This window comes from Vibrio tritonius (assembly GCF_001547935.1).
Classification (GTDB): Bacteria; Pseudomonadota; Gammaproteobacteria; order Enterobacterales; family Vibrionaceae; genus Vibrio; species Vibrio tritonius.
Window position 1 is genome coordinate 1,499,461 of record NZ_AP014635.1, and the last position, 115,343, is coordinate 1,614,803.

The window sequence follows — 115,343 nt, forward strand, 5'->3', positions numbered from 1 at the left end:
CGTTACATGCTAGTAGATGGTCAAGGGAACTTTGGTTCGATCGATGGCGACTCCGCTGCGGCAATGCGTTATACCGAAGTTCGTATGGCAAAAATTGCACACGAGTTGCTAGCAGACCTAGACAAAGAAACTGTCGATTTCGTTGATAACTATGACGGTACTGAGCAAATTCCAGCCGTATTGCCAACGAAAATTCCTAACCTACTGGTTAACGGTGCTTCGGGTATCGCCGTAGGTATGGCAACCAATATTCCACCGCATAACTTAACAGAAGTGATTAACGGTTGTTTGGCCTACATCGGTAATGAAGACATCACTATCGATGAGTTAATGGAATATATTCCAGGTCCAGACTTCCCTACGGCAGCTATCATTAGTGGCCGTAAAGGCATCATCGACGCATATAAAACCGGTCGCGGTAAAGTGTATATGCGTTCGAAAGCGGAGATTGAAACTGAGAAAAATGGTCGCGAAACCATTATTGTCACGGAAATCCCATATCAAGTGAACAAAGCTCGCTTGATTGAGAAAATTGCAGAACTAGTAAAAGATAAGAAAGTAGAAGGCATCAGTGCACTACGCGATGAATCTGACAAAGATGGTATGCGTATTGTTATTGAATGTAAGCGCGATGCGGTTGGTGAAGTGGTTCTAAATAACCTATATGCCAATACTCAGCTACAAACGACTTTCGGTATCAACATGGTGGCACTAAATGAAGGCCAACCACAGTTGTTTAACTTGAAAGACATGCTGAAATGCTTCGTAAACCACCGCCGTGAAGTGGTGACCCGTCGTACTATTTACGAATTACGTAAAGCACGCGATCGTGCACATATCTTGGAAGGTTTGGCGCTAGCATTAGCCAACATTGATGAAATCATCGAACTGATTCGTCGTGCTCCAACACCAGCAGAAGCGAAGCAAGGTCTGGTGGCTCGTGGTTGGGAGTTGGGCCATGTTGCAGCAATGCTTGAACGTACTGGTGAAGACGCTCGTCCAGAGTGGCTAGAGCCTAACTTCGGCATTCGTGACGGTCTTTACTACCTAACAGAGCAACAAGCTCAGGCTATCTTGGATTTGCGTCTACACCGTTTAACGGGTCTAGAACACGATAAGATTCTTGATGAATACAAAGCGTTACTAACACAAATTGAAGAACTGTTGTTCATTCTGTCTAGCACAGAACGTTTGATGGAAGTCATTCGCGAAGAGCTTGAAATTGTTCGTGATACCTATGGCGATGCTCGTCGTACTGAGATCACTGCAGCGAGCCATGATATCGACCTAGAAGAGCTGATTGCACGCGAAGATGTTGTTGTTACCCTGTCACACGAAGGTTATGTTAAGTATCAGCTACTGAGCGATTACGAAGCACAACGTCGTGGTGGTAAAGGTAAGAGTGCAACACGCATGAAGGATGAAGACTTTATCGAACGTCTATTGGTTGCCAATACGCACGATAACATTCTTTGTTTCTCAACTCGTGGTAAAGCTTACCGCTTGAAAGTGTACCAATTGCCACATGCAACTCGTACTGCGCGTGGCAAGCCGATTGTCAACATTCTACCGCTTGAAGCGAATGAACGTATTACGGCTATCTTGCCAGTATCTGAATACTCTGCAGATCAGTTTATCTTCATGGCTACGGGTGATGGTACGGTTAAGAAAACATCCTTGGATCAGTTTGCTAACGTACGTGCTAACGGCCTGATTGCGGTTAACCTGCGTGATGACGACTCTCTAATCGGTGTTGATATTACAAATGGCCAAGACGATATCATGCTGTTCTCTGAATCGGGCAAAGTTGTTCGCTTTAATGAAGAGCATGTGCGTGGTATGGGTCGTACTGCGTCTGGTGTTCGTGGTATGAAACTGCCAGAAGGTGATCAAGTGGTGTCGTTGATCGTGCCTAAACACGATGGTGATATCCTGACGGTGACTGAAAACGGTTACGGTAAGCGCACAGCATTAAGCGAATACCCACAAAAAGGTCGTGCGACACAAGGTGTTGTATCGATCAAAGTGTCTGAACGTAACGGTTCTGTAGTGGGCGCAGTTCAAGCAGCAGAAGGTGATGAGTTCATGATGATCACTAATGCTGGCACCTTGGTTCGTACTCGCGTGGCTGAAGTTAGCCAAGTGGGTCGTAACACTCAAGGTGTAACGCTCATCCGTACCTCTGAAGAAGAGCAGGTTGTTGCACTACAACGTATCGAAGAAGTAGAAGAGACAGAAGAGGAGCTTGTTGAAGGCGAATCAGAAGTTGTTGAAACTAAAGATATTGTTGAAGAAAACAAAGACAACGATGCTACATCAGAAAGTGATGAAGGCGAACAAGAATAAGGCGAAATAGCCTAATGGTTGTTTGACACCTCATAAATAATAAAGATAAAGCCGGATGAATAATCCGGCTTTTTTTATTGATCAAAATCGAGAGTAAATAGATCTATTATTAAGATCCACAAAATGATCCTTAATTAAATGACACTAATATGGATCCTAAATTATTTTGCTCCAAATATATAAGAGTGGAAATTGAGTAAATTTTTTTCAATAATTTATTTACATTTGATAAATTTATATATAATTATTATAAATAGTGACAAAGTTTAAACGCTGAGCGCCGTAGTAACGTTTCGTAGAAAAAATGAACGCAAACAGCTGGTTCTTTCAACTACGGATAGATTTGAAAGGAATGCAAGGTTAAATTTGTGATAATTATCCCATAATTCCTATTCAGATAGCATATATCAGTGAAACATGTTATTATTTTTGAGACTTATCCATATTTAATCGCAATATTGCATTGGGGAAACCATCGTGGAATACGAAATTATTACTCAGTTAAAAAAGGATTTTTATTCGCGTATTCGTTCGATTCAAACGGAGTCTGTCCCGCAATCGCAATGTAAACCAACGTTATCTCTGTTGACTGAAGAAGAGCTTAAACAGTTGGAGCAAATTTGGGTTGAATTAACGATGTGGAAGAACAATCAGCGTCATTGATAGTCTGTAAAAAAATGGTGCGCTAAGCATTTTACCCAAGTAAAGAATGTTAAACCCAGGTCTGTGAATGAGCTGGGTTTTTTGTTGCGCTTTTTTTAAAATGTTATAATATAACATTTTAAAGTAATCAATTTTCGTTGAAAAAATGGGAATGTATCCCCATAGTTAGCAACACGAAAAGAAATCGATGTGTAGGCTATACTCAAATCACTTTCATCTTTTCCCTGTTTCGTACTGATGAAGAAAATTTGATTTGTTCTTCGTTGATCGAAGTGATTTAAGTATAAGTAAAATGCACAATGACATTACATAGATAAGTGAGTGAAGATATGGCGGAAGTAAGAGCCAGGGTTGACTTCAAAGTGGGTGCTAAGAGTAATATCGATGCAGAAATTCTCTCTTTCCACGGTCTCAAAACAGAAAAAGAACACGTGGCAGTCATCTTTAAACATGCAGATGAAACTCAAGAAGTGCCACTGGTGCGAATGCACTCAGAATGTTTAACTGGGGATGTATTCCATTCTTCCCGTTGTGACTGTGGTGAGCAGTTGGAAGAAACCATTAATAAAATGGGCCTACATGGCGGCATTATTTTGTATTTACGCCAAGAAGGGCGAGGCATTGGTTTGTACAACAAGATTGATGCTTACCGTTTACAAAGCCAAGGTATGGATACTTATCAAGCTAATAACCAGCTTGGTTTTGCTGACGACCTGCGTGATTTCACTGAAGCCGCGCAAATGCTTAAAGCACTTAACGTTACCAAAATACGCTTGGTGACGAACAATCCCAAAAAAGTTCGTGAGCTTAAAGAGCACGGGATAGAGATTGTTGATGTGGTCAATACTGCCGCACACATTAAAGATGGTAATGAAAACTACCTGAAAGCAAAAGTCTCTCATGGCCATCACCACCTCAAATTGTCCTAGTTTGAGGGGTAGTATAGGAAAAGAGTTAAACGCAGCTCTAAGGCGTTTTCAGTGCGTCTGAGCGTGTTGTTTGGCGTGCTGTCCTTTTCTACTTTGTGTAAAAAGATAAAAACCCTGCTTTGCAGGGTTTTTTGTTGCCTACACAGCGCTATTGAGAAAATAATTATTACTTCCCTTGTAACACCAGCGCAAATCTTTGCCATACTATCGTAAGTTGTTATTTTGCATAGGTTGAATGGATGAAGCTACGCTTTCTCTGCTGGATGGTATTTTTGTTCGTATTGGGCAGTCGGCATGTTGGTGCACAAAGCTTACAATCTTTTGTTGACCGCTCTTGGATTGTTGAAAAATCACCTGTCACTTTTTTTATTCAATATCCTGCTCAGCTGGAACAAATCTACGCTAAAAATAATTATCGTCGTCTTTGGTACGATTTGAATAGTGGTTTAGCGTTAGAGCATCAATTGGAGTTGATCAAATATGCAGGAATAAGTCCGTTATTTGATCGCCAGTTACGCTATCTCACCTTATATCGTGAAAGAAAGTCGTGGTACGAATATGATCTTCTAGCAACGGATACGCTACTCATGTTTCTAAGCTATGCAGAGCAAGCGCCGCAGGAAGGCATGACGTGGTTCTTCAAATTAAAGCTTAACCACCGATTATCAGCACCGAGTAAGGAAGCCATGTTTAATCTAGAAATGGCTTTTGAATTGCACACCATTATCGACCTCATTAATGAATACGCCCCGCGTGATAAAAGTTATTTCCAATTGGTGAAAGCATACGATTTTTTAGGGAAGATTGCGCATGAATCGTTACCTATATATCAACCAAACGTCACTGTTACCCCAGGAAATATGTTGCCAGATCGTCGTACCTTAATTACCCGTCTGGCGCTGGTCAATATCGACACAACGCGAATCAACCCTGAGGGCGACTATTACGACGATTCTCTGGTCACTGCTGTGCAACGTTTTCAACGTATGCATGGCATGAAAGCCGATGGCGTTATTGGTGCGACAACCCTGCGTTGGTTAAATATGACAATTGCTGACAGGCGGCGTCTTCTGGCTCTTAATGCGGAACGTATGCGGCTATGGCCGCGACAAGAACAGGCCTCCATCGTAGTTAATGTTCCTGAATATAAAATGACGTATTGGTATGAGGGAGATCGGGTATTTCAATCGCCAGTTATTGTGGGGAGAAGAAGCCGGCCGACCCCCCTGATTACGACAAGGCTTGATTCACTGGTCTTTAATCCCGTGTGGAATGTTCCGCATCGAATTATGGTCGAGGATATACTTCCTTTGGCCATAGAGAAGCCAGATTATCTTAAACGGCACAACATCGAAGTCGTAAAACAATGGCGTGATACCGACGTGATTGCCCCCGAGACGATCGATTGGCAGGCAATGAATCCGTATCGTTTCCCATACAAAATGCGCCAATCGGCTGGGGAAAATAACGCGCTGGGGTTATATAAATTCAACACTCCGAATCGCAGAGCTATTTACCTGCATGACACGCCCCATAAAGAGTTGTTTGATAACACGGTTCGGGCTTATAGCTCTGGTTGTGTGCGTGTACAAGATGCGCGTGGTTTTGCGCAATTACTGATGAAGACGCCGGGCTTAACAACTGAGCCGACAGGTGAAGATGAAGCGAGCAGCAATTTTTCCGTTGCTCTTAAACAGAGAATTCCGGTTCGGATGATCTATCAGACAGTGTGGTATGAACAAGGAGAACTCCATTATCGAGCGGATATTTATCGCTATGACCGCTTAAAGAGAAAAGATCGATAAAGAGAGTAAGGTAAATGGGTACCCATCTACACCGAGCTGCCAAAGCGCGTCACTTGTCAAATAGAGGTTACAGTGTCATAGTGCAATCAATTTTGATAGACAAACAAGGTTTTATTATGTCTCTCCAATACCAAATTGTTCCTGTCACTTCATTTGCACAAAACTGTTCTATTGTTTGGTGTGATGAAACCATGGAAGGGATCGTTATCGATCCAGGTGGTGATGCAAAACAGTTGGCAACCTTGATCAACGAGTTAGGAGTCAACGTTAGCCAACTAGTATTGACTCATGGGCATCTGGATCATGTTGGTGGCACAGAAGATTTAGCTCGTCGTTTAGAGCATGTCCGTATTGTAGGGCCACACAAAGAAGATGAGTTCTGGTTACAAGGGTTAGAGTCTCAAAGCCAAATGTTTGGTTTTGCAAAAACAGAAGCGTTTGAACCCGACCAATGGCTTAACGACGGTGATACGATCACTTTCGGCAAGCAAGTTTTACACGTATTCCATACCCCAGGTCATACACCGGGTCATGTCATTCTGTTCAGTGAAACTGCTCGTTTGGCCTTTGTTGGTGATGTGCTATTTAATGGCAGTATTGGCCGTACTGATTTCCCTCGTGGTGATTTCAATACTTTGATTCAATCAATTAAAACCAAATTATGGCCATTGGGTAAAGACGTCACATTTGTACCAGGTCATGGACCGCAATCCACTTTCGGCCATGAGCGGGCAAGCAACCCATTTGTTGCTGACGAAATGCCGCTTTAATGATGGTTTGGTTCTGGCTCGGCTGCGGCTAAGTAGCGTCGCGCCAGACCCACAAAATCCTCCGCATCCCTATCTAAATCAGCCGTTGAAATATAAATGTCGTAGCCGTGAAATTCGCGCTGGTAACGCATGCGATTAGCGAGCATGGCTTTTAACCCTGAATATTGCTTCCCATTGGATGCTTGGTAAGGTAAAGCATCAAGAATAATGTCTTCAAACTGCACCCCCATCGGGTTCTGTTTAGCCCCAAGATAGAGTAGTGCTCTTTGACTCATTAAAATATCGCTCGCTAATCGTGGGCAAATACTCTCCAAATAGGGTTCATAGTGTTTTAAACGAATGCCAATCCATGGTAGCGGTTTACACCATCCTTCTGCATTTTGATATTCACATACACCAATGCTTTGCACATTACTCCATTTTATCACCCAACCACCTTTTGCAACTTGTTGAGAGAGGTGAGTCGCGGTCAAGGTAAACTGCACTAAACTCAAGCGAAAAAGCCAGTACGATAAGCCAAATAGAATGAGCAGTAGACAAACAATAACGACGACGAGATAAGGCGTGGGCGCAAGCCATAGAGTTAAACAAAAAAGGATTCCAAACAGGCCTATCGATCCCCATTTAATCCAAGGTGTTTGCAAATCAATATAATGATTGGATAGATGAACAGTTTGCATATGATTGATTATTACTGATTGAAAACTCTGTATTTATACCCAGTAATTACTAACCGGATCACTATAACGCATGGTTAAATAGTAGTCATCCACTTCGATAAAATGTATTTTTCGTGCATTAGATCGGGGATGACCCTACAAAAGACCACGAATATTTGGTATAAAACGCGCTTCAATTTTCACCACTGCACCAACGCAGTGAAATGGAGACATACTCAATGAGACTTGCTCATAAGCGTAAAGTGCAGGCAAAACTGCAAAAACGCATGAAAGCGATTGTAGCTAATCTATCTTCAACGCCAAAAGTAGCAAAAGCAGCTAGCGCAAAAAAAGCTGTTGCAGAAAAAACGGTAAAAGCCGTTCCAGCAGCTGAAAAAGTTGTAGCCGCGACTAAGGCGACTGTTGCTTTAACACCAAAGCAACAACAAGTATTAGATATCGTTGCAGCAAACGCTGAAGGTATTAATCCAAAGTCAATTGGTTTGGCTGCAGGCCAAGAAGATGCGAAAGCGGCTTCTTGGGCAACTGGTGCTTTGAAAAAACTATTAGACGAACAGCTAGTAGTCAAAGAGCAGTTAAGTGGCAATAAAGTTATCTACAAAGCCATTTAATCCACACTAAAAAGTGTCGATAGCTTTATTATAAAAGAGAGGCCCCGCATTAGCGGGGCCTCTCTTTTTGGTGTCACCGATAAAATTACGAGCATTACTCGTGGTGAGAAATACTGCCTATTTCTAACATCGGAGCCACATCCATCTTCTCAGCATTCATCATTGCAGATAGACGCTGTACTGAAGAAAGCAGCAAAGTTTGCTCCCATTCGTCAAGCTTTTGGAAACGCTCAACAAAGTTATCCTGCAGCGGCTGTGGTGCTTTAGCCAAAATTTCACGGCCTTGATCGGTCAAATAGGCGTGAACTTTACGTTTGTCTGATTCACTGCGAACACGAGTTACGTAACCGTTGCGTTCTAAGCGATCCAAAATCGTGGTCGCTGTCGCTTGGCTCATGTTGGTGTTTTTCGATAACTCGCGAATGGTGACTTGCCCAAGCGTGTCAATCGAACGCATCAAAATAAGCTGAGGTCCTGTTAAACCTGCATGTTTACTTAACTGTTTCGAATGTAAATCGATGGCGCGTATGATCTGGCGGATGGCAACCAGAACTTCTTCATGTTTTTCCAATTTATCCAGTCCATAAAGAGGGTTCAAATTTCAGCGGGGACAATAACGCACTTAAGTGCTGATGAAAAGTGTTGAAGTCATACTTTTTTTTCCCCATTACGATGCCATATTCAACCACATGTTATGTGGTGAAATGTTTCGTCTAGTAATTAATTTTGTATGGCGTTATGGCTAACGTCTAATCATAAAAAACCTAATTTAACGTTTTATAGGTTAATTTTTCACCATTAGGTGGACGAAATAATGTATGTATGTATACTGTTGTGCCTCGATGAAATCCGAAATTAAGTATGTAGACGAAACAATTAGATTGAGATTGTGTCTCTCTTGTTTTGACAACACACGTATTAGGGTCCATCTGGAATAATCTAAGAGAGGTCAAATGACGAAGGGTATCGATAAATACAGTATTGATAATACGGATTACACGATTGGACAGGATAATGTCCAAAAATGGGGTTTTGATGTTCATAACTCCGTATTCGGCATTAGTGCTGGTTTAATTTTATTGTTTTTGGTCGCCACGCTAGTGACTGATCCAGAAACAGCAAAAACAGCCCTTAATGGGGTAAAAAATCAGATCATTAACCACTTTGACGTCTTGTTTATGTGGTCTGGTAATATTTTTGTAATTTTCTGTTTAGCACTGATCGTGTCGCCGTTTGGTCGTATTCGCTTAGGCGGTAAAGAAGCGACTGCAGAACACTCTTTCCTATCATGGCTTTCAATGCTGTTTGCTGCGGGGATGGGGATTGGTTTGATGTTCTGGAGTGTTGCTGAGCCTGCTGGTTATTTTTCTGGTGCGTATAGCACGCCGCTGAATGTCACAGCCAACACACCTGAAGCAGCTAAAGTAGCATTGGGCGCGACCATGTTCCATTGGGCGTTACACCCTTGGGCAATTTATGGTGTTGTTGCGCTTTCTTTGGCATTTTTCTGCTACAACAAAGGCTTGCCTCTTTCTATTCGCTCTATCTTTTTCCCAATTTTGGGCGACCGAGCATGGGGTTGGGCTGGGCACATTGTTGACATCTTAGCTGTGTTGGCCACCTTGTTTGGTCTTGCAACCTCGTTAGGTTTGGGTGCACAGCAAGCGGCAAGTGGTATCCATCACGTATTTGGTATTGATGCCGGTATCGGTTTACAAATTTTCGTGATTATTGGTGTAACCATCTTGGCAACCATTTCTGTGGTCCGCGGTATTGATGGTGGGGTTAAGGTTATCTCTAACATCAATATGGTGATCGCATTCGGTCTATTGATTGCATTGGCATTGATTGGCTATTCAGTGACCTTCAGTACCATTCCTGAAACCTTAATGGGATATGTGGAAAACATCATTTCCTTGAGTAATCCACATGGTCGTGAAGATGAAAACTTTATGCACGGTTGGACAATCTTCTACTGGGCGTGGTGGATTTCATGGTCACCATTTGTTGGTATGTTCATCGCGCGTGTATCAAAAGGTCGTACCGTTCGTGAGTTTATGACTGCTGTGCTGATAGTGCCTGCGGTTGTGACACTGGTATGGATGTCGGTATTTGGTGGTCTAGCGATTGATCAAATCACCAATCATATTGGCACATTAGGTACTCAAGGCCTAAACGACGTATCACTGGCTATGTTCCAAATGTTCGATGCTCTGCCATACGGTAACGTATTATCTATTATTGGTGTTGTATTAGTGTTGGTGTTCTTTATTACATCATCGGACTCTGGCTCTCTGGTTATCGATAGTATTACCGCTGGTGGTAAACTGGATGCGCCTGTGCCACAACGAGTATTTTGGGCATTAATGGAAGGTGCGATTGCGATTGCATTACTGTGGATTGGTGGTAGTGACGCTATCCAAGCTCTACAAGCAGGTGCTATCTCGACTGCGTTACCATTTACCGTCATCTTATTGCTGATGTGTGTAAGCTTGGTCAAAGGGATGAAAACCGAAACGTTTTAATCTCAATACCACAGAAAATATCCGCGTATTACAAAGGGCCAATTTATTGGCCCTTTTTGTTGTTTATGTAATAGGTTAAATTGCTAACTAGCGAATAATGCTATCATTTCTGTTTATGTTGCTAGAATGTGCTGAATAAATATCGTGCAAATCTGCATATAATTCTATACTATCTAATTTCTCAATTGTGCAATGACAGAAAACTATATATGCAACTATCTCTAAAACAGAAACTGATCGGAGTTAGTCTTTCCGCTGTATTTTTGGTAGCTGGTATTTTGACATGGTTGTCAATTTCTCACATCAATAAACAGACGATGCACGACCTTCAATTGCGGGCCACAACCGTAGTCGATAGGTTTGCGAAAGGGATTTCTGATTGGGCCGATCAACGTCGCCAAGTGACCTTGACCGTTAACGATTATATTCAACAACCCAACCTTTCCTCTTATCTAGCCCAAGCGTCAAAGGGCGGAAACATTTTTGAAGTCTATTATGGGACTGAACAAGGCACCATGGTTCGCTCTGTGCCTAAACCCATGCCTGATGGATATGATCCTCGAGCCCGCGGTTGGTATAAAGATGCTCATGCAGCTAATGACCAGATCATCACAGCGGCCTATCGTGGTGCGACTAGCCAGAAGATGATGATTACCATCGCTCAGCCAGTGTATCAAAATGGTCAATTTACCGGAGTCGTTGGCTCCGATGTGTTAATTGACCAGATGGTTGAAGATATCGTGAATGTAGATGCGGGTAAGAACACGCAAGCACTATTGATTGACGCCCGTGACGGTACATTGCTTGCTCATAAGAATGCGGATTTACGTCTTAAGGCGGTTGATAAAATCAATCCTCAGTTGACTATGAGTACGGTTTTAAATGCTGCTCAGCAACATAAGATGCTGTCAATTGATGTTGATGGAGCCAATAAATTCTTCTTCTTCAAAAAAATTGACAACACACCATGGGTATTTGGCTTAGAGTTGGATGCGAAAACAGAGTTTAGTGCCCAAAGTTCTCTGGTGACGTCGCTCGTACTTGCGGTGGTGATCCTAACTATCTTAGCAGTGGCTGTGGTTTCTTGGCTGGTGAGTTATTTAACGGCAGATTTAGTTCGCGTCTCCAATGCATTAGGTGACATAGCTTCAGGTGACGGGGATTTAACTCAACGTTTAGAACCACGTAGCGATGATGAAGTGGGTAAATTGGCAGCAAACTTCAATACCTTTGTGGGCAATATGCACACCATGGTGACTCAATTAAGCCACATTTCAAGTTCGTTGAGCACGCAAGCAAAAAGTACCGCCGACCATGCTCATGAACGTAATTCGCGAATCCGTTTACAGCAAGATGAAATCAATATGGTGGCAACTGCCATTAATGAAATGGCGGCTGCAACCCAAGAAATAGCGGGTAATGCAGATAACACAGCCAGTCATGCATCGGAAGTGGTGACAGCATCCGTTGACGGTGCAGCGCAAGTTAACCAGAGCCAGCAATCGATCGATTCGTTAGCGAAAGAAGTGCAAAGTGCCACGCTCGTGATTCAAGACCTCGAAGCACATGCTGCAAGCATCAGTAGTATTCTTTCTACGATTCAAGGTATTTCAGAACAAACAAACTTACTGGCACTCAATGCAGCAATTGAAGCGGCGCGCGCTGGTGAACAAGGACGTGGTTTTGCAGTAGTGGCTGATGAGGTTCGAGTGCTTAGTCAACGTACTAATGCATCTACTCAAGAAATTCAGACCATGATCGATACGCTGCAAAGTACCACAGCTAAAGCCGTGACAATGATGAAAGCCAGTGGTGATTTATCATCAACATCGGTGGAAGATGCATTATCAGCCGCTGCAAGTTTGACTCAGATTCAGCACGCAGTCGAAAGTATCAGTGATATGGCGACACAAATCGCTTCTGCTGCAGAAGAGCAAGCTCTGGTTACATCGGAAATTACCCGCAATACAGAGGGGATTCGCAATGTGTCGAATGAGCTTGCGCAAGATGCGCATGAGGCGTCTACTCAGGCGGCAGCACTCTCTGATTTATCGCATCAACTGGATAATGAGATTAAACGTTTTAAACTTTGATCTGCTCAAAACATTCCTGAAAGACTGGTTAAGGCCAGTCTTTTTTTTGCCTATCACTAAGCCTATTTCTTTCCTTGCTTTGAGTATGGGATCCTAACCTCAGCCACTAACACTGCTTTGTTATAATAGTAATCTTTTGTAACATAATGTATAAATATCAGTTGCTTACTGGTTTTGTTTCGCCGTAAATTTGTTGTGTAAGCGTCAATATTTAGACGAAATAGAGTAGAGTAAATAACCTAGCGTAATAAAGAATCAGTTAGTTATAAAATCTAGTAAATCGCCTGTACAAAGTATGAAATTAGTCTACTATCTGGCTTTCATACTATTTCAGGCTACGATTTTACCTTTTTTATGAAATTATCATTAAAACAGAAATTGATGCTGGCAAGTTTGGCGGCGGTGGTGTTAATGGCAGTTGCCTTAACATGGCTTGCAGCGCTGCAACTTAAGCAAGAAACGCAAAGCAATGTGCAACTTCGAGCGCAAGGAATTGCTTCAACCGCAACCAAAGGTATCTCTGACTGGATTGGTCAAAGTGCTTATATTGTTGCTGCGGCTGAAGATAACGTTGATGACGCACAATGGCTTAATTTTTTACAGCAAACTCGTAAAGCGGGTGGATTTGACGACGTCTATTTTGGCACCGTTGATGGAGAGATGCGTCGTTCTCGACCTGAGCGAAATCGTGCAGGGTACGATCCGCGTACCCGCGGTTGGTATAAAGATGCGCAAAGTGCGGGTAAGCAAATCATTACTGAAGCCTATAAAGATGCCATCACTGGTGCATTAATGGTCACCATCGCCGAGCCGATTACAGTTAACGGCCAGTACAAAGGCGTGCTAGGAGCCGATGTATTAATTGATCAACTTGTTAGCAACGTTATCAACATTAAAGCAGGTAACAAGGCTCAAGCCATGCTAATTGATGGCAATAACGGTACGTTACTTGCGCACACGAACAAAGACCTTATTTTAAAAGGGACGACTGAATTTGACTCATCATTAACGATGAGCCGTATTCAAGATGCGATTGCTTCAAACGATTTGATGCCTTTTAACATCGGTGGTTCTGATAAATTGGTTTATTTCACTAAGGTGAAAAGTACCCCTTGGATTCTTGCTGTTGCATTAGATAAAAACAGTGAATTCGCAGGCTACGATAGTATGCTGGTACGTTTAGTGTCGGTTGCTCTGGTCATCACTGTGCTGGTTATTTTGGCGGTGTACTCCTTGGTAAATGTGTTAACCAAAGATTTGGTTCGCGTCTCCAAAGCTCTTGAAGAGATTGCCTCTGGTGATGGCGATTTAACACAGCGTTTAGAGCCTCGTAGTGATGATGAAGTGGGGCGTCTCGCGAAAAACTTCAACGTGTTTGTCAGCAATATGCACAACATGATGATGACGTTAAGCAGCATTTCAAGTTCGTTAACCAGCCAAGCAAGTAACACAGCTCACCATGCTGAAGAGCGTAGTGCTCGAATTCGAGTGCAACAAGATGAAATCAATATGGTGGCGACGGCGATTAATGAAATGGCAGCCGCAACCAAAGAGATTGCCGGTAACGCTGATCATACAGCAAGCAGTGCTAACGAAGCGGTAGATGCCTCTGTGCATGGCGCAGGCCAAGTAACACAAACGCAAACATCAATCGCAAATCTTGCCGATGAAGTGGTAGTGGCGACGGGTGTCATTGAAGAGCTACAAACGCACGCGTCTAGTATCAGTACTATTTTGTCGACGATTCAAGATATTGCGGAACAAACCAACTTATTGGCATTGAATGCGGCCATTGAAGCGGCGCGTGCTGGTGAACAAGGGCGTGGTTTTGCTGTGGTTGCCGATGAAGTTCGTATTTTAAGTCAGCGTACTCATCAGTCGACCAAAGAGATTCAAAGTATGATTGAAACTCTGCAATCCACCACCAATAAAGCGGTTGGTATTATGACCGACAGCCGTTCACTGGCGGATACTTCTGTTGATGACGCAACCGAAGCATCGGCAAGTTTGACGCAGATTCAAAAAGCAGTTGAGATGATTAGCGATATGGCAACGCAAATTGCATCAGCAGCAGAAGAACAAGCTTCGGTAACATCGGAGATCACCCGTAATACTGAGGGTATTCGCGATGTGTCCGACGAACTCGCTTCTGATGCACATGAAGCCGCAGCTCAAGCAAGCAGTTTGTCTGATTTGTCTCATCAACTGGATGAACAAATCCGTCGCTTTAAGCTTTAAGCTAAGTCGCTATTTTAAAACTCAAGCCGCTCGTTTATCACGAGCGGCTTTTTGCTATTTATTGACTACTGCTAATAGATAATTGGTAATAAATTCAGAGTGTTAAGTGTGTCATTTTGACTTCGGCGCATGATCCCCCCTCTAACTACTCCCTAAAAACCCAAGGGGGGAGGACCAGACTGAGTTCGCTGTAAATTTCACCATTTTTCCTGTGGCTAGAGCGCATTTTCAAACACTGCAGACCATACGGCTCGAGTGTATTGATCGCCGCGAACTAGATCAGGCCCCCGCCTTCTTTAGAGGGTGGGCTGGGGAGGGAGCCAGCGTGCGCTGAACCTACTGTATCAAATGCGATTTCACCATTTATAGCCAGTAATTATGCAGAGGATCTTGCTTCGAGAAGTGATGCGCGATTTGAGCTTGAAACAGCTCTGCTGTTGCGATGGCATCAGTTAACGCGTGATGCGGTGTATAAGGGGGGAGACTGTATCGCTGGCGCGACTGACCGAGTCGGACCGATTGGGGCTTTTTCCCCTTAATCCAGTTCCATAAACCGCCACTGTCACGATGTTGAATTAACTGTTCAAGCGTCATCGTATCGATAACTGGAAACTCAATGCCTTCGTTAATTCTGCGGCGCAGGGCTTTATCCAGCAGCTCTCGTTCTATTTTACGATAATGCACAACCATGACCTTTCCCTGCATAATTTCAAGCACGTCTGCCATTATTTCAGAGAGATCGGGGGCGTCCATAATATCACTGTGCGTAATGCCATGAATAATCACCGAATCTTCATTAAGCTTTTGCCTTGGTCGAACAGTCCAGTGGCGAGCACGATTAAGATAAATGCGGTTTAACGTAAATGGCACAGCACCGATAGTGATGATCTCATCTTTATCGATGTTTAATCCCGTGGTTTCATAGTCAATCGCCAGAAATTCCACCTCATTTAAAGGTGTGTTTTTGTCTGGTAACTCATGAGAATAGAACGATTGTATCAGCGGATGCTTAGCCATTTTTAGCTTAGCCTGAAACTTATATGGCCAATCGATACTAGGTGTTTTGAAATTGGGTTTCATCGTCTTCCTTATTTCAATGCGTTACCCGCTTGATAGCGATACTTAAGAAAGTTCTGTGCACTGCTTAAAATCTGAAAAGCATCTTTTAAGTTACGGCGTTCAAAGTCAGAGAGGTTCTCTGGTTCGATATTGTTGTCCGGTTCTTGGTCTTGCTCAACATCAAAGGCTTGGTGGCGAATACGCACCGTCGAGATAAATTCCAATGCATCGCGTAAATCTTCGCCGCGACCTTTAGGCAAAATGCCTGCGGCAATAATATCATCGAGGCGTTCAAAGGAGTTCTTCGCCCGTGATCCAACCGCGAGCGCATGGACGCGAATCAGATCCGCCAGCGGTGCAGTACCGCGTCGTTTCAAATTGATTGAGTTATTATGACGACCATCTTTTTCCATAACGAAATTTTTGAAAAAGCCCAGTGGTGGTGTGCGGTTGAGTGCATTACGAGCTAAACAGGCGAGGAAGCGGTTATTGCGACGAGCACGACGAACAATATAACCATTTAACTGTTCCGCCCATTTTAACTTCCCAGCGACACCATCAAGGTCGAAGAAAATGGATGCGTTTAGTAGCGCTTTTGGATTTGGGTTATCAATCCAATCGGCAAAGCAATCTTCCCATTCACGCCTAGTCATACGCCACAATGGGTTGGTAGCCATAATATCGCCAGTACAATAGGTGTAACCGCATTTATCGAGACCATCGCATATAAATTTAGCAAAATCAGCAAAATACTGGCCGTGCAGCTCTTCATTATAGGTATCGTCCAAAATAATCGCGTTATCTTGGTCGGTTACGACTAACTGTTCATCCCGTCCCATCGAGCCCAACGCTAGGAAACAATAGGGAATTGGGGCTGGGCCTAAGTTTTCTTCTGCTAATTCGATAATGCGCTGTTTAAAGCTCCGGCCAATGGTCGACATCGCTGTGCCAATCATATGGCTATTGGCGTCTTCATTTACCATACGCACAAAACTGCTTTGTACTTCTTCAGCGACTTGTGCCAGATCGTCGACGGTGTGCTGTTGAAAAATACTGCTCACTAATAGTAGCGAGTTTTGCGATTCATAACGCACGATATCGGTTATTTCGATAATACCAATCGGTGTACGGTCTTTAAGGATAGGTAAGTGGTGTACGTTATAGCGCAGCATCATCAGCATCGCTTCATATACATAAGCATTATGGTCAAGTGAAATAACATCGGTAGACATCACTTCACTCACACTCTCGTCGTGATTGATCCCTGCAACTAACACGCGGCGGCACAGGTCTCGGTCGGTAATGATACCGATAATAGGTGAGGTTTCGTCTTCGTTATCCTCTAAAATATCGGGATCGATGATCAGAACAGAGGAGATATTTTCTTCCGCCATTTTGATCGCCGTTTCTTGGATAGTGGTCTCTTTATATACGAAAGGCGCGTCGCCAGTGAGCAGAGTTTTGGCTTTGACTGTGGTGAGATCGTTCTCTTCGGTTTTGCTGGAGATCGCGTGACGCAGACGTGCATGATTGTCTACTTCAACGAAGTCAGCAAATACATCAAATTCATCATAGAGCTTTTGAAATACGGCATTTGGAATGCAATAAACCAGAGAGTCTTCGGTAGCGGTAGCAGGAAAGCGGACTTTGTTGTTGGTTAAAAGCCCCATTTGACCGAATATATCTCCTTCAGTCATACGGTTATAAAGTTCCCCTTTGCGGCGGTAGAGTTCAACAACACCACTACGGATAACATAAAGATCTTCAATATAGTCGCCAAAATGGATGATCGGTGTATCTTGGCGATAATATGCGATCTCAATATTTTGCGCGACTTCTTCGAGCGTGTCTTCGGGAAGTTCATTAAAGGGTGGGTATTGGCTGAGAAAGTTCTTTATTTCTAGCAGCTCGGCTTCCATCGAGGGCTCCTTTCGTTACGTCTTACAGGTATTTCCTGTATAGGCTTGGCGTGGTTATACCCAAATTTGCATCGGCAATAATCAGTAAACAGACCGTCTACTCAGGTAAGATGCATCATCATTTATCTTGAGACATTTGGGTTTTGGGAATACTACACTAATTTTAGCTAAAACGCAGAAACAGGGGGTGTTTGTGATTGGAAAATAAGCAAAAAGCTGGCAATGCCAGCTTTTGGGAATAAATTAAGGCAGGGTGAAGAAACTAAAGAACCGCAGCGACGCCTTTGCAAAGTGGCAACATGTTTGCTTTTGTCATACCAGCAACACTGATGCGACCAGATCCTACGATGTAGATACCAAAATCCACTTTCAAACGTTGCACTTGTTCTTTATTCAAACCAGAGAAAGAGAACATGCCGTTTTGACGTTCGATAAAGCTAAAGTCGGCACTAACGCCTTGTTCTTTTAAGGTGTTCACAAATAGGCTGCGCATTTCGTGAATACGTTCACGCATTTCCGCAACTTCGACTTCCCACTCGGCACGCAATGCGTCGTTATTGAGGATATGAGTAACGACTGCCGCACCATGCGCTGGTGGGTTAGAGTAGATAGAACGGATAATCGCCTTCGCTTGCGAGAACGCTTGTGTGGCTGTATCTGAATTTTTAGCAACCAACGTAAATGCGCCTACTCGTTCATTGTACAAACCGAAGTTTTTAGAGAACGAACTAGCCACCAAAATTTCAGGGTTGTATTGGGTAAATAGGCGTAGTCCTGCCGCATCCTCTTCAACCCCTTTGGCAAAGCCTTGGTAAGCAAAGTCAAATAAAGGCAGTAAACCTTTAGTTGATACCAATTTTGCTAAGGTTTCCCACTCTTCTATAGTTGGATCAATGCCGGTCGGGTTATGGCAGCAGCCGTGCAGTAGCACTACGTCGCCCGGTTTTGCTTCTGCAAGATCCGCTAGCATAGCCGGAAAGTCTTTTGCTTTGGTTTCTGGGTTGTAATAAGTGTATTGGGCAATTTCCAAGCCAGCATTTTTAAACACAGAATGGTGGTTGGCCCATGTTGGGTTGCTAATCCAAATTTTTACGTCGCCAAGTTGGCGTTTAATGAATTCACCCGCAATACGCAGCGCCCCAGTACCACCTGGTGCTTGTGCGGTTTTTGCTCGTTGTTCAGTAACGATGGTCGAATCTGCACCAAATAATAGCTTTTGCACAGCAAGACCATAATCCGCCATCCCTTCGATACTGAGATACGATTTTGTTTTCTCATTATCTAACAGGGCTGCTTCTGCTTTTTTCACTGTCGCGAGAACGGGAGTCTCTCCTGCCTCGTTCTTGTAGATGCCTGCGCCAAGGTTGATTTTTTCTGCACGAGGGTCTTTTTTAAACTCTTCAGTCAAACCGAGAATAGGGTCTGCTGGAGCCGCGACAATTTTTTCAAACATAATGGTCATCCATGTGTGGTTATGAGGAAAGGGGTCAATTACCTATTTATACCTTCACGCAGATGCGGTGACAACAGGGGATAACATAAAAATTCAAAATAATTTCACATTGTTCTTATACATTTTGAACAGTGTCTTTTTATTATGCAAAAAATCTGCATTTACAACGCACTTATAGCGTATTGTTCTTAAGAGTAGTACGTAAAAAAGGGCTATCGAATGATAGCCCTTGGCAATATTATGGATAGATGCAAACAGTAACTGTTTGCAAAAATCTTTAGTAGTTTGCGCTACGTGGAGTACGTGGGAATGGAATCACGTCACGAACGTTACCCATACCTGTTACGTATGATACTAGACGTTCGAAACCAAGACCGAAACCTGCGTGTGGCACAGTACCGTAACGACGTAGGTCGCGGTACCAGCCCATGCTTTCAGGTTCGATACCCATTTCAATCATACGCGCGTCCAATACATCTAGGCGCTCTTCACGTTGAGAGCCACCAATGATTTCACCGATACCCGGAGCAAGAACGTCCATTGCAGCAACGGTTTTGCCATCGTCGTTCATACGCATGTAGAACGCTTTAATGTCTTTAGGGTAGTTCTTCACGATAACTGGCGCTTGGAAGTGTTTTTCTGCCAAGAAACGTTCGTGTTCAGAAGCAAGGTCGATACCCCATTCAACTGGGAATTCGAACTCTTGACCTGATTTGATCAGGATGTCGATTGCGTCGGTGTAATCTACTTGAGCAAAGTCAGACGTCACGAATTTCTCTAGACGAGTGATCGCTTCTTTGTCGATACGTTGAGCAAAGAACTCAAGGTCATCACGACGTTCTTCAAGTACTGCTTTGAACACGTATTTCAACATGTCTTCAGCCAGTTTTGCTACGTCATCAAGTTCAGCAAATGCTACTTCTGGTTCAACCATCCAGAATTCTGCAAGGTGACGGCTAGTGTTTGAGTTTTCAGCACGGAAAGTCGGGCCGAAAGTGTACACTTTAGAAAGAGCACAAGCGTAAGCTTCTGCGTTCAACTGACCAGATACCGTTAGGAACGTTTCTTTACCAAAGAAATCTTCGTTGAAGTCTACTTTGCCTTCTTCTGTGCGAGGTAGGTTTTCCATGTCTAGCGTTGAAACGCGGAACATTTCACCTGCGCCTTCAGCATCAGCTGCAGTGATAAGTGGTGCAGAAACCCAGTTAAAACCTTGTTCGTGGTAGAAACGGTGAATCGCTTGTGATAGACAGTTACGAACACGTGCCACAGCGCCAATTACGTTAGTACGTGGGCGAAGGTGTGCTACTTCACGAAGGTATTCGATAGAGTGGCGAGTTTTTGCCATTGGGTAAGTGTCGGCATCTTCAACCCAACCAACCACTTTTACGTTAGTTGCTGCAAGTTCAAAATCTTGACCAGAAGCTGGAGACTCAACAACAGTACCTGTTACTTCAACAGAACAACCCGTTGTTAGCTTTAGAACTTCTTCGTCGTAATTATTTAGATTATTAGGGACCACGGCCTGGATCGGGTTGAAACAAGAGCCGTCATAAATGGCAAGGAAAGAGATTCCAGCTTTGGAATCACGACGTGTGCGAACCCAGCCGCGTACAGTGACTTCACTGTCAACTGCGAGCTTGCCGCCAAGAACGTCTTTTACAGGCGCGTAAGTCATGTTGGTTTATGTCTCCATAGAAGTAAAAATTCAACCTAATGCCGCCTTGCTCTGGCTGAGCAAAAAACAACCGAAACATCAGGTTGTAGAGAATTTTACAAAATCAACGAAACATATTACCTGTCAATTCGCACGCTTCAACCTTTAATGTGCCTAAAATGAACAATATTTATGCGAATAGACCAGTTTCTTGGTAAAAATCGATTTTTTCTGATGTTGATGCTCAGAATCTGATCCATGAGATTCTTATTTACCATTCATCGCAAAGAGGATCTGCTTATCCGCATCCGCCAGGCTATCAGAGCTAGCGCATAACGGAAAACAGTATCTTGAGGTTACTTGGGTATACATGTTAGATTCATTAAATCAGTAGCTTATAAGAATGCACTAATGAATCCAGAGCATAGAGAGTTTCTCAACCAGTATCTTGCCACTTTAACCATAAGCGCTCGGGAGAATATACCGAATGTTATTGCAGAGTATTTTTGTGCCGATGAAGAAAATGCGAATGAATGTGCTCGTTTGGTTAATAATGGCATCAAAACCGCGACCTGCAGCTTTAAAAAGGGCTACGAAGCGAAAAACGAACCGCTGCCTAAAGTAGGGCAACTCATGGTTGTGCTCGATTGGGAACAAAATCCTGTGTGCATTGTTGAAACGACGAAAGTGTCGGTATGCGCCTTTGGGGATGTAGACAGCGAATTTGCAAGGGCAGAGGGAGAGGGCGATCGCTCTTATTCATGGTGGCGAGAAGCCCATATTGATTTCTTTCGCGATTATGCACAAGAACTGGGCTGTGAATTTAACGACCAGTCTGAAATTGTTCAAGAGTGGTTTAAAAAGGTCTATCCCCGTTAATTTTCTATATACACAGTTAGTTAGATTCTTTACGTAAGCATTAGCGTTTATTTAAGTAATTGATCAATTTTGGTGATATTGCTTATGGTGCTTTCAATATGTTGGCGAAGGTAGTCAGAGGCTTCCACATTTTTACCAGCTTCAAGTAAATCAAGAAGATGCAAATGTTGATGTACCTGCTCTAGGTAACGGGTGCGGTCCTTCATCGTGCGATAGGAAAGTAGACGACGCACGTTATTGATTCGCAATAAAGTATCGGAGAAAAATGGGTTGCCTGAGGCTTCCACAATCGCTTGGTGAAATTTAACGCCACGTTCGTGTAACTGGTCGGCCGTAAATGTTTCAACATCCGCTTCCAGCATTTCTAATTCCGTCTTGCGGCATTGATCTATGGTCTCTTGTGCGAGATGATAACTTGGCTCTAGCAGAGCTGCTGGTTCAAGCGCCATGCGGACGCGGTAAGTCTGGATTAAGCTTTCTGGTGTGGTGAGCATTGAGGTGAAAGTCCAGCCGTAACCGGGCTTTTTAATGATCCAACCTTCTTCAGCAATTCGTTTTAGAACACTCTGTAATTGTACACTGGTTAAGTTATAGCGCTGTTTAATCTGTTTCTCTGAAAACACATCTTCTAAATCACCGTTTAAGCGATCTTCAGCCATCTGAAAATAAACTGATTTTACGATGTCTTGCTCAACTAAGCCCATTTCATCGAGCATATCATCAGTCGGTTTATCAATGACGTGAGCCAAAAAATAGCCGCGCATCGGTTGCTTTTCCAAAATACCTTTATCCGCTAACGTTTCAAAAGCGCGATTGATCGGGCTGCGAGATAAGCAGAGTTTATCAGCAAAATATTGAGCAGATAAATGTGCCCCTACCGGAGTACGCTCTTGATTTAGAAGATTGATAATTTTGGCCGCGGTGGTGTGTTTTTTGGTCATGTCTCGATAAAGATACAATTACAACAAGGTGGGCTAAGAGTAGCGCTTAATCTGCTATTAATTCAAGCAAGTAATTGTAGGTTAAACTGTATTAGGTGTTGAAAAGGTTACCTAAATAGGTGAACGAATATTTCCCTTCAAGGTGGGTATTTATTCCCTTAGCTGAACATGATGCCATCGCCCCTTAGCGGCTATAGATGAAAATCTAAGGGGCTTGGAGGCATGGTTTATTCGTTAAGTCTTGCCGCCAAATGCGCCTTAAAGTTGGCAAGCGTTTCTGGCGTCGCTCCCATTGCTTCATAGAAATAGAGTGGCTTGGCGTAACTCATTCCTACATAAAGCGCACTCGCTTTCATCGGCGTTAGTACCTCTTCCATTGTGCTTTGCACTAATCCTGCTGGTGAATACGTGTGCTCAGTTGCCCCAGCAGTGGTCACTACCAGCATTTCTTTGCCGACTAACGCCTTTCCCTCTGGGCCAAACGCCCAACCATAAGTCCAAACTTGATTGAGGTAAGCTTTAAGCATCGGGGTAAGGTTAAACCAATGAATCGGGAACATAAACACGATACGATCCATGCCGATACATGCGTTTTGTTCAGCGGCCACATCGATGCTGCCAATATCGTCTCCGTACAAAGACTCAAGATTTCGCACCGTTACATTTTCGCTAGAAAGCGCAGCATTTTGTAGCGATTTTATCGCGGTCGATTGACTAAAATAGGGATGTGAAACAATCACTAATGTTTTCATAAATGGATTCCTAAGGTGAACGAATAAAGCGAAGAGAATTAAGCAGAGATAGCCGTTAGGCCTTGAACTAACCAGCCATTGGCTTGAGAGCCAGCATGGCGGTAGCGCACGATGGCTTGGTACGCATCGGAAGCATACCAACCTTGAGCCGCTTGCATGCTGTCAAATTGAAGGATCACGATATTGCCTTGGGGCGCTTGACCTTCAAAAACCTCAAGAGCACCGCCTTGTACCAGCATTTTTCCGCCGAAGGCTTCATAGGTCTCTTTTACTTGGCTAAGGTAAGGCTGTAGCCGTTCGATATCGGTTATTTGGGTATCGAAAATAAAATATGCGGGTTGTTGATGTTCCATAGCGGCCTCAGATTAAATGAACTTACGGAGTGTTGAATCGGTGCTAGATTGGTTTCGCCATTGCTTAGCGCCTTATCAACGTTAGTTGTCATTATGCTTGGATATATTTATAACGTTAATGGTAGGTATAGTTGAATTATTTATAACTTTGAGTTAATAATTATTTGTTTCAAAGCGAGAGAGGTCTGAGTGAGTAGGAGTAGATGTGGATATTTCACAACATGTTAGGGCAATCATGTCGTTTGTCGAATCTGCCAATACGGGGAGCTTTTCACAAGCGGCTCGTAAGCTAGGGATTAGCCCCGCAGCGGTGAGCAAAAATATCTCAGGGTTAGAAACCGTTTTAGGTGTGCGACTGATGAATCGTACCACTCGAAAAGTGGGCCTAACTGAAGAGGGCATTGCCTTTCTCACTCAGGCGCAAATAGCGTTGAATGCTCTTGAAAATGCGGTTGATAGCATAGTCGCTAAAAAAGTGGACACGAGTGGTCATGTGCGGATTTCAACCTCCGCTTCCTTTGGTCGAGAGCAGCTGTTGCCCGCATTGCCCAGTTTAATGGCGCGTTACCCTCAATTAACCGTTGAAGCGGATTTTGATGATCGCCTTATTGATTTGGTTAACGATGGTTACGATATTGCGATTCGTGGTGGACGAATCATGGATTCTTCTTTGATCACTCGTCCAGTGTGTCGTCTTAATACCGTATTGGTTGCTTCGCCCGACTATCTTGCTCAGCACGGTGTTCCGCAAACTATGGAACAATTAAGGGAGCATAAATTGCTGGCTAGACGATTTCTCGCTGGTAAGGTTCCACCGTGGCATTATAAAAATGCGGATGGCAGCTTAGCACTATTTGACCCGCATCCTGCCGCTTTAACTCTCTCAGAGCCGGAGTCGTTGGCTTACGCTGCAGCGTCTCACCTTGGTATTGCTCAAGTCGGTGTGCATCATGCCTACCCATTTTTACAGGCGGGAAAACTGAAGGTTGTTTTGTTGGGTATACATGATCCAGGCAATTACGAAATGGTGATTCAATATCCTCATCGCTCGCTCATTGCGCCCAGAGTGAAAGTTACTGTGGAACATCTTTTGGCGCATTTTGAACAAGATAAAGCACTGCATATTCCGTTGGATAGCCTAAGACAGTACCAATATTTTCCTCACTAACTATGTATTAGTAAATTAGAATATTAACGCACCAATTCATCTAATTGGTGGTATTTAAAAACATAGTCATCAATAATCGAAAAAGCGAAGTTTTTGTAAATTGTTATTGATAGAGAAACTCAGCTCGGGTAATTTGTCACCATACGATATTTAATTTAACCAAGGTGTTAAATGAATCAAGAACGATGGAAAAAAACATTTAATAAAGATTTTATTCGCTGTGTATTTTATGAAGGAATTTTGGTTTTTGGAACTATTTCATTTGTTGGGAATTCCTTGTTTAAGTACTTTGATCAAGGCACGAATTTCTCCTCAGGGAATCTCTTGCAAACATATGTTTCAAGTATATTTAGTGGTTTTATCTATGGTGTAGTTATTTGGTTTTTCTCGAGTAAAAAGCGAAAAAGAAGAGGTGAAACGGTGAACGCTAACCAATAACCTCTATGAGGAATATATGATTATCAGACAAGCAAACGTAAGCGAATTTGATGTAATTTACGCACTCGGTTTTGATGTTTGGGGGGAGGGATTCTCTTTCCCTGACTATTTATCTCTGTGTCGTAGCAGTCAAAAATATCAACGTGGCACATGGTATGTATTAACCCTAGAAGAGCAAATTGTCGCAGCTGCTATTATTTATGGTTGCGGACATTTTGGTTTAGGCACGGGCTTTTATGGGCTAGGGTCACTCGCCACTTCTCATTTGCACCGCCGCCAAGGGTATGGTGCTGCACTTACCAAAGCCATTGGCAAGATGTTGTTAGAACGACCAGAAACAAAAGCGATCTATCTACATAGTGATATTGATCCTCAGTTTTACCAGAAGCTCGGTTACCGCCGTATTGGTGGTTCACAATGCCTCTATCTAGCGAAAGAGCAACAATCTATGCCTGATACAATTCCCGATTATTTTTAGATTGTAAAACGGTACTGAGAAAACTACTTACATCGTTATCTAAGCGATGTAAGTAGATTATATAGAATTGACAACTAGCTCGTTTAATAAAACCTTAAAGTCCTAACGCTGAACTTATTTGTTGTTTTTGTTCTTCCGATATTTTGAGTGAATTAAATAAATTTGCTAAGTGCGATTTTTTCTTTTCGCGATCTGTTAACTTTGCACCACTGTTAACTAAGGCAGTAAGTTTTTCCTTTTGTATTTCAAATTCATCATCATTATCCACTCTATTTAGTAATACAACACTAATACCAAGTATACTCGGCATGCGTCCATCTTCGACATTAACATCCAAGCCTTTATCTATTAGTGCCGTAATCGTCGCTGGATCTTGAATTCGCTTGGAACTTAGGCATGAAATCAATAAGCTTTTTCTAGCTCTAGTATCAAGTGTCGAGATGTCTAGGTCAGGAAGAAGTGCACGTACCATTTCATCATTGGCGCCATTTTGGATCATTTCGGCAAGTAAAATCGGGCCATTTTCTCTGAGCTTGCTATTGGGGTCGATCGTAACTAAAGTATTGGCCAAAATCGAATCTTCCAAATTATCGGTAAAAGCTAACTGTGGCAGAATATGGAAATACATATCATCAAAAAGATAGCCGCTGTTAAATAGATAATCGATTTTTGACTTGCCAAGACTCAAATCGTTGCTTCGCTGTATTAATTTAACAATGCTTTGGTAATTGGGGCTGTTGAGATTTTGAATATGGTCAACAATCAATCGGAAATTGACTAGGTTAGCATTTTCAGCTGCAACCATTAACGGAAAATCGTCATGTGTAGGTGCGGCATCGATGGTCATTTTGCGACTCAGTAAGCGTTCGATAAGCTTGGTATTATTCTCTGAGATCGCCAAGTTTAATAAGGTCAATTGTGCACGCAGATCCTTTGCCCAATAATCAAGCGACTTTTGTCCAATAAAATCATTCCACTGAATTTTATCTAAATTAGATAGGCTATAACCATAGCGGTTTAGCTCACGTTCGACAATGTTGCTCCCCGCTAAATCACTAGTAAAAACAACATCTTGCTGTGGGCTTTCCTCGGTAGTTGCGAACGTATCGCTACTTAGATAGTCGTCATCGTTTGGTTGTTCATCGCTGTTAGCTGTAGCCGTAGTGGTTTGTTCTGGTGATGATAAAGTTTGTGAAACACCATAGCCAATCACGCCAGAACCGATAGACGTGATAAGCAAAAGATAGGGCAACTTCATTATTTAAGCCTTTCGTTATTTAGCTATTTATATTATTGAATGCGAGCTTGAAGAGAATGCGATTCATTTTTATCTGGCGGACAATTTACAATAAAACCGTATGAAAGATAAATGTTTGTATTAATTTATTACAATTAAATAACTGATAAATAGAATAATAATTTATTTTAAGCAAATTCTTATATAAGAAAATGAGGTGCTTTAACCAATATTGGCGTAATTGATCATGCAATGCAGACGCTATTGCAAAGGGAGTCAGTTTGTGAATGTGCTGTAGATAATGGTATCCGTACCCCCTAACAGGATTAGGCAATAATCACTATGTTATAGGCTACTAACCTAACCGTTCTTACGGGCAAAATGAGATATGAACTTATTACAAGCATTCATCATTAATACCTAAGAATCAAAAAAGGGGATAGTCAATGAAAAAGCTAATATACGTATTTTTATTAGCAATAACGAGCTTACCATTGGCAACGTGGGCTCAAGATATGTCCAATGGCGCTGATAATTTTTATACCAGCGATCAAGTGACTGTACAGAAAGTTACCTTTAAAAATCAGTATCAAATGAAAGTAGTGGGTAACCTCTTTATTCCTAAGTCGGTTAACTCAAACGAGCGTTATCCTGCGATTGTTGTTGGTCACCCTATGGGCGCGGTTAAAGAGCAAAGCTCAAACTTATATGCCACCAAATTAGCTGAACAAGGTTTTATCACACTCGCCATTGATCTCTCTTATTGGGGGGAAAGTGAAGGTAATCCGGGTCACCTTGTTTCACCAGAAATATACTCCGACGATTTCAGTGCCGCAGTTGATTTTCTGAGTAATCAACCCTTGGTAAATAAAGACAGAATCGGTGTTTTGGGGATTTGTGGCAGCGGTAGCTTTGTGATTAGTGCAGCTAAAATTGACCCAAGAATGAAAGCAATAGCGACCGTCAGCATGTACAACATGGGGGCGGCGGCACGTAGTGGATTACACGGTTCTACCACATTAGAGCAGCGCAAAGCGATTATTCAGTCGGCAATTGAACAACGTTTTGTGGAGTTTAACGGTGGCGATAAAGTGTATATTCCAGGCACAGTGAACAAGTTAGATGACAACACTAACGCTATTCAACGCGAGTTTTTTGATTTTTATCGCACGCCACGTGGTGCCTACACACCGAAAGGCGAGAAACCTGAACTGACGACTAAGCCGCTATTAAGTAGCATAGTGAAGTTTATGAATTTTTACCCTTTTAACGATATCGATACCATCTCTCCACGACCAATGCTCTTTATCACCGGATCGGTAGCGCATTCTCGTGAATTTAGTGAAGACGCTTATAAAAAGGCGGCTGAACCGAAGGAACTGTATATCGTCCCTGGGGCTGGACACGTCGACCTATATGATCGCGTTAACCTAATTCAATTCGATAAACTCACATCGTTCTATAAAAAGAACCTGTAATTCCTGGTGGCTATCTGGTGCCCGATTTGGTTCGGGCACTATTTGTTTTATCCATTGATAACCTCACAGCAAAAAATATAAAAGAGATGCTTATATGACCTTGCCACAATTATTAGACCTGTTGAATTCCGGTGAGCTATTAAACGCCAGAAGTGAAGCGCATCAATGTATGTTAACTATTGCACAAGAGAGCCTAAAACTGACGGTGGAATTAAACAATGCTTATCATAGCCCTTCAGAGGTTCGTGATATTTTCGCCAAGCTAACTGGCAAACCGATTGATGAATCATTTGGTCTTTTCCCGCCGTTTTATACTGAGTTTGGTAAAAATATCACGCTAGGTAAAAACGTATTTATCAACTCCGGTTGTCGTTTTCAGGACCATGGTGGCATTACCATCGGCGATGGAAGCTTGATTGGTCACAATGTTGTGCTCGCGACCTTAAATCATGACTTAAATCCCGATAACCGCGGCGCGATGATTCCTGCGCCCATTGTGATTGGCAAACAGGTATGGATTGGAGCAAATGCGACGGTATTGCCGGGTGTGTCAATTGGTGATGGGGCAGTGATAGCGGCTGGCGCAGTGGTGACTCACGATGTTGAGGCAAATACGGTTGTCGGTGGCGTTCCTGCCAAACTTATCAAAGCGATTGTTTAATCGGCTTAGATTTTCGAAGTCCTCTTGTTACACGATGTGATTAGTGTGATTTAGGATCCCCAAAGCGAATCTTTGGGGGATCCTCATTCATGGCGAAGTTAAAGGGCTGAATTTCGAATTCGTTTGATGTCTTTCATTGGCGATAAACCAAATTGGCGTGAATACTCGCGGCTGAATTGACTGGGACTTTCATAGCCCACATGAAACGCTGCGTTTTGCGCATCGAAGTGGTCGGTAATCATGAGCTTACGTGCCTCATTTAAGCGCAGGTTCTTCTGAAATTGAACGGGTGTCATCGATGTCAGCGCTTTAAAATGCTGATGAAACGTCGACATGCTCATGCCAGTGTCTTTGATCAACTCATCGATGGTGAAAGCCTGAGCAAAGTTATCTTTAATTCGATTCACGATTTTTGCGACACGGTGAGAGTGGCTACCTTCCGTCACAACTTGGCGCAAATAAGGGCCTTGTTCACCAATCAAAAGATAAAAATACAGTTCTTTCTTTATCAGTGGAGCCAAAATATCCACGTGCTCAGGGGTTTGTGTCAGTCGGACAAGACGAGCCATGGCATCCAATACCGCTGCAGAGATACCAGTAACGGCCATTGGCTTAGGTGCGGGCCAAAGCTTTTGTTTAGGTAACGATTCATGAGCGATGAGTTCGGTTAATAAATTGAGATCCAACTCTAGGGTTAATCCCGCGTAAGGCGCTGATGGTTCGACATCTATGATTTGCGACACCACTGGAAGGTGTACCGCCGATACGAGCATTTTGTATTGGTCATAAAGAAAGGTTTCATCGCCAATGAATGCTCGTTTACAACCTTGACCCAACATACAGATATTGGGCGCTAAAATGTAACTGACGGGTTCTGTTGGATTGTCACTCCGTATAAACCGCAAGCCCGGTACGACCGTTTCTATGCAGGCGTCATCTGGTGTTATAGAGAGAATCACATCTCTGATGGCGTTGGTATTTTCTACATCACTGGCGCTTCTGTTGTTCATTATTGATTCCATCTCATCTCACATCAAACGCCATCACTTTAACAAAGAGTGATACCTCAAGATATTACCCTGCAGGATTAGGCAATAATGAAACAGGATTAGCACAGTTTAGCTATTCACCGATACGGGCTCGGCGTTAGCAGATTTATCCGTTATACCGGAAATAATCGCGAGAACGAGAGCGCCTGCGGAGAGCAACCCGCCCGCCCAATTAGGCGATTGCAGTCCAAACCCTGCAGCAATCACAACCCCACCAAACCAAGCTCCCACGGCGTTACCTAGGTTGAAAAAACCAATATTAACGGCAGAAGCCAGAGTGGAAGCGCCTGCGGATTTGGCTTTATCCATTACCAACTTTTGAATCGGTGAAACCGTTGCAAACCCAAATGCTGCCATCAAGAAGATGCAGATAACTGACATCAATTGGCTTTGAACTGTGTAATTGAAGATAAATAGAACCACAGCTTGTGCGCCAAGAGTGATGTACAGCATTGGCATTAAGGCTTTATCAGCAAATTTACCGCCGAGATGATTACCGACAAATAAGCCCAACCCAAACACCAGCATCAACCAAGTGACACTTGAACTACTAAAACCAGCTATTTGTGTCATCATAGGTGCAATATAGGTAATTGAGGTGAAAAAGGCACCAGGGCCTAAAATGGTAATCCCCATTGCCAGTATCACATTGATATTGCCAAAGGCTTTGAACTCTTGCGAAAATCGTTGCTCTTTAGGACAAGGCTGATGAGGAACCAAACGCCATACACTCGCGGCAGTTACGACACCAACAATGGCGACAAGAGCGAACGTCAAACGCCAAGTAATATGTTCACCAATCCAAGTACCAGCGGGTACACCCACCAAATTGGCAATGGTTAAGCCCATAAACATAAACGCAATGGCTTGTACGCGTTTATTGGGAGCGACCAATTCCGCTGCGATCACTGACCCAATGCCAAAGAACACACCGTGAGCAAGGGAGGTAACAATTCGACCAAGCAATGCAAACTCAAAATTTGGCGCGCAAGCGGTGATAAGGTTACCAGCGACAAACAGCATCATTACCGCAATCAGCATGGTTTTGCGCGAAATCTTTGCACCCAAAATAATCAAGGCAGGCGTGCCAAAGAAAACCCCTAGCGCGTAGGCAGTGGCTAAGTAACCCGCCACAGGAATCGTAATGTGAAATTCGTTAGCAATCGCTGGTAACAAGCCTGCAATTACAAACTCCGTAGTACCAATACCAAAGGCGCCAACGGCAAGCGCCCACAGAGCTAATGGCATAAATCTCTCCTCAGTGTTTAATCATTTATTATGTTGTGAGGAGTGTAACGGTATTCCGCTGGTGGATAAACACGCTGTAGGTTCACTCATTGTAGAAAAAATGTCTACCTAGTGGCTAAATAAGCCCTGTTTGGCACGCCGCAAGAGTTCATCGACCAGTAAGCGAACTTTGGGTACGAGCTCTTTACTGCAAGGCCAAAGAATATGCAAAGGAATGGGGGATGGCATGAGCTCAGGAAGTAAAGGTACTAAGGTTTGGTTTTCTATATGGTCTTTAACCATGCTCTCTGGCAACTGGACGATTCCCATTCCACCTAAACAGGCATTGAGTAAGGCGTCACCATCCCCAATTTGATGAAACTTTTCAGGGAGATAGCTAATAGGCTTCTCATACTCATCTTTCAGTTGCCACGCTAATGGAGCTCTACAGCGGTAACCCATTAAACAGATATGATGGTGTAAATCCGCAAGGTTCTGTGGTGTACCATAACGTCGTAAATAAGTGGGTGAAGCACATAGATAGAGAGACTGTTCACTAAGACAACGAGACTTTAACTCATTAGTGCTTTTCAATTGGCTAAAACGTAAAACTAGGTCTAATCCCTCTTCGATAGGGTCTACGAGTCGATCATGAAAAGAGAGTTCGAATAAAATATCGGGATAATGATGTGCAAAATCGGTAAGAATAGGCATCATCAAATGACGACCAAAAAACGCGGGCATGTCGATGCGAATGACTCCTGAAGGATTGTTTTTACGCCGACTTAACGAGTTTTCTGCCGAATCTAATATCTCTAATGCTGTTGTACAGCTGGTTAAATAGGCTTCGCCATCACTAGTAAGGCTCAGTTTACGTGTAGAACGATGAAAAAGTTTTGTTCCTAAACGTTCTTCTAATCGTGCGATGCTTTTACCCACAGCTGATTTAGTAATCCCTAGCTTTTCACTGGCTTCGGTAAAGCTTGCTGAATTCGCTGCAACCACAAAAGTGGTGATACCCCGTAGCGATTCGTCGGAATTGAATGTAGACATATAAGAAACGATTCCAAGTTAAGTGAAAGTATAATAGAGAAATATTCTACAGCAATAGAGAATCAGGTCTACTTAATGTAAAGCAATTGGCTATAAGAGGAAAACAACGAGTTTAAAAACTAAAAAGGACACCCACCTTTTATTCTGATGTAATAAAGATTGAAAAGGTGTCGTGTCCTATTTATTTTCGTGGTCCGTTGTTGTTTAAGAAAGGCGCTACCAAAGAGCGAGAGGGAAAATGGTCTCAATAGAAAAATACAGTGTTAAAAGAAAATATGAAGCGAATTTACTCAGTGTTAAGCCTGAACAGAGTGAATTTACAGCGGGTAATATTAATGACGTTCTATCCTCGCTAAAGGAACATGAACATCCCCATTTAATTATCAATAACAGTGAAGTCGCTGGTTTTTTCCTTCTCGATTTGTTTTATACAGAAACTTATGGTTTTAGCAATTTAAAAGTTTTGGGGATTCGAGCGCTTTTAGTCGACCACCGTTTTCAAGGCCAAGGTGTAGCGACCAAAGCAATTAACTTGTTGCCTTCTTATGTCGACAACAACTATCCCGATTTTCAAGCTCTTCAATTAACGGTAAATTGCCGCAATAAAGCAGCGTATAACTGCTACTGCAAATGTGGTTTCGAGGATACTGGGGAGTTGTACCTTGGTGGTCCGGTTGGTCCTCAACATGTAATGCAGAGAAAAATCGTTTAACAACACACCCTGAGAAGGACAACAAGACAAATGACAAAACGTTACCCACCGGTTGAACCGTTTAATTCGGGGATGTTAGAAGTAAGTGACGGTCACCGAATCTATTGGGAAGAAGTGGGTAACTGTGAAGGTATTCCTGCTATTTACCTTCATGGTGGGCCTGGAGGTGGCTGTGGTCCAGGCTCTAGACGATATTTCGATCCTAGTGCATATCGCGCTGTACTCTTTGATCAGCGAGGATGTGGGCGTAGCCTTCCGCTTGTCTCTGAATTTAACGCTAACCTGAGCTCGAATACAACGGATCACCTTATTGCTGATATTGAAGCATTGCGAGAGTATCTCAACATTGACAAATGGGTTGTGGTTGGTGGCTCTTGGGGAGTGACGCTAGGTCTTGTCTATGCACAACGTTATCCCAATCGGGTCATTGCGATGGTCTTAGGGTCGATAACAACTGGAACTCGTCGTGAAATTGATTGGATTACTCGAGATATGGGGAGGATTTTTCCCCGTGAATGGGAGCGTTTTTGCTCATTGGTGCCTGAGACAGAAAGAGAAGGCGATTTATGTGCGGCATACGCACGACTTTTAGCCGATTCTGACCTTGAAGTTAGTCAACGGGCTGCACTCGAATGGTGCCGCTGGGAGGACACTCATGTTTCACTAATGCCTGGTTGGGAGCCGTCACCGCGTTACCGTGATCCTCAGTTTAGTCTTATTTTTTCTCGACTAGTAACACACTACTGGAGTCGAGGTTGTTTTTTGACTGATGGTGAGTTGATGGCGGGGATGCATTATTTAGAAGATATACCCGCTATTTTAATTCATGGGAGATGGGATATTTCAGGGCCGTTAGATGTGGCTTTGAATTTACACCGTGCTTGGTCAAACAGTGAGTTGTGGATTCTTGAAGAGGCAGGTCATGGTGGAATGGGGTTCTCTGAAGCGATGACCGCTGCTTTGGATAAGTTTTGTGGGTAAGCAATTGCGTTTTCATCCATTTACTTCGCCAGCTAAGTAAGCGTTAGCGAGTAGTAACGAGGATAGTAGCAACGAGGACACACACTTTAAAAATTTTCGATCAGCTAAAGATGGGTAGGGGCTTTGCTCTTGTTCTTTAGCAGTGACTGAATAAGAAATGAAAAGTGTTAGGGTGTGTGTCCCTTATAAATTTTCCTTATAAATTTCTCATAAATTGCAGGCATTTAATTTTATCTATCAATTATCTAGCGGCTTTTATATGATGTAAAACTCCATGAAACAAAGAGGATTATTATTCATGACCGCTCGAGTTTACGTATTCGCTCAATTTAAGCCAAAAGAAGGCAAAGAAGCAGAACTGTTTGAAGTGCTTAAAGCTCTTGAACCAGATGCTTTGCGTGAAGAAGGCTGCATTCAATATCGAGTTACTCGTCAGATCGATCATCCAAGCGCAACGCGCAATGATTTTCCGATTGTATTTAATGAGATTTGGGCCAGTGCAGATGCATGGTCTGCGCACGGTCGTCGTAAGCAGATCCAACACTTCTTTGATACCCAAGTGGCGAGCGAAGATGGCCTAGTTGCTGATGCAAAAGTCACTGCATATACCGACGAAGGGTACGACTACGACGCCCCTGTCTTTTAATGCAACAATAAACGAATAGTAACGTAACGAGGACACGCACCTTTCATTCTGATTCAATAAAGATTGAAAAGGTTTCGTGTCCTATTTATTTATAAAAGACTGGGTAAAAGAACAAAAATGAAGAGCATGCATATAAATTGCAACGCTTTGGATATTTATTATTTGGAGTGGAGTGTTGTGACTGAAATGATATTGACTCTTGAATTACGCAATATGCAGCGCGACCATTCGTTTCTTGTTTAGGGTCGTTTTGGCCTGGTGCAGACGTGCTGAGGTTCCGACCCAAACTCGGGGCTTTTTCTCTAGTTCTGTGCAAAGCGCTAAACAGTCTGATTGGTCTAACGAGAGCCGAGTGAGTATACTCGGTTGAGCGTTGTTGATATAGCCGGGCTTATCTGGCCTTATTTGTCGACCAAGCCAATCTACTAGTTCAAGGTAATCGCTGAGTCTAAAGGGGATCCCTCGAGTCTTATCTTGATGTTCGTAACCCATAAAATTGGCGAGTGATGGTGTGGTGGTTTCTACTTTTTCTAAACTCGTTAGTCTCGCTTTAATTGAGGTAAAGTCCGACTTTTCTGGGGTATCGGCCATTTTGGCTCGAATTGGGTTTAAATCGACATATGCCATCGCTGCCAGCAAGGCTTTTTCATCGAGTAGCGCTTGTGATTTAAATCGTCCCTCCCAAAAACGACCAGTACATTGGTCTTCTTTATTGGCTTGAACTGCAATGCCGTAATTAAGTTCTCGCATAAACCAGCTGAGGGAATAAAGTCGCTTTCGCCATTCGTTAATGAATTGATTACACGCTTCTTTTTCTGTGTCTGATTTAATCTCTCCCGCTAACCAACGTTGAATAATTAATGGCAGTTGATGTTCTGCGTGCCAGCGTTCAACCACTTCCAAGTCAGATAAAGCCAGAGCGCTCTCTTTATCAACACGAACGACCAAATGATAATGATTGCTCATCACAGAATAAGAGCAGATTTGAATGAGATAAACATTGGCTAGGCTAAGAATGCGTTGCTCAATCCAATCTCGGCGATGTTCATAAGATTTACCGGTCAGCTTATCAACGCCACATAAATATGAGCGACGCACACAGCGAGACACGCAGTGATAATAAGGCGTAATGTCAGGGCAAATAAGCTGTGAGCGAGCGGTAGTCATAAATTACGATTCCGAGAAAATAGAAAGCCTTAGCGTGACGATTAACTGAAGTGAGTAAAAGAATAAACCAGTAATTACTCGAGGCACTTCAAAGAATCGTTGGCGAAGTTTTGTATGGTTGAAACCAAAATGTGAACAGAATAAAGGTGTGTGTCCCGGTTAAAAAGCGAGTGTCCTGTTTAAACATCCTGTTTAAACAGTGTGTGTCCCGGTTAACTAATTATAATTGAGTAGAGTGGTAAAAATTGGAGTTGAATTGGTTAAAGAGATATAAAATGAGGACTCACCATGATAGACCACACCGGTATTTATGTATCAGATATTTCGCATAGTAAGCACTTTTACTCGACTGTTCTCGATACGCTTGGATATAAAATTTGTTTAGATTTCGGTAAAGCGATTGGATTTGGCCTTGTTGATAAAGTTGAGGATGATCCTGGCGGTGATTTTTGGATAACAGAAAAAGAGCCGTCTTATCCGCGCAATCACATCGCATTTAGAGCTAAAACCCATGCCCAAGTAGATGCGTTTTATACTATGGCATTGAAGAATGGTGCAACATCCAATGGAGCTCCGGGCTATCGAGAAAATTATCACCCGAATTATTATGCGGCATTTGTCAAAGACCCAGATGGTTACAATATAGAAGCGGTCTGCCATCACGAGTAGTATTTGCCCTGACATGGCGTGCAATTTGATCATAAAAGGCTTCGTAAAGAAGCCTTTTATGTAGTTTAGTGTTCTTTAAATTGGTCACGTTTACGCTGAAAACTCAGTAGTAATAGCCCCGATAACACCACGCCAATGGTGTTGACCATAATTGCGGTTTGGGCACTTTGATATTGCCAGATAGCGCCGGTGACATAAGCACTGAGCGCGGAAAATATCGCGATCGCTAAATAGAGAAAGCCAAACGCAGCGCCTTTATCGGCAGCGAATTTGCCAATGTAAGAGCGAATGCCAATTAGCATGATCACCTCTTGTAGGCCAAACAGCAAAAATGAAATGACGTAAGCGGTTAAACTGGATGTGCACAGAAGCAACATCAGCATCGCGCCAAGCAGGTATCCCACCGTCATTTGAATGCGGATCGATTGGCGATCGATAAAGCGGCCTACTTTGTTACTGATCAGCATTTGCAACCCTTTTACTCCAATCAAAAGTAGCAGTATGGTTTTAATATCGAAGCCAAAATCGTTGCCAAGTAACAGATAAAACGATTCGTTAAAGCTAAAAAAAGTGATCATAATAAATCCGGCGATCACCCAGCGGATATTTGGCTCAACGTTAAGTGCTAATCGTGTTTTCTTTTTACTTTTGCCGCCGCGCATCTCTTTGACAAACAGGATCAGCACCAATAAGGAGAGAATGCCTGGGATAACGCTGGCAAGAAAGACGGCGCGAAACACATCTTCAGACATCCCCCAATAGGCGATGATGCCAAATACCATGATCAAGCCGAGTACTTCACCACATTTCTCGATGGTTTTATGAATACCTAAACTGGCGCCCATGGTTTGTTTTTCAGCAGACATCGAAATGAGCTTATCTTTTGGAGCCGCACGCACCGCTTTTCCCAATCGTTCTGATGCTTGTACCGCTGCAACTGTGCCCCAGCCATCGGCAACCGAAAGAAATGGCTTTGCCAGAGCGGATAAACCATAACCGAGAATCAAAAAGCGTTTGTTACTATCGAGTTTATCGCTGGCGATACCACCAACAAAACGCAGTAGATACGAGGCAATGGTGGTTACCGCTAGGACCACCCCGAGTTTGTCTACCCCTTGATCCAAAATGATCACGATAAAAAAGGGTAGCAGAGGCATAACGAGGGAACTCGCCATGTCGGTAAAAAAGCTCACTATCCCCATCCAAAAAATATTGGTGTTTATCTTGGTCATCCTTTTAGCCTAACTGATTGAAAAATTTCTTCTTTGTATACTGTATTTGGATCCAACAAGCTATGAAAAGAGTGTTACGAAATACCTCTTATGCTAATCAATACTTGGTTAAAGATTGATTAAATCGACAGAGTTCGTCATGCTTAGCGTCGATTTGTGCCTTGTTACAACGATGAAGTAGGGCACTGTTGTACTCACGGATAGAAGTACGGTTTGATGGATAAAGCAAAAACAATCAATGTGTTAGTCTATTCTGCTGCAGGGTGTTCTCACTTTGCACTGGGAATGGTGCTTGAGCCGTTTGCGCTATCGAACCGTTTGGCGACCACGCCCATGTTTCATCTTGAGCATGTGGTTCAACACTGTGGGGATGAACTGTCTGCATTGGAAGCGCAGCCTTGGGATTGGGTGGTGCTCGTTGCCGATGTGCCTATGGAATCTGCGCCCCTCACTCCGGAACTGACCTTTCTTAAACATCAAATCAAGTACATGGGCACCAAAGTGTTAGCGGTGGATTGTGGCGTCTATTGGCTGGCAGCGATGGGTATTAGCTCCAAAGTTCCGCTCGCGGTGCATTGGCATGAGAGCGACCATTTTAAGCTGCAGTTTCCCAATCAGCCGGTGGCAAATCAGCTGTTTCAGCAGTCGCCAACACTCATCAGCTGTGCGGGTAAACTGGCCTCCCTTGATGCAGTATTGCATCTGATTGGGCGTTATCAATCCCCTGAGCATCTGCGCGAGCTAAGCGATCATCTCTGTCTTGATCGGATACGCAGTGAGGATGAAAAGCAGCGTCTACCCGGACATTTGGTTGGCGGCGCTACTCAGCCACGCTTAACCATGGCACTGGAATTGATGGAGCAAAACCTTGAAGAGCCGCTTTCAACCGACGATATCGCCGATTTGGTGCACATCTCGCGGCGCCAACTCGAGCGGCTGTTTAAGCAATATCTCAATACCATGCCCGCCAAACATTACCTTGGTTTGCGTCTTACCAAAGCTAAAAAACTGCTGCTCACTACCAACATGTCAATTGTGCAAATTGGTTTGAGTTGCGGGTTTTCCAGTGGGCCGCATTTTTCCTCATCCTATAAAGCCTTTTATCAAATCACGCCTCGTGAAGAGCGCAGTCGCAAGCTTAATATACCCAAGTAACCTCAAGATGCGGTTTCAGCGAGAATGTATTCGCTCATAGGCAAGGCACCGATTTGAATACCTAGTTATATTTGAATACATAATGATTCTACGTAGAAAATCATAGTTAGCCTAAAATAGAGAAAAAGCGTCCGAATCTATAAATTGGTGTCGTATTTTTGAAATGCTCTGAGTGGTTTACAAGGTAGCGTATAGGGAACATCGATAAATCAGAGGCACGAAGATGAAGCAGTCCATTCCCTCAAGGAACGATTTTGACCAATATATGATCCCTATGTATTCACCGGCTCCGTTTATTCCGGTGAAGGCACAAGGTTCCACTTTGTATGACCAAAATGGCAAAGAATACATCGACTTTGTCGGCGGTATTGCGGTGAACGCCTTAGGTCATGCTAACCCCGCTTTGCGCGAAGCGCTGATTGAGCAATCAGACAAGCTATGGCATACCGGTAACGGTTACACCAATGAACCAGTGCTTAATTTAGCCAAACACCTCGTTGAATCGACTTTTGCCGACAAAGTGTTTTTCTGTAACTCTGGAGCAGAAGCGAACGAAGCGGCACTGAAGTTAGCGCGCCGTTACGCACGTCAGCATTTCTCGGCAGAGAAAACTGAGATCATCGCGTTTAATAATGCCTTTCATGGTCGTACCCTGTTTACCGTTTCGACTGGCGGACAGCCTAACTACTCAAAAGATTTTGCCCCATTACCAGGCGCCATTACGCATTTGCCATTTAACGATTTGGCGGCGGTGGAAGCGGCGATTTCAGACAACACCTGCGCGGTGATTGTTGAGCCAATTCAAGGCGAGGGCGGCGTGGTTCCTGCCACTGCGGAGTTTTTGCGTGGCTTGCGCGCGCTGTGCGATAAGCATAATGCGGTGCTGATTTTTGATGAAGTGCAAACCGGTGTCGGTCGAACAGGATATCTGTACGCTTATCAGAGTTACGGTGTCACTCCAGATGTGCTATCAACGGCAAAAGCCCTTGGCGGCGGTTTCCCGATTGGCGGTATTTTAACAACAGACAAATTTGCTAGCGCTCTGTCTGTTGGTTCTCATGGCACTACTTACGGCGGTAACCCGCTGGCGTGTGCGGTTGCTAATGCGTCGTTAAATATCATTGATTCAAAAGAATTTCTTGCCAATGTACGCGCAAAACAGGCAACCTTTATCGAAGTATTGGAAAACATCAATCGTCGCCTTGGGATGTTTGCGGAAATCCGCAGCGCAGGGCTTTTGATCGGTTGCCAATTGACCGAAGAATACGCAGGTCAATCCAAAGCCATCAGCACCTTGTGTGCCGAGCACGGTGTGATGACCTTAATCGCAGGGCCAAACGTGATTCGTTTTACCCCAGCACTGAACATTAGCCAGCAAGAGCTGGAAACGGGCTTGGCTCGGTTTGAGCAAGCCTTAAAGGATTACCAATCAAGGAAGTAAACATGATCATACTGCGTCCTGCGCGTTTAAGTGATTTAAGTCAGCTAGAACGTTTAGCAAAAGAGAGTGGCACTATGGTGTCCACATTACCCGCTCAAAAAGAGAGTTTGGTCCGTAAAATCGAACGCTCTGTGGCCTCTTTTGCGCAGGATGTCGTAACGCCCGGTGAAGAAAGCTATTTCTTTGTTTTAGAGGAGAGTTTAACCGGGCAAGTGGTTGGTACTGGCGCAATCAACGCCTTATCTGGCTATAGAACGCCTTTCTATGCGTTTCGAAATGACATGCTGATTCACTCATCTCGCGAACTCAATGTGCATTCGCGCGTTCATGCGCTCTCTTTAACTCACGACTTAAGCGATCACTCTAATCTGTGCAGTTTTTACGTGGTGGAATCGTTACTAAAAACGCTCTATCCCGCACTGATTACCTTGGGTCGCTTGCTCTATATGAGTGTTGAGCAGCAGCGTTTTACCAACGAATGGATGGCAGTGCTTCCTGGCCTGTGTGATGAGAAAGGGCGAGCGCCATTTTGGGAACATGTGGGGCGCAAATTTGTGGGCCTAGATTACGATGAAGTGGAGTTTCTCAACAGCACAAAAGAGGGCACGTTCATTGCGGAATTGATGCCACACTACCCATTGTATGTGCCGCTGTTTGATGAAGAAGCTCAACTGGCGCTTGGTATGGTCAACCCCAAAGCCGAACTGCAATGCAATTTGCTCAGTGGACAAGGGTTTGAACCCGATAAATACGTCGAAATTTTCGATGGCGGGCCAATCTTGAGTGCCACGCGATCAACACTAAGCATATGGCAAGAGCATCGCCAAGCCACCTTGTCTCTGGGGGCTGTGCCAGCCGATGCTGAATTACATTTAATTGGATTTAACACCGATAACGGCTTTGTGGCCTTTATCGCGCCTTGTCAGGTGAAAGGCGACAAGCTCAAATTAGAGAGTGCGGTTGCCAAACAAGTCGGGCTTAAGAGTAAGCTCAAGGTCTGGCATATCGCGCTTTAGCTGTAAGAAAAGGATTTTATCATGATGATCATTCGCCCAGTCACTTGGGATGATAAGGACGCATTACTAACGTTAGCCAGCCAAGCAGGCGTGGGCTTTACATCATTACCGGAAGACGAAGCACGTCTTGTCAGTCGTTTAGAGCGCACGCTCAATACATGGCATAAAACCGCGCCATTGCCAGAGCAAGGCTATCTGTTTGTGTTGGAAGATAGCGACACCAAAGAGGTGGTCGGGGTAAGCGGCATTGAAGTCGCGGTGGGGTTAAACGAGCCTTGGTATTCATTTCGTCTTGGCACCTTGGTGCACGCCTCCAAAGAACTCAATGTCTATACCCAAATGCCAACGCTGTTTTTAAGTAACGACCATACGGGGCACGCGGAACTCTGCACGCTGTTTTTGAACGCCGATTACCGTCACAGCAAAAACGGTCACCTGCTGTCGAAAAGCCGCATGATGTTTATCGCTAACTTTCGCGAAGAGTTTGGCGACAAAGTATTTGCCGAAATGCGCGGCGTGAGTGATGAAAATGGCGAATCGCCGTTTTGGGAATCCCTCGGACGGCACTTTTTCTCCATCGATTTTAGTCAGGCAGACTATTTAACCGGCATTGGGCAAAAGGCGTTTATCGCCGAGTTGATGCCAAAACATCCGCTCTATGTCGATTTTCTCACTCCAGCGGCACGTGAAGTGATTGGTCAAGTGCACCCTTGCACCGTACCAGCGCGTAAGATTTTGGAAAGCGAAGGTTTTCGTTACGCCAATTATGTCGATATCTTCGATGCAGGCCCAACTCTTGAAGCGTATGTGGAAGATTTGCGCATCGTGAAGCAGAGCCAAACACGCAAAGTGGCAGTGAGCGACAATCCTATTTCAGCGCCGCAGCCCTATTTGGTCAGCAACACCGAGTACCAACAGTTTCGTACCACGTTAATCCATTCGCTGCCTGACGATGAGTACCTTTATCTCACGCCAGCTGAGTGCGACGCATTGCAAGTGACCGCAGGAAGTGAGGTGCGTATCGCTTCCTTGTTTGCCAAACAGCCAGAGGTATAAAAGATGACAAGATTACAACCGAATCTCTTTATTCAAGGTCAATGGCACAGCGCTGGTGAGAGCGCGTTTGATAAAGTCAATCCGGCCAACGGCGAGTTGCTTTGGCAAGGGTTGGCAAGTTCTGCTGCCAGTGTTGAACAGGCGGTAAGTGCAGCGCGCACCGCATTTAAAAGCTGGGCAAGAACCCCTTTAGAGCAGCGAATTGAGCTAGTAAAACGCTTTGCCCAATTGGTCACTGAACATAAACAGATGCTCGGTGAAACCATTGCGAATGAGACCGGCAAACCCTTGTGGGAAGCGCTGACCGAAGCACAAGCCATGGCGAATAAAGTGGCGATCTCGATTGAGGCTTACCATGAACGTACTGGCAGTAAAGTGACCAAAATGGCTGGCGGCACTGCCTCATTACGTCATCGCCCTCATGGGGTGATGGCGGTGTTTGGCCCGTATAATTTCCCAGGACACTTACCCAATGGGCACATTGTACCGGCGCTGATAGCGGGTAATACCGTGGTGTTTAAGCCGAGCGAATTAACCCCAATGACCGCGCAAAAAACCATTGAATTGTGGGAGCTGGCGGGGCTACCCGCAGGCGTTATCAACTTGGTTCAAGGGGGAAAAGAGACGGGCGTGGCGTTAGCGCAAAGCGCGGGCATTGATGGGCTGCTGTTTACTGGCAGTGCCAATGTGGGCTATGTGTTACATGAGCAATTTGCGTCTCGTCCCGATAAAATTCTGGCGCTGGAAATGGGCGGTAATAACCCATTAGTGATTGATTCATATGAAAATACTGATGCCGTGGTGAATCTGATCATTCAATCGGCGTTTATCAGTGCTGGGCAGCGTTGTACCTGTTCGCGCCGCCTGCTTGTACCTTACGGCGAGCAAGGCGATCGCTTAATTGCACGTTTGGTTGAGGTGACTAAGCAGATTCGAGTCGGCGCTTGGACCGATGAAGTCGAGCCTTTTATGGGCCCAGTGATTTCAGCAAAAGCAGCGCAGCAGCTGCTCAATGTACAAGCGATGTTAATCGAAAAAGGCGCGAAATCTCTGCTCACCATGACGCAGTTGGTGCCCAACACTGGTTTGTTATCTCCGGCCATTTTGGATGTCACGGATACGAAATCTCTGCCAGATGAGGAGTATTTTGGTCCGTTACTGACCATTACGCGTTATCAAGGGCGTGAACAAGCCATCGAAATCGCCAATAACACCCGCTTTGGTCTGTCGGCTGGGCTGGTTTCAACCGATCGCGACTTTTACGAGCAGTTTCTAATTGATGTGCGTGCCGGAATTATTAACTGGAATAAACCGTTAACGGGCGCTGCGAGTAACGCACCATTTGGTGGCCCGGGCGCATCCGGTAACCATCGCCCAAGTGCTTATTATGCGGCGGATTACTGTTCATGGCCGGTGGCATCACTGGAAACCGACACCTTAAGCATGCCGGAAACGGTCTCGCCGGGTTTAGATTTTTCACACATTAAGTAGGAGTCACTATGTCAGCATACGAAGTTAACTTTGATGGTCTAGTTGGTCCTACTCATAACTATGCAGGGCTTTCCTACGGTAACGTTGCGTCGACCAATAACAAAAACGTGGTGGCCAACCCGAAACTGGCGGCGCTGCAAGGTTTAGACAAGATGAAAGCCTTGGCGGACATAGGGTTCAAGCAGGGAATTTTGCCTCCGCAAGAGCGCCCTTGTATTGCCACACTGCGCCAACTCGGTTTTGGCGGCACTGATCAGCAAGTGATTGAACAAGCGGCCATGCAAGCGCCACGGTTATTGGCGAATGCCAGCTCAGCTTCATCCATGTGGGTAGCGAATGCGGCGACGGTTTCGCCATCGACAGACACTGCAGATGGCAAAGTGCATTTTACGCCCGCTAACTTGAACAATAAGCTGCATCGCAGTATCGAACATCAGCAAACGGGGCGCGCTTTGGCTGCGATTTTCACCGATCCTGCTTTCTTTGCTCACCATCCAGCATTGCCGATGCACGAATCACTAGGCGATGAAGGTGCGGCTAACCATAACCGTTTTAGCCATCATCATGGGGCTAAAGGCGTGGAGCTGTTTGTCTATGGTCAGCACTATTTTTCTGATGAGCCGAAGCCAACCCAATTTCCTGCGCGGCACAGCTTAGAAGCGAGCCAAGCCATTGCGCGTTTACATGGTTTATCACCGGACAATAGCGTGTTTTTGCAGCAAAATCCCGACGTGATCGATCAAGGTGTATTTCATAACGATGTGATTGCAGTGAGTAATGGCTCGGTGTTTTTTCATCATCAAGATGCCTTTTATCATCAAGAAGCTGCGTTTGATGAATTGCGCCGTAAACTAGCAATGTTGGAATGCGAATTTCAGCCTATTGAAGTACCACGAGATCAAGTTTCGGTCAGCGATGCGGTACAAACCTACTTGTTTAATAGCCAGTTACTGACCAAAGCTGACGGCAAAATGATGCTGGTGGTGCCAAGTGAAGCGCATGAACATCAAGGCGTGTGGCGTTATTTGCAAGAGTTGGTGGCAACCAGTGGCGTGATTAACGAAGTTAAGGTGTTTGATTTGCGCGAAAGCATGCGTAACGGTGGCGGCCCTGCGTGTCTGCGATTACGCGTCGCTTTGCAGCAGCGTGAACTCGATGCGGTAAATCCTCACGCATTGATGAACGATCGCCAATATCAACGGTTAGTCGGGTGGGTGAACAAACATTATCGCGATCGTCTCTCTGAGCACGATCTTGCTGATCCTGCGTTGCTGGTGGAATGTCGTACTGCGTTAGATGAGCTGACTCAAATCATGCAACTTGGCTCTATTTATCCATTTCAACGGATTTAGTCTCTAACTAGCAGTTCCTAATTATGCTTCAGTTTCACTCATCAGGCGGATGCTGATAAGCAGACCCTCTTTGCTAGGGTTTTATAGCGCTTAATTAGGCGTTATCCATCTTTTTGTTATAACGATGGGTCTTGAAAAAGAGGCCCATCACGTTTTCACGCCCCATCACCTCGCATAATGACAATATTGTCCTTAATTCTCGGTAAAGGCGAGGTTTGTCCTCCATGAACACAATCCCTAATCACACCAGTTTCACCTTGCTAGAACCGGGACCTGTGGTTTTCGTTACCACTCGTGATGGTAGTTTTATCAATATAATGACCATCTCTTGGACGATGGTGATGAGTTTTGAACCACGTTTTGCGATAACAACAGGGGCTTGGAATTGTTCCTATGCTGCGTTGGAACAAACCAGAGAGTGCACTATTGCCATTCCCTGTGCTGATCAAATCGATTTGGTGGTTGGCGTGGGAACCTGCAGTGGCCGGGACACCGATAAGTTTACCAAGTTTGGTTTAACACCAATATCAGGCAAGTACGTCAGTACCCCTTTAATTGCAGAGTGCATGGCAAACATTGAATGCAAGGTGGTGGATATTATCGAAGAGCACCACATCATCGTACTTGAAGGGCTAGCGGCTTACGCCGCCGATGATTTTGCCCAGCGTCAAATGTTACATGCGGTAGGGGATGGCACCTTCGTTGCTGATGGTGCCAAGTTTGATCGTCGTAAGGCTATGGCGTCCAAATTGCCGCGGGGTTGTTAAAATAGTGCATTTACTTGGTTGCTAGAGTGAAATTAAAAGCGTCTCATCGTCATTTGATATTCAAAGACGGAACACGGAAATACGGTTTCACTCGCTTCTATAAGTTTTCCTTCAGCACTGAAGTATTTTCTGCGGATTCGTAATGCAGCTTGGTTTTGCGGAACGCATAATAGTTTTGCTTGTTGTTCAGACAATATGACTGCACTGATGACTTGGTTTACCTCAACCGCAGTAACGCCAAAATGTTGTTCAACATGAGTAATGACGGAACCAAATTGCTTTGGAAGGTCGTGCTCTATAGTTTTGTAATCTTCATGAATCCATACATCAAGCGTACATAAAGGGCGCTGACCGTTTTTTTCGTTCGTCATGTAGCGTAGCGCATTAATCGCCAGCGGTTTTTGCCCCATCCCCTCAAACCATATTTCACTAGGTTTCATAGAGCTATCGAACGTCTCTACTGCAAGGATATCAACATGGACATGTTCTGCATGATCGAGCAGTTCGTCGATGGTTGACCAAGTGCTGCGATATAGCGTTGCCTGATTATTGATAACCACACTGCCTTTACCTTGATGACGTTCAATAAACCCTTTTTGTTCCAATACCTTAAGTGCTGCTCTAGCGGTATAGCGGCTGATTTGGTAGGTGGAGCACAGTTTCGCCTCTGTGGGTAGCAGATCACCAGAGCGATAGGTTTGATCAGTAATCTGCTGTTCCATTGAGTTGGCCACTTCAAGGTAACGTGTTGTTTTCGTATCTGTCATCGAGGGAGTCGGTAAATTTTCGTGATATCGCCATCATAAGTGATTGTTCCATCACATGACAGACAAAAATGTCTGGACAAATTTCAGGGAGCTAATTAACTTGTCCGGACAAATATTTGTCCGGACAAGTTGTTAGAGATGATTGTAATAGCTTGTAGATATATAAACATATGATTCTAATAATGATTTAACTATGAGTTACGGCCAATATCATGCAAGTACAGTTTATGATTCTGCCTTATTTAAAGATGCTTTTGGTTCACAAGAGATGCGAACCATCTTCAACGATATTTCTTTAGTACAAAAATACATCGATGTAGAAGTCGCTTTGGCAAAAGCTGAAGCAGCTTGTGATGTCATTCCTAAACAAGCGGCTGCTGAAATAGTGGCGCTTTGTTCTATCGATAAACTCGATTTTGACCTGTTAAAAGAAGAAACCGATATTGTAGGTTACCCCATCTTGCCTTTGGTTCATCAACTCGTAAAACAGTGTGGTGAAGCAGGGCGTTATATTCACTGGGGGGCAACAACGCAGGACATTATGGATACAGCGGTTGCCTTACAAATTCGTGAAGGATTAGCCATTGTCGAGCGAGACATTAAAGAACTTAGAGTGTGTTTACAGAACTTAAGTGTGACACACAAAGAGACGTTAATGGCTGGTCGAACACATTTACAACATGCATTGCCGATAACCTTTGGCCACAAAACTTCGATTTGGCTATCAATGTTAGATCGTCACTATGACCGTCTTCAGCAATTAAAACCGCGAGTATTAGTCGGTAATTTCGCAGGTGCTGCCGGCACGTTAGCATCGTTAAAAGATAGTGGTTTAGATGTTCAAACTGCACTTATGCAAGAGCTGGAATTAGGCGTTCCTGAATGCAGTTGGCATGTGGCCCGTGATAATTTTGCAGAAGTGGTTAACTTTCTTGGTCTAGTGACCGGCTCGTTAGGGAAAATCGCTTACGATGTGATGCTTATGGCAACCAATGAAATCGGCGAAGTGTACGAACCGTTTGTTAAAGGTCGGGGTTCAAGTAGCACCATGCCGCAAAAGCGTAATCCTATTTCGAGTGAATTGATTTTGGCTTCTGCCAAAGCGGTACGCCAACAAGCTGGATTAATGTTAGACGCTATGATTCAGGATTTTGAACGAGCAACCGGTCCTTGGCACGCAGAGTGGATTGCGATTCCTGAAAGCTTTATTTCTACTGCAGGCGCTTTGCACCAAGCCAAATTCATGTTGAACGGTTTAATTGTCGATAAAAATAAAATGAGAGAAAACCTAGGCTTAACTCGCGGATTGATTGTTGCTGAAGCGGTCATGATGGGAATTGCTCCGTTTATTGGACGTCAACAAGCTCATGACGTGGTTTACGATGCCTGCCGTAAAGTGAATGAGAACGGTGGAACACTAGCAGAGCAACTCTACGATATTTCGATTGTGAATGCGCATTTCACCCATCAACAAATCGATGAATTGACTGATCCTGCTAATTATCTTGGGGTCACTCAACTGATGATCGAACACACACTAGCTTGCTCAAGACGCAGAGATTAAATCTCACCCAAGCAATTTTATAACCTACTGCTACTTTTCATTGATAGGAGCACATGATGAAAAGGTTAATAAAAATAGATGTTAAAAAATGGGTGTGCTGCATTGTTCCTATCCTTGTTCTGAGCCTATTTTGGCTCAGTTCAGCACCAACGGGTTTAACGGTGCAAGGTTGGCACACATTAGGTATTTTCTCTGCTGTTATCCTCGCTATTTTAATGCAGCCTCTTCCTTCTGGGGCGATTATGATTGTTGGGCTATGTGTTTCCATCATCACGGGTACATTTAGTCAAAAACAAGCGTTGGCTGGATTCTCCAGTGGCATTGTTTGGCTGATATTTTCCGCATACATACTCTCTCTTAGTTTTGTTCAAACCGGATTAGGACGGCGTTTTGCGTTCGCTATGTTATCTAAGTTTGGTGGCAGCGCCCTAGGAATGGGGTATGTTTTGGGAATTGCTGACTTATTAATTGCACCAGCGACACCTTCTGTTACTGCTCGGTCGGGCGGGATTATATTACCCATTGTCAATTCCATTAATTCTGCTTTGGGTTCCGGACCTGGAGAGAGTGGGAAGAAGATCGGCGAGTACCTAATTCTTACTTGTTTTCATATTACGCCTATTACTGGCGCACTGTTTTTAACCGGAATGGCTGCGAATCCTTTGGCGGTGTCTTTAGCATCTTCGACACTCAACGTCGATATCGGTTGGCTCGAATGGTTTTGGGCCGCCAGCATTCCTCTTGGTTTGTGTTTTATTTTGTTACCTGCTTTGGTCTATCAGTTGGCAAAACCCACAATGAAGAAGACACCTCAAGCGAAGCAAATGGGAAAAGATGAATTGGCCAAACTTGGTCACATGTCTAAGCAAGAAAAATACTTGGTTGTTATTTCTTTATTAGCGCTGTTGGGGTGGGGAACAAGCTTAGTCACGGGATTAAGTTCGACTACGGTAGGACTCACCATTGCGGCGTTGATTTTTATTGCCAATGTGATTGATTGGAAAATAGTGCTCAAGGACAGTGCGGCATGGGATACATTAATTTGGTTTGGTGCCATTATCAGTTTAGCGAGTGGACTATCAGAACAAGGTGTTATTGGCTGGATGACGAGCCATTTAAGTACTCAGTTCTCTAATGACAATGGAATATTGGCGTTTGTTGTTTTAGGCCTAGTCTATGTTTATATTCACTATTTCTTTGCGACCGCCACGGGGCATGTAGCGGCACTTTATCCTATGTTTATCGCTATTGCTGTTACCGCAGGTGCTCCACCTGTTTTGGTTGCCATTGGCTTAGGAATATTGGGCAATTTGATGTGGGGACTGACCGAATATGGTGGCGGGCCTGGGCCGTTATATTATGCGCAAGGCTTTTTTTCGCGACCTCAGTTCTATCGGTACAATCTTTACATTGTTACGGTAAATGTTCTTATTACCCTAGTTATTGGTTTGATTTGGTGGAAAGTCATCGGGCTTTGGTAACCATCATCCAATCTCGTTCAATATACGTTTTTCCCTACTAATTCAATGGCAAAACTTGATATTAGTAGGGATGTTTTGTTCTATTCGGTTAAATCATTTTTTATTTCTTCTAACACAAAATCACGAAACGCTTGATTGGCGCGAGAGAGGTAACTGTCTTTGCGCCAAGCTAAACTGACATCCACTTCAAACGCCTCTGCAAAAGGCCTTGTGATAATCTCGTCATCGTCTTGGATAGCCACTTGCCACATGGGTGATATCGCGTAACCGCGCCGAATGACGGACTTTATCAACGGTAATAAGTTACTGGTAAACGCGATACGAGGTTTGATATTCACCTCGCGACTGATTCTATCCAATAGAGCATGGTGATAGTAACCTTTACGCAGCAAGGCCAAATCGTGGGAAAGAAAATCCTCATAGCTGATTACGTCTTTGTCCGCGAGAGGGTGATCAACCGACATACACACCACCATTTTCTCTCGGATCAAGGGACGAGCTTCGAGTTCTGGAGTAAGGTCTTTACTGGCAACTACTCCTAACTCCACTTCACCATCAAGTAATAAGCGTCGAATGTTGCGTGTCCCGGTATCTAAAATATTCAAGTCGATATTTGGGTATTGGTGGCGAAAGGCCATCAATAGGGGAGGAAAATAGTAAGAACCAAGCATACCCGGTACGGCAATATCCACCTGTCCTTGGTCTAATCCTTCCATCGCTTGCATTGCCAATTTTGCATCGTGTGCTTGATTTAAAATCTGTTTAGCATGCTGCAAAAACTCTTGCCCAGCAGTGGTGAGATCGATACCACGGTCGCGACGATTAAACAGTGGCATTTTCAATTCTTCTTCGAGCTTTTTAACACTGCTACTGACCGCCGGTTGCGCCAAATTAAGGGCACGGGCCGCTGCAGAAATCGATCCATGCTCCACGACAGTCACAAAATGGCGAAGCTGTCTTAACTCCATAACAAGGGGTCCTTATCAAAAATGAGAACGAAGTCAAACATTAAAATATGGGTATAAATTTTATCTATGGAATAGATAAACACAACATATTTTATTTATTGATATCGCAGGCGTACTCTAGCGCTCTAAACCCGTTTCTTTTAATCCTTTTATACGTAGTCGAGAGCAGTGAAAAATATCCCCCATTACAGCCGCTTTGTTATTTGTGTTTGTCTCTTTTCCGTGATCACTTTTGCAAATATTTATTGGTTACAACCGTTACTTCCTGTTTTACAACATGATTTTAATATTACTTCTTTAGCGGCTAACTTTGCTATGTCTGCTCCTCTGTTGGGGATGGGGCTCGGGTTAGTGATTTTTGCCAGTTGGTCTGACGCTGTTGGACGTTGCAAAATTTTGCTTGCGGGGTCGGCAATTGGTGTGGCTATTTCTTTGGCTCTGCCGCTAGTGGATAACTACAGTGTGTTTTTGTCATTACGCTTTTTTCAAGGGATGTTTTTGGCTGTGTGTCCTGCTCTGGCTGTGCCACTACTTGGGGAAGAATTGCGTAAAAGCTGGCTAGCTGGCGCCGTTGGTTTTTATATTGCGTCCAATACGTTAGGCGGCTTATGTAGTCGTTTACTTGGTGGTTTTAGCGCAGAATATTTTGGCGGTTGGCAAAATGGTGGGTTAGTTATTGCTGGACTAACCGCGCTATTGTTTGCCGTGGTTTATTATTTACTGCCAGAACAACGTCATTTCAAACCGAAACCACTTAAAATAGGTGGTTCAATCAAAGCGTTTGGGAAGCACTTAAAACGTCCACAACTGCTGATCATCTATGTGTTGATAGGCCTCGCTTTTGGCACGTTCGTAAACTTGTCTAACTACTTAATGATGGTGTTAAGCGATTATCCATATAATTTGCCGAGTGACATTCGCAGTATGATGTTCTTAACCATGTTAGGCGGTACCACAAGCTCTACATTTGCAGGTAAATTTGCAAAGAAACACAGTCAAATTGCAGGAATCGTGGTTGGTATTTGCGTCATGTTGTTAGCTAACTTCCTTATGAGTTGGAACAGCATGTTTATGATGATCATTGGCATGGTGTTAGTGGCATTCGGTTTCTTCTTCTGCCACGCGAATGCAAGCACGCTTGTTGGCCGTAAAGCTAAAGAAAACAAAGGCAGCGCACAGGCTTTGTATAGCTTGTTCTATTACTCAGGCGCCAGTATCGGTGTGTTCTTCCTTGAACCGTTTTATCAAAGCATGGGATGGCAGGGCGTATTAGGCGCAACTCGCATGGCACTGGCTATTTGCATTATTTGTGTATTGTTGTACCAATGGTTTGGTACCCACAGCAAAAGTCATTCTCATGTGACCCAGTAAATTTTAAGTCTTTGTCTAAAAAGCCACTGTTAGTGGCTTTTTGTATATCTAGCACTAAATTTAAATTGTTTATAAATAGCATATGCTATAAACTCAGCGCGTTTTTGGGAGTGAAGCGTGTGCTAAACTTTAGATAAGGTTGATTAGAGCGAGGTGTGACTCATGGCTTTTGTTTTGACGTTATGTGTTTTTTTGGCTGTGATTGCCATGATGGCGATTGGGGTAATGTTTAAGAGAAAGTCAATTCAAGGAAGTTGTGGTGGGCTATCAACCATAGGCGTCGAGAAAGAATGTAACTGTGAAACGACATGCGAGAACCACCGTCAGTTATATCAAATTCAAGAACCTTCCTCGACTAAACAACAAGAGTATTGGTGTTTAGTCTGTAACCCAATGAGAGCTTAGTATTACTGGTTCTCATTGAGGTGTAACATCGTTAAACATTATCAATGTATCTATCACTTTTTTATCAATATTATTTTTGATTTCTCTTCTATTTGTAGTAACGTCTAGTCTTGTTCAATTTATCCCTAAAATCATTAGTTTAGTAAAATTGAATATTAATATTTTAAGACCACAAACCCCCGTTGTGGTGGCGGTAATCGTATTAGGTAGTAAAGGAATTTTGATGGACGTGATGTCACCTGAATCTTATTGGTTATTGTTAGGCGCAGTAGCGATAGTGATCCTTTTGCAAGGTGTAATGCTCTTTCGGCAGTATCGAATTCAACAAGCCGCACAAGCACAATTGAGCGCGATGAATGAAACGTTTGTTAAGCATCGCCGTCAAATCGAACTAGAATTTGCTGAACTGAATCAATTCATTATTAATGATACGGCTGAATTAAAACGAAAAGCGGGGCAAAGAGAAGAGAAAGTGGACCAACTTCGCGCCTCTGTTTCGCAACAATTTCAACAAATTCAGCAAGCTAACCAAAGTTTACTTAGCGCACATACCGAAACGAGTGAAGCGCTACGTAAGCTCATGATTCAAGTTTACACGGGGCTAAAAACACAGCAGGGGCAGATTGAACGTGCTGTTACACAGCAGCATGTGGGGGTTGAAAATGCTCATGTGGAAACTCGTAACCAACTGACTCAACAGTTAAAGTCTCTTAGAGTAGTTTCTGTGAAGCCTACGACAGCCACTAAAGTGAACCCTTCTCCAGTGAAAAGTACAACATCAACTTTATCTCGTGGAGTGGCAAAAACCGCTATGCGTGAACGTGAAGCTGAGCCTGTTGTTTAAGACTGATAAAGAGATGCCTTTTCCCTATGTGGCTTGGCTAGCGCATGGGGTAAACGATGCGATAGCCAAGGTGCTTTTCTCGTTAAAAACGAAAACGATGAACTGCGGTGTGCAGACGTTTAGATAGGGTGTCGAGAAGGTTCGAGGAGCTCTGAATTTCTCCAATCGATTCTCTGGTATCACCGCTGATGGTATTGATGCGCTCTACACTGGCTGACGCAGATTGCGCAGCACTATTTTGGTGAATAGCGGAATCTGAGATTTGTTCGTTAATATCATGAATCGTCTTAATACTGGCGTTGATATTGCTGAATGCTTCTGAAACCAATTCTGATTGTTTTACGCTAATATCAACATGTTCTTTTCCTTTCGACATGACCGATAAAGTAGATTGGGCATCCTGATTGAATTTTTCCAATATTTGCGCGATTTCTGTCGCTGATGATTGGGTGCGTCCGGCAAGAGATCGAACCTCGTCTGCTACTACCGCAAATCCTCGACCATGTTCACCAGCTCGTGCAGCTTCAATAGCGGCATTGAGTGCCAATAGATTGGTTTGCTCTGTAATGTCGCTGATCACACTCAATACAGTCATCACATTGCGACTCGTTTCTGTCAGTTTTTCCATTGAACTCACGCCGCTTTCAATGCTGGTAGCAAGCTGACCAATGGCCTTGGTTGAGTTCATCACCGTGTTTTGCCCTTTCTTAGCGTTATGCGACGCATCTTGAGTAGCAGAAAGAGCCTGTGAGGCGAGTCCGGAAGCTTCGGCAAAACTCTGACTTAATTCTTCAACAGTGCTGGCAACCACGGTAGTTTCTGAACTTTGCGTTTCGATGTTCTTATAGCTTAGTTGAGTGAGGCTGGTGGTATTGGTTACGGCATTGCTAAGTTCAGTTTCTACATCGGCAAGAGATTTAACGGTTTGCTGCAATTGAGCAACAAATCGGTTAAATGATTTTGCTAACTCAACGGCCTCTTGGATACCTGATACCTCGATACGACGAGTTAGGTCACCTTCACCATCGGCGATATCGGCTAAAGCGTTTGAGATCTTATCAAGTGGTTTGGTAATGAGACGAGTGATTCCAATAGACGCGGCGATTAGCACAATCAGTACAACGGCAGCAACAATCGCGCTGCTGTTTAGTAATTTATCGATGGTGCTGTTTGAGTTGGCTAAGGTCAATGCACTTGCCTGTTGGCTAGTCTTAATAACACTGTCTGCCGCTTCACTCATTTTTGTCGCTAACGCCGACACTTGTTTGCTTTGCTCTTTTAATTGAGCTTGTAATTGAAGGTTTTCGCGCCGCACAGATAAAATTGAACCTGACGATGTAAACATCACAGTATATAACTGGTCTCTCTGTTCTACGATGTTTGAAAGAAGCTGATTCAAGTTGGCGTTATTCTCAGTCAAACCTTGTAGAATTTTAATTTTATCGTCAATAAGTGCCTTTGTTGGTGCTGCGATGTTTTTTTCTAAACTGATAAGACTCGAATCATCGACCGCACTTTGCATGGCATAGTTGATGGTTTCTAATTGAGTAACACCCAAGCTTAGCTGAGTGGCCGCCGTAATGATTTTATCGCTATCTCCCTGTAATACATCAAGTGCTTTTTGAGATGTTGATAGCCAACTGTCGGTAGGGGTTTCAGGGGTGACTTTTTTAAGCGCACGAACAACTCTTCGTACCAAGCGCTTTTCTGTCAAGGAGGTTTTACCTAAAAGGCCTCCTGTATTTTTGCGGATCTTGTCCATTAATTCAGTAGATTGCATGGACATCAATTGAATTTTTTCAGCATTACTGACTAAAGCTGCTTTCGTTGTATAAAGCTTTTGGCTGGCATCAGCGAACTCACGCACTATCTGATTGAGTTGATCGTGCCCTGAGTCAGATAAAGAAACGTCATAATCAGCGCCATTACCTAATTCTTGTCTAGTCTGAGCTGACGCTATTTTTAAGGTGTTAGCCAGAAGTGCAGAGGCATCCTGGCTAACATTGTTCACCTGTTCAGATTCTCTGGCGCTGTTGTTCGTCGCCTCACTTAAAGAATTGGCTACATCTCCGAGCCAAAATATCATTGTTGAAACAACCAGTACGGAGATGATGGCCCCTGTCGATAAGGTAATGAGCAATTTACGAACAGATAGTCTTAACATAGTGATTCCTTAAACGTTATTGCTTCCATACTTAACGCAAAGTGGCCCAATCCAATGCTTCATAACGACCATTACGAATGATGGTTGGCCATACTTTATGACTTGCTTGGTGTTGAGTAGAGCTATACGTGATCGGCACGCCGATACCAATGTCTAGGCTATTGAGTTTTTCCAATCCATCAATCACACCTTCGCGAGTTAGACTAGGCGCTTTTGCTGCACCAGCAACGAAGATTTTGGCGAGTAAATACCCCTCAAGAGAGACGAAATCTGGTTGTGCGTTTGGTTTGTATTTAGCGAGTGCTTTACGGTACGCCTCAACGCCTGGCAAATCAGATTCGTAGTGAGGAACCACTTGCGTCACTATCACGCCTTCAGCGTCATCACCCAACGCTTTTAGCAATGGCAAACTGCCGACGAAAGAAACATTTAAAAACAGCATGTCATCGAAGTCTTGTTTAGCTTGACGAATGAACTCCGCACAAGGGGCATAGGCACCCACCATGATGATGGCTTTTGGTTCTACTGCTGCATCGAGAATGGTGCCTAACGCTTGTTCTACGTTGGTTGTATTACGGGTGTAGCGGCCATGTGCCAATTTATCGGTGTCATTAAACCCTTCCGCTTTAAGAGCAGCAACCGCACCATTGAAGCCAGCATCACCATAGCCATCATTTTGGGTAAAGAAGGCTATCTCTTCAGGTTTGATACCACTAGCAAGAAGGTTCTTCACCATTGCGGCTGTTTCTTCTGCGTAGCTGGCGCGGTAGTTAATAACATAGCGATCTGGTGGCGATTTACGCAGCACACCAGCCCCGGTATACGCTCCGAAAAGAAGAGTTTTATCTTCATTCGCGATAGGCACGGTTACGACAGCAGTAGGTGTGCCGACGTTGCCAAGTACGGCTAATACACTATCTTGAGAAATCAGCTGTTTCATATTCGGGGCGGCTTTGGCTGGTTCATAGCCATCATCGAGAGGCGTAAAGACCAGTTTATTTCCGTTGATACCGCCAGCGGCGTTGACTTCGTCGAAGTACGTTTCGATACCATTTTTTACCGCTATGCCTAACGCTGACGCAGGACCTGTTAGAGCGGCAGACATGCCAACTTTAATATCCGCGGCATAACTGGAACCCACTGCGAGGACAGCTGCCGAGGCAATCAAACTTGTTAGTACGCTTTTTACACCCACCATAGTTAAAATTCCTTTTTGATTAGTCGCTTGTATTCAGCTCAGGAATAAGTATAGGAGGGCAATAGTTTTGCGTAGGGGAGGATAAGCTAGATATATTAGTGTTTTATGATTTATATGATAACTCGCACATTTATGATGCAATAGAATACATATGTTTAAAAAAAGGGATGACATACTGTGCTCATCCCTTCAAAACTGAATGTCTACATGTATTAGTAGTCTAATTGAAACTCAACTTGAGTGGAGTTTTCGCCATGTGTTGTAATGATGTGGCCAGCCCAAACACGAACTTGTGGGCTAAACCAGTATTGCATTTGTGGAACAATTTTATCGGTAAATTCATCATGGGATACCGTAATGACAGGCCCCCAACCTTTAAACCCTTCAGGAAAATATTGGTAAGTTGACGATATTGAGAAGCCTAAACCGCCTTCAGCGTAGCCTTGCTCTCTTATTTCACGGATGGATTCGTCATTATCGCGTTCAGAATAAGCCATAGCGAGACCAACGCGGCCATTAAATCCAAATTGTTTATAACTACTCAATGAGTATGTGATTAGTGATTCGCTGTCACGGTTATAATCGGTATCTGATTTTATATTGGAATTAGTGTTGACGTTACCGATTATATTGGAATTGTATCCTTTGTTTAATAATGGCTGACCATTGTGCATAGAAAAATAAACGCCATAGGAATCTGGTCTAAATGGATAAATATTTGCTGTTTGATAACCAATATCTAAACCATATATATCGGAGTTAGTGTCATAGCTCGTGTGTACAAATAGGTTGTTATCAAAATAATTCTTATAAATTATTTTTCCGGCATTTTTGCCTGCTGCATCCATTTGTATGTCATATTGGCCATGCATACCAATATCAGTAGAATAAACAGCCCAGTTTGTAGAGTGTTTGGCGTAAGCCAGGGTACCAAAGGTATTTGATTCAATACCGAAAATGAGGTTTTCCCAACTGGCTCCCTCATCTAGGTCGTCATAGTGATTTGAGGTTATGCCATTTGTTTTATTGTAGTTTTCTTTGGCTTTTAACCAGAAATCGCCCGTAAAACCTAGGTCTTCAGTAAACATGGTTTTACCACGCAAGCGTAAACTAGCTTCAATTTTGCTGCCTTGATCGTCGAAGGAACGACCGACAGTAGTGGTGCCTTGTAGACGTAAATTATAGTACCAACGGCTGTTGTTTTCGATATCGGTGAATTGTGCTAATTCGCTACCATTATCTCTATCCAAATAGTTTTCTATCCAGTTACCATCATTGTCGGTTCGGGCTTGAGCGCTAGAAAAGGCGCTAATAGATATTAGAAAAAGGGTAGTGTTAAGAGTCCGGCTCATATTTTGTTCCTATTACATTTGTAAGAAAAGTAATTACACGATTTACGCTTATGGTTATTGGGTTTTTAAGGGCAATAAAATGCCGTCCATTTAAATAAATGGAAATTTATTATTTTGAATGATGAAAAACAAAAAAACCTCACCCCAATATTGATAATTTATCTATGGAGTAAGGTTTTGCCTGTAAACAGTAACAATCCAAATTTTTATTAATTCTAAACTTAAAACAGCGTATGACAATTGGCGATTAAATAAGCTGTGATTATAATCACACTAAGTTTTTGCTTATTTAATACTTGCTAATAAACGACAGCATAAAACAAAAAATGATTTCAACATTTGGATGCACAATTAATAGTAAATTTTGGTAAACATTAGATCGAAATATCCTTTTTGTATTGAATGCTGAACTGAACTAGAAATGGCTGTCTCAATCATGTTCCCGTTTGGGAAGTCAGACAGCCGCTGACAAGCAAACTCTGTTTGCCGAGGATGGTAAATAAGCTCTCATGGAAGGGCTTATGCGAGTCAACATTTGCCTAAACAAAACCATATAGGAACCGTGATAGGGTAAATGGCGTTATTTAAACAACGCACAGTAAAGCGCTGCGACAACAAGGCGAAGTTTACGCTCTCTTTGCTGTTTTTGTTCGAGTGGTTGATTTTCACTTCGTAACTGCTGAACCAAACAAACATAGTGTTCAAACACGTCGTTAAGCTTAGCTTGCTTCTTCGAAGACAGGCATGATTCAGCATTGGTAATGTCATTGAGCCTAACTCGATGACATAGATAGGGTTGATCATCGTTTACAAAATGAAGGATGAGTTTTTTGTGCAAAGTTTGCATTGGGTCGGGTATGACGGCTTTGTATGGATGACGATGTATCACGTTCTGTTTCCATTTCTCAAGTGAAAGACAACCTAGCAGGTATTGACTGCATCTCTATCTTCAGGATAGGTCGTAATTCTTAAGAAAAGCTTAATATGGCAAAGTTATTTGGATGTAAATTGAGGTGATTTATGCATATTAAAATATTGAATAATAGTGATATTTAGTCGAGTTTTTATACAGTGTTAATTAGTTTGGGGGATGGAATATCACGTTAGGTAAGGGGCTAAGCGAGTGGCCCCTTACTTGTGCATCATACTTTAAGGGAGCGAGTTACAAACTCGGTGAGAAACTCGCGGATGCCCGCTAACCCTTTTTCTAATTTGTCGGGATGGCTGCCGTAGCAGATACGTAAATGCCCTGAACCTGCGCTACCAAAGGCTTCACCTGGCGCTACGCCAACCCGATATTTTTCAATCATTTCTAAGATGGCTGGTTGGCTATTGTCATCTAGGCCTCGCACTTTTAAGAAGGCATAAAAGGTTGCAGGCATGTCGTATAAGGTGACTCCTTCAATATCACCAAGGTATTTTTGTACTAATGAACGGCCCTGACGGAAACGATCGAGCGTGTGGTTAACAAATTCTTCGCCCTGAGTGATTGCCGCTAGTCCACCATGTTGTACAAATGCGGGTGCGCAGGACACGTTAAATTCAATCAATTTGGTAATGGTCGGCGTGTAGTTATCAGGAAGAGTAAGCCAGCCAAGACGCCAACCAGTCATACACCACGCCTTGGAAAAACTGTTACAGATAATCAGCTTATCGTCTGCTTGCATCTCTCGAACAAAAGAGGGCGCAGTTTCATCTTCATAGCAGTGACGACTGTATACTTCATCTGATACAACCCAAACGCCATGTTCACGAGCGAAAGCCATAATCGCATGAATCTCTGCCTGTGAAGCCATCCATCCCGTTGGGTTATTGGGGCTGTTAATAATAATTGCCCGTGCATCTTTCGCCTGTGCAAACAGCGCTTCAAGATTCAGTTCGAAACGGTTCTCTTTTTGTTCTAACGCAAATGGCACGACCTCTGCGCCCAGCAGTTCAGGAATGGCAAACAAGGTTGGAAATACAGGGGTTATCACCACGACTTTATCTCCGTGGGAGATACAGGTTTGGCAGGCAAGCATAAGCGCATCGGTGCCTGACACCGTCACCACAATATTATTGTCGGCAATCGGACGGGCGAATAGGCGAGTTGAGTAGTCGGCTAATGCGGTGCGCAATTGTGGTAAACCGTTATTGGGCGTATAGCGAGTTTCATCTCTGTTTAAGCTCGCAATCGCGGCTTCAGAAATGAATTTGGGCGTTGGAATATCCGATTCGCCAAACCACAGGGGAATGACATCAGGTAAGGTCATACCGTAATTGGCGATCGTGCGGATAGATGACTCAGAAAGTCTTTGAGCAAGAGGGCTGATGTCGAGATGTGCATTCATGAACGGAATACCTCCATGTATTCAAAAAAAGCCAATACCACAGCGCGCGAAGTCCGTGCCGCGTTGCTTATTGTGGAAAAGTGAGAGCCACTACTATCGCACGAACCACAATAAATGCAATGGGATACATAGGGTGGTTTAGGTGTGGGATGGGGTAGGTAGACAAACCTCGAGAAGTTGATTCATGTAAATCTAATATATTTATCATAATCAATAATCTGGCGAATCATAGAACTTTGATATTGTTCTTATGTGTCTAGTGTCTTAATATCGCCTTTGGTCTGTAAAACTTTGTAAGTTTGTGATTTCTTGCGAAAAAAACTAGTTAGTAGCGTTGATTTTATCTCTTGCCATTTAGGGGGATTGTGAAACATCGCCCGACTAAGGCTGTGAAGTTTGCCAGATTTTTAAAACGTCTATTCACCACCCATCTAGTAACGGTTAAATAATGGAAATAAATAAAGATCAGAAAGTTAGTTCAAGGGTATGGCAAGGAATTAAATTTGCTATTAAGTGGATGTGGTTACTGACAATGTTCCTCTTAGGAGTCACGTTGTTTGCGTTATTGCCTTCTGAAATTTTTGAATACAGTGTCAGCCTATCGGAGTTGGATCTAGTTGAAGAGTTTTACCTACTATGGTTACTCATATTCACTTATAAGTATGTGAAGCTGTGTTTAATGGTAAAAGCGCCTTTTATGAGAAAGTTGATCACCCCTTTTGTTTATCAAGCCTATTTTTGCTTATTTGTCGTAGCTTGTTTGATGATCGCGCATTTAGCGTTTGATTTTTCAATAAATAAGATAGACGAGATGCCTTGGCTTAACCTCTCATCATACTTTGGGACAACGCTGGTTACACTCTATAGCTACCAGGTGTTGAAAAATAGCGCGGGTACTAATGTGCCTGATGAACCCAATAGTCTTAATGAAACGGAGTTATCACAATGCTAAGACGGTTAAGTTTTTGTTTCTTCCTATTAGTGACTGCATTTCCGGCGTTATGTCGCGAAGAGCCTATGTCTAAGCCGGGTAGTGCCCGTTTTTTGATTAACGCGTGCCAAGAATATATTGAGTTATACGACAAAAAAAATGAAAAACGTTTCGGGGCATATCTAACAACCTCAGTGGCAGAAAGTTTTAGAGCAGGTTATTGCTTAGGGGCTGTTGAGCATGCAGATATGAAATGTCGATGGGGTGAGCATAGTATGTATAAAACAGCAGAACTGATAGCTAAGTCATCACCTAGAGATTACTACGGTGAAACCATTGTCTTGGAGAAGGCTTTGTGTCGTTAATAAATACTAGTCAAGCGGTTCAAGAACTGTTTGGTATGGATGGCAAATGTTTGAGAACTAAAGCCAATAGCTATGTTCGAAATGGAACCATTCCTTCTTCCTTAATTAAACGGTTTCCTTCTAAAACGGGTACAGAAGGCAAGGAAAGTGTTGCTTTAACATCAGATGGTGTTAGTTGCTTGTTCAATGCTCTCGTATTAGATGCGTTTTACAACGACACCAAGAAGGTAAAGAGCATTTTTGAAAAGTGGAAAGAACGAAGAGCGGCCTATGAGGAGTGTTTAGAAGGCTTGTTGAATGCTCAGCAGGTTAACCAGTTAAATGCATTAGAGGAGAAGAGCCGCGCTTTTTTACAACAACTCAGTGATGAGACATTTGATCTTAGGAATCAGCGCTTAACAAATCCTTTTTCAAAACACTTGCCGCAAATAGCATTGACAAATGGTGGACTACTATATGAATTGCTACGTAATAGTCGGCTTTCTCTTTCCCTTAAAGATGCACTATTACTTGCGTCATTGGAAAATGATTTGGAAAAAGCGAACTGCCTGAGTCTTGAGATTGATGCAAAACTCTTGGCGGATGACCCGATGCTTTCCAGCCTCGTTGACCGAATTCAAAGGGATTATCAAGAGGCGTTATCTTTCCAATCTTTATTAAATTTGCTTCCCGAGTAAAAAAGTCCTTTTTTGTGCACTGCACAAAGTAACACTACTCCTATCGAAACGAAGGAGTAGTGTTATGTCTCATGTAAATCAACTAGTTATCAACTATCACATCACTGAAAAGTGTAATTACGATTGCCATTATTGTTATGCCAAGTGGGCAAAGCCGAATGAGCTACATCGTGATCTTCACCAAATGAAAGCAGTACTCGCCAAATTGGCAGACTATTTTCTTGGATCAAACCCAATTCGAGCTCAATTGAAATATGGGAGCGTGCGACTCAACTTTGCTGGTGGAGAGCCTGTACTGTTGAAAGAGCGCTTTATTGAAGCTTTGGACTATGCGAAAGAGTTGGGATTTGAAACTTCTCTTATCACTAATGGTCATCTCTTAACCGATGATTTTATCTCAAATCATGGCTCCAAATTTCAAATGCTGGGCATTAGCTACGATGCGATAAGTGAAAACGTACAGAAGCAAGTCGGCAGGGTGACGAGAACAGGAGCAATACTCACAGCAGAAAGGTTGCAAAATATCTTTCAACAAATGAGGCAATTTGCACCTAATACCGAATTGAAAATTAATACCGTAGTGAACCAATATAATACAGAGGAAAACCTTACTGCGTTGATGGAAGTACTTTTACCGAATAAGTGGAAGGTACTGCGTGTATTACCGGTATTTAAATCAATAGCTGCCATCACTGATGAACAGTTTTCAGCATTTGTTGAGCGTCATAGATCAGCTAATAGTTTTATGTCGGTTGAAAATAACGACTCAATGACTGGCTCTTATCTGATGATCAGTCCAGATGGTTCATTTTTCCAAAATGGGGATCAATTCGGTGGATATATAAAAAGTAGGTCACTAGTTACAACGCCAATTGGCATTGCTCTAGCTGAAACCGGCTTTGACCCAGTGAAATTTGCAAATCGATACTAAAGGAAATTCCGAGATGAGGGGGTATTATTTTTTAGTATGCGATGATGATTTTATTACAGGAACATTTAAAAAACATAATGATTTTGATGTTATGAATGAAGAGCTGTATGAATGTTCTGTTGATTATAATGTGTGGCTTAATTTATCAAAAACAACGAAAAAGAAAATTCATTCTATTATGAAATTGACCTTCTATGGGGCTCCAATTGATAAGATTGGTGGGAGGGTAATTAAGTGTAACCCTGATCTTATTCGATTTAGAGTAGGGCGAAATTATAGACTGGTAATGTCGAATAAGTCGAATGAGAGAAAGTTTTTCCTATATCCAAGACAAAGTTATGAAAAGAATTTCAAGAACTTAAAATAATATATTTTATCAATTTTAAAAATAATATTTATTCAATCTAAACAGAGGTTATTTATGTTTATTGTAATTGAAGGTCTAGATGGCTGTGGTAAATCAACTGTTTCAACTGCGCTCGCAAAAATGTTGAATGCACAACTTTTAACTTCTCCTGATAAAGAATTAAAGGAAGTGAGAAAAGTGACTGATATGGTTTTTGATAATAATGTTAAAGCTCGCCAGATGTTTTATATGGCTTCGATATTAAAGGCTTCGGAAGATGCTAAAGAGCTTAACTTACAAGGAAAGCCCGTCGTGTTGGACCGATACTGGTTATCAACACAGGTTTATCATGCATGGATGAGTAATGGTAAACAGTTTAAATGTCGTGAAGTTGAATTAGTTCTTCATCAACCAACGTTAACCGTCTATTTGGATGTTCCTGCTGCAGTACGAGCTAATCGTATTAAGGCAAGAAATGTGTGTACTGATGAAGATATGAATACGCTTCAACACAATGCTAATGAAAAGCTTAGATCTTTATATTTTTCTATGAATAAATCATTACCTGTCGGGAATTGGTTATGTGTTGATGCTTGCCAAAGTGTGGACATTATTTTGGAAAAAATTATGACTGAACTTGAAATTTTAATGAGTAATAAAATGTATAATAAGGACGATTTATAATGGCAAAATCAATTAAAATTGCTAATGAACTTTATATTAATCTAGATCAACTTTCCCATTTTTTTGTAAATGATGTCGACATTACTCTTATTACAGGAAGCCAAGAGACGATTCGTGTTAGTTGCAAACAAAGAAATTATTTGTTTGATGGTGAGACCGTATCGATTCAAGAGTTTCACAGAATAAAAAGAGAGCTTTATAAATATATGGAGATAATTGGTGATTAATATCGATTAAATAAAATATTGACACTAAGAGAAAGCCCATGGACTGACAATCAATGGGCTTTCGATTGCCTTTATTGCTTAAGTTTTGAAAGCTTATTTCTGACCCTATTAAGGGAATATTCAATCTTAATGATCCCATTAGTCTGATGGGCTCTAACAAGAACTTCATATGTAAAGCCAATTTCCCCAAAATCCAGCTAGTTTTTTCTTAATCCATTCCATTACCATTCCCTTATTTGCCCGCAAATTGTTCAATTTTTCTGGTATTAACTACCCGATATACTCAAAAAACTACCCGTGGTGAGGGTTGTGTGGGCGTTGGTCAGCCACTGTGTTTCCCAAGCAGCACTCATAATCAAGGTTTGACTACGCTGCTCAAGGGCTGAAATTAACTCCATTACTTGCTGCAGATGCAGTTGAAAGCTTTGACCTGCAGGGTCCCAAATCAATAGCTCGCCGACAGGAACATCGGTGGGATTGGGCAGGGTGCCAAATACCTGCTGGTTGCGCTGCATGGCAAGTTGTTTTAGCAGCGTGGATTTGCCTGTACCCGGCAAGCCGTTGATGATCACCACCGGCGTGTTTAAGGTACTGATACGATGAATCAAAGAGAGTCTCAACATCCAAATTATTTCTATTTTACGTCCATGTGTCCCCACGTTAACACGGATAGATGTCAATTGCGTATTGAATCTGATTCCATATTAACGTGGGGACCATGGCGTTAGTTACCAAATAAAGGTGCTAATGTGAATCAGCTTCGCTGTATTCCTCGAGCAAGCGTTCGCTACCCTTGAATGGTCGTAGTGCTTGGCCAGATTGAGCTAGCCAACCGAGCAAAGTTAAGCTCATTTTTACTGACAGGTGTTTAAGTATGGTCTTGAAATTGTTCATTATCATTCCCTTATTCTCCAGTTGTGACACGGTTACGAGAAAAACGATTTTTTGCAAAGCGAGTGGTTCCGAGGCGGTTTTTATCTAGTCGATTATTCCGCGTAGAGCTATGACTGATGCCTTTGACTAAGTGACTTTGCGTGATTCGGTTGCTAGGTGCGTAGCTTGGATGCCATTTTTCTTCATGTCGTGTTTTAGACTTACCTTCGTATGAACGAGTATTGGATTTGCTATTGATGTAATTCATCACATGCTCTTCCATATTTTCTAGTTGAACCCCTTTGGTTTCTGGTAGAAAACGGTAAATAAAGAGGGTCGCTAACACCATTACGCCAGCGAATATCCACATTGGAAATGCGCCGTGAAAATGGGCAGTTAGCCAAGCATTTTCATTTAAGATCGGGAATACTAACCCAATGATAAAGTTACTAATCCACATCATAGAAATGGCAAATGCCATACCAACTGAGCGCATACGGTTTGGGAATATTTCCGAGATCACAATCCATGCTCCCAGTCCCCATGAAAGAGAGAAAAAGAGCATGAATACCAACATCCCCATCAGCGTGTAATAGCCAGTAGTAATCGCAGCATCACCGCTCAGCCCATGGCTGTAATACATAAAATAGGAGGTCAGTAATAAGCCAAACACTGTCCCGACAGACCCTAGTTTGAGCAGTGGTAAACGTCCTATTTTATCCATTAACATTGAGCCAATAACGGTTCCTATGAGTTGGAATACGCCAATCCAAATTGTTAAGAACATCGCGACATCAGTATTACCTGTGACATTTTCAAGAACCACTGGTGCAAAATACATCATCACATTGACACCACTGGCTTGCTGTATACAGGCGACTGTACAGCCAAGGAAAGCGAATAACCAAAATCGACGTTGATGCAGTAAATCTTTGGTTTCTGATTTCTTTTGTTTGGTTTGATTGTCTTCGACTAGAGAATCTTCAATGTTCGCGAGGGTTTGCTGCGCGTAGTGCGTGCCACCAATTTTTTCTAAAATCGTAAAGGCTTCTTGCTGGCGATTTACCGCCACTAACCAACGTGGTGATTCAGGAATGAACAGAACAAATAGACAAAAGGCGATGCACGGGATCACTTCAGAACCAATCATGACACGCCAGCCCATCGAAGATAGCCATTGTTGTGATGCGCCTTGCGCGATTAAAAAGTTGACAACAAAGATCACCACTTGTCCACCAACAATGGCGAAATTTTGCATACTTAATGCGCGGCCACGAATCTCTTTAGGAGAAACCTCACTCATATACATAGGGGAGATTGCAGAAGCAAGACCAACGGCTAATCCGCCCAGCATGCGATAGGCGATAAACCATGCAAAGGAATCGACTAAGGCTGCACCTAATGCAGAAATGGTAAAGAGGAGGGCGGCGATGACGAGCGCCTTTTTACGCCCCATTTTATGGGCTAATGAGCCTGAGGCAAATGCTCCGATGATACAGCCGATGGCGACGTTGGATACTGCCCAACCGACACCAACGGAATCGAGATGAAAGTAGTGTTTGATAGGATTGATTGCGCCGGAAATGACAGCCGTGTCATAACCAAACAGTAATCCACCCAGTGCGGCAACGCCGCAGATCATCGATATATACTTTAAATTATAATGTTGACTAACAGACATAACTGACTCCTTATCTTGCTAGAGTTTTGGAGTAGATATGATCGGATTGTATTAAGAGAATTGAATGACTGAAATCGTTATCCGAATATCTACTTTTGAAACCAACACCATCAATAAGGCGCTAGTAAAATTGGATAATCAGAAATAAAAGTCAAGGGTGTAAATAGGTATAGACGAAGCGGGAGATTGATCGGTGTATTTTAAAAATTGAAGGGATATTTTCTTTATATAACGTATGCGTTCGATAACTCAAAACAACACTCCTTTATTGACTTGATACAATTACACTACCACTAAATAATAGGCTAGACAAATTACATATGGATTCTTTTTTTATTTTTTCAAGCTATATTGTTTTAACTAATTGTTTTTAATGGTTAAAGTTAAGCTATAATGATGTGTGGGTTTTGTGTTCCTTACTTTTGTGAAGAGTGTGATTTTTGTTATGTTGAATGGTTAATTAAAATAAAAACTTCGTGTTTTGTTATCTTATTTACGGTTTAAATATAGGGATTGATACTGTTATTAATTCTTATGCGAAATTATTAAAATTAATTATGAATATCATCCCTAGATTTTAACAAAGCGTTGATTTGGTTTTTAACGCTTGTTTATAGCTTTGATATAGGTGTAGTGCTCAATTTCTGGATTAAATATGTTGTTATGGGTGCTAACACGCTGATAGCCGTTATTTTCATAATATTGATAACTGCACCGGGTATCTGTGTGCAGGGAATAACCGTTGGCATTCAGTTTTGTAAGGTGATACTCAAAGGAGCGAATCAACTTCGAGCCTATGTTGTTGCGTCGATAGTGTTTATCGACAAAAAAGAACAGGAGTTCGCTATCTGCATCACTATCTCTAGTATGATCAAACGATGTTTTAAAAGTGTTTAAATCACGAAGCACTTGCTGGCCATTTTTTGTTTGTTGGAGCGCTGCCTTGGCCTGTGTGCTTAAGGCTTTGTGGTCAAATACAACGGCTTTATCATGAGTCATCGTCGTTGAGCCCATGACAACACCGCAAAGTTTACCATCGTGTTCGGCGACCTCTACAAAGCTACTACGCATAAAATCATTCGCGATAAATAAACATGCAAAATGATAAAGTGCCTCAGTATCTTTGACTGTGGTAAAGACGCTAAGGTCCATGTTAGTGGCAAAAATGCCAGCGATAATTGCAAAGTCTTGTTGAGTTGCCTTGCGGTAAATGATGTCACTCATGAAATAATATGCCTTTGTAACGGGGTGATTGTTGTGCTTATCGAGTCAACTAACAGAGATTGGTTCCGTGCTTTGAGTTTAATGTTGTTTTACCACGCCATTTCGCCTGTGTTGACCTTGCTGCTCAGTTCCAAATCACTCTCTCCGGGCAGAGATGGATAAGCCTCTTTCATGATTGAAATGACGTGTTCCGATTTGTTGGTTTTTTGTTTATTAGCCTGACTCAGTGCCGCTTCGAATTGCTTTAAGTATCCAATTGTAAAATCGATCGCTTCCGCTTTTTGAGGAATATCTCCTTGATAGTGGCCAGGAATGACGGTTGTTGGTTTCAGTGATTTCATTTTTTCTAATGACTCAATCCAAGCACTACGAGCTTGTTGAGTTTGCGTATCGGCTGTCCAGACATGCATACCGGATGTTAACGAAACGCCGCCAAACACTGTTTTCAGCTCAGGAATCCAGATGAAAGATTGATAAGTGTTTATGTCTTTTACCTCAATCTGATGCCCCTCGAGTGAGATTGTGGTTTGGGCAGAAGGTTGGGGCACATAGAGTTCGGTTGGTGCATTATCCGCCAAAATTGGTCCCCAATAGGCAAGTTTTGACTCTTTGGTTTTCTGAATATGTTCAACGATGGAAGGACTAGAAACGATTTTAACCGTAGGAAACGCGGCAACTAATGGTTGCAGGCCAAAATAGTAATCAGGATCCCCAGCAGTAATGTAAATCATAGTGAGCGTTTTATGGTTTTTCTTGATCATGTCCACTAGTGATTGACCATCTTTGCTACTGAACTGTGCGTCAAACAAGATCGCCTCTTTTTGTCCGGTAACAAGCGTGGAGGTGACTGGGAAAATGGCATCAGAACTTGGTTTATATTGTTGTAATGTCAAATTCGTAGCCAACGTTTGAGTTGAAAAAACTAGGGCGCTGGCGACCAATGTCGAGGTGATTACTTTTTTCATAGAAGACCTTTATTGATTTTGATTAGATTGAGCATTTGATGTTCTAACTCAACGATTCAAGGCCATTGTATTGGATTAAAATTCGGTTAAATACGCTATAATTCGGCGAATACTATCTCAATAATCGAACAAATAGGATTGATGATGGACAGACTGATGGCGTTGCAGGTGTTTTCTGAAATTGTTGAACAAGGGAGTCTAAGTGGCGCTGCTGACAAACTGGATATGTCACGTGCCAAAGTTTCACGCTATTTAGCTGAGCTGGAATCATGGATGGATGCTCGCTTATTGCATCGAACCACCCGACGCCTTAGTTTAACGACTATTGGGGAAAATACGTTGGAGATAGCGCATCAACTTTTAGGTTCAGTTAACTTACTAAACGAGATAAGAAACCAGAACGTTGAAGAGTTGAAAGGTCAACTCAGGCTGACCACCAGTTTGTCTCTGGTTGATAGTTTTCTTGTTGATGCGGTAGGTAAGTTTGTTGAACAATGGCCACAAACATCCATTGATATTCTGACCACGGACGATGCGGTCAACCTGGTCGAGTCACGTATTGATCTGGCGATTCGAATCACTAATGATCACGAACCGAATGTCATTGCAAAACGAATTGGTGAATGTCGTTCCGTGGTGTGTGCATCTCCTGATTATATCGCTAAAAAAGGCAAGCCTATGGATGTGCAATCACTGGCGAATTTTAACTGTTTAACCTTTGCTTACTATGGGCGTAGTGCCTGGGTTTTTGATGGCCCAAACGGACCTGAATCCGTCACAATATCAGGTTCTGTGAGCTCCAATTTATCTGAGGTGTTGTTGGCTGCGACGTTAAAAGGACAAGGAGTGAGTCTTCAGCCCTTAGCTGTCGTTAAGCCTTTGATTGAGTCGGGCCAATTAGTCACGTTGGTGCCAGAGTGGGACCCCAAAAAGTTAGGGGTGTATATCGTGTATGCGAATCGCAAACAAATTACCCCTCTTCAACGTGGATTTATTGATTTTCTTGCTCAAGAAATGTCCTCTTCAGAGGATTGGTAGCTCCTAATACTCGAAAAGTGATCGGCGTGATTGGAATACTATTCTTATTCAGCGTGATCATGTCTACCGAAGTCGCTTTTTAAAGTTAACAGGGGCTAATTTAATCGTAAAGTTACGAAATGTCTCTATCATTTATCAGGAAGATAAAAATGGAAATCACGAGAAGCAAAAAGTTCACCGCTGATAAAGCATGGGGTGCAAAACTTATCGCCAATATGGATGGGATTACCACACGTCTGCATTGGACCAATGAACCGTATATCTGGCACATCAACGATGGCCAAGAGGTGTTTGTGGTGCTCGATGGTGTGGTGGAAATGTGGTTTAAGGTCGATGGCTTGCCGCAATCAACGCTGCTCGAAGTGGGGGATATCTTTTATGCCAGTGTCGGAACTGAACATGTTGCTCATCCGCAGGGAGAGGTGAGAATTCTGGTGATAGAAAAAGAGGGCAGTGTTTAGCTTACCCTCGATGTTCGTTCGGTACTTTGGTTGACTAAAGGCGTCTTTTTGACCGTTTGTCGAAAAATTCTTCGAATGATTTCATTGAGTTAGCACAAAAATTTTTTGCTTTTAATTAAATTGTTTGATTGCTATGTGGTTTCGCTAGATATAAAATCAGTTTCGTAATCTGAAGCGAGATGCCGACTTAGCTCAGTAGGTAGAGCAACGCATTCGTAATGCGTAGGTCATCAGTTCGACTCTGATAGTCGGCACCATGTTATCTTCTCTTTATGGCTATCCTTTCCAAGTTTGTATCAGTCTCAGTTAAACAATCTCTCACTTTCAATCGGTCGTAGCATCATCTTTTGATGTGAATTCTTAGCAGATGCGCTGTATTACAGAGCTTTTCGCTTAATCAACACAAAATGCTTTTTACCACGTTGCACTAACCAGTAGCGGTCAAATAGGGCAAAACAGGGCAGCACTTCATTTTCGGCTTTAACGCCGTTGACGGCGATGGCATGTTGAGCGATCAACTCGCGAGCGATGCGTTTTGATTGAGCAAGACCACTTTCAATCAGCAGTTCTGGCAAGGGTTGCTCTGCACTTTCAATGCAAGGTAAACCGTCTAGTTCTAATTGCTCCAGTTCCGCTAACGTAAGTTGCTCAACCTGTCCGTCAAAAAGCGCTTGCGTAATGCGCTGCGCGCTTTCTAATCCTTGAGCGCCATGCACAAAACGAGTGACATGCTCTGCCAATATTTGTTGGGCGAGGGGCTTACCACGGTTACTTTTGTCATTTGCTTCAATCTCGGCAATGTCTTCGCAACTTAAGAAGGTGTAGTAGCGCAAGAAGTTGTACACATCGCGATCGTCAGCAGATAACCAGAATTGGTAAAATGCGTAGGGCGACGTTTTGCTTGGATTAAGCCAAACCGCCCCGCTTTCTGTTTTGCCAAATTTTGTGCCGTCGGATTTGGTGATGAGGGGTAAGGTGATACCAAATACTTGCTCGCCACTTTGACGCCTTGTTAAATCAATACCACTTACGATGTTGCCCCATTGGTCATTACCGCCAATTTGAATGCGGCAGCCATAACGTTGATTGAGCTGAGCAAAATCAAACGATTGCAGTAGCGGATAGCTAAATTCGGTAAAGGAGATGCCTTGGTCTGGTCGCTGTAAGCGCTGTTTTACCGATTCGCGATTCATCATGGTATTGACGGAAAAATGTTTGCCTACATGACGAAAAAACGTAATGACATCCATCTCTTGCAGCCATTCGGCATTATTGGCGACAGTGATGGGGCGCTGCCTCTTATCATCCATCAAGTGCTTAATTTGGTTGGTTAAATCCAACGCCCATTGTGCGACAGTGTGTTCGCTATTGAGTTGTCGTTCGACGGCTTTAAAGCTGGGATCGCCAATCATTCCTGTTGCACCGCCGATTAGGGCGATGGCGTGATGCCCAGCGTTTTGAAAGCGTTTTAACATCAGTAAAGGCACTAAATGGCCTATGTGTAAACTGTCGGCTGTGGGATCAAATCCGCAGTAAAGGGTTTGTGGCCCGCTAGTTAACAAGGATTCCAGTTGTGCAAGGTCACTTGCTTGCGCAATCAAACCACGAGCTTGCAGCTCGCTCATCAGTTCTTGAGTCATTTATCTTATCCAGTGAGTTGTCTCTTCTGAATTAAGACTACGTGGAGCAATGCACAAACGACATATCCCTAAAGGGACAGTTTATGATCTTGATAAGGTAATGAGATGATTGAGAAAAAGCTGAAACAATTCACTTAGCGACGCAATATTCAGTTGCGCATAGATGCGTTTACGGTGATTTTTGACCGTCCCTTCCGCGATGTTTAAACGTTTGGCAATCAGTTTCGTATCTAAGCCTTGCACCATCAATCCCGCAATGGTTTGTTCACGATTGGTCAGTAAATCTTGCCCAAATGAACTTAAACCATGCTCAATAAGTTGACGCATTTGCCCTGAATAGGAAGTGACATCCAACAGTGGTTCGGCAAGGCGAAATTCGCTCTGGCGCCAGTGCTGCTGGCAAAGTGCTTGGATAATGGTGAAGTGGCTTTCAAGACGGCGAATAGACTCAGATGAAAACTGTTGTATTTCATCCACATAACCCAAGTAAAAAGCAACCCAACGGTCGGCTTCAATATTGACCAGCATACAGAGTTCATCTTTCCAACCGGTTTGATGATAGAACTGCGCACAGTAGTCTTGGAACAGGAGATTGTTTTGCGCTACCTCTTTAAGGAGGTAGACCCCTTGCTCTTTTTTGGCTCTGAGTTGCGTATAAAACGGGTCATCTTTAAACGATGAGACCAGATAGCGCTGAAACAATAAGTCACGATGATTCTTAATCGAATCATAAAGATAGATTGGTCGCTGATCGCCATTAAACCCCATTACTACCGCACAATCAAAAGGGCAGAGCAGCTCAATAAGATGCATTAAATGGGTTGTGAATGTTGGCGAATTGATGGCACCAATTGCTTCGGCAAGCGGTGTATTTAGTGAAATCTCTGTCATAACCGATGTCAGTCTATCTGAGTGACCCGTATCTTAACGTATGTATCTTATGGGTAGAAGTAGCGGTTTAGTGTTTGCTTTAGGGTGATTGGATATCTGTAAGGCAAACGTGTTGGTAATACGTAGCAAGCCCGTTAGCATTGGCTCGCTCTGCACTTTGATATTTTAATCCTCCAAGTAATGATAAAAACGGTGTAATAGCTTTTCGTTCATTGGCAATCATGATACTAATAAATCTACTCTATTTTATTGAATATAATCATTTATTTTTACGAGCGGTATGTTTTTACGACTAGGGATAGGTTAATGGATGCACTGATAGAACAGTACACTGGGGCGGATGAAGATTCGCGCTTAACTCGTCAATATATTGCTCAAATTGAATTTGATACCACCATGGCGAAGTTAAAACCTTATTTAAAGCCCGGTTGCTACGTGACAGAACTTGGCGCTGCGACGGGTCGTTATTCATTAACGTTTGCCAACATGGGGTTAATGACGACTGCGGTTGAATTGGTGCCGGATCAGGTTCGTATCCTTAAAGAAAAGGCGGCGCAACAGAATCTTGATTTGGCGATTTACCAAGGCGATGCCTGTGACGTGCCATTTATTGACGATCATTCGCAAGACGTATGTGTTATTTTGGGGCCGCTCTATCATTTACAATCCCAAGAGCTACGCGAACAAGCGATCGCCGAAGCTCGTCGTATTTTAAAGCCGGGCGGCATTGTTGCGGTCGCCTATATTTCACGCTTCTTCATTGCTGGCATGTTTACGCAGAAATTTCCTGAATTGGTCACGCCCGATGTTTATAGCAAATTGCTTAATGAAGGAGTGGTGACCAGCTCCGCGGCAGACCGTTTCTTCCAAGTTGGCTATTTCGCTACACCTAAAGAGATGGAAGAGTTAGTCGAAGGGCAGGGGTTTAAACTGGTTAGCCATATCGCTACCGATACGTTTAGTCGTTATATCGCCGATGGCATTAACCCAATGACTCCAGAGCAATACCAAGCTTGGTTTGAATATCACTTACAAACCTGCGATGAACCAACCCTACTTGGTAGCAGTAACCACGGCTTAGTGATTGCTCAGTGTTAAACGAGTTAGTATTTAAACTGATAACAGGCACCCATAAGGGTGCCTCTCCATGTAATCTATTTGAGCCAACTTTCAGTTATTGTTGTTTGCCTTTTAGAGTGAATTCGGTGATTTCCGGGGGAACACCCAATCGAATAGGAAAACCACTCCATAGTGCAGTCCCATTGCTAACGTAGAGTTTCATATCACCTACTTGATACAGTCCGGAAATAAAACCTTGATTGGCGAATTTCGCGATACGATTAAGCCCAACAATCATTCCACCATGTGTATGACCCGATAGCTGTAACGACACGCCGCCAAGTTTGGCTGCTAACGTTGCATCAATGGGCTGATGTTTTAATAAAATGATAGGGACGGAAGGCTTTATTCCTGCGACCGCCGCTGCAATATCAGGCGCGGGTAATTGATACTGCTGAGCAGATTCGTCGGTTACACCCGCGATCACTAAGGATGAGTTGTTTACCATCACGGTCTTATGATGGTTGTTGAGCATCGTTATACCAAGTTTCGCTAGCTGATTCGCCCACGCCATACCATCAAAATAATATTCGTGATTGCCCAGTACGCCATAGATTCCCAGTTTGGAAACCAACCTCTTTAGTGGCTCGATGTCATCGGACCTTGCTTTTACAGTACCATCGATGAAATCTCCGGTAATCAGAATAAGGTCTGGCGAAAGATCATTAACCTTTTTGACCACTTCTGTTACCCAGTCTCGAGGGAATAAGGCACTAATGTGCATATCAGTTAGCTGAACCACTTTTAATCCATTGAGTTGTTTTGGCCAATGATCAAGATAAATATTTACCTGTTTAATGGGAGGCACCTGAGTTGCACGATTAACGCCAAAACCGGCGATCAGAATAGAAACTAAAGCGATAACAAGAGTGAGATAGTTATGATGAATTGCCATAAGGTGAATAGGCTTTCTCATTAAAACCAGTGTTAGTAAAAAGAAGTCTTTAACGAGTGTCATTACTATCATCAAAACAAATGAGCAGAATGCCCAACCGAAAAACATCACCAGCCAGCGAGGCAACTCTGGTGAAAACATATTGCCAAAAAAGACGATGAGCAACAGATGATATTGAGAAATAACAAGCAGTAGTGCCGCGAGTAGCCACTTTAAATGGCGATGAATTTCTAATGGATAAATTAACCGAAAGGCGAGAAAAATAAACCCGAGCAATATGTACACATGAAACATGATTAATGGTTTTACCTTAATTAGATGTCGAACACCATCATAGCGATTTCTTATGGGGCTATCTTTGGTCATTTTTAAACGGTTCGTTGAGCTGTATTCAACGCTTCATATATTTGTTTTCACTACAATTTTATTGAAATAGGAATAGTCTAAAAGGCATGGTTAATTTGTTCACAACGACATTTTGAGGAATTATCTATGTCTATATGGTTTATTACTGGAGCATCTCGTGGTTTTGGAGGCATTACGTCGAGGCGATAAGGTAGTCGCTACGGCACGAAATATTAGCGATCTGGATTATCTTAATAATCAAGAACCAGAAAACCTGTTGGCTTTATCGCTTGATGTAACCGAACCTAAACAAATTGAGTTAGCGGTTCATACCGCTCTCGAAGTGTTTGGTAAAATTGATATTCTTTTTAACAATGCTGGTATTGGTTACTTTGCCGCGGTAGAAGAGAGTGACGATACTGAAGTTAGAAAGTTAATGGAAATTAATGTCTTTGGATTGGCTTCAGTAACTCGTGCGGTACTTCCTCATATGCGATCAAAGAAAAGTGGCCGCATTTTAAACGTTTCGTCTGTGGGTGGCATTCGTGCTTTTGCAGCAGTAGGTTGGTACACAGCTTCAAAATTTGCGGTGGAAGCGCTCTCTGAAGCATTAGCATTAGAAACTGCACCACTTGGAATAAAGGTTATTTTGGTTGAACCGAGCGCATTTGCGACAGATTGGGCGGGCTCATCAGCAGCAGAAGTGACGCCAGAAAATAGGATTGCTGATTACGCTTTGACTGCGGGAGCTCAGCGTGAAGCATTTCGCGCTAATGTCGGTCAAGAGCCTGGCGACCCAGCTAAAGCCGCAGTAGCGATTGTAGATGTTGCGCACGATGTAAATCCCCCTCTACGTCTACCATTAGGTAATTATGCTTATGACGGTATATTGGAAAAATTAGACTCTGTTCGTTTCGATATCGCATTACGAGAAGCAGTGAGTCGCGGTGCTGATCGCGATAAATAAACGAACCAATCAGTTATATATGGAATACACATCAATGAAAATTAAGCAACTTGATCACTTGGTTCTGACCGTTGCGGACATTCCCACTTCAGTTAGGTTTTATCAAACCGTAATGGGCATGGACGTTGTTAAGTTTGGGGAAGGACGTATTGCATTAGTCTTTGGTCAGCAGAAGATCAATTTGCATCAACTGGGTAGTGAATTTGAGCCTAAAGCGCAACATGTTCAGTCGGGAAGCGCCGATCTTTGCTTTATTATTGAAGGTGACCTCGAAAGTGCGATGCAGCATGTTCGTTTACTGAAGGTTGATATCATTGAAGGCCCCGTCGCGCGAACAGGCGCGATGGGGAAGATTTGCTCATTTTACTTTCGTGACCCCGATGGCAATTTGATTGAATGTTCGGTTTATGATTCTTAGCTTGAACTCCTAAATCGGGGCAAAATATCCAATCGATCATGGCGTTAAAATAATTTTGCCATGCAGCGCTATTTCTTTTGATTCTATAAGTGTTATCGCTTTTACCACTTGGTCTAGTGGCATGATGCGATCAATGTCGAGCTGAATTTTATTGGTAATAAAATGTTCTAGCATGGCATAGAAGGTAGTGCGCCGAACTTCGGTGCCTACTTGGTTTTCCCAGTAGCGCAAGAAGAAAGTACTGAACTGAATATTGAATTTTTTGGCATGCTCAAAAAAACGTGGTTCATAGAATTCGAACGACAGTGTGCCGTAGTTAACCAATCTGCCTTGCTGGCTCAATGTGGTCAGTAACTCATAGCCAGCTTTGCCTCCAATCGCATCAAATGCCACGTTGGGTTGCGGTAATCCGAGCTGTTGAATTTGTGCGTTCAAATCGTTCTTCGCGTCAATAACGTAGGCAGAGTCTATTACATAGTTTTCCGGTCTTGTGGTTACCGCAATTAACGTAAAGCCGAGTGAAGCGGATAGCTGGGCGAAAATCTTACCGATAGCCGAAGTGCCTGCATTGATGATCACCACATCCTGTGTTGATAAATGCGCAACCTCTGTTGTGACCACCCAAGCGGTTAGGGCATTGATATACAGCTGGCAGGCGTAACCGTTTTCTAGGTTTTGTGGAAGGCGAAAGAGGTTATCAGGTTTTACATCAATATATTTTTGCCATGTTCCACTGGTGGCAACAAGCACACGTTCGCCTTTTGAAAATAGAGGGCTGTTTGATTCGAGCACATGACCAACAGCTTCAAATCCGGGTACTCGTGGCGGGACGTGGTGGTGGCGATATTGGCCAACCCCGCGAATGGAAAGTAAGTCACTCGGGTTGATATTGGTTGCCTCGACTTGAACTCGAACTTTATCTTCTTGTAACTCGTAGAGTGGCGTAAGATCTAACTCAAGAGATTCATTAGGTAGACCAAAACAGGTTTGTTTTATCCGAGAATTGATTATGTTGTTCATCACTAAACGTTATCAAGAAAAGACCAATAAAGGCGCTAGTATACGCTTTTCGTAAGCCAAATGGGGCTACGTTGGACGAATATGACCGACTCAAGGATCTTTAATCGTCAAACTACTCCAATATATTGCTGATTTTCACTAGGAATGATGTAGTAATTTGCGCCAAAACGCGGATAATCCTCTACTTCAACATCTATAGAAGACATTACCATGGCTGACTTTCAATATTACTTTCATCAACTCCCTTGTTTTAACTGCAAAAAAACGACAGTAAGTACCGATTTAGGTTGGTTAACTGCTGCGATGAAAGAAGACGTTATCGCACAGGTCGCTGCAATGGGCGCACAAGACAAGCTTGAAGCCGATATCGCAGTTAATGTGACGTGCACTAAAGAGGAAGCGCGTGATTACCTACTGCTCAATTTCTATGGTTACTCTGAAGAAGAATTGGCTGACCAAGTGGAAGCTGATGATGAAAAAGAAGTGGCAGACGAAATCGCAGAGTTGCTAGAAGAAGGCAATACAGAACTTGTTTTCGCACATGACATTGCTCTGCAAAGTTGTAATGATTGTGGCGTTGAAGAAGAGTAATTCATCGCATTTATAATCAAAAAGATATCCTAATAACGAAAGGCGTTAGCTAATGAGATTGGCTAGCGCCTTTTTTCATCATCGGCATTGCCGCTGAAAGTATCAGCGCGCCATCACCAATAATTCTCGCTACTGACATGCCCAGGTTTACGCCGTAAATGTTTGGTTAATCCCTTGTCGTTTAGGGCAATTTTGGCGTCTCGTATCATCTCTGGATTACCGCACAGATACACAAAACTCTGATTTGGATTGAATGAAACCGATGCGGCTTTTTCCAGCTCTCCGCTCGCAATTAAAGCCGGAATTCTGCCCGACAAAGCACCTTCAACACGTTCACGAGAAACAATCGGGACGTATTTCAATCTTCCTGCATAACGTTGTAATTGATCTTCGATGTGTTGGCGATACACCAGATCAGGTTGGGTTCGCACTGCGTGTACTAACACTATGGTGTCGAAAGGTAAGCAAGGTCCAGAGAGCATTGAAAGATAAGGGCCAATACCCGTGCCGCTTGAGATAAGCCAGAGCTCTTTAGCGTATTCGGGGATTTCGTCCAAGGTCATAAAGCCTGCGGCTTGTTTCCCCACCCAAACCGTATCGCCAACATGGAGTCGATGCAGTTTGGGCGAAAGCTGCCCATCCTTAACGTGAATGATCAAAAACTCGATTTGACTTTCCGCCGGTTCATTCGTCTCCAGATGAATGTCTGGACTATTTACGATGGAGTACGCTTTTCTTATCCAATCGCCTTGCTCATTTTGCAGTGCCAATTTAGTAAATTGACCAGCTTGAAATGGCGCAACCTCAGCACTAACGGTGATTGAGAACAGAGTGCTCGTCCAGTCATGGCGACCAACGACGGTTCCTTTGACTAAATCGTGCGGGATCATAAAACCTCCGATGCATCAAGACAGTGTTTGATAACCTAATCGTAAGTCTATTAAGACATACTTACTCAGTTTTGCAAAATGTCATCACATAGTGATCTGGGCAGCCTGTTGTGTCCATCGAAGAGACACTAAACCCAGCTTGTTCTACTTCATCCCTTGCCATTTGTGGTGATACTCGCGCGTTATTTCCCTTGTAATCGACAAATACCAGTCGAGCTTGGCAGGAGACTTGCGCACGTAAGTGGTGCAAAAACGTTGGACGATCGGCAATAAATCGATAGGTATTGGCAACAAACACCAAATCGACGCCGAGAGGAATGGATGGATTTGTTGGCGTTGATTGCGTCACCAGCACATTGCTTAACGCCGCATCTGAAAAGCGCTTTTGCATGTAACTCACCATATTCGGCTCACAATCGATCGCGTGAACGGTTTTGGCAAGCCCCGAAAAGAGATTGGAGAAATACCCTGTGCCAGCACCAACATCGGCCACTGTCGTGTTTTTATTCAGGTTGAGACATTGCAAGATGTGAGAGGTTCGTTGCCAATCTTCACGATTGTCCGCATCAAAAATCAAAGTCAGTTTTTCTGGTTCTGCAAAGCTAATTCCCATTTTATCCTCATTCAAAATCAATCAATGGTGAGACAGAGCGCCGCTGTTGGGTGTGAATAATCAACCGTTCTGCGGTCGTGCCATTACGTCTTGTTCTGTTAATTGAGATAGCACAGGGTGTGCCAATTTATAATCTATTGAAAAATAATAAATAATTAATTTTTTGAGTCGGTTTGGTGTTGTTTTGACATGATGAAATTTGGTCATAATGACTAGGTTAGTGTCAATCTAACAAAAGGGAAGAGGGGGGATTACGGTTGGTTAGGAAAAGCATAATCACTTATGAATGATGGTGATTGATTTGCAGCTTTCTGCTTTCACTCAACACCACGGTTTGGTTAAGTTGTGATAACGCTAAATGTTTAATGGAACCGGTTCTATTATGTTAACGCGATAAGAATTCGTTTCTATTTCTGCCAACTGAATTAGTCGAGATTATGTACTTAATCAGTGCAATGGCGAATTCTCCATGTTGCTTATTTCATAACAATAAAGTGAATTCCATGAATCCTACACATCACTATCTAAAACTTGGTCTGCTTTCTGTTTCTATCTGTGGATGTTTGCTGGGCAACCCTGCCGTTGCAAACGTTCAATATCAGACAGTGAACACACCATTACCTCGAACTATCATCACCACAGATCCGGAATTGGACGACTTGAACTCTATGCTTCGAGTGCTGCTCTATGCCAATGAAATTCACATTTCTGGTTTGGTGCTTTCTTCAAGTCAGTTCCATTTTTCAGGGGACAAAGCGCAGGGCATAGAGCCGCATCGTTGGTATGCGCCCAATAGTCCGTCGCATATAGAAATGGCATTGGATGCCTACTCCAAGGCATATGACAATCTAGAACAGCACGATAAAAACTATCCGACACCTAAGTCTCTCAAGGCGTTATACCGCATTGGTAATATCAAAAATGTCGGTGATATGGCGGCAGATACTCCGGGATCAGACTTGATCAAACAAGCGTTATTAGATGACCAAAAAGGCCCTGTATTTTTGCAAGCGTGGGGCGGATTAAACACTATTGCTAGAGCGTTGGCGTCAATTCAACAAGAATACGGTAAATCAGCTGATTGGCCAAAGATATACAAAAAGGTCAGTGAAAAGGCGATCATTACCAGCTTTGGTTTACAGGATGCGACTTATGCTAGCTATCTAAAACCGAACTGGCCCGACATTCAAACCCGCGAAGTCAGCACTAATATTTGGGGGTATTTCGCAAGAAAAACCGTCCTACCAGAAGACAAGATCTATCTCTCCAAAGAGTGGATGCAAAAACACGTATCCAACGTAAAACCGATGGGGTCTGAATATCGCGTCTGGGGTGATGGTAAACAAATGGCCGAAGGGTTTGATAAAGAAGACTATTTTGGTTTGTCCAATCTTACCAAAGAGCAGCTTGAAGCCAAGGGATACATGGTGTGGATGCCACCGCAAGAAAAAGGCAGTTTTGTATCGGAAGGGGATTCATCCAATTTTGCGCTACTCATCAATAATGGTTTAGAGAGTTGGGCTGATCCTCGTTGGGGCGGCTGGGGTGGTCGACAATCCGTTGTCCCAACCGATAAGAACCATTGGAGCAATGCAAGCAGTAAAGATAAGGCGGCAGATGGCTCCTATCCTGATGATTATTCTGCCTCGCGCTGGTGGGGCGATATTCAGCGCGATTTCGCTGCTCGTTTACAGTGGTCAGTAACCTCAAACTACCAAGAGGCCAATCATGCTCCGTCAGTTAAAGTGAAAGAAGGGAATCGTGTCACAGGCGCTGTCGGTGATGAGGTGGTACTGACACCAGTAACCACCGATCCCGATGGCAATTCAGTCACCACGACGCTTTGGCAATACCCAGAAGCGGGAACCTACAATGGTTTAATCGACCTTACCAAAACGGAATCAGGCCACTGGCGCTTTAGAATTCCTAACAACGCGAAACAAGGCGACACCATTCATATTATCGCTCAAGCAAAAGATAATGGCTCTCCAGCGATGACTCATTATCAACGTATTATCGTTACTGTTAACTAGTCGCCAGTTTAAGCTATCGTTTTAAGCTGTCCCCAAAATGCAGGTAATCAGAGAGGTAACCTGCATTTTCTATTTATGGCGAACCACTTGGGCGAGACGAAATTTTTGATTCTGAAACGGCATCAGAATTGACCAATTATATTTTTATTGGTGATGATTTTAGTGGATGGATGTTAGCGTACGATATGTCGCAAGATCCTTACGAGCTTACGTTTTTTGATCACACAGAAAAAAGCGAATTAAGTGAGCAAGAAAGGAATTCTTTGGTTGATTTTCTGAATTCTGAGTTATTCGAAACAATAGCAATTATCAGACAAACTAATCGCTTAGGTTCTTAGTTTGCTGCTGTTGCAAGTGTGAAAGCTCAAATCCCCAACAAGCTTGTCTTCTATACGCAGATAACGTACACTTTGTTTATGAAAAGTGTATTTGTTGAATCGAGTATATTTGAAAAGTACCGAGAGCATTATCTTAACGATGACGAGTATAGGCTTTTTCAAGCGGAACTCATGTCTAATCCCAAGTATGGCGATGTAATCCAAGGTACAGGAGGTTTGCGAAAAATTCGAGTAGCAAGCAAGGGCAAAGGGAAGCGTGGTGGTTCACGCGTTATCTATTACTATCTCGATGAACATCATCGATTCTACTTGCTTACCATTTATGCAAAGAATGAAATGTCGGATTTAACCGCAGATCAAAAGAAACAGTTAAAAGCTTTTATGGAGGCATGGCGCAATGAGCAATCGTGATCTATTTACAGAATTAAGTTCAGCTCTTATTGAAGCTAAAGAGCATTCAGAAGGTAAGTTAACGCTGAAAAATCATCAGTTTAATAATGTTGGTGAATTAGACATTTCACCTGATGAGATAGTTGATATCCGTGAACAATTTAATATGTCACGAGGGGTATTTGCCCGTTTACTTCATACGTCGTCACGTACATTGGAAAACTGGGAACAAGGGCGCAGTACTCCCAATGGGCAAGCAATAACACTTCTAAGATTGGTTCAACGCCACCCTGAAACTCTGACTCATATCGCAGAGCTATAACAAGAGCAAGCATCTGATAAATTAATTGCTTAGGATCGAGTTTACTGCTGTTGCAAGCTTTAGTTTACTTAATCAGCATCATCGCCTCCAAAATGAAAGTCAGAGGCGAGCTCGCTATGAATGCAGATGTTTCTGAGGAAGTTGGGATTGCCCCAGTACTGCAACTATGAGGATAAAGCCATCTTCTTTTGTATAGTAAGCTGTGTGCTTACCCACATGAAAGTAGAAGCCGTTGTGGTAGATGTCATCACAACTTTTCCCTAATTCAGGGTTATCAGCTAAAGTTTGAAAAGCAGTAAGTAAAGCCGCTTTATATTTAGTCCACTGCGTATCTGAAAAATTTTCGACGGTGTAATTTTTAATTTTGAGCAAATGCCCTTGAGCTAGTCGGCTCAATTTATATGATTTTTTCAGCATATCGAGGTAAAGCTAAGTTAAAGAGAATTTAGGAAGTTTTCACCATCAACGATGTTTCCGTTGGCTAAATCTTTTTGTGCAGATTCAAAACAGTGTTTAAGGTAATCAGCTTTCATCGCTTCAAGTTCTTCGAAATCTTGAATGGAAATAACAACAACAGCGTCTTTGCTGTTTTTGCTAATTTTTATGGGTTCACGTTGGGCACTCAAAAGGAGTTCACCGAAGTTTCGTTTGGCGTCATTGGCTGTTAGTGTGCGCATAAGCAGAGCTCCATGTTTGCATATGTTTTAGATTATAACCCGTGGTGCGAATCGGTCAATACGATTAAATCGTGCTATTTGAACGAAAAAGTAAACTAACAAGAAATTGAAATGGATGCATAAAACGTCGGCATTCTTAGTTTCTAGTTACTTGTTATTTTTAAGAATAGTGTTCATGCATCAATGAATGAGACGTTATACATAAGGTTGATTAATGGAAGATAAAGCAAAAATAATTGAATTATTAATGGTTGAGGCGCTAGACCGGATAGTGATGATCGCTCCTTTGGTAAAGGAGGTAGAAGTTCTAGATGGGAATAAGAATGTTCAGCACGTGGGTCGTGCTATTTGTGAATTACACGAAGTGAGAAATGAAATTTATTCTATATACCCTCAACTGAAGCCAGCGATCGCTAAAGAAGTTGAAGAGTTAGGTTATGAGTTGTACGGAGAAAGACAAAAAGAAATCGAAGCTGCCCATCTTGCAGAAGAAGCAGGAGATATCGAAAAAGCCAAGAAATTGTTTCAATCGATTTTAGAAAAATACCAATCAGGTACTTTTAGAATGAAGGCTGAAGCGGGGTTGTATAGGTGCAGCAAAGCAAATTTATAACAAGTATCAGACAAACTAATCGCTTAGTCTGACTTGTCGCACTAGCTACGAACCTACATTATGTAATATGGATAAACAATGTATAGAAGTGTATTGACCGCTTTAGTTTTGGTTAGTTTTTTTTGTAATGGAGCCACTAAACATGATGCTTCATCAGATCTAAAGAGCCTTTATGTTTATGATGAACCGTCGGAGTTGCCACCATATTCGGATCAATGGTTTATTGATGGTGACGTAACCGATTTGAATCACATGCAGATACGCAGGGACGGTAAATCTGGTGAGCTATCAGCTCCAGTGAGTATCGATTGTAAATCCCAAAAATTTACCGTGACAGGGAATGGGCTTCTTTATACATCAGAGCTAGTTTCCTCATCAGAAGTGAGCAGCCAAATCAGTAAAAGCGTTATAGAAGCTGTAGTAAAAAAAGTTTGTGATACCCCAACAACATATAACAAACAAGGATAAGTGTCGCGTGGCGACACTTTATTTGGGGCATCTGGCGGCTAGCTCGGTCGGTTTACTCCGCACTTAACCATTTTCTGCTGCTTATCACCAGCATCAACGCGACAATTAATGCACTAACACAGGCGATCGCTAATGGTTGCCATCCGCCGTTATTCCACAGTAGGCCGGTAAGCGCAGAGCCTATGGCACCGCCGATAAAATTGCAGGAAACAAACGCGGTGTTGAGGCGATTTCTTGCTTGCGGTGCAATAGTCAGTAAACGGGTTTGGTTAAGTACGTTAAGCATTTGAATGCCTACATCGAAAACCAAAATAGCCACCAATAGAACGTAGATAGAGTTTGGACGAAAAAAGGTGCTAAGTAGGGCGAAAATGGCCAGACCCAAACCGATAATCAATCCTTGATAAGCATGACCTCGATCGTGCAGAACACCTGCTTTACGAGCGACTAATGCTCCTGCAAGTCCCACTAAACCGACCAATCCAATTTGACTTAATGAATAATCATACGGCGAACCACTAAGTAAAAAAGTCAGTCCCGTCCATAGGGCTGAAAAGGCGAAGAACGATAGGGCGCCGATCAGCAGAGTGATTTGTGCCGAGCGATAGGCGCGAACCGTGGTGACAACCGAAGCCAACAGCGAAAAATAGTGCCCTTGGGACTTGGACTTTTGCGCTGGAATCGCACAATAGATGGCGACCGTTAAGAGCAGCATGGTTAGCGCAGCGGCGAAATAAATCGCTCGCCAGCCAAACGTGTCTGCAACCAATCCGCTGATCGAGCGAGACAGCAAAATGCCGGTCAACATACCCGAAACAATAATCCCAACGATTTTCCCGCGCTGTGCTGGTGGCGCTAACTCGCTAGCAAGGGGGGTGATCAACTGACCAGAAACGGTGGTCAATCCCAAGAGCGCCATTGCAATGGTTAATGAACCAAAACTCTCAGCAATGCCGCATAAGAGTAGGGCGAGCACGGAACACAACATCACGGAGGGAATAAGTCGCTTTCGGTTGAGTGAATCCCCCAGCGGTACAATAAGCAAAATACCCAATGCATAGCCTATTTGTGTTGCCGTAATTAATGTTCCCATTAACTGTACTGGGGCATTGAGCGTAGTCGCCATATCCATCAATAGCGGTTGTGCCCAGTAAAGATTACCGACGGCAAGTCCGCCTGTAATGGCGAACAGTAATGTTTTACCTAACGAGAGTGAATCGGTAGGTGTGATGACAAGGGTATCAGAAGTGGGCATATGTTAGCCGAGTCCTCATAGTTTGTGGCGTAGTGGTGACGCTTAAACCACAGTCAATGCGCCTTTCTATTGAAAGAACATTATCTAGGCAAGGGGGATCAATGATAATGGAAGGTCAGCTCATATCACTTATGAGGTCAGGGTTAATAATCTTCACTCACTGTGCCAAAGTGGGCGTCATTTAGGTTAATGGAACGAACGCTGCATCACGTAAACTCACAATTGCTATGTTGTCTACTTGGTTGAAATGGGGGAGATGCAAAACATGCTTCCCTAACGGATTTACAACGGGTAAAGCATGTTTTGACCTTTGCTGATAAAGAGAATGAGGACGTTGGAACTTAAAAGCTTTCTCGCTGGATAAAATCGTAGCCAAGGTGCACCATTTTTTTCACTTTTCGTCCGTGGATCAGTTCAAGAAACAGTTCGACGGCGGTTTCTCCCATTTCCATTGGGTAGAGGCGCATGGTGGATAAACTTGGATTCATGTGTGCCGAGGTCGAAATGTCATTCATTCCTAGCACTTTAATATCAGTAGGTATACCCAATCCTCTTTCGTAAATGGCTCGATAAGCTCCCATCGCCACCATGTCGGTTGCAGCGAAGACGACATCGGGTTGATGGTCGGTATCCAGTATTTGCGACATGGCTTTATAGCCCGATTCGATGCAAAACTCTTTACTCACGACGCAATGCTCATCGTGATAAAGATTATGTTCCTTCATTAACTGACGAAACACATGCAATCGCGATTCATCATTACCAATAAATGCTGGGTATTTTGTACCACTGGCAATGATTAAGTTGACTAATTCGCGTGCGGCGGCATATCGGTCAAACAACACCGAATCGGTTTTCATTCCAAGGGGATTGGAATCAACAAAAATCAGATTTTGGTTGAATTGATACAAGAGATCGATCTCCTGCTGAGTAAAATGCCCAACCGCGATAACCGCTTGTGGTTTACTCAATAACTGAGCACTTTTTTCAATGAGATCGCGCCGAATGGTACGTACCGCAATTTTGTTTTTAAAACAGGCATTTTCAATTCCTACCCGAATGGAGGTGAAATAGGGATCGGAAATCTCTCGAACTGGGTCGAGAAAATTGACCATAACCAATTCTAGCGGATGCGTAGATTCATCACTTGGATCGTACGACGTGCCAACTTGTTTGGCTTTGCGTTGTTTTGGTGATACATAGCCTAACTTCTCAACGGTAGACAGAATTTCTAGACGCTTTGCTTCAGAAATAGACAAGGTTTGGTCATGGTTAATAACGCGCGAGATCGTGGAAGTCGAGACATTAGTACGAATGGAAATATCTTTTAACGTGGTCAATGTTAACCCTCTATACAAATAAACCGTTCTTTAGTAAAAGTTGCAGTTACATGATGGCTAAGGGTGGTTAGGATAGAAAACACATCCTAACCAATGCCCAGAACAATGACTCATTAACCAACTTTACTAAATTTTTTCTCAACTAAGGCTTGCCCTTTGCTATCAAACAGATGGATTTGATCAGCCGAGGTATAGAGGGCCAATGTGGTATTGGATTTAAAGGTGTAATCCCCTTGGCATAGGAACTTAAAGTTATCGATGCCACAACATTGGCCAAACACATAAGTACTGCTGCCTAGACGTTCAATCACTTCAGTATCAAAAGAGAATTTGATTTGGTTCTCTTCCTGCGAAAGGTGCTCTGGGCGAATACCAAGCGTTACCGCCTCGCCTGGATTCATTGGGGCAACATGAATCGGCAACGTCATGTGTGCGTTACCAAATCCTGTATCAAGCACGATGGCATCTTCATGCCAACTAACACATTTGGCATTGATGAAGTTCATTTTTGGTGAGCCAATAAAACCAGCTACGAACAGGTTTTGTGGATGGTAGTACAGTTCCATTGGTGTGCCGACTTGTTCAATGTGACCATCACGCAACACAACAATTTTATCGGCCAGTGTCATGGCTTCAACTTGATCGTGTGTGACGTAAACCATAGTGGCTTTTAAGTCGTTATGCAGTTTGGCAATGTGCAGGCGCATTTCAACGCGCAGTTCTGCATCAAGGTTAGATAACGGTTCATCGAATAAAAAGACTTCTGGATCGCGAATGATCGCGCGGCCAATGGCAACACGTTGACGTTGGCCTCCAGAAAGTTGGGCGGGTTTTCTATCAAGTAGGGCTTCAAGTTGCAGCGCTTTAGCGACGAGAGAGACTTTTTTGTCGATCTCGGCTTTTGGCATTTTTTTTACTTTGAGTGAGTAACCCATATTGTCTCTTACGGACATATGCGGGTAGAGCGCGTAGGATTGAAACACCATTGCGACGCCGCGTTGCGATGGCGGCACATCATTCATCACCTGACCGTTTATTTTCAATTCCCCAGTCGTGATCTCTTCTAGTCCAGCAATCATTCTTAGTAGGGTTGATTTGCCACAGCCAGATGGGCCAACAAACACCACAAACTCACCGTTTTCAATAGCAAGGTTTACGTTATGAATTGTCTCTGTATCACCAAAACGTTTGGTGAGTTCAGCGAGATTGATAGAAGCCATAGTTTTACCTGTTGTCGTTATGCTGATCGATAAATTGTTTTACAGATAAAAAATCCTGATTTGTGATTTATTTATCATTGGCTAGTAAATTTTTACTTAATTTCTAGTAAACCAATCACAAGCAGCGTGTTTAGTATTGATTTAGATCACAAATACTTAGCAATTTGGTAGTGAATAGGATTTGCTAAGGATTATTTTATACAGCGAACGGGACAACTTATTTAGTAAATTTAGTTTAGCTGCTTCCAATAACGTAAAGCAAGAGGAAATATGAAAAATAACAACAGACTAAGAAGAAAAAACAATATTATCAGCTATTCTGTGATATTTGCATCTTTATTCATGACTTCATCTGTTTTTGCCAAAAATAAGTTACTTATATGGGAAGATATTCAAAAGTCCAAAGGTAACGCAGAGGCAGTTAAATTATTTGAACAACAAAATGATGTTGATGTTCAGGTAAAAGAACTCCCATATGGTGGTCAGATTGAAGCACTACGCATGGATGGCCCTGCGGGCACTGGCCCTGATGTCATTCTTATTCCTAACGACCAAATTGGTGGCGCGGTTATTCAGGGTTTAATTACTCCATTGAATGTGCCAGAAAAGGTATTAAACACCTTTACCGACTCGTCATTAAATGCATTAACTTACCAAGGTAAAATTTATGGTATTCCAAAATCGGTTGAAACCATTGTGATGGTATACAACAAAGATTTGGTACCTAATTTGCCGCAAACCATGGATGGTATTTACGATCTGTCGAAAAAATTTGTTGCCGAAGGCAAATATGGTTTTATCGCGAAATGGGATGAGCTCTATTACACCTATGGCATTTTAAATGGTATGGGTGGGGACGTGTTCGGCAAGAAGCCCGACGGTTCTTATGATTCTGAAAACATCTTGCTGAATACCAAAGGTGCGGTAAAAGGTGCTGAATACATTCAGAAATTTTACCACGACGGCCTGTTCCCAACTGGGATTGTGGGTAACAACGGTTTGAATGCGATTGATTCGCTCTTTACCTCAAAACGTGCCGCTATTGTCGAAACTGGGCCTTGGTCGTTCAAACCTTATGAAGAGGCTGGCATCAACTACGGTGTGGCTCCTTTACCAGCACTGCCGAATGGCAAACCGATGGGATCGTTCATGGGAGTGAAGAGTTACAGCGTTTCATACTACTCTAAAAACAAAGAGTTAGCAGAAAAATACATCGAGTTTATCAACAACTACGATAATGCGAAGCGTCGTTTTGTATTAACGGGTGAAGTGCCTGCACTGAAAGCGTTAGTGGATGACCCTGTGATCAAAAATAACGAAGGAGCTCGTGCTGTTGCGATTCAATCGGCTCACGCAACCTCTATGCCTTCTATTCCTGAAATGAACGAAGTATGGAATCCGGCCAATAATGCATTGCAGCTTATTGCAACTGGTAAGCAGTCTCCTAAGGCAGCTTTAGATGGGGCAGTGAATGCCATTAACATGCAAATAGAAGCTAACCACGCCATGATGGGGAATTAATTTCCCTGCCATGATTCAGATTACTATGTTTTATTCGCTAAACGTTTAGACGCGGAGGTTGGTTATGTCTGAATTGTATGGAGATTCCTCTACACACGGTGAGAGCACAAGCTCTCACCGATATATTGCCGCGTTATTGGGTGTTATTCCTGGCTTTGGTCAGTTCTATAATCGTCAATTTGCGAAAGGTGGAGCCTTCTTTATATTTTTATTCAGTTTTGTTGGTGTTAGCCATGATTTTTTACAGCATGGGCTATGGGGACTGATTACACTGGGCGAAAAATTGCCTGAAGATAACTCAATATTCCTACTGGCTGGTGGGATTATTTCCGTTATCGTCGGCTTATTTGGGCTATTAATTTATGCTCTGAGCATTATTGATGCTTATCACAACGGTAAGTTACGAGATGAAGGCCAAGAACTGAATTCAGTGCGCAAGCAGTTTCGTAATATTGTGGAAGCGGGTTTCCCTTATTTAATGACAACACCGGCATTTATTTTATTGGTGTTTGTGGTGGTTTTTCCGATTATTTTTGGCTTTGCAATCGGTTTCACGAACTATAACTTGTATAACACACCACCAGCAAAATTGGTCGATTGGGTGGGACTTAAAAACTTTATCAATATTTTTAAGGTCAATTTATGGCGCAATACGTTTGTCGATGTATTGCAATGGACAGTGGTATGGACATTATTAGCGACCACATTGCAATGTTCTGTGGGTATTTTGCTGGCGATTTTGGTTAACCAAAAAGATCTCAAATTCAAACCACTGATTCGCACTATTTTTATTTTGCCTTGGGCAGTGCCTGGTTTTGTAACGATTTTGATTTTTACTGGGATGTTTAACGACACCTTCGGCGTCATCAATAACGTTATTTTGCACTTCTTTGGTATTGATCCTAAGCCTTGGCTGACCGATCCATTCTGGACAAAAACAGCGTTAATCATGATTCAAACGTGGTTAGGTTTCCCGTTCGTGTTTGCCATGACCACCGGGGTGTTACAAGCGATTCCTGGCGACCTGTATGAAGCTGCCACTATGGATGGCGCGAGCAAATTCCAACAGCTACGTACCATTACTTTGCCGTTGGTTTTGTACTCGATTGCGCCGATTTTGATCACTCAATACACGTTTAACTTCAATAACTTCAACATTATTTATCTGTTTAACAATGGTGAACCAGCGGTGATCGGTAGTAATGCAGGGGGAACGGATATCTTGGTGTCTTGGATTTACAAACTGACCATGTCTTCATCGCAATATTCTATTGCTTCGGCAATTACGTTGTTGCTCTCCATCTTTGTGGTCGGCATTGCATTGTGGCAGTTCAGAATGACCAGCTCATTTAAATCGGATAGAAGGTAAGTCGCGATGAATACGAGTATTAAACGCAGTAAGCGAATTCGGTTGACCTTAAGTTACTTACTGATTTTTGTGGTGTGCGTGATCATCATTTATCCATTGGTTTGGACGGTTGGGGCATCGTTTTATCCCGGTAACAGCATTATGGGGGATTCGATTATCCCCGAGCATCCGATCCTTGCTCACTACGCAACCTTGTTTGCCAATGATCGTGTGGCGTATCTGCAATGGTATTGGAACAGCTTGAAAATCAGCGTGTTGACCATGGTTCTTACCTTGATCAGTGTGTGCTGTACCGCGTATGCCTTTTCGCGCTTTCGCTTTAAAGGCCGTGATAATGGGTTGATGCTGTTTTTGCTGTTGCAGATGATTCCACAGTTCTCGGCTTTGATCGCCATCTTTGTATTGGCGCAGATGCTGGGGTTGATTAACAGCCACCTTGCGTTGGTATTGGTGTACGTAGGCGGCATGATTCCAATGAACACCTACCTGATGAAAGGCTACTTAGATGCCATTCCTAAGGATTTGGATGAATCGGCCAAAATGGATGGTGCAGGGCATTTTCGCATCTTTATCGAGATCATTTTGCCAATATCCAAACCGATTATTGCGGTGGTTGCGCTGTTCTCTTTTACAGGACCATTGGGAGATTTCATCTTGGCGACCACGATATTGCGTTCACCAGAAAACTACACCTTACCAATTGGTTTGTACAACTTGGTGGTAGAAAAAATGGGCGCGAGTTACACCACGTATGCCGCAGGCGCGGTTCTGATCTCTATCCCAGTGGCGTTGCTCTATTTATCTCTGCAGAAATATTTTGTTTCAGGACTGACTGCCGGTAGTACCAAAGGTTAAGTCGTACTTGAGGTTTATAAGGAATTACATCATGAAACTATCTCATTTAGCGTGGGCAGTATTGGGTTTAAGTGTGGTGCTCACCGGTTGTCAATCGACCGAAGTCGGTAATACAAGTCAACCAGAAGAAACCAACAGTTATGTGATTGCGCCAGCGAACGTTCGCCCCGACTTTATTAAGGGGATGGATGTCTCTATGTTGCCTGAATTGGAAGCCTTAGGCGCCAAATATTATGACCAAGGCAAGCAAGAAGATGCGATCACCATTATGCAGGCGCACGGCATCAACTACATTCGTGCACGTTTGTGGGTGAATCCGCAATCACCTGAACATAAAGCGTTTGGCGGCGGTAACTCCACCTTAGATCGCGCCATTGAACTGGGCAAACGCGCCCATGCTCATGGAATGAAATATCTACTTGATATTCATTACAGCGATTTTTGGACTGATCCCGGCAAGCAAATGAAACCACAGAGTTGGGAAATACTGCCATTCGATAAGCTCGTAACTAAGGTGTATGACTACACCGATCAAGTAATGAAAGCCCATCGTCAGGCGGGTGTTGTGCCCGATATGGTGCAAGTCGGTAACGAGCTCAACAGTGGCATGTTGTGGCCAGATGGTAAGAGCTGGGGTGGCGACGGTAAAGAATTTGATCGTTTGTCTAAGTTGCTGAAAGCAGGAATCAAAGGGGTGCGTGATAACACGCAGACTGGCGAAACCATCCCCGTGATGTTGCATCTAGCCAAAGCGGGTGACAACGGTGCATTTCGTTGGTGGTTTGATGAAATTACCAAGCACCAAGTGCAATACGATGTGATTGGTATGTCTTATTACCCGTTCTGGCATGGACCGATGAATAAAGTTCAAGAGAACTTAAACGATGTGATTGCCCGTTATCACAAACCAGTGATGCTGGTCGAAACTTCATTCCCATTTACCAGCAAAAATGGCGATTCATTGGCTAATGGTTATGCCGAAAATAAACCGATTGAAGGGTATCCGATTTCGGTTAACGGCCAAGCGCATTTTCTTAATGACATCATGATGATGCTTAACAATCTGCCGAACAAAATGGGGCTTGGTATCGTGTATTGGGAACCAGAATGGTTACCAGTGAAAGGTGCAACTTGGGCCACTAAGGCTGGGATGGATTACACACAAGATCATTGGGCCGAAGGCAATTCTTGGGAAAACCAGGCGTTATTCGATTTTCAGGGCAACACATTACCCTCTATGCAAGTATTTAATTCACATTAAGGAACAACTACATGTCGCAGTTCAGTTCAGTGATTCCAAACATTCACTCTTTCCTCCACGGAGCTGATTACAATCCGGAGCAATGGCTTGATAGACCGGATATTTTGGAACAAGACGTACAACTGATGAAGGACAGTCACTGTAATGTTATGTCCGTAGGTATTTTTAGTTGGGCAGCGTTAGAGCCTAAAGAAGGAGAGTTTCATTTTGAATGGTTAGACGGCGTACTTGATCGGTTAGCAAAAAACGGCATTTCGGTGTTTCTTGCTACGCCAAGTGGTGCTCGACCAGCATGGTTATCACAGCGTTATCCAGATGTGTTACGTGTGGATAAAAACCGGGTAAAACAGTTGCATGGTGAACGTCATAACCACTGTTATAACTCACCTAACTATCTGACCAAAGTTGGCATTATTAACCGCAAATTGGCTGAACGTTATAGCCATCACCCTGCGGTGATTGGTTGGCATATCTCCAATGAATATGGCGGTGAGTGTCATTGTGAAACTTGCCAAAGTCATTTTCGTGAATGGCTAAAAGCGCGTTATGGCACATTGGATAATTTGAATCAGCAGTGGTGGACGGCGTTTTGGAGTCACACCTTTAGTGATTGGTCGCAAATTGAATCGCCATCGCCAAAGGGTGAAAACTCCTTGCATGGTCTTAATTTGGATTGGAAGCGTTATCGTACCGAGTGTGTGGTGGCATTTTGCCAACACGAAATCGAACCACTTAAAGCGCGTAATCCCGATTTGCCGGTGATCACCAACTTTATGGAGTATTTCTACGATTACGACTATTGGAAACTCAAAGACGTCATCGATGTGGTCTCTTGGGATAATTATCCGCTCTGGCATCGTGATGCCGATGAGTTGGAGTTAGCGAGCTATACGGCCATGTATCATGATTTGATGCGCACTATGAAGCAGCAACCGTTTTTGTTGATGGAGTCAACGCCAAGTCAAACCAACTGGCAGCCGATCACCAAACTCAAGAAAAACGGCATGCACATTTTGTCGTCGCTGCAAGCGGTCGCGCACGGTTCTGACTCAGTGCAGTATTTCCAGTGGCGCAAAAGTCGTGGCTCGGTGGAGAAATTTCACGGTGCGGTAATCGACCATGTGGGTCATGCGGATACTCGTACGGGGCGTGAAGTGACCAAACTGGGCGAGCAATTGGCAGCAATCAGTGATGTGTGTGGCAGCCGGACACAATCGCAAGTGGCAATCGTGTTTGACTGGGACAGCCGTTGGGCGATGGACGATGCCTCTGGCCCGCGCAATCAAGGACTCTACTATGAGCAAGTGGTGTCTGAGCATTATCGTGGTTTTTGGGAGCAGGGGATTAACTGCGACATTATCGAGCAGCTCAGTGATTTCACGCCATACAAAGTGGTGGTGGCACCGATGCTTTACCTGATCAAACCGGGCGTGGCGGAGCGTTTGGAAAGCTTTGTTAAGAGTGGCGGTGTATTGGTTGCCACCTATTGGACTGGCATCGTTAATGAAACCGATTTGTGTTTTCTTGGTGGTTTTCCCGGTGGCAGTGATAGTCCATTGCGTCGTACTTTTGGGATTTGGGCAGAAGAAATTGATTCACTCTATGATGATGAGCGAGTGGATTGCCAAACGATCTCAGGCAACGTATTGAACTTGCAAGCCGATTATAAAGCGAAGCATTTGTGCGAACACTTGCACTTAGAAACCGCGCAAGCGGTGGCAAGTTACCAAAGTGATTTGTTCGAAGGAACACCTTGCTTAACCGTGAATCAGCATGGTCAAGGCTGCGCCTATTATGTTGCCGCTCGTCATGATGTTGAGTTCTATCGGGAGTTCTATCGCCAGTTGGTTGCTGTACATGGTGTGACTACACCGTTGAACAACTTACCGTTGGGCATTTCGGTTACTACTCGCGAACAGGGCGATAAAGAATATCTATTTATCATGAACTTTTTAAATAGTGCACAAAATGTTGAGCTTAATAAACAAACTTATTATGACTTAATCAATAAACATGCAATTACCGATGGGGTATTAGAATTAAATCCCTATGAAGTGGCGGTATTAGCTAAGGATAAAATGTAGATTTTTATATTGTCGTTAAAGATGTAATTCAGTATCTGACAATATGAAATGAAATGAAATAGGAAATAGGAAATTAATGTAAAAAGAAAAAGCGACCCTCTCCAATTATTTTGTGGATAGATATTTCATTACTAGGAGCCATCTTACCTCCCCACTGGCTCTTAACAGAAATAAAAAATCATGAATATCGAGATAATTCTTGAGGGATCGTTTTACCCATGATTTACCCAATCATTAAAAGCAATAACGATAAAAAGGAAAATAACATGAAACATAAATGTAGACCTCTCTATCTCGCACTATGCGTGGCCATGGCTTCTAGCTCTGCTTTCGCTGTAGACTTTAATGGGTATGTCCGTGCAGGGACAGGTATTGCAGGCAGTGGCGGTGGCCTACAACGTGGAGACGAATTCCACAAAAACTTATTAGGTCGCTTGGGTAACGAGTTTGATACTTACGCTGAAATTGGTTTGGGCCAAGAGCTGTTTAATCAAGACGAGCACAGCATGTACCTCGATACCATGTTCTCTATGGAGTCGGATGGCAACATGGAAAAAGAGAACACGTCTCAATCTGGCTCAGGTGAAGCTGAGTTTGGTATCAAAAAAGCAGTCTTAAAAATCAAAGGTTATATCCCTGATGCACCCGATGCGACCATCTGGGCTGGTAAACGCTTTTATCAACGTCAAGATATACACATCATCGACACTAAGTTCTTGAATATTTCCGGCTATGGCGCGGGGGTTGAAGGACTAAATGCAGGTCCAGGTACCGTGTCACTAGCTGTCGTGCGCGGTGATGATGATATCGATGACGCTGTTTCTAGCGATGATCTCAACATCTACTATCTTGATGCGCGTTACTCAAACTTAAAACCATGGGATGGCGCTTGGGCAGAAGTTGCTATGGCGTATGCGGTAGTCAATCCTACCGATGATCAAGACGATGTCGACTCGCTTGATTTCGATAATGGCTTTATGTTCACCGCACAATTAAGCCAGAGCTTTAGTCGTGGCTATAATAAAACAGCACTTCAATATGGTACTAAAGGCCTTGCGCAAAACATGATTTCGCAAGGCGGCGGTTGGTATGATGTTTGGAGTGGCGATGTAAACAGCGCTAAAGGTTACCGTTTAATCAATACTGGTGACTTCAAAGTAACAGATAACTTGTTGATCGACCACGTCATTACTTACGGTTACGCACAAGATCACGATGATTACGTAGACGATGAAAACCTGTTATCGATTGTTATGCGCCCAACTTACAGTTGGTCAAATTACAACAAAACCATCCTAGAATTGGGTTATTTCAAAGATAAGAAATCGTGGACTAGCGGCAGTGAAACCAAAACAGGTGGTGAGAAAATTACCTTGGCGCATGCGTTTACCGTCGGTAAGGAATTCTTATCTCGTCCAGAATTGCGTTTTTATGTTTCCTATTTTAAAGACGAAGAAGGCACTTACTTTAAAAATGGCTCTAAAGACAATGATATTTTTTACGGAGCGCAATTTGAAGCTTGGTGGTAATTGTTTTTCATTAAGTTAGTTCAATCCTAATTAAAATCAAAGCACCCACTGCCATGGGTGCTTTTTTCATGGCTGAATTTTGTGATCGTGCAAAAGAGATTCAGTAAATATTTACTGAGTTTTATTGATGTTGATTTAAAAATAAAAAACTCAATTACGCTAGCTAATTTAATTGTGAGGTGAAATCTGACGCTAAAAATGGGATGAAGTAGGGTGATCAGGCAAATAAATGATATTGAAAAATCATAAATCAATGGCTGTGTTATTAAGTCTAGGTTATGTCATTAGTCTGAGGATGTTCATCATGAATAAATATACGAAATGCGCTTTGTTAGTAAATCTGGTTGCAGTTGCTACTCCCACACTCGCCTTTGTAAAAGGGGCGGATATCAGTTGGTTAACCCAAATGGAAGACAGCGGTTATACCTTCTATAACGATTGGGGATATAAACAAGATGTGTTGTCGATATTACGTGATCACGGGATGAATGCAGTACGACTGCGCGTATGGGTGAATCCGAGTGATGGTTACTATAACTCTTTGGTCGATGTGATTACTAAAGCGAAGTGGGCTAAGGCGGCGGGGATGGATGTGATGATCGATTTTCATTACAGCGATACGTGGGCCGACCCCGGTAATCAATGGAAACCAGACGCGTGGAGCAATCTCGATTTCAATGGTTTGATGGACCGTGTCTGGTCTTACACTCGCGATTCGCTAGAGCAGATTAAGGCTGCGGGAATCACCCCTAAATGGATTCAAATTGGCAATGAAACCAACAATGGTATGTTGTGGAATGATGGTATGGCATCGAGCAACATGCGTAATTTTGCGTGGTTATTCAATAGCGGCCTTAATGCCGCCAAAGAGGTCTTTCCTAACGCCAAGATCATTGTGCATCTGGCCAACTGCCAAGATAACAGCGTATTTCGGTGGATCTTTGATGGGTTAAAAAATAATGGCTCGCAATGGGATGTGATTGGTGCTTCGATGTACCCGCGTAGCGTAACCAATATGACCTGGCAGCAGGCAACCGCTGCTTGCTTAACTAACCTTAACGACATGGTAAGCCGTTATGGCTCAGAAGTGATGATCACCGAAGTCGGTGTGCCATGGGATGATTCCGAGGCCAAAACCATTGTCGCTGATGTGATCAAAAAAGTGCGCAGAGTGAAAAGTGGCAAAGGCATTGGCGTAATGTATTGGGAGCCAGAAGCCTACAACTGGCAAGGCTACACATGGGGGGCTTGGAATCCTAATACTAAGCAACCGACAGAAGCGTTAGACGCTTTCCTCGAGTAATGCTCAAAAGTGCAGGTGAGGTGTTAGTCCTAAACCTTATTAAAAACCCTCGCTATTGCTTTGTGATAGAGAGGTTTTTTTTTATGGTGACAGTCGAGGAATAAAATGGTCGATTTCTTGCTTCAGATACCCTAGTGATTGTTCAGCTATTCTTCGCGAAAGCTATTTGGGGTTCGATCAAATTCTTTTTTAAAGATGGCGTACATATATTGCACCGTAGGGTAGCCGGAGGCTTTACTAATTTCTGCAATACTGAGCTTAGTGTGGTTGAGTAGCTCTAGCGCTTTATTGAGTTTGTTGGTGTGAATTTCGTGATGAATGGAATAACCCAAGGCATTTTTGAACTTATTATCGAGATGTGACCGAGAAAGGTGTAGGTATTCGAGTACGTTTTCGACTTTCAGTCCGTTACAAGCGTTTAAGCGGATGTAGTGTTGTGCTTGAATCACATCTGGATCTTTTACCGAACGATAATGGCTTGATAGGCGAGCATGAACTTTTTCTGGCGGCACGATCACTCGGTCGTGCTCAAGTGGCTCATCATTGAGTAGGGTGTCGAGCATTTGAGCTGCTTGATATCCCATGGTACGCACGCCTTGCTCAACCGACGAGAGCGGAATGCGCGAGAGGTAACGGGTGACTTCCTCGTTATCAATACCGACAACCGCGAGATGTTCGGGGATTGGAATGCCTAATTCATCAATTACCTGTAAAAGCTGTCTTGCTCTTGCGTCAGTGGCGACAATGATTCCGGTAGGTTCGGTTAACGATTTCAACCAGTTAGCTAAGCCTTTGGCAGCGGCTTCCCAGTGGCGATTCAAGGGGGCTAAACCGCGATAGACGCTGTATTGCATGCCTTCATTTCTGATTAAGTCTACAAAAGCTTTTTCTCTTTCTATCGACCAACGCCAATGTTCACATTTGGGAAATCCGTAATAGCCAAAGTGCAATAATCCTTTGTCTTTTAAATGTTCGTAAGCGAGTTGGATTATTTTGCTGTTGTCGGTGGCGATATAAGGAATGTCAGGGTAATCATCGTGGTTTTGATAAGAGCTACCGACACCGACAATCACTGAATTGGTTTGCGACAAATAGTGTGGTGTATCAGGGTCGTCGTAATCTGCAATAATGCCATCATATTTGTTTAAGTTGATGTTTTTATTGGTCGAATAAAAGTCTTCTTCGATGTACACATCCCAATGACAAGAAGAAGATTGAATGTATTCGCCAATACCAGAAATTAACCCACGGTCATAGGCTTTATTGGCGTTTAGTAAGATTGCGACTTTCTTTGTTTTTTTCATTATCAGCGCCACGTTTTGAGCCATTGACCTGATAATACACACGTATCATCAAAAGACAATGTGCTTGTAAAACAACGACTTTACCATTTTTTATTTGGCAATTATCGGATTTTGTTTTTCAGAGGTGTCCTTCACATATCCCTAGATGTTACCTAGACAGTGCCCACGCAGATGGAGAAATAATGCCGCACCTTTTCCAATAAACCGTTATAGCTTCGGGCTGTAACGGACTCACTCTAATAAGGAACCTCTATGTTTAAGTTATCCTCATGTTTTATCGCGGTCGGCGCTGTACTTTCGTTTGGTGCGAATGCGACATCGGTTGAGTGGATTCAATCGGGTTGGAATAATGTTTCTAATAACGTGGTGTATTGGCAGCAAAACGCTGCGCCCAAAGTAGTGAATAAAGATCACACCGATTATCGTGTTATCTCGATTGACCCAAGCAAAACATTACAAGTGATTGATGGATTTGGCGGTGCAATTAACGAGAAAGGTTGGGATGCGATGTCGGGGTTAACCCCTGATGCACGCGATAACATAGTGCAGAGTTTATTTGGTCAAGGTGGTTTAAATCTGACCATGGCGCGTATTCCAATTGGTGCGAATGATTTTTCCATGGATTATTACTCATTAGATGATGTCGTCGGAGACTACGACCTTAAGCATTTTTCTATGGAACGTGAGCATAAGTATCTGATTCCTTATCTACAAGCGGCAATGAAATACAAACCTAAGTTGGATGTTTTAGCGTCGCCATGGACACCGCCTGCATGGATGAAAGCCAATCAATTCTATGGCTGTCGCGGGTCTGAAAAAGATGCCCATTTAATCTGGGATAAGAAAACTCAAACGGCTTACGCTAAATATTTATCTAAGTTTGCGACTGAATATCAGAAAGAGGGGATTAACCTAACACAGATTCATTTACAAAATGAGCCAGCGGCTTGCCAAGATTTTCCTTCCAGTAAATGGACTGGGGTTGAGATGCGCGATTTCTTACGTGATTATCTTGTTCCCCAATTTGAAAAAGACAAACAAAAAGCCCAAGTTTGGCTGGGCACCATTAACTATGGTGACTACGAAGCCTATGCCAAACCTGTGCTGACAGACCCTAAATTAAAAGGCAAGATTGATGGAGTGGGTTATCAATGGGATGGCAAATACGCTATCGCTGAAACTCATAAACGTCACCCTGATATCAAATTAATGCAGACCGAGTCAGAGTGTGGTGACGGCAAAAACGACATCGCTGCTGGTTTATATACCTTTAGTTTGATTGAAAAATATCTTGCTGGTGGCGCGAACGCTTACGTGTATTGGAATATGGTATTAGACTCAACGGGAAACAGTACTTGGGGCTGGAAACAAAATTCGTTGATCAACATTGACCGTATGGCAGGTGGTAAAGCGACATACAACTTCGAATATTATGTCATGAAGCACTTCAGTAATTTGGTCAAACCTGGAGCGCATTTACTCAGTGTTAATACAGAAGAAGATGTGCTGGCGTTTAAAAACCCTGATAACTCGATCATCGTTGTCTCAGGTAACCCAAGTTATTCCAACAAAAATATGACGTACACATTGGGTAATAAGATGTTTAAAGCCACATTACCTATGATGTCGGTGAGCAGTTTTATTATTACTGAATAAAATCACTCGGTTTTTTCTAGATATCGCTGGCTTAGAAAATAGGTCAGCGATTTTTATTTGTGCGTCGAGTAACGACTGAGTTTGAGGTCCATGATCTAAGATATCCATCGTAAATAGTTTGTGTTAGGTTCCTTATTCAAAGCAATGCATTAGGGAAGATGATGAAAAACGTTTTAATAACAGGCGCTAACCGCGGTTTGGGATTGGCTTTGGCTAAACAGTTTGAGCAAGAAGATTGCGCTCTGTTTTTGGTGGTGCGTTCGGAAACAGCACGGCAAGAACTCAATAAGAGTCTTCCTCACGCCAAGGTGCTGGTGAGTGATGTAACCGAAGACGAACATGAAGCAAGGCTTGCAACGTTTCTTGCTGATGTTGCGTTAGATGTCGTGATTAATAACGCCGGTTCGGGCACAAAAGCTCCCAGCTTAGAGTCCACGCAAGTAAGTTATCTTCGCAAAGAATTTGATACCAATTGTGTGGGCGTACTCACCACAGTGAAAGGTTCGCTTACCGCGTTAAAACGCTCCAATGCTCCACTTATTATCAATATCAGTTCGCGTCGCGGTTCTCTGGGTTTACAAGCAGAAGGAGCCGCAAAAGGTTCGGGCTGCTCTTATTCCTATCGAGTCAGTAAAGCTGCGCAAAATATGCTCACACTCTGTTTGGCCGATGATTTGGAAGACTTCGGTATCACTGTTGCAGCAATACATCCGGGACGCCTTTTGACTACGATGGCAGCCAAAGATGCCCATATGACACCGGAAAGTGCGGCACAGCAAATAGCAGAATTGGCAATGCAAAAGCAGCTTAAAAATCGCGATTTCATTAGTTTGGAAGTGGGACGCTTACCTTGGTAGGTTGATTGAACTTACTTAACGGAGAAAAAGGATCAGTGATGACCCCAAAAGAGGTTGTACTTGGTTTTTGGACGGCGATGCAGAGTAATGATTTTGTCAAAGCCAGTGAGTGGTTAACAGAAGATTACCAAGGTCAGTGGCCGCAAAGTAATGAATTGATCGAGGGACGAGCCAATTTCATTGCGATAAATAGCGCCTATCCAGCAGATGGTGTTTGGACTTTCGAGATAAACTCAATGGTGTGTGAAGGGGATACGGTGGTGACGGATGTATTGGTTTCCGATGGCGTGAGGTTCGACCGCGCAATTACGTTTCATACCGTTAAAGAGGGCTTGATTTGCTGCCAACGTGAGTTTTGGCCGGAGAATTATCCGGCGCCAGAGTGGCGTCAAGCATGGGTAAAACCGCTTAATGGCTAATCAATGAGTTGTATGTAACTTATTGAAATTACGTCACTGTCACCTAGATGTCGCCTATTTGTCGTCACCCATTTGAGTTAGTTTTGTTACTGTTTTTGGCGAAGCAGCAGAAAGGAAGAGAGCATGATTGTGAGAAAACTTCGACTGCAACGTGGTTGGTCGCAAGACCAATTGTCGCAGTTATCTGGATTGAGTGTGCGGACGATTCAGCGTATTGAGCGTGGTCAAAAGCCCGGTCTAGAGTCGTTAAAATCACTGGCTGCTGTATTTGAAATTGACGTTAACGATCTTCAAATGGAGCCCGAGATGAACAACAGTAAAGTACAAGTCACCGACGAAGAAAAAATGGCACTTGAGCAAGTGAAAGACATTAAAAGCTTTTACAGCAACTTAATGACCTATGTAGTCGTCATTGCGATGCTCTTTGTCATTAATTATCTCACCGATCCGAGTTACATCTGGGCTTGGTGGCCAACACTTGGCTGGGGGATTGGTGTCATCAGTCATGGTTTGAGCGCATTTGAAGTGGTGAATTTGTTTGGTCCCGAGTGGGAGAAAAAACAGGTTGAAAAGCGGCTAGGACGCAAACTGTAGCATTATTTCTAATTGAGAGTTTTTACCTTGGTGAACGCCAAAAGCAAAGTCGGTAAGGTGACTTTGCTTTTTTTGTCGGTTGCATACTAAGATGTCAACCACACATTCTAAGTTACATTGACATATCTCTTTACCCATCCCAAGTCCCTTGTTAACATGTAAACCATTGTCAATTTATCAGGTTTACATCTACATTGAGCGCTTATGGCGACTCTTGCGAGATGTTTGGCTCTTTCCGTAAAGAGCGTTTGGGTAAAAAATAGCATGACTTTTCATAACGATGATGGCGCCGCCATTTCCCTTAACGATGTGTGTCTTGATATTCAAGGCAAACGCATTTTAAATCGACTCTCTTTTTCAACTTCTGTGCAACGTTTGGGCATTATTGGCCGTAATGGTTCGGGAAAATCGACCTTATCGCGTGTGCTCTCGGGCTTAGTGGCTATTGAATCGGGCACACTTCAGGTGGCGGGGATTAACCCATTTAAAGACCGTAAAGGGGCACTACGGGAAATTGGCTTATTGTTTCAAAATCCCGATCATCAAATTATTTTTCCAACCGTACTTGAAGAAGTGGCCTTTGGCTTACGTCAACTGGGTCAAAAGAAAGCGATTGCTGAGCAAAATGCGTTAGCAACGCTGGAAGCCTTTGGTAAGACTCACTGGCAAGAGGTACACACTTCGGCTCTGTCTCAAGGGCAAAAGCATTTGGTGTGTTTGATGGCGATTGCTGCAATGCAGCCGAAATTGATCATTTTAGATGAGCCTTTTGCGGGCTTAGATATTCCAACCAAACGCCAATTGCAGCGTTATCTGGATCGTTTTCCCGGGCGCTTGATTCATATCAGTCACGATCCGGCAGATTTAGACCATTACGACCAATTACTGTGGCTCGAAGCTGGAGAAGTCAACTCAATCGGTACACCAGAACAAGTGTTGCCCGCGTATTTGGCGGAAATGCATAAATTGGGAGAGAGTGATGATATCTCTAACCTCACCAATTGAAACTCCTGCGCACCGCTGGCCTGCTGGACTAAAACTGGCGGCGCTCTGTTTTACCACGGTAGGGCTATTTTTTGTTCATCAGTTGCCGCTGCAAGGTGTGTTTCTAGCCTTAGTTGCGGTGCTCTATGCATTGCCGGGAAAACTCTTTTTTTGCTACGGATTACGACAAATCTCGCTGTTGTGGCCATTTATTGTGCTTGTTGGCCTGTGGCATGGCGTTACTGGTGAGTGGGAGCAGGGCGGTATCATCGTTTTGCGTCTACTTTCAACCGTCGCGCTTGCCAATTTGGTTACCATGACAACCCGTCTTTCCGACATGATCGATGTGGTCAATTGGCTTACTCGGCCATTAAAACGCCTTGGTTTAAACACTCGCGCGCTAGAACTTTCTATCGCACTGGTAATTCGAATGACACCGGTATTGGTCGGGAAAGGCCAATCACTCTCTTTAGCTTGGCGAGCACGTTCTAACCGACGTTCTGGCTGGCGAATTATCTTACCTTTTACGGTATTAGCTCTTGATGATGCAGACCATGTTGCCGAGGCTCTACGCGCTCGCGGTGGTTTGATGAACGATGACGAACAGATGGACTAAAAAATGGAAAAAAATGTCACTTATATCGCCTTGTTTGCCGCTTTAATCGCAGCGTTGGGTTTGGTGCCGAAAATCGCGCTCGGTTTTGGTGTACCTATCACCGCGCAAGGGTTGGGAATTATGCTGTGCGGTACTATTCTCGGTGCAAAACGTGGCTCTCTAGCGGTTCTACTGTTTTTACTTCTTGTGGCGATGGGTTTGCCACTTCTTGCTGGTGGTAACGGTGGTTTAGGGGTATTTTTCGGTGCGACCGCTGGATTTCTGATCGGGTGGCCAGTTGCGGCTTTAGTGATTGGCTGGATTGTTGAAAAATGGCGTCATCGCAATCTCACCATGGTGTGTATTGTTGCGTCCATTTTAGGTGGCATCGTTGTGATGTATGCTTTTGGTATTGTGGGTATGTCGATTGTACTTAAGAAAAGCATAATGGAATCATTAGGTTTAGTGCTGATCTTTATCCCTGGTGATATTGTGAAAGCGGTGATTGCTGGTGTATTAACGGCATCAATCGCTAAGGCGCGACCTGCAAGTGTTCTGTCGCGCTCACTTTAATAAAAAGTGAAAGGGAATTCGCTCATGACGATTTTGATTTATACCGACAACGTGTCAAACAATCATGTTCTGTATTACGCGTTGGGGCGGTTACGCGGTAAACGAAATGTTTTTTTCGTTAATGCCAATGAGATCCTAAGTGGTGCTCTAACCGATGACGTGGATTTGTTGGTGATGCCCGGTGGTGCGAGTCGGTATAAATCGGCCAAGCTCAATGGGCAAGCCAATCAACTCATCAAAGACTATGTTGCCAATGGCGGTAAGTATCTCGGTATTTGCGCGGGTAGTTATATGGCATGCGCCATGACCTGCTGGGCAAAAGGTGGCCCATATGAGATTGTCACCCCAAATGAACTGGGCTTTTTCTCCGGGGCTGCGGTTGGTCCGATTGAGCAATTTGGCGAAGGGGATAATTACAACAGCACCAAAGCTTATGTCACAACTCTCGATTACGCAGGTCGTGAGATTTCCTCTTTGTATCTCGGTGGCTGCTTGTTTGAAGCGCCAAAGACATCTTCAAAGCCTGACAATTATCAGGTGCTCGCCAGATTTAATGACCTTGCCGACAAACCCGCAGCGATTATTACCGGTGACTATGGGCAAGGCGCTTGGCTGCTCTCTTCGACACATCCTGAGTACGACCAAGAGGCGGTTGAACTGCTCAGTTTTGATGTCGTCGGTAACGACTATCAAGAGTTTAATCAGCTCGCAGGCGCAGAATCGCTAACATTAGATTTGCTCGATGAACTACTTAAACAGTTAGCTGTTTAAGTAGTTCATCGCTAGTTTCATAATTAATTACGCCGCTGTTTCATAAAACAGCGGCGTTTTTGTTGGCTGACTTTTTGAAAATAAGAAAAAATAACGAGAGAAAAAATAACGAGGACACACACCTTTAAAACCACAGAGTTTAGGGTGTGTGTCCTCGTTAGAAAAAATAGTGACCAGGAAGTTATTGTTTTTTCTTGCTCTGAAATTGCTTAATGCTTTTCTTCTGATTGGTTCGACGGTTGGCTTGTTTGTCCCGTGGTGCACGTTTGCTTTCACCAGTAGATGGTCTGTCAGTGACAGGGTAACCCTCTAGTTCATTCAGTGGCAATGCGCGTTGGGTAGTCTTTCTGATCGCGGCAAGATAGTCAGTCTCACCATGACACACAAGAGAAATGGCAACGCCGGTTTTCCCAGCTCGTGCTGTACGTCCGATGCGATGAACATACACTTCAGGGTTTGATGGTAGCTCAAAGTTGATTACCACCGGCAAGTCTTCCACATGAATACCGCGAGCGAGCAAGTCTGTTGCGATAAGCACATTCACTTTATGTTCCTTAAACAGATTGAGCGTCGCTTCTCTGTCTGCTTGATCCTTGTTGCCATGCAATGCTGCAGTCGAGAGTCCGGCCTTGTTCAGCTTTTTACATAGTGAATCTGCGTTGTCTTTGCTACCGATGAATACCAACACTTGTTGCCATTGGTGCTGTTTAATTTGGTCAATCAGTGCGTTGGTTTTGCTCCCTTTATTGACGAGATACAACGTCTCTTTGATTGGGTTGGCCTTGGCGGCAGTTTGTTCTACTTGAATAAACATAGGATTATTGAGTAGTGCTTTCGCTTTACTTTCAAGTGGTTCTGGGAAAGTCGCGGAAAACATCAGGGTTTGGCGCTGCGTTGGTAGCATTTCTATAATGCGCTGAACATCGTTCCAAAAGCCCATATCTAACATCCTGTCGGCTTCATCAAGCACTAAGGTGCTGATATGGCTCGTATCGAATGCGTTTTCAGTTAAGAGTTCGAGCAGTCGACCTGGGGTTGCCACGAGTATTTGAGGCCCTTTTGCTAGGTCGGCTTTCTGCAGTTCTTTATCGATGCCGCCACAAAGGCAAAGCGACTGTATATTGAGGTGTTTAGCGATGAACTCTAGCGCTTCATTAACCTGAGTCGCCAATTCACGAGTTGGCACAAGGACTAACGCTTGAAAAGGAGAGAGCGTTTTCATCGCCTGTTCTAACAAAGGAAGACCGTAAGCCAATGTTTTGCCGCTTCCTGTTTGAGCAATCGCAAGTACATCTTGCTGATTGAGTATCGCTTGAATAGCAAGTGTCTGAATTTCTGTAGGTTTACTAAACGAAGCTGGCAGAGCGGCGACGAGTTTTTGGCTTAGAGGTAGCGTCGAAAAAAGCATTATATTTTTCAGTCTCTTGGAAGATTTTAAACATCATAGACATGGCAGATACGGCGAAAAAAGGATGAATCGCGTTACGAACTGACGCCGAATTGCTGAGTTAATGGTGCGCACTTTACCACAGTGAGAGAACAAAGTGGCAATTGTTCTAGTGATGGGTTAAGGCTTTGAGAATGCATCCTCGTTAAAATTGTTGGTCATATCCCTAATTAAACACCCCAAACCCCATCATCACTCCTCAACTAACAGAATTCTTACTATCTCGCTTTGACTGCATGGGCAACTTCGTAGATAATCCCGTTCTTCTTGAGTGCTGCCGTCCCCAATCGACATCGGTAGCAGGCCATAGCTTGGGTAGTGAGTAGGGATTTAGATTCCCAGTATGAGATGGAAAATCATTAGGTTGTTAATGAGAATGACCTTGATTGTACGCTGTGGCCAAACCCAGCATTAGTGCAGAGGAATGTGCTATTGCTTTAAATGAAATAGGAAAAGAGACACTATGTCACATGCAGAGTTGTATAAAGAGTTTATGTTTGAAGCGGCGCACTTTTTGCCGAACGTTCCTGAAGGCCATAAATGCGGCCGCTTGCATGGACATTCATGGTTGATTCGCTTGTACATCTACGGAGAAGTGGATGCACACACTGGTTTCGTTCAAGACTTCGGTGAAATTAAGCAAATCTTTGCCCCAATATATGACCAACTTGATCACCATTACCTGAATGAAATTCCTGGCTTGGAGAACCCAACCAGTGAAGTGTTGGCGAAATGGGTATTTGATAAATTAAAACCTTTGCTGCCTTTACTCAGCAAAGTAGAAATTAAAGAAACTTGTACAGCAGGTTGTATCTACTCTGGTCAATAACGCATTCTGACCAATCAAAGACAGTCAAGTTATCCAGATTAAAAAAGAGGTTACCGATTCGGTAACCTCTTTTCGTTGCAAGAGAGTAAAGTCAAACGACGCTATGCTCTGCTTGATACTTTACTTATCGTTAAGCTCTATTTGCTCTGATTAGACTCGATATTTGTGGTTGCCTTAATCAGTTCTTGATCATCTTTCATCACATCGTCACCGCCAAGGGTTTGATAGATGGTGGCAAGATTGACCAGCTGGTTATAGCGGTTTTCAAGTAATGAGGCTTTAGCGCTGCGCGTATTTTCTTGAGCATCCAATAGATCAGTAATACCAATTGCGCCGTTGTCATACTGACTGCGGTAAATACGTTCAGCTTCGGCGGACGCATTATATTGATCTTGCAATTTACCTTGTTGAACTTGATAGTTAATGCGTGCAGATAGGGCGTTATCCACATCTTCGAACGCTTCGTATAACGTCTTGCGATAAGTAACGATGGCAGACTGATACTTCACTTTCGCGATGTCTTTGTTGATCTGCATTTCGTTCCAACTTAAGAATGGCAGCGTCAGCTCTGCACCCAGTGTCCCAATCGGGTCACGCAGCAGGTTTTTCAGTTGACTGGATGAACCACCCAGAGCGCCTGTTAAAGAAATGCCCGGTAAGTACGAAGCATCGGTGGCATCTTCTGTAGCCAGTGCTGATTTTAGGCTAAACAGGGCGGATTTGACATCTGGGCGACGGGTCAGCAGCTCAGCAGGAATGCCTGGTTCGATATCTGGTAATGTGCCGTCGGGTAGAGCATTAATGGTTAAATCCATTTTTTGTGGCGGCTGATTGAACAAAATGGCTAACGCGTTTTGCGCCTCGACCAATTGTTGAATGTAATCGCTATTGGTTGCCTCCAATGCATACAGTGCCCGCTGCGCTTCTAAGATATTTAGCCGCGATACCGAACCATTTTTGTACTGGCTTTGCGTCATATTCAGCGTTTCACGGGCATCTTTGATGTCGCTTTCACTCAACGCAATGCGCTGGGTGAGATAGCCAACTTGCCAATAAAGCTGCGCGGTGGTGGCAACCAATGTTTGTGCAGTCGATTCAAGATCTTGTTTGCTGGCAAGGGCAGACCACTCGCTGGCATCGGCAGTACGAGACAGTTTGCCCCACAAATCCACTTCGTAACTTACCGATAAATCCGTGGAGTAACTGGTTGAACTAGTGCCATTTTTTAACGATTTGCTTTTTGATGCGCTGGTGGATGAAGAGAGTTCTGGATAGAGCTCGTTATTATCCAAACGCGCTTCCAAGCGAGCTTGACGCAGAGTTAATGCGGCAATCGCCAAGTCGTTATTGGATTTTAGCACTTGATCAACGAGTTGATTTAACTGTGGATCGTTAAACTGTTTCCACCACTGACTAGTAATGGCTTGCTTCGCTGCATATTGCCCGTGTTGCCACTGAGTAGGGTTTTGAGTTTGCGGCGTTTCAAATGGGGTGTGCTGAGCACACCCTGCGACCAACGCCACACTAAGGGCGAGGGTAGAAAGTTTCAATGTTGTCATTGTCATCTCTTGTTACTCCCGAGCCAGTGCATCGATAGGGTTAAGCTGTGCTGCGTTGCGCGCTGGTAGATAACCAAACAGCACCCCAATTAGGGTTGAGCAGACGAACGCAGAGACAATCGATGTGGTGGAGTACACCATAGTGAAGCTGCTACCACTAACAGCAATGATGATACCTACAAGGTAAGCTACGGCAATACCCAGAGCACCACCACATAAGCAAACCAAAATGGCTTCAATCAGGAATTGACGCAAAATATCCCCTTGGCGAGCGCCAACAGCCATACGCACCCCGATTTCACGGGTACGTTCGGTAACTGACACCAGCATGATGTTCATTACCCCAATGCCCCCTACAATCAGTGAAATCACCGCAATAGCAGAAATCAGCAGTGTCATGGTTTGCGTGGTTTTTTGGATATTTTGCTGGATGGTATCGGTATTTATGGTAAAGAAATCCTGTGTACCGTGGCGCATTTTCAATAAGGAAATGATCGCTTGTTCACCCGCTTCACTTGGGGTTTTTTCATCGACACGTACCGTAATACGATTTAGATAGTGTTGCCCCAACATGCGAGAACTTACGGTGGTGTAAGGTAACCAAATATTGAGTGAGTCGCTGTTACCAAATGCACTCTCTTTGGCTTTGGTAACACCGATAATTCGCACGGGTAAGTTACCAGCAAAAATGACTTTTCCAAGTGGGTTTTCATCAGGGAAAATCGATTTAAGCGTATTGTTATCGATGACAGCCTCTTGCGCGATGTCACTCACGCTTTCGTCATCCCAGAACTGGCCGTAAGCCAACTCGTAACCGCGCACGCGAAAATACTCTGGTCCAACCCCTTGTACGGTGGCGGTTACTGCTTGGCTGGAATAGCGCAGAGTAACAGAGGTACTGATATATGGTGTGACGCTATCAATAATCGACAGGTTTTTCAGAGCGGCAGCATCTTGGTCAGTGAGCGTGCGAATACGCCCTGACCGCCGGTCACCAAAGCCGGTTCCGGGCATGATATCAATGGTGTTGGTCCCCATCGATTGGATGTTCTTCAAGATCGCTTGTTGCGAACCATTTCCTAGTGCGACCACTGAAACGACCGAAGCGATACCAATGATGATTCCAAGCATGGTTAAGAAGGTGCGCAGACGGTGGTTAGACATTGCCAACAGCGCCATTTTTAACGCTTCCCAAAAACCATCAAACAGACGTTTGCTACTGGTAAGGGTATTGCGCGAGGTGTGTTGTGGCCCCTTATCCCCATTAAGCTCGATGGCGGTTTCTTTCGTGACAGTGTCACTGAGTATTTCACCGTCTTTGATCTCAATAATACGGTCCGCGTACTGAGCTACTTTTTTATCGTGGGTAACGATAATAATGGTGTGACCCACCTGATGCAGCTCTTGCAGCAGTTGCATCATTTCAGTACCGCTTTTACTGTCTAATGCCCCAGTTGGTTCGTCGGCAAGAATAACGTCGCCGCCGTTAATCAACGCACGTGCAACGGATACCCTTTGCTGTTGACCACCACTTAATTGGTTTGGTTTGTGATCCATACGATCATCCAAACCAAGGCGCTGAAGTAGGGCGCTAGCACGTTCTTGACGCGATTTTTTATCGTATCCCGCGTAAATAGCAGGAACTTCAACGTTTCCCATCGCAGTTAAATCACCCAGTAGGTGATAGCGCTGGAAAATGAAACCAAAGTATTCTCGGCGCAGACGAGCCAATTGGTCAGAATCCATTTTGGATGTGTCTTGACCATTTATGAAATATTGTCCATCACTCGGTTGATCGAGACAGCCGAGGATGTTCATTAAGGTTGATTTACCTGAGCCTGAGGCACCTACTATTGCCACCATCTCACCACGTTCAATAGTGAGGTTGACGTCATTGAGGACGATAAGCTGCTCTTCGCCGGCGGCAAAAGAGCGGTAAACGTGTCGAATATCAAGTAAAGCTTCAGACATTAAAACATCCTTGGTCCGCGCATGCGATTGGTAAAGGTGTCGCCACTTGGTACACCTAACACAACCTGATCGCCTTCTTTAAGACCTGATAAAATCTCTGCGTTTACTTTATTGTTAATGCCGACTTTAACATCACGATTAACCAGCTTGCCATTCTCTAACACGGGAACTTGGTATTGTGCTTGGCCTTTTGGTCCCGGTTGTTTTACGAGGACTTGGGCTGGAACCAGCAGGGCATCATCGGATTTTTTAAGCACGATCGAGACTTGTGCTGTCATACCGATTCTCAGTACACGGTCTGGGTTATCGACATCAAACAAACCGTAGTAGTATATGGCTTCATCATCTTCGATAGTAAGATCTTGGTCATCACCGGTCATGAGTGTTGGACCGGGTTCAATAGCACGCAATTTAGCGTGATAACGTTTGTTGGGTTGACCTAGAATCGTAAAATAGACTTCCATTCCCGGCTTAACATTGACCACATCGGCTTCAGAAATCTGTGCTTTCACTGTCATTTTATTCAGTTGGGCAAGTTCAATTATGGTAGGTGTAGATTGATTGGAGTTAACGGTTTGGCCTTCGGATACGGCAGTATAAACCACCGTACCATCGATAGGTGCAGAAATGGTGGTATAACCCAAATCCACTTTAGCCGTATCTACGCTGATAACTGCTTGGTCTATTTCCGCTTTCAGCTCTTCTGCTTCGGCTTGATAGACTGCTAAGTTTGCTTCCGCTGTTTCATAATCAGAACGGGAACTGGCGTTGTCTTTTAACATCGCGTTTTGGCGGTTGAATTCTGCTTGCGCTTGACGAATTTGTGCTTCTTTAGCACGACGTTGCGCTCTTAAGCTGGTTAAAGAGGCTTGTGCTTCTTTTAAACTGTTTTGTTGGGTTAGGCTATCGATTTGAGCGACCAGTTGGCCCTTTTTAATTTCATCACCCAAGTTAACAGCAAGGTTTTGAATTTGACCAGAGACTTGAGCACCAACCTCTACTAACTTAGAGGCTTGTAAAATACCTGTCGCGACGACAGTGTCTTCAATACTGTGGCGGGTAACAGGTTGAGTGGCGTATTGTGGTGCTTCTTCTTTAGGTGAGAAATAGTAAGTAGCACCGCCACCTAACGCCAAAACGATGGCGGCAATGACGAGATTTTTAGGTTTTAACATGTTAGGCATCGGGTTAATTATCTAAATGCAAATTGATCGCATCATTTATAAAACGAATAGCGTAAGAAACAAACCTTTATCGGCGTAAAACTTGGTAAATCGCACGGAAACAAAATAAAAAAAGCCTGAAATCAGCGATTTCAGGCTTCTATTTGTTCATTTAGTGAATGATTAACAAATCACTTTTACGGCCAAACCACCTTGTGAGGTTTCGCGGTATTTGGCGTTCATGTCTTTACCAGTTTCGAACATGGTTTCGATCACTTTATCGAGTGACACGCGCGGCGCCGATGAGCGACGCATTGCCATACGAGTCGAGTTGATGGCTTTTACTGCTGCGATACCGTTACGTTCGATGCAAGGCACTTGAACTTGTCCTGCGACAGGGTCGCACGTTAAGCCAAGGTTGTGTTCCATCGCAATTTCTGCGGCCATACACACTTGCTCTGGGCTTCCGCCAAGCAGTTCGGCAAGACCAGCTGCGGCCATTGAACAGGCAACGCCTACTTCGCCCTGACAGCCTACCTCAGCTCCAGAGATCGACGCGTTTTGTTTGTACAAACCACCCACTGCGCCAGAAGCAGCAAAGTAACGAATATAGTCTTTCTCAGTAACGGTTTGGATAAACTTATCGTAGTAAGCTAATACCGCAGGAATGATGCCGCAAGCACCGTTGGTTGGTGCGGTAACAACTCGACCACCGGCAGCGTTTTCTTCGTTCACCGCGAACGCATACATATTTACCCAGTCAACCACCGCCATAGGATCGTTAGTTAACTTTTCAGAGGTAAGCAGTTGTTGGCGTAGTGCAGCAGCGCGACGAGGCACGCGTAGTGGACCAGGCAAAATACCCTCGGTACTCATGCCGCGTTCCATACAGTCGCTCATGGTTTTCCATACTGCAGCGAAGTAGTCTTTTACTTCTTGGTCGTTATGAATCGCCTTTTCATTACGCATCACAAGGGTACTAATAGACAAACCGTTTTCATGACATTGGTTGACTAGCTCTTCCGCACTACTGAACGGGTGTGGTAGCTGTACATCGGTTTCTAAAGACTGCCCAAAGTGCTCTTCGTCAACGATAAACCCGCCACCGATACTGTAATAGGTTTTTGAATAGACAACTTCGTCGCCTTGCCAAGCGTGGATTTGCATGCCGTTTTCATGTAGTGATAGGTTAGATTTATGGAAATTCATCCCACCTTCACGCGGAAAATCAACAACATGATTGTAAGTGCCAATCGCTAAACGTTCGGTTTGCTCAACGTTTGCAATAAAGCTTGGAATGGCATCGATATCAACCGATTCTGGCGTATTACCCGCCAAACCCATAATGATAGCGATATCCGTGTGGTGACCTTTCCCTGTCAGTGATAGCGATCCGTATACATCAACGGTGAATTTCTCCACTTGATGTAATTTTCCTTGAACATGCAGATCATCAATAAATTGTTTGCCAGCCTTCATCGGCCCCACGGTGTGAGAGCTAGAAGGACCAACACCAATTTTATAGATATCAAAGACACTGATCATGCTGATTACCTCAAAAATAAGCCTCCCTCATCGCATGCTAAGGGAGGCTTTGCATCATTTCCAGAGTCAATAATAGACTCGGTAATTCATTGATAATTAAAACGCGCCGTAGATT

General features: G+C 43.4%; 109 protein-coding genes and 1 tRNA gene (2 of these 110 only partly in view). 65 read left to right on the top strand and 45 right to left on the bottom strand.

Translation table 11 applies throughout. From position 1 onward, the window contains the following. The 5 genes from gyrA to JCM16456_RS06745 all read left to right on the top strand — a co-directional run. On the top strand, positions 1-2,346 hold the 3' portion of the coding sequence (gene gyrA / locus JCM16456_RS06725) for a DNA topoisomerase (ATP-hydrolyzing) subunit A (RefSeq protein ID WP_068713482.1). 294 nt of this gene lie to the left of the window's left edge; 2,346 of the gene's 2,640 nt are visible here — the last part of the coding sequence; the start codon falls outside the window, past its left edge; its stop codon occupies positions 2,344-2,346. Between the two features lie 477 nt (positions 2,347-2,823). Next, positions 2,824-3,009 (top strand): 3-demethylubiquinone-9 3-methyltransferase, encoded by a 186-nt coding sequence (locus JCM16456_RS06730; protein WP_068713483.1) that lies wholly within the window; start codon positions 2,824-2,826, stop codon positions 3,007-3,009. Between the two features lie 329 nt (positions 3,010-3,338). Then, positions 3,339-3,938: a GTP cyclohydrolase II gene (locus JCM16456_RS06735; RefSeq protein WP_068713484.1), complete on the top strand. Its 600-nt coding sequence runs from the start codon at positions 3,339-3,341 to the stop codon at positions 3,936-3,938. Between the two features lie 239 nt (positions 3,939-4,177). Then, on the top strand, positions 4,178-5,743 hold the full coding sequence (locus JCM16456_RS06740) for a L,D-transpeptidase family protein (RefSeq protein WP_068713485.1): 1,566 nt from the start codon (positions 4,178-4,180) through the stop codon (positions 5,741-5,743). Positions 5,744-5,859: 116 nt separating this feature from the next. After that, a complete protein-coding gene (locus tag JCM16456_RS06745; RefSeq protein WP_068715943.1) occupies positions 5,860-6,513 on the top strand; it encodes an MBL fold metallo-hydrolase in 654 nt (217 codons plus the stop codon). Here the strand turns inward: JCM16456_RS06745 and JCM16456_RS06750 are convergent. Then, complete coding sequence (locus JCM16456_RS06750; RefSeq protein ID WP_068713486.1) at positions 6,510-7,193, bottom strand: DUF2982 domain-containing protein; 684 nt, start codon at positions 7,191-7,193, stop codon at positions 6,510-6,512. The genes JCM16456_RS06745 and JCM16456_RS06750 overlap by 4 nt on opposite strands. 218 nt (positions 7,194-7,411) lie before the next feature. Here JCM16456_RS06750 and JCM16456_RS06755 point away from each other — a divergent pair, with 218 nt between their 5' ends. Further along, complete coding sequence (locus JCM16456_RS06755; protein WP_068713487.1) at positions 7,412-7,804, top strand: hypothetical protein; 393 nt, start codon at positions 7,412-7,414, stop codon at positions 7,802-7,804. Positions 7,805-7,898: 94 nt separating this feature from the next. On the opposite strand, the gene JCM16456_RS06760 is transcribed toward JCM16456_RS06755, so the two are convergent. Further along, the gene (locus JCM16456_RS06760; RefSeq protein WP_068713488.1) at positions 7,899-8,375 is read right to left on the bottom strand and encodes a MarR family winged helix-turn-helix transcriptional regulator; all 477 of its coding nucleotides are present in this window, start codon (positions 8,373-8,375) and stop codon (positions 7,899-7,901) included. 382 nt (positions 8,376-8,757) lie between these two features. On the opposite strand from JCM16456_RS06760, the gene JCM16456_RS06765 reads away from it, so the two are divergent. The 3 genes from JCM16456_RS06765 to JCM16456_RS06775 all read left to right on the top strand — a co-directional run bounded on the left by JCM16456_RS06765 (position 8,758) and on the right by JCM16456_RS06775 (position 14,660). Beyond that, positions 8,758-10,329, top strand: a complete 1,572-nt coding sequence (locus JCM16456_RS06765) for a BCCT family transporter (RefSeq protein ID WP_068713489.1) — start codon at positions 8,758-8,760, stop codon at positions 10,327-10,329. Between the two features lie 209 nt (positions 10,330-10,538). Continuing rightward, a complete protein-coding gene (locus JCM16456_RS06770; protein WP_068713490.1) occupies positions 10,539-12,422 on the top strand; it encodes a methyl-accepting chemotaxis protein in 1,884 nt (627 codons plus the stop codon). Positions 12,423-12,776: 354 nt separating this feature from the next. Beyond that, complete coding sequence (locus JCM16456_RS06775; protein ID WP_068713491.1) at positions 12,777-14,660, top strand: methyl-accepting chemotaxis protein; 1,884 nt, start codon at positions 12,777-12,779, stop codon at positions 14,658-14,660. A gap of 363 nt (positions 14,661-15,023) precedes the next feature. Here JCM16456_RS06775 and JCM16456_RS06780 read toward each other — a convergent pair whose 3' ends face one another. The 4 genes from JCM16456_RS06780 to asnS form a co-directional block, all read right to left on the bottom strand. Then, positions 15,024-15,740, bottom strand: coding sequence for a 3'-5' exonuclease (locus tag JCM16456_RS06780; protein ID WP_068713492.1), 717 nt, complete (start codon positions 15,738-15,740; stop codon positions 15,024-15,026). Positions 15,741-15,748: 8 nt separating this feature from the next. After that, positions 15,749-17,638 carry a DUF294 nucleotidyltransferase-like domain-containing protein gene (locus JCM16456_RS06785; RefSeq protein WP_068713493.1) on the bottom strand — a complete coding sequence of 630 codons (1,890 nt, stop codon included), beginning with the start codon at positions 17,636-17,638 and terminating at the stop codon, positions 15,749-15,751. A 262-nt stretch (positions 17,639-17,900) separates the two neighbouring features. Continuing rightward, complete coding sequence (locus JCM16456_RS06790; RefSeq protein ID WP_169795766.1) at positions 17,901-19,091, bottom strand: amino acid aminotransferase; 1,191 nt, start codon at positions 19,089-19,091, stop codon at positions 17,901-17,903. A 277-nt stretch (positions 19,092-19,368) separates the two neighbouring features. After that, positions 19,369-20,769, bottom strand: coding sequence for an asparagine--tRNA ligase (gene asnS / locus JCM16456_RS06795; RefSeq protein ID WP_068713495.1), 1,401 nt, complete (start codon positions 20,767-20,769; stop codon positions 19,369-19,371). Between the two features lie 390 nt (positions 20,770-21,159). Here asnS and JCM16456_RS06800 point away from each other — a divergent pair, with 390 nt between their 5' ends. After that, on the top strand, positions 21,160-21,627 hold the full coding sequence (locus JCM16456_RS06800; RefSeq protein ID WP_068713496.1) for an ASCH domain-containing protein: 468 nt from the start codon (positions 21,160-21,162) through the stop codon (positions 21,625-21,627). A 47-nt stretch (positions 21,628-21,674) separates the two neighbouring features. Here JCM16456_RS06800 and JCM16456_RS06805 read toward each other — a convergent pair whose 3' ends face one another. The 3 genes from JCM16456_RS06805 to JCM16456_RS06815 form a co-directional block, all read right to left on the bottom strand. Then, positions 21,675-22,568 carry a GntR family transcriptional regulator gene (locus JCM16456_RS06805; RefSeq protein ID WP_068713497.1) on the bottom strand — a complete coding sequence of 298 codons (894 nt, stop codon included), beginning with the start codon at positions 22,566-22,568 and terminating at the stop codon, positions 21,675-21,677. Between the two features lie 227 nt (positions 22,569-22,795). Continuing rightward, positions 22,796-23,320 (bottom strand): NAD(P)H-dependent oxidoreductase, encoded by a 525-nt coding sequence (locus JCM16456_RS06810; protein ID WP_068713498.1) that lies wholly within the window; start codon positions 23,318-23,320, stop codon positions 22,796-22,798. A gap of 38 nt (positions 23,321-23,358) precedes the next feature. After that, on the bottom strand, positions 23,359-23,673 hold the full coding sequence (locus JCM16456_RS06815; RefSeq protein ID WP_068713499.1) for a DUF1330 domain-containing protein: 315 nt from the start codon (positions 23,671-23,673) through the stop codon (positions 23,359-23,361). Between the two features lie 205 nt (positions 23,674-23,878). Here JCM16456_RS06815 and JCM16456_RS06820 point away from each other — a divergent pair, with 205 nt between their 5' ends. From JCM16456_RS06820 to JCM16456_RS06830, 3 genes are all read left to right on the top strand, one after another. After that, positions 23,879-24,841 carry a LysR family transcriptional regulator gene (locus JCM16456_RS06820; protein ID WP_068713500.1) on the top strand — a complete coding sequence of 321 codons (963 nt, stop codon included), beginning with the start codon at positions 23,879-23,881 and terminating at the stop codon, positions 24,839-24,841. A gap of 171 nt (positions 24,842-25,012) precedes the next feature. Beyond that, positions 25,013-25,279, top strand: coding sequence for a hypothetical protein (locus JCM16456_RS06825; protein ID WP_068713501.1), 267 nt, complete (start codon positions 25,013-25,015; stop codon positions 25,277-25,279). 16 nt (positions 25,280-25,295) lie between these two features. Then, positions 25,296-25,757 carry a GNAT family N-acetyltransferase gene (locus tag JCM16456_RS06830; protein ID WP_068713502.1) on the top strand — a complete coding sequence of 154 codons (462 nt, stop codon included), beginning with the start codon at positions 25,296-25,298 and terminating at the stop codon, positions 25,755-25,757. A gap of 94 nt (positions 25,758-25,851) precedes the next feature. Here JCM16456_RS06830 and JCM16456_RS06835 read toward each other — a convergent pair whose 3' ends face one another. Then, entirely contained in the window at positions 25,852-27,015 is a 1,164-nt protein-coding gene (locus JCM16456_RS06835; protein ID WP_068713503.1) for an ankyrin repeat domain-containing protein, read from the bottom strand. 425 nt (positions 27,016-27,440) lie between these two features. On the opposite strand from JCM16456_RS06835, the gene JCM16456_RS06840 reads away from it, so the two are divergent. Together JCM16456_RS06840 and JCM16456_RS24320 are read left to right on the top strand one after the other, a co-directional pair. After that, the gene (locus JCM16456_RS06840; RefSeq protein ID WP_068713504.1) at positions 27,441-28,472 is read left to right on the top strand and encodes an alpha/beta hydrolase; all 1,032 of its coding nucleotides are present in this window, start codon (positions 27,441-27,443) and stop codon (positions 28,470-28,472) included. Between the two features lie 94 nt (positions 28,473-28,566). After that, complete coding sequence (locus tag JCM16456_RS24320) at positions 28,567-29,133, top strand: DapH/DapD/GlmU-related protein (protein WP_068713505.1); 567 nt, start codon at positions 28,567-28,569, stop codon at positions 29,131-29,133. 98 nt (positions 29,134-29,231) lie between these two features. Here JCM16456_RS24320 and JCM16456_RS06850 read toward each other — a convergent pair whose 3' ends face one another. The 3 genes from JCM16456_RS06850 to JCM16456_RS06860 all read right to left on the bottom strand — a co-directional run bounded on the left by JCM16456_RS06850 (position 29,232) and on the right by JCM16456_RS06860 (position 32,462). After that, positions 29,232-30,143, bottom strand: coding sequence for an AraC family transcriptional regulator (locus JCM16456_RS06850; protein ID WP_068713506.1), 912 nt, complete (start codon positions 30,141-30,143; stop codon positions 29,232-29,234). A gap of 108 nt (positions 30,144-30,251) precedes the next feature. Next, on the bottom strand, positions 30,252-31,430 hold the full coding sequence (locus JCM16456_RS06855; RefSeq protein ID WP_068713507.1) for an MFS transporter: 1,179 nt from the start codon (positions 31,428-31,430) through the stop codon (positions 30,252-30,254). A 108-nt stretch (positions 31,431-31,538) separates the two neighbouring features. Further along, a complete protein-coding gene (locus tag JCM16456_RS06860; protein WP_068713508.1) occupies positions 31,539-32,462 on the bottom strand; it encodes a LysR family transcriptional regulator in 924 nt (307 codons plus the stop codon). A 238-nt stretch (positions 32,463-32,700) separates the two neighbouring features. Here JCM16456_RS06860 and JCM16456_RS06865 point away from each other — a divergent pair, with 238 nt between their 5' ends. The 3 genes from JCM16456_RS06865 to JCM16456_RS06875 all read left to right on the top strand — a co-directional run bounded on the left by JCM16456_RS06865 (position 32,701) and on the right by JCM16456_RS06875 (position 34,801). Next, positions 32,701-33,174 (top strand): GNAT family N-acetyltransferase, encoded by a 474-nt coding sequence (locus JCM16456_RS06865; RefSeq protein WP_068713509.1) that lies wholly within the window; start codon positions 32,701-32,703, stop codon positions 33,172-33,174. A 30-nt stretch (positions 33,175-33,204) separates the two neighbouring features. Continuing rightward, positions 33,205-34,155, top strand: a complete 951-nt coding sequence (gene pip, locus JCM16456_RS06870; protein ID WP_068713510.1) for a prolyl aminopeptidase — start codon at positions 33,205-33,207, stop codon at positions 34,153-34,155. Between the two features lie 298 nt (positions 34,156-34,453). After that, positions 34,454-34,801, top strand: a complete 348-nt coding sequence (locus JCM16456_RS06875) for a putative quinol monooxygenase (protein ID WP_068713511.1) — start codon at positions 34,454-34,456, stop codon at positions 34,799-34,801. 204 nt (positions 34,802-35,005) lie between these two features. Here JCM16456_RS06875 and JCM16456_RS06880 read toward each other — a convergent pair whose 3' ends face one another. After that, positions 35,006-35,968 (bottom strand): transposase, encoded by a 963-nt coding sequence (locus tag JCM16456_RS06880; protein WP_068713512.1) that lies wholly within the window; start codon positions 35,966-35,968, stop codon positions 35,006-35,008. A gap of 288 nt (positions 35,969-36,256) precedes the next feature. Here JCM16456_RS06880 and JCM16456_RS06885 point away from each other — a divergent pair, with 288 nt between their 5' ends. Further along, the gene (locus JCM16456_RS06885) at positions 36,257-36,637 is read left to right on the top strand and encodes a VOC family protein (RefSeq protein WP_068713513.1); all 381 of its coding nucleotides are present in this window, start codon (positions 36,257-36,259) and stop codon (positions 36,635-36,637) included. Between the two features lie 65 nt (positions 36,638-36,702). Here JCM16456_RS06885 and JCM16456_RS06890 read toward each other — a convergent pair whose 3' ends face one another. Continuing rightward, the gene (locus JCM16456_RS06890; protein ID WP_082712237.1) at positions 36,703-37,869 is read right to left on the bottom strand and encodes an MFS transporter; all 1,167 of its coding nucleotides are present in this window, start codon (positions 37,867-37,869) and stop codon (positions 36,703-36,705) included. Positions 37,870-38,085: 216 nt separating this feature from the next. On the opposite strand from JCM16456_RS06890, the gene JCM16456_RS06895 reads away from it, so the two are divergent. From JCM16456_RS06895 to JCM16456_RS06925, 7 genes are all read left to right on the top strand, one after another. Further along, a complete protein-coding gene (locus JCM16456_RS06895; RefSeq protein ID WP_068713515.1) occupies positions 38,086-39,024 on the top strand; it encodes a GlxA family transcriptional regulator in 939 nt (312 codons plus the stop codon). Between the two features lie 223 nt (positions 39,025-39,247). Further along, on the top strand, positions 39,248-40,465 hold the full coding sequence (locus JCM16456_RS06900; RefSeq protein WP_068713516.1) for a bifunctional succinylornithine transaminase/acetylornithine transaminase: 1,218 nt from the start codon (positions 39,248-39,250) through the stop codon (positions 40,463-40,465). A gap of 2 nt (positions 40,466-40,467) precedes the next feature. Beyond that, positions 40,468-41,481, top strand: coding sequence for an arginine N-succinyltransferase (locus tag JCM16456_RS06905; RefSeq protein WP_068713517.1), 1,014 nt, complete (start codon positions 40,468-40,470; stop codon positions 41,479-41,481). Positions 41,482-41,502: 21 nt separating this feature from the next. After that, complete coding sequence (gene astA, locus JCM16456_RS06910) at positions 41,503-42,537, top strand: arginine N-succinyltransferase (protein WP_068713518.1); 1,035 nt, start codon at positions 41,503-41,505, stop codon at positions 42,535-42,537. Between the two features lie 3 nt (positions 42,538-42,540). Further along, a complete protein-coding gene (gene astD / locus JCM16456_RS06915; protein ID WP_068713519.1) occupies positions 42,541-44,028 on the top strand; it encodes a succinylglutamate-semialdehyde dehydrogenase in 1,488 nt (495 codons plus the stop codon). Between the two features lie 8 nt (positions 44,029-44,036). Beyond that, the gene (astB, locus tag JCM16456_RS06920) at positions 44,037-45,380 is read left to right on the top strand and encodes an N-succinylarginine dihydrolase (RefSeq protein ID WP_068713520.1); all 1,344 of its coding nucleotides are present in this window, start codon (positions 44,037-44,039) and stop codon (positions 45,378-45,380) included. 224 nt (positions 45,381-45,604) lie between these two features. After that, complete coding sequence (locus JCM16456_RS06925) at positions 45,605-46,147, top strand: flavin reductase family protein (RefSeq protein ID WP_068713521.1); 543 nt, start codon at positions 45,605-45,607, stop codon at positions 46,145-46,147. Between the two features lie 32 nt (positions 46,148-46,179). Here JCM16456_RS06925 and JCM16456_RS06930 read toward each other — a convergent pair whose 3' ends face one another. After that, positions 46,180-46,914, bottom strand: coding sequence for a GntR family transcriptional regulator (locus JCM16456_RS06930; protein ID WP_068713522.1), 735 nt, complete (start codon positions 46,912-46,914; stop codon positions 46,180-46,182). Between the two features lie 193 nt (positions 46,915-47,107). Here JCM16456_RS06930 and JCM16456_RS06935 point away from each other — a divergent pair, with 193 nt between their 5' ends. Together JCM16456_RS06935 and JCM16456_RS06940 are read left to right on the top strand one after the other, a co-directional pair. Next, positions 47,108-48,478 carry a class-II fumarase/aspartase family protein gene (locus JCM16456_RS06935; protein ID WP_068713523.1) on the top strand — a complete coding sequence of 457 codons (1,371 nt, stop codon included), beginning with the start codon at positions 47,108-47,110 and terminating at the stop codon, positions 48,476-48,478. A gap of 53 nt (positions 48,479-48,531) precedes the next feature. After that, on the top strand, positions 48,532-49,959 hold the full coding sequence (locus JCM16456_RS06940) for a DASS family sodium-coupled anion symporter (protein WP_231894428.1): 1,428 nt from the start codon (positions 48,532-48,534) through the stop codon (positions 49,957-49,959). 80 nt (positions 49,960-50,039) lie between these two features. Here the strand turns inward: JCM16456_RS06940 and JCM16456_RS06945 are convergent, their stop codons facing one another. After that, the gene (locus JCM16456_RS06945) at positions 50,040-50,927 is read right to left on the bottom strand and encodes a LysR family transcriptional regulator (protein WP_068713525.1); all 888 of its coding nucleotides are present in this window, start codon (positions 50,925-50,927) and stop codon (positions 50,040-50,042) included. Positions 50,928-51,149: 222 nt separating this feature from the next. Between JCM16456_RS06945 and JCM16456_RS06950 the strand changes: the two genes are divergently transcribed. From JCM16456_RS06950 to JCM16456_RS06960, 3 genes are all read left to right on the top strand, one after another. Then, positions 51,150-52,298: an MFS transporter gene (locus JCM16456_RS06950; protein ID WP_231894429.1), complete on the top strand. Its 1,149-nt coding sequence runs from the start codon at positions 51,150-51,152 to the stop codon at positions 52,296-52,298. Between the two features lie 162 nt (positions 52,299-52,460). Then, positions 52,461-52,703: a (Na+)-NQR maturation NqrM gene (nqrM, locus tag JCM16456_RS06955; protein WP_068713527.1), complete on the top strand. Its 243-nt coding sequence runs from the start codon at positions 52,461-52,463 to the stop codon at positions 52,701-52,703. A gap of 148 nt (positions 52,704-52,851) precedes the next feature. Next, the gene (locus JCM16456_RS06960) at positions 52,852-53,547 is read left to right on the top strand and encodes a hypothetical protein (RefSeq protein ID WP_162266529.1); all 696 of its coding nucleotides are present in this window, start codon (positions 52,852-52,854) and stop codon (positions 53,545-53,547) included. An 82-nt stretch (positions 53,548-53,629) separates the two neighbouring features. Here the strand turns inward: JCM16456_RS06960 and JCM16456_RS06965 are convergent, their stop codons facing one another. The 5 genes from JCM16456_RS06965 to JCM16456_RS06985 form a co-directional block, all read right to left on the bottom strand. Further along, positions 53,630-55,711 carry a methyl-accepting chemotaxis protein gene (locus JCM16456_RS06965; RefSeq protein WP_068713529.1) on the bottom strand — a complete coding sequence of 694 codons (2,082 nt, stop codon included), beginning with the start codon at positions 55,709-55,711 and terminating at the stop codon, positions 53,630-53,632. Positions 55,712-55,742: 31 nt separating this feature from the next. Beyond that, positions 55,743-56,909 carry an ABC transporter substrate-binding protein gene (locus JCM16456_RS06970; RefSeq protein WP_068713530.1) on the bottom strand — a complete coding sequence of 389 codons (1,167 nt, stop codon included), beginning with the start codon at positions 56,907-56,909 and terminating at the stop codon, positions 55,743-55,745. Positions 56,910-57,121: 212 nt separating this feature from the next. Next, positions 57,122-58,159, bottom strand: a complete 1,038-nt coding sequence (locus JCM16456_RS06975) for a hypothetical protein (protein ID WP_162266530.1) — start codon at positions 58,157-58,159, stop codon at positions 57,122-57,124. A gap of 682 nt (positions 58,160-58,841) precedes the next feature. Continuing rightward, the gene (locus JCM16456_RS06980; RefSeq protein ID WP_068713532.1) at positions 58,842-59,150 is read right to left on the bottom strand and encodes a hypothetical protein; all 309 of its coding nucleotides are present in this window, start codon (positions 59,148-59,150) and stop codon (positions 58,842-58,844) included. Between the two features lie 253 nt (positions 59,151-59,403). After that, complete coding sequence (locus JCM16456_RS06985) at positions 59,404-60,591, bottom strand: pyridoxal phosphate-dependent aminotransferase (RefSeq protein ID WP_068713533.1); 1,188 nt, start codon at positions 60,589-60,591, stop codon at positions 59,404-59,406. 448 nt (positions 60,592-61,039) lie between these two features. Between JCM16456_RS06985 and JCM16456_RS06990 the strand changes: the two genes are divergently transcribed. The 6 genes from JCM16456_RS06990 (at position 61,040) to JCM16456_RS07020 (ending at position 64,752) form a co-directional block, all read left to right on the top strand. Next, the gene (locus JCM16456_RS06990; protein ID WP_068713534.1) at positions 61,040-61,543 is read left to right on the top strand and encodes a hypothetical protein; all 504 of its coding nucleotides are present in this window, start codon (positions 61,040-61,042) and stop codon (positions 61,541-61,543) included. After that, positions 61,537-61,887 (top strand): hypothetical protein, encoded by a 351-nt coding sequence (locus JCM16456_RS06995; protein WP_068713535.1) that lies wholly within the window; start codon positions 61,537-61,539, stop codon positions 61,885-61,887. The genes JCM16456_RS06990 and JCM16456_RS06995 overlap by 7 nt, the downstream gene beginning before the upstream one ends. Further along, entirely contained in the window at positions 61,878-62,564 is a 687-nt protein-coding gene (locus JCM16456_RS07000) for a hypothetical protein (RefSeq protein ID WP_068713536.1), read from the top strand. Before JCM16456_RS06995 ends, JCM16456_RS07000 begins: the two co-directional genes overlap by 10 nt. A gap of 64 nt (positions 62,565-62,628) precedes the next feature. After that, on the top strand, positions 62,629-63,495 hold the full coding sequence (locus JCM16456_RS07005; RefSeq protein ID WP_068713537.1) for a viperin family antiviral radical SAM protein: 867 nt from the start codon (positions 62,629-62,631) through the stop codon (positions 63,493-63,495). 421 nt (positions 63,496-63,916) lie between these two features. Next, positions 63,917-64,525: a dTMP kinase gene (locus JCM16456_RS07015; RefSeq protein WP_068713539.1), complete on the top strand. Its 609-nt coding sequence runs from the start codon at positions 63,917-63,919 to the stop codon at positions 64,523-64,525. Then, positions 64,525-64,752 carry a hypothetical protein gene (locus JCM16456_RS07020; protein ID WP_068713540.1) on the top strand — a complete coding sequence of 76 codons (228 nt, stop codon included), beginning with the start codon at positions 64,525-64,527 and terminating at the stop codon, positions 64,750-64,752. Before JCM16456_RS07015 ends, JCM16456_RS07020 begins: the two co-directional genes overlap by 1 nt. A gap of 266 nt (positions 64,753-65,018) precedes the next feature. Here JCM16456_RS07020 and JCM16456_RS07025 read toward each other — a convergent pair whose 3' ends face one another. The 5 genes from JCM16456_RS07025 to JCM16456_RS07040 all read right to left on the bottom strand — a co-directional run bounded on the left by JCM16456_RS07025 (position 65,019) and on the right by JCM16456_RS07040 (position 69,495). Beyond that, positions 65,019-65,375, bottom strand: a complete 357-nt coding sequence (locus tag JCM16456_RS07025; protein ID WP_068713541.1) for a hypothetical protein — start codon at positions 65,373-65,375, stop codon at positions 65,019-65,021. 121 nt (positions 65,376-65,496) lie between these two features. Further along, complete coding sequence (locus tag JCM16456_RS23615; RefSeq protein WP_156430471.1) at positions 65,497-65,646, bottom strand: hypothetical protein; 150 nt, start codon at positions 65,644-65,646, stop codon at positions 65,497-65,499. A 10-nt stretch (positions 65,647-65,656) separates the two neighbouring features. Continuing rightward, entirely contained in the window at positions 65,657-67,306 is a 1,650-nt protein-coding gene (locus tag JCM16456_RS07030) for a sugar porter family MFS transporter (protein ID WP_082712238.1), read from the bottom strand. Positions 67,307-67,906: 600 nt separating this feature from the next. Beyond that, positions 67,907-68,530 (bottom strand): GNAT family N-acetyltransferase, encoded by a 624-nt coding sequence (locus tag JCM16456_RS07035; RefSeq protein ID WP_068713542.1) that lies wholly within the window; start codon positions 68,528-68,530, stop codon positions 67,907-67,909. Positions 68,531-68,619: 89 nt separating this feature from the next. Then, on the bottom strand, positions 68,620-69,495 hold the full coding sequence (locus tag JCM16456_RS07040; protein ID WP_068713543.1) for an MBL fold metallo-hydrolase: 876 nt from the start codon (positions 69,493-69,495) through the stop codon (positions 68,620-68,622). Between the two features lie 144 nt (positions 69,496-69,639). Here JCM16456_RS07040 and JCM16456_RS07045 point away from each other — a divergent pair, with 144 nt between their 5' ends. From JCM16456_RS07045 to JCM16456_RS07055, 3 genes are all read left to right on the top strand, one after another. Then, positions 69,640-70,533, top strand: coding sequence for a LysR family transcriptional regulator (locus tag JCM16456_RS07045; RefSeq protein ID WP_068713544.1), 894 nt, complete (start codon positions 69,640-69,642; stop codon positions 70,531-70,533). A 149-nt stretch (positions 70,534-70,682) separates the two neighbouring features. Next, a complete protein-coding gene (locus tag JCM16456_RS07050) occupies positions 70,683-70,994 on the top strand; it encodes a cupin domain-containing protein (RefSeq protein WP_068713545.1) in 312 nt (103 codons plus the stop codon). Between the two features lie 181 nt (positions 70,995-71,175). Then, positions 71,176-71,251: transfer RNA gene (locus tag JCM16456_RS07055), tRNA-Thr, on the top strand. Positions 71,252-71,371: 120 nt separating this feature from the next. Here the strand turns inward: JCM16456_RS07055 and tyrS are convergent. Together tyrS and JCM16456_RS07065 are read right to left on the bottom strand one after the other, a co-directional pair. Further along, positions 71,372-72,634, bottom strand: a complete 1,263-nt coding sequence (tyrS, locus tag JCM16456_RS07060; protein WP_068713546.1) for a tyrosine--tRNA ligase — start codon at positions 72,632-72,634, stop codon at positions 71,372-71,374. Between the two features lie 81 nt (positions 72,635-72,715). Next, positions 72,716-73,525: a helix-turn-helix transcriptional regulator gene (locus JCM16456_RS07065; protein ID WP_068713547.1), complete on the bottom strand. Its 810-nt coding sequence runs from the start codon at positions 73,523-73,525 to the stop codon at positions 72,716-72,718. A gap of 306 nt (positions 73,526-73,831) precedes the next feature. Between JCM16456_RS07065 and JCM16456_RS07070 the strand changes: the two genes are divergently transcribed. After that, positions 73,832-74,623, top strand: coding sequence for a class I SAM-dependent methyltransferase (locus JCM16456_RS07070; protein ID WP_068713548.1), 792 nt, complete (start codon positions 73,832-73,834; stop codon positions 74,621-74,623). Positions 74,624-74,699: 76 nt separating this feature from the next. On the opposite strand, the gene JCM16456_RS07075 is transcribed toward JCM16456_RS07070, so the two are convergent. After that, positions 74,700-75,833, bottom strand: coding sequence for a metallophosphoesterase (locus tag JCM16456_RS07075; protein ID WP_068713549.1), 1,134 nt, complete (start codon positions 75,831-75,833; stop codon positions 74,700-74,702). 229 nt (positions 75,834-76,062) lie between these two features. On the opposite strand from JCM16456_RS07075, the gene JCM16456_RS07080 reads away from it, so the two are divergent. Together JCM16456_RS07080 and JCM16456_RS07085 are read left to right on the top strand one after the other, a co-directional pair. After that, positions 76,063-76,851, top strand: a complete 789-nt coding sequence (locus tag JCM16456_RS07080; protein ID WP_197655214.1) for an SDR family NAD(P)-dependent oxidoreductase — start codon at positions 76,063-76,065, stop codon at positions 76,849-76,851. A 34-nt stretch (positions 76,852-76,885) separates the two neighbouring features. Then, positions 76,886-77,269: a VOC family protein gene (locus JCM16456_RS07085; protein ID WP_068713550.1), complete on the top strand. Its 384-nt coding sequence runs from the start codon at positions 76,886-76,888 to the stop codon at positions 77,267-77,269. A gap of 36 nt (positions 77,270-77,305) precedes the next feature. Here JCM16456_RS07085 and JCM16456_RS07090 read toward each other — a convergent pair whose 3' ends face one another. Next, the gene (locus JCM16456_RS07090) at positions 77,306-78,289 is read right to left on the bottom strand and encodes a zinc-dependent alcohol dehydrogenase family protein (RefSeq protein ID WP_068713551.1); all 984 of its coding nucleotides are present in this window, start codon (positions 78,287-78,289) and stop codon (positions 77,306-77,308) included. A gap of 210 nt (positions 78,290-78,499) precedes the next feature. Here JCM16456_RS07090 and JCM16456_RS07095 point away from each other — a divergent pair, with 210 nt between their 5' ends. Beyond that, a complete protein-coding gene (locus JCM16456_RS07095; protein WP_068713552.1) occupies positions 78,500-78,880 on the top strand; it encodes a hypothetical protein in 381 nt (126 codons plus the stop codon). 113 nt (positions 78,881-78,993) lie between these two features. On the opposite strand, the gene JCM16456_RS07100 is transcribed toward JCM16456_RS07095, so the two are convergent. Together JCM16456_RS07100 and JCM16456_RS07105 are read right to left on the bottom strand one after the other, a co-directional pair. Next, the gene (locus JCM16456_RS07100) at positions 78,994-79,770 is read right to left on the bottom strand and encodes a ferredoxin--NADP reductase (RefSeq protein WP_068713553.1); all 777 of its coding nucleotides are present in this window, start codon (positions 79,768-79,770) and stop codon (positions 78,994-78,996) included. A 61-nt stretch (positions 79,771-79,831) separates the two neighbouring features. Then, positions 79,832-80,383: a class I SAM-dependent methyltransferase gene (locus JCM16456_RS07105; RefSeq protein WP_068713554.1), complete on the bottom strand. Its 552-nt coding sequence runs from the start codon at positions 80,381-80,383 to the stop codon at positions 79,832-79,834. A 503-nt stretch (positions 80,384-80,886) separates the two neighbouring features. Between JCM16456_RS07105 and JCM16456_RS07110 the strand changes: the two genes are divergently transcribed. The 3 genes from JCM16456_RS07110 (at position 80,887) to JCM16456_RS07125 (ending at position 83,466) form a co-directional block, all read left to right on the top strand. Continuing rightward, complete coding sequence (locus tag JCM16456_RS07110; RefSeq protein WP_082712239.1) at positions 80,887-82,416, top strand: DUF1593 domain-containing protein; 1,530 nt, start codon at positions 80,887-80,889, stop codon at positions 82,414-82,416. A gap of 416 nt (positions 82,417-82,832) precedes the next feature. Continuing rightward, positions 82,833-83,165 (top strand): type II toxin-antitoxin system RelE/ParE family toxin, encoded by a 333-nt coding sequence (locus tag JCM16456_RS07120; protein WP_068715947.1) that lies wholly within the window; start codon positions 82,833-82,835, stop codon positions 83,163-83,165. Beyond that, on the top strand, positions 83,152-83,466 hold the full coding sequence (locus tag JCM16456_RS07125; RefSeq protein WP_068713556.1) for a helix-turn-helix domain-containing protein: 315 nt from the start codon (positions 83,152-83,154) through the stop codon (positions 83,464-83,466). Before JCM16456_RS07120 ends, JCM16456_RS07125 begins: the two co-directional genes overlap by 14 nt. Before the next feature lie 114 nt (positions 83,467-83,580). Here JCM16456_RS07125 and JCM16456_RS07130 read toward each other — a convergent pair whose 3' ends face one another. Both JCM16456_RS07130 and JCM16456_RS07135 read right to left on the bottom strand, forming a co-directional pair. Beyond that, the gene (locus tag JCM16456_RS07130) at positions 83,581-83,883 is read right to left on the bottom strand and encodes a type II toxin-antitoxin system RelE/ParE family toxin (RefSeq protein WP_068713557.1); all 303 of its coding nucleotides are present in this window, start codon (positions 83,881-83,883) and stop codon (positions 83,581-83,583) included. A gap of 17 nt (positions 83,884-83,900) precedes the next feature. Next, positions 83,901-84,143 (bottom strand): type II toxin-antitoxin system Phd/YefM family antitoxin, encoded by a 243-nt coding sequence (locus JCM16456_RS07135; protein ID WP_068713558.1) that lies wholly within the window; start codon positions 84,141-84,143, stop codon positions 83,901-83,903. Positions 84,144-84,357: 214 nt separating this feature from the next. Here JCM16456_RS07135 and JCM16456_RS07140 point away from each other — a divergent pair, with 214 nt between their 5' ends. Both JCM16456_RS07140 and JCM16456_RS07145 read left to right on the top strand, forming a co-directional pair. Further along, positions 84,358-84,756, top strand: coding sequence for a hypothetical protein (locus tag JCM16456_RS07140; protein WP_068713559.1), 399 nt, complete (start codon positions 84,358-84,360; stop codon positions 84,754-84,756). Between the two features lie 78 nt (positions 84,757-84,834). Next, the gene (locus tag JCM16456_RS07145) at positions 84,835-85,224 is read left to right on the top strand and encodes a hypothetical protein (RefSeq protein WP_068713560.1); all 390 of its coding nucleotides are present in this window, start codon (positions 84,835-84,837) and stop codon (positions 85,222-85,224) included. Positions 85,225-85,276: 52 nt separating this feature from the next. On the opposite strand, the gene JCM16456_RS07150 is transcribed toward JCM16456_RS07145, so the two are convergent. From JCM16456_RS07150 to JCM16456_RS07160, 3 genes are all read right to left on the bottom strand, one after another. After that, positions 85,277-86,479 (bottom strand): MFS transporter, encoded by a 1,203-nt coding sequence (locus JCM16456_RS07150; protein WP_068713561.1) that lies wholly within the window; start codon positions 86,477-86,479, stop codon positions 85,277-85,279. Positions 86,480-86,820: 341 nt separating this feature from the next. Next, the gene (locus JCM16456_RS07155) at positions 86,821-87,819 is read right to left on the bottom strand and encodes a LacI family DNA-binding transcriptional regulator (protein WP_082712240.1); all 999 of its coding nucleotides are present in this window, start codon (positions 87,817-87,819) and stop codon (positions 86,821-86,823) included. Positions 87,820-87,932: 113 nt separating this feature from the next. Further along, on the bottom strand, positions 87,933-89,039 hold the full coding sequence (locus tag JCM16456_RS07160) for an ABC transporter ATP-binding protein (RefSeq protein ID WP_068713563.1): 1,107 nt from the start codon (positions 89,037-89,039) through the stop codon (positions 87,933-87,935). A 342-nt stretch (positions 89,040-89,381) separates the two neighbouring features. Here JCM16456_RS07160 and JCM16456_RS07165 point away from each other — a divergent pair, with 342 nt between their 5' ends. The 7 genes from JCM16456_RS07165 to JCM16456_RS07195 all read left to right on the top strand — a co-directional run bounded on the left by JCM16456_RS07165 (position 89,382) and on the right by JCM16456_RS07195 (position 98,961). Then, the gene (locus tag JCM16456_RS07165) at positions 89,382-90,560 is read left to right on the top strand and encodes an extracellular solute-binding protein (protein ID WP_068715949.1); all 1,179 of its coding nucleotides are present in this window, start codon (positions 89,382-89,384) and stop codon (positions 90,558-90,560) included. Between the two features lie 64 nt (positions 90,561-90,624). Continuing rightward, positions 90,625-91,929 (top strand): sugar ABC transporter permease, encoded by a 1,305-nt coding sequence (locus JCM16456_RS07170; RefSeq protein WP_082712242.1) that lies wholly within the window; start codon positions 90,625-90,627, stop codon positions 91,927-91,929. 6 nt (positions 91,930-91,935) lie between these two features. Then, positions 91,936-92,784 (top strand): sugar ABC transporter permease, encoded by an 849-nt coding sequence (locus JCM16456_RS07175; RefSeq protein ID WP_068713564.1) that lies wholly within the window; start codon positions 91,936-91,938, stop codon positions 92,782-92,784. Positions 92,785-92,815: 31 nt separating this feature from the next. Next, positions 92,816-94,045: a glycoside hydrolase family 53 protein gene (locus JCM16456_RS07180; protein WP_068713565.1), complete on the top strand. Its 1,230-nt coding sequence runs from the start codon at positions 92,816-92,818 to the stop codon at positions 94,043-94,045. 11 nt (positions 94,046-94,056) lie between these two features. Continuing rightward, complete coding sequence (locus tag JCM16456_RS07185; protein ID WP_068713566.1) at positions 94,057-96,129, top strand: beta-galactosidase; 2,073 nt, start codon at positions 94,057-94,059, stop codon at positions 96,127-96,129. 266 nt (positions 96,130-96,395) lie between these two features. After that, a complete protein-coding gene (gene lamB, locus JCM16456_RS07190) occupies positions 96,396-97,658 on the top strand; it encodes a maltoporin LamB (protein WP_068715954.1) in 1,263 nt (420 codons plus the stop codon). Positions 97,659-97,962: 304 nt separating this feature from the next. Next, positions 97,963-98,961, top strand: coding sequence for a glycoside hydrolase family 53 protein (locus tag JCM16456_RS07195; RefSeq protein WP_068713567.1), 999 nt, complete (start codon positions 97,963-97,965; stop codon positions 98,959-98,961). A gap of 146 nt (positions 98,962-99,107) precedes the next feature. On the opposite strand, the gene JCM16456_RS07200 is transcribed toward JCM16456_RS07195, so the two are convergent. Beyond that, positions 99,108-100,265 (bottom strand): XylR family transcriptional regulator, encoded by a 1,158-nt coding sequence (locus tag JCM16456_RS07200; protein ID WP_197655215.1) that lies wholly within the window; start codon positions 100,263-100,265, stop codon positions 99,108-99,110. Between the two features lie 252 nt (positions 100,266-100,517). Here JCM16456_RS07200 and JCM16456_RS07205 point away from each other — a divergent pair, with 252 nt between their 5' ends. From JCM16456_RS07205 to JCM16456_RS07240, 8 genes are all read left to right on the top strand, one after another. Then, positions 100,518-101,921 carry a glycoside hydrolase family 30 protein gene (locus tag JCM16456_RS07205; RefSeq protein WP_082712243.1) on the top strand — a complete coding sequence of 468 codons (1,404 nt, stop codon included), beginning with the start codon at positions 100,518-100,520 and terminating at the stop codon, positions 101,919-101,921. 158 nt (positions 101,922-102,079) lie between these two features. Further along, positions 102,080-102,778, top strand: coding sequence for an SDR family NAD(P)-dependent oxidoreductase (locus JCM16456_RS07210; protein WP_082712244.1), 699 nt, complete (start codon positions 102,080-102,082; stop codon positions 102,776-102,778). 38 nt (positions 102,779-102,816) lie between these two features. Beyond that, on the top strand, positions 102,817-103,197 hold the full coding sequence (locus tag JCM16456_RS07215; RefSeq protein ID WP_068713569.1) for a nuclear transport factor 2 family protein: 381 nt from the start codon (positions 102,817-102,819) through the stop codon (positions 103,195-103,197). A 123-nt stretch (positions 103,198-103,320) separates the two neighbouring features. After that, positions 103,321-103,791, top strand: a complete 471-nt coding sequence (locus JCM16456_RS07220; RefSeq protein ID WP_068713570.1) for a 2TM domain-containing protein — start codon at positions 103,321-103,323, stop codon at positions 103,789-103,791. A gap of 264 nt (positions 103,792-104,055) precedes the next feature. Beyond that, positions 104,056-104,796, top strand: coding sequence for an energy-coupling factor ABC transporter ATP-binding protein (locus JCM16456_RS07225; protein ID WP_068713571.1), 741 nt, complete (start codon positions 104,056-104,058; stop codon positions 104,794-104,796). Beyond that, complete coding sequence (locus JCM16456_RS07230) at positions 104,771-105,391, top strand: energy-coupling factor transporter transmembrane component T family protein (protein WP_068713572.1); 621 nt, start codon at positions 104,771-104,773, stop codon at positions 105,389-105,391. The genes JCM16456_RS07225 and JCM16456_RS07230 overlap by 26 nt, the downstream gene beginning before the upstream one ends. Before the next feature lie 3 nt (positions 105,392-105,394). After that, a complete protein-coding gene (locus JCM16456_RS07235; protein WP_068713573.1) occupies positions 105,395-105,943 on the top strand; it encodes a biotin transporter BioY in 549 nt (182 codons plus the stop codon). 24 nt (positions 105,944-105,967) lie between these two features. Next, on the top strand, positions 105,968-106,714 hold the full coding sequence (locus tag JCM16456_RS07240) for a BPL-N domain-containing protein (protein WP_068713574.1): 747 nt from the start codon (positions 105,968-105,970) through the stop codon (positions 106,712-106,714). 181 nt (positions 106,715-106,895) lie between these two features. Here the strand turns inward: JCM16456_RS07240 and JCM16456_RS07245 are convergent, their stop codons facing one another. After that, positions 106,896-108,122, bottom strand: coding sequence for a DEAD/DEAH box helicase (locus tag JCM16456_RS07245; RefSeq protein ID WP_068713575.1), 1,227 nt, complete (start codon positions 108,120-108,122; stop codon positions 106,896-106,898). Between the two features lie 502 nt (positions 108,123-108,624). Between JCM16456_RS07245 and queD the strand changes: the two genes are divergently transcribed. After that, a complete protein-coding gene (queD, locus tag JCM16456_RS07250; protein WP_068713576.1) occupies positions 108,625-108,990 on the top strand; it encodes a 6-carboxytetrahydropterin synthase QueD in 366 nt (121 codons plus the stop codon). A 137-nt stretch (positions 108,991-109,127) separates the two neighbouring features. Here the strand turns inward: queD and JCM16456_RS07255 are convergent, their stop codons facing one another. From JCM16456_RS07255 to JCM16456_RS07275, 5 genes are all read right to left on the bottom strand, one after another. After that, positions 109,128-110,549, bottom strand: coding sequence for an efflux transporter outer membrane subunit (locus JCM16456_RS07255; RefSeq protein WP_068713577.1), 1,422 nt, complete (start codon positions 110,547-110,549; stop codon positions 109,128-109,130). A 12-nt stretch (positions 110,550-110,561) separates the two neighbouring features. Beyond that, on the bottom strand, positions 110,562-112,520 hold the full coding sequence (locus JCM16456_RS07260; protein WP_068713578.1) for a MacB family efflux pump subunit: 1,959 nt from the start codon (positions 112,518-112,520) through the stop codon (positions 110,562-110,564). Then, positions 112,520-113,695, bottom strand: coding sequence for an efflux RND transporter periplasmic adaptor subunit (locus tag JCM16456_RS07265; RefSeq protein WP_197655216.1), 1,176 nt, complete (start codon positions 113,693-113,695; stop codon positions 112,520-112,522). The genes JCM16456_RS07260 and JCM16456_RS07265 overlap by 1 nt, the downstream gene beginning before the upstream one ends. A gap of 171 nt (positions 113,696-113,866) precedes the next feature. Beyond that, positions 113,867-115,228, bottom strand: a complete 1,362-nt coding sequence (locus JCM16456_RS07270) for an L-serine ammonia-lyase (protein WP_068713580.1) — start codon at positions 115,226-115,228, stop codon at positions 113,867-113,869. A gap of 96 nt (positions 115,229-115,324) precedes the next feature. Then, positions 115,325-115,343: the end of an aromatic amino acid transport family protein gene (locus JCM16456_RS07275; protein WP_068713581.1), read on the bottom strand. 1,235 nt of this gene lie beyond the right edge of the window; only the last 19 of its 1,254 coding nucleotides appear in the window; the start codon falls outside the window, past its right edge — the gene reads right to left on this strand; its stop codon occupies positions 115,325-115,327.

What these genes read in the sequence shown, in the direction of transcription:
- JCM16456_RS06770 (WP_068713490.1), top strand. Translation starts at nt 10,539, where the DNA reads ATGCAACTATCTCTAAAACAGAAACTGATCGGAGTTAGTCTTTCCGCT.
- JCM16456_RS06735 (WP_068713484.1), top strand. Translation starts at nt 3,339, where the DNA reads ATGGCGGAAGTAAGAGCCAGGGTTGACTTCAAAGTGGGTGCTAAGAGT.
- JCM16456_RS06790 (WP_169795766.1), bottom strand. Translation starts at nt 19,091, where the DNA reads ATGTTTGAAAAAATTGTCGCGGCTCCAGCAGACCCTATTCTCGGTTTG.
- JCM16456_RS06940 (WP_231894428.1), top strand. Translation starts at nt 48,532, where the DNA reads ATGATGAAAAGGTTAATAAAAATAGATGTTAAAAAATGGGTGTGCTGC.
- JCM16456_RS07200 (WP_197655215.1), bottom strand. Translation starts at nt 100,265, where the DNA reads ATGAAAAAAACAAAGAAAGTCGCAATCTTACTAAACGCCAATAAAGCC.
- JCM16456_RS07075 (WP_068713549.1), bottom strand. Translation starts at nt 75,833, where the DNA reads ATGTTTCATGTGTACATATTGCTCGGGTTTATTTTTCTCGCCTTTCGG.
- JCM16456_RS07100 (WP_068713553.1), bottom strand. Translation starts at nt 79,770, where the DNA reads ATGATCCCGCACGATTTAGTCAAAGGAACCGTCGTTGGTCGCCATGAC.
- JCM16456_RS07130 (WP_068713557.1), bottom strand. Translation starts at nt 83,883, where the DNA reads ATGCTGAAAAAATCATATAAATTGAGCCGACTAGCTCAAGGGCATTTG.
- JCM16456_RS06905 (WP_068713517.1), top strand. Translation starts at nt 40,468, where the DNA reads ATGATCATACTGCGTCCTGCGCGTTTAAGTGATTTAAGTCAGCTAGAA.
- JCM16456_RS06860 (WP_068713508.1), bottom strand. Translation starts at nt 32,462, where the DNA reads ATGTCTACATTCAATTCCGACGAATCGCTACGGGGTATCACCACTTTT.
- JCM16456_RS06830 (WP_068713502.1), top strand. Translation starts at nt 25,296, where the DNA reads ATGATTATCAGACAAGCAAACGTAAGCGAATTTGATGTAATTTACGCA.
- JCM16456_RS07135 (WP_068713558.1), bottom strand. Translation starts at nt 84,143, where the DNA reads ATGCGCACACTAACAGCCAATGACGCCAAACGAAACTTCGGTGAACTC.
- JCM16456_RS07205 (WP_082712243.1), top strand. Translation starts at nt 100,518, where the DNA reads ATGTTTAAGTTATCCTCATGTTTTATCGCGGTCGGCGCTGTACTTTCG.
- JCM16456_RS07185 (WP_068713566.1), top strand. Translation starts at nt 94,057, where the DNA reads ATGTCGCAGTTCAGTTCAGTGATTCCAAACATTCACTCTTTCCTCCAC.
- astB (WP_068713520.1), top strand. Translation starts at nt 44,037, where the DNA reads ATGTCAGCATACGAAGTTAACTTTGATGGTCTAGTTGGTCCTACTCAT.
- JCM16456_RS24320 (WP_068713505.1), top strand. Translation starts at nt 28,567, where the DNA reads ATGACCTTGCCACAATTATTAGACCTGTTGAATTCCGGTGAGCTATTA.
- JCM16456_RS07065 (WP_068713547.1), bottom strand. Translation starts at nt 73,525, where the DNA reads ATGACAGAGATTTCACTAAATACACCGCTTGCCGAAGCAATTGGTGCC.
- tyrS (WP_068713546.1), bottom strand. Translation starts at nt 72,634, where the DNA reads ATGACTCAAGAACTGATGAGCGAGCTGCAAGCTCGTGGTTTGATTGCG.
- JCM16456_RS06815 (WP_068713499.1), bottom strand. Translation starts at nt 23,673, where the DNA reads ATGGAACATCAACAACCCGCATATTTTATTTTCGATACCCAAATAACC.
- JCM16456_RS07045 (WP_068713544.1), top strand. Translation starts at nt 69,640, where the DNA reads ATGGACAGACTGATGGCGTTGCAGGTGTTTTCTGAAATTGTTGAACAA.
- JCM16456_RS06900 (WP_068713516.1), top strand. Translation starts at nt 39,248, where the DNA reads ATGAAGCAGTCCATTCCCTCAAGGAACGATTTTGACCAATATATGATC.
- JCM16456_RS06895 (WP_068713515.1), top strand. Translation starts at nt 38,086, where the DNA reads ATGGATAAAGCAAAAACAATCAATGTGTTAGTCTATTCTGCTGCAGGG.
- JCM16456_RS06970 (WP_068713530.1), bottom strand. Translation starts at nt 56,909, where the DNA reads ATGGTGGGTGTAAAAAGCGTACTAACAAGTTTGATTGCCTCGGCAGCT.
- pip (WP_068713510.1), top strand. Translation starts at nt 33,205, where the DNA reads ATGACAAAACGTTACCCACCGGTTGAACCGTTTAATTCGGGGATGTTA.
- JCM16456_RS07215 (WP_068713569.1), top strand. Translation starts at nt 102,817, where the DNA reads ATGACCCCAAAAGAGGTTGTACTTGGTTTTTGGACGGCGATGCAGAGT.
- JCM16456_RS06880 (WP_068713512.1), bottom strand. Translation starts at nt 35,968, where the DNA reads ATGACTACCGCTCGCTCACAGCTTATTTGCCCTGACATTACGCCTTAT.
- asnS (WP_068713495.1), bottom strand. Translation starts at nt 20,769, where the DNA reads ATGACTTACGCGCCTGTAAAAGACGTTCTTGGCGGCAAGCTCGCAGTT.
- JCM16456_RS06875 (WP_068713511.1), top strand. Translation starts at nt 34,454, where the DNA reads ATGACCGCTCGAGTTTACGTATTCGCTCAATTTAAGCCAAAAGAAGGC.
- JCM16456_RS07040 (WP_068713543.1), bottom strand. Translation starts at nt 69,495, where the DNA reads ATGAAAAAAGTAATCACCTCGACATTGGTCGCCAGCGCCCTAGTTTTT.
- astA (WP_068713518.1), top strand. Translation starts at nt 41,503, where the DNA reads ATGATGATCATTCGCCCAGTCACTTGGGATGATAAGGACGCATTACTA.
- JCM16456_RS06925 (WP_068713521.1), top strand. Translation starts at nt 45,605, where the DNA reads ATGAACACAATCCCTAATCACACCAGTTTCACCTTGCTAGAACCGGGA.
- JCM16456_RS06750 (WP_068713486.1), bottom strand. Translation starts at nt 7,193, where the DNA reads ATGCAAACTGTTCATCTATCCAATCATTATATTGATTTGCAAACACCT.
- JCM16456_RS07020 (WP_068713540.1), top strand. Translation starts at nt 64,525, where the DNA reads ATGGCAAAATCAATTAAAATTGCTAATGAACTTTATATTAATCTAGAT.
- JCM16456_RS06930 (WP_068713522.1), bottom strand. Translation starts at nt 46,914, where the DNA reads ATGACAGATACGAAAACAACACGTTACCTTGAAGTGGCCAACTCAATG.
- JCM16456_RS07035 (WP_068713542.1), bottom strand. Translation starts at nt 68,530, where the DNA reads ATGAGTGACATCATTTACCGCAAGGCAACTCAACAAGACTTTGCAATT.
- JCM16456_RS07140 (WP_068713559.1), top strand. Translation starts at nt 84,358, where the DNA reads ATGGAAGATAAAGCAAAAATAATTGAATTATTAATGGTTGAGGCGCTA.
- JCM16456_RS06890 (WP_082712237.1), bottom strand. Translation starts at nt 37,869, where the DNA reads ATGACCAAGATAAACACCAATATTTTTTGGATGGGGATAGTGAGCTTT.
- JCM16456_RS06855 (WP_068713507.1), bottom strand. Translation starts at nt 31,430, where the DNA reads ATGCCATTAGCTCTGTGGGCGCTTGCCGTTGGCGCCTTTGGTATTGGT.
- JCM16456_RS06945 (WP_068713525.1), bottom strand. Translation starts at nt 50,927, where the DNA reads ATGGAGTTAAGACAGCTTCGCCATTTTGTGACTGTCGTGGAGCATGGA.
- JCM16456_RS06835 (WP_068713503.1), bottom strand. Translation starts at nt 27,015, where the DNA reads ATGAAGTTGCCCTATCTTTTGCTTATCACGTCTATCGGTTCTGGCGTG.
- JCM16456_RS06825 (WP_068713501.1), top strand. Translation starts at nt 25,013, where the DNA reads ATGAATCAAGAACGATGGAAAAAAACATTTAATAAAGATTTTATTCGC.
- JCM16456_RS07220 (WP_068713570.1), top strand. Translation starts at nt 103,321, where the DNA reads ATGATTGTGAGAAAACTTCGACTGCAACGTGGTTGGTCGCAAGACCAA.
- JCM16456_RS06850 (WP_068713506.1), bottom strand. Translation starts at nt 30,143, where the DNA reads ATGAACAACAGAAGCGCCAGTGATGTAGAAAATACCAACGCCATCAGA.
- JCM16456_RS07255 (WP_068713577.1), bottom strand. Translation starts at nt 110,549, where the DNA reads ATGACAACATTGAAACTTTCTACCCTCGCCCTTAGTGTGGCGTTGGTC.
- JCM16456_RS07025 (WP_068713541.1), bottom strand. Translation starts at nt 65,375, where the DNA reads ATGTTGAGACTCTCTTTGATTCATCGTATCAGTACCTTAAACACGCCG.
- JCM16456_RS07270 (WP_068713580.1), bottom strand. Translation starts at nt 115,228, where the DNA reads ATGATCAGTGTCTTTGATATCTATAAAATTGGTGTTGGTCCTTCTAGC.
- JCM16456_RS06785 (WP_068713493.1), bottom strand. Translation starts at nt 17,638, where the DNA reads ATGGAAGCCGAGCTGCTAGAAATAAAGAACTTTCTCAGCCAATACCCA.
- JCM16456_RS07105 (WP_068713554.1), bottom strand. Translation starts at nt 80,383, where the DNA reads ATGGGAATTAGCTTTGCAGAACCAGAAAAACTGACTTTGATTTTTGAT.
- JCM16456_RS23615 (WP_156430471.1), bottom strand. Translation starts at nt 65,646, where the DNA reads ATGAACAATTTCAAGACCATACTTAAACACCTGTCAGTAAAAATGAGC.
- JCM16456_RS07120 (WP_068715947.1), top strand. Translation starts at nt 82,833, where the DNA reads ATGAAAAGTGTATTTGTTGAATCGAGTATATTTGAAAAGTACCGAGAG.
- JCM16456_RS06745 (WP_068715943.1), top strand. Translation starts at nt 5,860, where the DNA reads ATGTCTCTCCAATACCAAATTGTTCCTGTCACTTCATTTGCACAAAAC.
- JCM16456_RS07245 (WP_068713575.1), bottom strand. Translation starts at nt 108,122, where the DNA reads ATGCTTTTTTCGACGCTACCTCTAAGCCAAAAACTCGTCGCCGCTCTG.
- JCM16456_RS06985 (WP_068713533.1), bottom strand. Translation starts at nt 60,591, where the DNA reads ATGAATGCACATCTCGACATCAGCCCTCTTGCTCAAAGACTTTCTGAG.
- queD (WP_068713576.1), top strand. Translation starts at nt 108,625, where the DNA reads ATGTCACATGCAGAGTTGTATAAAGAGTTTATGTTTGAAGCGGCGCAC.
- JCM16456_RS07230 (WP_068713572.1), top strand. Translation starts at nt 104,771, where the DNA reads ATGATATCTCTAACCTCACCAATTGAAACTCCTGCGCACCGCTGGCCT.
- JCM16456_RS07225 (WP_068713571.1), top strand. Translation starts at nt 104,056, where the DNA reads ATGACTTTTCATAACGATGATGGCGCCGCCATTTCCCTTAACGATGTG.
- JCM16456_RS07170 (WP_082712242.1), top strand. Translation starts at nt 90,625, where the DNA reads ATGTCTGAATTGTATGGAGATTCCTCTACACACGGTGAGAGCACAAGC.
- astD (WP_068713519.1), top strand. Translation starts at nt 42,541, where the DNA reads ATGACAAGATTACAACCGAATCTCTTTATTCAAGGTCAATGGCACAGC.
- JCM16456_RS07090 (WP_068713551.1), bottom strand. Translation starts at nt 78,289, where the DNA reads ATGAACAACATAATCAATTCTCGGATAAAACAAACCTGTTTTGGTCTA.
- JCM16456_RS07165 (WP_068715949.1), top strand. Translation starts at nt 89,382, where the DNA reads ATGACTTCATCTGTTTTTGCCAAAAATAAGTTACTTATATGGGAAGAT.
- JCM16456_RS07260 (WP_068713578.1), bottom strand. Translation starts at nt 112,520, where the DNA reads ATGTCTGAAGCTTTACTTGATATTCGACACGTTTACCGCTCTTTTGCC.
- JCM16456_RS06740 (WP_068713485.1), top strand. Translation starts at nt 4,178, where the DNA reads ATGAAGCTACGCTTTCTCTGCTGGATGGTATTTTTGTTCGTATTGGGC.
- JCM16456_RS07150 (WP_068713561.1), bottom strand. Translation starts at nt 86,479, where the DNA reads ATGCCCACTTCTGATACCCTTGTCATCACACCTACCGATTCACTCTCG.
- JCM16456_RS07095 (WP_068713552.1), top strand. Translation starts at nt 78,500, where the DNA reads ATGGCTGACTTTCAATATTACTTTCATCAACTCCCTTGTTTTAACTGC.
- JCM16456_RS07160 (WP_068713563.1), bottom strand. Translation starts at nt 89,039, where the DNA reads ATGGCTTCTATCAATCTCGCTGAACTCACCAAACGTTTTGGTGATACA.
- JCM16456_RS07015 (WP_068713539.1), top strand. Translation starts at nt 63,917, where the DNA reads ATGTTTATTGTAATTGAAGGTCTAGATGGCTGTGGTAAATCAACTGTT.
- JCM16456_RS06935 (WP_068713523.1), top strand. Translation starts at nt 47,108, where the DNA reads ATGAGTTACGGCCAATATCATGCAAGTACAGTTTATGATTCTGCCTTA.
- JCM16456_RS07110 (WP_082712239.1), top strand. Translation starts at nt 80,887, where the DNA reads ATGAATCCTACACATCACTATCTAAAACTTGGTCTGCTTTCTGTTTCT.
- JCM16456_RS06840 (WP_068713504.1), top strand. Translation starts at nt 27,441, where the DNA reads ATGAAAAAGCTAATATACGTATTTTTATTAGCAATAACGAGCTTACCA.
- JCM16456_RS06885 (WP_068713513.1), top strand. Translation starts at nt 36,257, where the DNA reads ATGATAGACCACACCGGTATTTATGTATCAGATATTTCGCATAGTAAG.
- JCM16456_RS07005 (WP_068713537.1), top strand. Translation starts at nt 62,629, where the DNA reads ATGTCTCATGTAAATCAACTAGTTATCAACTATCACATCACTGAAAAG.
- JCM16456_RS07070 (WP_068713548.1), top strand. Translation starts at nt 73,832, where the DNA reads ATGGATGCACTGATAGAACAGTACACTGGGGCGGATGAAGATTCGCGC.
- JCM16456_RS06810 (WP_068713498.1), bottom strand. Translation starts at nt 23,320, where the DNA reads ATGAAAACATTAGTGATTGTTTCACATCCCTATTTTAGTCAATCGACC.
- JCM16456_RS07175 (WP_068713564.1), top strand. Translation starts at nt 91,936, where the DNA reads ATGAATACGAGTATTAAACGCAGTAAGCGAATTCGGTTGACCTTAAGT.
- JCM16456_RS07030 (WP_082712238.1), bottom strand. Translation starts at nt 67,306, where the DNA reads ATGTCTGTTAGTCAACATTATAATTTAAAGTATATATCGATGATCTGC.
- JCM16456_RS06775 (WP_068713491.1), top strand. Translation starts at nt 12,777, where the DNA reads ATGAAATTATCATTAAAACAGAAATTGATGCTGGCAAGTTTGGCGGCG.
- JCM16456_RS07180 (WP_068713565.1), top strand. Translation starts at nt 92,816, where the DNA reads ATGAAACTATCTCATTTAGCGTGGGCAGTATTGGGTTTAAGTGTGGTG.
- JCM16456_RS07125 (WP_068713556.1), top strand. Translation starts at nt 83,152, where the DNA reads ATGAGCAATCGTGATCTATTTACAGAATTAAGTTCAGCTCTTATTGAA.
- nqrM (WP_068713527.1), top strand. Translation starts at nt 52,461, where the DNA reads ATGGCTTTTGTTTTGACGTTATGTGTTTTTTTGGCTGTGATTGCCATG.
- JCM16456_RS07235 (WP_068713573.1), top strand. Translation starts at nt 105,395, where the DNA reads ATGGAAAAAAATGTCACTTATATCGCCTTGTTTGCCGCTTTAATCGCA.
- JCM16456_RS07145 (WP_068713560.1), top strand. Translation starts at nt 84,835, where the DNA reads ATGTATAGAAGTGTATTGACCGCTTTAGTTTTGGTTAGTTTTTTTTGT.
- lamB (WP_068715954.1), top strand. Translation starts at nt 96,396, where the DNA reads ATGAAACATAAATGTAGACCTCTCTATCTCGCACTATGCGTGGCCATG.
- JCM16456_RS07195 (WP_068713567.1), top strand. Translation starts at nt 97,963, where the DNA reads ATGAATAAATATACGAAATGCGCTTTGTTAGTAAATCTGGTTGCAGTT.
- JCM16456_RS07240 (WP_068713574.1), top strand. Translation starts at nt 105,968, where the DNA reads ATGACGATTTTGATTTATACCGACAACGTGTCAAACAATCATGTTCTG.
- JCM16456_RS07265 (WP_197655216.1), bottom strand. Translation starts at nt 113,695, where the DNA reads ATGTTAAAACCTAAAAATCTCGTCATTGCCGCCATCGTTTTGGCGTTA.
- JCM16456_RS07050 (WP_068713545.1), top strand. Translation starts at nt 70,683, where the DNA reads ATGGAAATCACGAGAAGCAAAAAGTTCACCGCTGATAAAGCATGGGGT.
- JCM16456_RS07085 (WP_068713550.1), top strand. Translation starts at nt 76,886, where the DNA reads ATGAAAATTAAGCAACTTGATCACTTGGTTCTGACCGTTGCGGACATT.
- JCM16456_RS06995 (WP_068713535.1), top strand. Translation starts at nt 61,537, where the DNA reads ATGCTAAGACGGTTAAGTTTTTGTTTCTTCCTATTAGTGACTGCATTT.
- JCM16456_RS06965 (WP_068713529.1), bottom strand. Translation starts at nt 55,711, where the DNA reads ATGTTAAGACTATCTGTTCGTAAATTGCTCATTACCTTATCGACAGGG.
- JCM16456_RS06800 (WP_068713496.1), top strand. Translation starts at nt 21,160, where the DNA reads ATGAATCCAGAGCATAGAGAGTTTCTCAACCAGTATCTTGCCACTTTA.
- JCM16456_RS06765 (WP_068713489.1), top strand. Translation starts at nt 8,758, where the DNA reads ATGACGAAGGGTATCGATAAATACAGTATTGATAATACGGATTACACG.
- JCM16456_RS06865 (WP_068713509.1), top strand. Translation starts at nt 32,701, where the DNA reads ATGGTCTCAATAGAAAAATACAGTGTTAAAAGAAAATATGAAGCGAAT.
- JCM16456_RS07210 (WP_082712244.1), top strand. Translation starts at nt 102,080, where the DNA reads ATGATGAAAAACGTTTTAATAACAGGCGCTAACCGCGGTTTGGGATTG.
- JCM16456_RS06755 (WP_068713487.1), top strand. Translation starts at nt 7,412, where the DNA reads ATGAGACTTGCTCATAAGCGTAAAGTGCAGGCAAAACTGCAAAAACGC.
- JCM16456_RS06990 (WP_068713534.1), top strand. Translation starts at nt 61,040, where the DNA reads ATGGAAATAAATAAAGATCAGAAAGTTAGTTCAAGGGTATGGCAAGGA.
- JCM16456_RS06805 (WP_068713497.1), bottom strand. Translation starts at nt 22,568, where the DNA reads ATGACCAAAAAACACACCACCGCGGCCAAAATTATCAATCTTCTAAAT.
- JCM16456_RS06780 (WP_068713492.1), bottom strand. Translation starts at nt 15,740, where the DNA reads ATGAAACCCAATTTCAAAACACCTAGTATCGATTGGCCATATAAGTTT.